This is a genomic window from Agrobacterium pusense (genome assembly GCF_013285525.1).
GTDB classification, from domain to species: domain Bacteria; phylum Pseudomonadota; class Alphaproteobacteria; order Rhizobiales; family Rhizobiaceae; genus Agrobacterium; species Agrobacterium pusense.
The window spans coordinates 57,672-173,014 of the sequence record NZ_CP053858.1 but is presented as its reverse complement, the minus strand read 5'-3'; the positions used below and the strand labels follow the sequence as shown (position 1 = coordinate 173,014).

General features: G+C 56.3%; 104 protein-coding genes and 5 pseudogenes (2 of these 109 cut by a window edge). 54 read left to right on the top strand and 55 right to left on the bottom strand.

Features of this window, described 5'->3' with window-relative positions:
• The 7 genes and pseudogenes from HQN82_RS23910 to HQN82_RS23885 form a co-directional block, all read left to right on the top strand.
• Positions 1–754, top strand: the 3' portion of a protein-coding gene (locus HQN82_RS23910; RefSeq protein WP_173616142.1) for a thiolase family protein. Its footprint begins 425 nt before the window's first position; only the last 754 of its 1,179 coding nucleotides appear in the window; its start codon lies off the left edge, out of view; it ends in the stop codon at positions 752–754.
• Positions 754–1,062, top strand: a pseudogene (locus HQN82_RS25740) (Zn-ribbon domain-containing OB-fold protein); the annotation flags it as partial. The gene HQN82_RS23910 and the pseudogene HQN82_RS25740, both read left to right, overlap by 1 nt.
• A 63-nt stretch (positions 1,063–1,125) precedes the next feature.
• On the top strand, positions 1,126–2,004 hold the full coding sequence (locus HQN82_RS23905) for an SDR family NAD(P)-dependent oxidoreductase (protein ID WP_234904968.1): 879 nt from the start codon (positions 1,126–1,128) through the stop codon (positions 2,002–2,004).
• A gap of 1 nt (position 2,005) precedes the next feature.
• Positions 2,006–2,788 (top strand): cyclase family protein, encoded by a 783-nt coding sequence (locus tag HQN82_RS23900; RefSeq protein WP_173616140.1) that lies wholly within the window; start codon positions 2,006–2,008, stop codon positions 2,786–2,788.
• Positions 2,789–2,815: 27 nt separating this feature from the next.
• Positions 2,816–3,634: an aspartate/glutamate racemase family protein gene (locus HQN82_RS23895; protein ID WP_173616139.1), complete on the top strand. Its 819-nt coding sequence runs from the start codon at positions 2,816–2,818 to the stop codon at positions 3,632–3,634.
• Between the two features lie 252 nt (positions 3,635–3,886).
• Positions 3,887–4,989 (top strand): IS3 family transposase gene (locus tag HQN82_RS23890; protein WP_173616138.1). Its coding sequence is split into 2 segments (ribosomal slippage): positions 3,887–4,148 and positions 4,148–4,989, totalling 1,104 coding nucleotides; the frame shifts between segments, so codons are not numbered across the junction.
• 103 nt (positions 4,990–5,092) lie between these two features.
• Positions 5,093–5,251, top strand: a pseudogene (locus HQN82_RS23885) (IS3 family transposase); the annotation flags it as partial.
• A 182-nt stretch (positions 5,252–5,433) separates the two neighbouring features.
• Here the strand turns inward: HQN82_RS23885 and HQN82_RS23880 are convergent.
• The gene (locus tag HQN82_RS23880; RefSeq protein ID WP_173616137.1) at positions 5,434–6,168 is read right to left on the bottom strand and encodes a hypothetical protein; all 735 of its coding nucleotides are present in this window, start codon (positions 6,166–6,168) and stop codon (positions 5,434–5,436) included.
• Between the two features lie 194 nt (positions 6,169–6,362).
• Here HQN82_RS23880 and HQN82_RS23875 point away from each other — a divergent pair, with 194 nt between their 5' ends.
• Positions 6,363–7,274: a LysR family transcriptional regulator gene (locus tag HQN82_RS23875; RefSeq protein ID WP_173616136.1), complete on the top strand. Its 912-nt coding sequence runs from the start codon at positions 6,363–6,365 to the stop codon at positions 7,272–7,274.
• Between the two features lie 76 nt (positions 7,275–7,350).
• Here HQN82_RS23875 and HQN82_RS23870 read toward each other — a convergent pair whose 3' ends face one another.
• Positions 7,351–8,298 carry an ABC transporter substrate-binding protein gene (locus HQN82_RS23870; protein ID WP_173616135.1) on the bottom strand — a complete coding sequence of 316 codons (948 nt, stop codon included), beginning with the start codon at positions 8,296–8,298 and terminating at the stop codon, positions 7,351–7,353.
• Positions 8,299–8,843: 545 nt separating this feature from the next.
• Between HQN82_RS23870 and HQN82_RS23865 the strand changes: the two genes are divergently transcribed.
• The 3 genes from HQN82_RS23865 (at position 8,844) to trpC (ending at position 11,446) form a co-directional block, all read left to right on the top strand.
• Complete coding sequence (locus tag HQN82_RS23865) at positions 8,844–9,641, top strand: ABC transporter ATP-binding protein (protein ID WP_173616394.1); 798 nt, start codon at positions 8,844–8,846, stop codon at positions 9,639–9,641.
• Positions 9,642–9,718: 77 nt separating this feature from the next.
• On the top strand, positions 9,719–10,462 hold the full coding sequence (locus tag HQN82_RS23860) for an ABC transporter permease (protein ID WP_427832760.1): 744 nt from the start codon (positions 9,719–9,721) through the stop codon (positions 10,460–10,462).
• 192 nt (positions 10,463–10,654) lie between these two features.
• A complete protein-coding gene (trpC, locus tag HQN82_RS23855) occupies positions 10,655–11,446 on the top strand; it encodes an indole-3-glycerol phosphate synthase TrpC (protein WP_173616393.1) in 792 nt (263 codons plus the stop codon).
• Positions 11,447–11,559: 113 nt separating this feature from the next.
• Here the strand turns inward: trpC and HQN82_RS23850 are convergent, their stop codons facing one another.
• Positions 11,560–12,036 (bottom strand): MarR family winged helix-turn-helix transcriptional regulator, encoded by a 477-nt coding sequence (locus HQN82_RS23850; protein WP_173616133.1) that lies wholly within the window; start codon positions 12,034–12,036, stop codon positions 11,560–11,562.
• A 186-nt stretch (positions 12,037–12,222) separates the two neighbouring features.
• Here HQN82_RS23850 and HQN82_RS23845 point away from each other — a divergent pair, with 186 nt between their 5' ends.
• Both HQN82_RS23845 and HQN82_RS23840 read left to right on the top strand, forming a co-directional pair.
• Complete coding sequence (locus HQN82_RS23845; protein ID WP_173616132.1) at positions 12,223–13,830, top strand: ATP-dependent acyl-CoA ligase; 1,608 nt, start codon at positions 12,223–12,225, stop codon at positions 13,828–13,830.
• Between the two features lie 1,055 nt (positions 13,831–14,885).
• Complete coding sequence (locus HQN82_RS23840) at positions 14,886–15,023, top strand: hypothetical protein (protein WP_173616051.1); 138 nt, start codon at positions 14,886–14,888, stop codon at positions 15,021–15,023.
• A 31-nt stretch (positions 15,024–15,054) separates the two neighbouring features.
• On the opposite strand, the gene tnpC is transcribed toward HQN82_RS23840, so the two are convergent.
• The 15 genes from tnpC to HQN82_RS23765 form a co-directional block, all read right to left on the bottom strand.
• Entirely contained in the window at positions 15,055–16,692 is a 1,638-nt protein-coding gene (gene tnpC / locus HQN82_RS23835; RefSeq protein WP_173616131.1) for an IS66 family transposase, read from the bottom strand.
• A 59-nt stretch (positions 16,693–16,751) separates the two neighbouring features.
• Complete coding sequence (gene tnpB / locus HQN82_RS23830) at positions 16,752–17,102, bottom strand: IS66 family insertion sequence element accessory protein TnpB (RefSeq protein WP_010009780.1); 351 nt, start codon at positions 17,100–17,102, stop codon at positions 16,752–16,754.
• Complete coding sequence (gene tnpA, locus HQN82_RS25780; protein WP_173616130.1) at positions 17,099–17,503, bottom strand: IS66-like element accessory protein TnpA; 405 nt, start codon at positions 17,501–17,503, stop codon at positions 17,099–17,101. Before tnpA ends, tnpB begins: the two co-directional genes overlap by 4 nt.
• Before the next feature lie 192 nt (positions 17,504–17,695).
• Positions 17,696–18,640 (bottom strand): MBL fold metallo-hydrolase, encoded by a 945-nt coding sequence (locus HQN82_RS23820; protein WP_173616129.1) that lies wholly within the window; start codon positions 18,638–18,640, stop codon positions 17,696–17,698.
• Positions 18,637–19,833 carry an ABC transporter substrate-binding protein gene (locus HQN82_RS23815; RefSeq protein WP_173616128.1) on the bottom strand — a complete coding sequence of 399 codons (1,197 nt, stop codon included), beginning with the start codon at positions 19,831–19,833 and terminating at the stop codon, positions 18,637–18,639. Before HQN82_RS23815 ends, HQN82_RS23820 begins: the two co-directional genes overlap by 4 nt.
• Before the next feature lie 161 nt (positions 19,834–19,994).
• Positions 19,995–21,431, bottom strand: a complete 1,437-nt coding sequence (locus tag HQN82_RS23810; RefSeq protein WP_173616392.1) for an NAD-dependent succinate-semialdehyde dehydrogenase — start codon at positions 21,429–21,431, stop codon at positions 19,995–19,997.
• Positions 21,432–21,640: 209 nt separating this feature from the next.
• Positions 21,641–22,546: an alpha/beta hydrolase gene (locus HQN82_RS23805; protein WP_234904964.1), complete on the bottom strand. Its 906-nt coding sequence runs from the start codon at positions 22,544–22,546 to the stop codon at positions 21,641–21,643.
• Between the two features lie 40 nt (positions 22,547–22,586).
• Entirely contained in the window at positions 22,587–23,393 is an 807-nt protein-coding gene (locus HQN82_RS23800; protein WP_173616127.1) for an aspartate dehydrogenase, read from the bottom strand.
• Entirely contained in the window at positions 23,380–24,081 is a 702-nt protein-coding gene (locus tag HQN82_RS23795; protein WP_173616126.1) for an ABC transporter ATP-binding protein, read from the bottom strand. The genes HQN82_RS23800 and HQN82_RS23795 overlap by 14 nt, the downstream gene beginning before the upstream one ends.
• Entirely contained in the window at positions 24,075–24,830 is a 756-nt protein-coding gene (locus HQN82_RS23790) for an ABC transporter ATP-binding protein (protein ID WP_173616125.1), read from the bottom strand. Before HQN82_RS23790 ends, HQN82_RS23795 begins: the two co-directional genes overlap by 7 nt.
• Positions 24,827–25,828 (bottom strand): branched-chain amino acid ABC transporter permease, encoded by a 1,002-nt coding sequence (locus HQN82_RS23785; RefSeq protein ID WP_173616124.1) that lies wholly within the window; start codon positions 25,826–25,828, stop codon positions 24,827–24,829. The genes HQN82_RS23790 and HQN82_RS23785 overlap by 4 nt, the downstream gene beginning before the upstream one ends.
• Before the next feature lie 3 nt (positions 25,829–25,831).
• On the bottom strand, positions 25,832–26,746 hold the full coding sequence (locus tag HQN82_RS23780; RefSeq protein WP_173616123.1) for a branched-chain amino acid ABC transporter permease: 915 nt from the start codon (positions 26,744–26,746) through the stop codon (positions 25,832–25,834).
• Positions 26,747–26,814: 68 nt separating this feature from the next.
• A complete protein-coding gene (locus HQN82_RS23775) occupies positions 26,815–27,978 on the bottom strand; it encodes an ABC transporter substrate-binding protein (protein WP_234904963.1) in 1,164 nt (387 codons plus the stop codon).
• Positions 27,979–28,046: 68 nt separating this feature from the next.
• Positions 28,047–28,595: a 3-hydroxyanthranilate 3,4-dioxygenase gene (locus HQN82_RS23770; protein WP_173616122.1), complete on the bottom strand. Its 549-nt coding sequence runs from the start codon at positions 28,593–28,595 to the stop codon at positions 28,047–28,049.
• 23 nt (positions 28,596–28,618) lie between these two features.
• On the bottom strand, positions 28,619–29,575 hold the full coding sequence (locus HQN82_RS23765) for a dihydrodipicolinate synthase family protein (protein WP_173616389.1): 957 nt from the start codon (positions 29,573–29,575) through the stop codon (positions 28,619–28,621).
• 126 nt (positions 29,576–29,701) lie between these two features.
• On the opposite strand from HQN82_RS23765, the gene HQN82_RS23760 reads away from it, so the two are divergent.
• The 3 genes from HQN82_RS23760 (at position 29,702) to istB (ending at position 33,479) form a co-directional block, all read left to right on the top strand.
• Entirely contained in the window at positions 29,702–30,637 is a 936-nt protein-coding gene (locus HQN82_RS23760) for a LysR family transcriptional regulator (RefSeq protein ID WP_173616121.1), read from the top strand.
• Between the two features lie 513 nt (positions 30,638–31,150).
• The gene (istA, locus tag HQN82_RS23755) at positions 31,151–32,677 is read left to right on the top strand and encodes an IS21 family transposase (protein WP_173616388.1); all 1,527 of its coding nucleotides are present in this window, start codon (positions 31,151–31,153) and stop codon (positions 32,675–32,677) included.
• Positions 32,667–33,479, top strand: coding sequence for an IS21-like element helper ATPase IstB (gene istB, locus HQN82_RS23750; RefSeq protein WP_173616120.1), 813 nt, complete (start codon positions 32,667–32,669; stop codon positions 33,477–33,479). The genes istA and istB overlap by 11 nt, the downstream gene beginning before the upstream one ends.
• Before the next feature lie 302 nt (positions 33,480–33,781).
• On the opposite strand, the pseudogene HQN82_RS25580 reads toward istB, so the two are convergent.
• The 7 genes and pseudogenes from HQN82_RS25580 to HQN82_RS23720 all read right to left on the bottom strand — a co-directional run.
• Positions 33,782–33,892 (bottom strand): annotated as a pseudogene (locus tag HQN82_RS25580) (NAD(P)H:quinone oxidoreductase); the annotation flags it as partial.
• Positions 33,893–34,061: 169 nt separating this feature from the next.
• Positions 34,062–35,045, bottom strand: coding sequence for an acetamidase/formamidase family protein (locus HQN82_RS23745; protein WP_427832756.1), 984 nt, complete (start codon positions 35,043–35,045; stop codon positions 34,062–34,064).
• A gap of 15 nt (positions 35,046–35,060) precedes the next feature.
• Positions 35,061–35,762, bottom strand: coding sequence for an urea ABC transporter ATP-binding subunit UrtE (gene urtE, locus HQN82_RS23740; RefSeq protein WP_345791270.1), 702 nt, complete (start codon positions 35,760–35,762; stop codon positions 35,061–35,063).
• Positions 35,759–36,502: an urea ABC transporter ATP-binding protein UrtD gene (urtD, locus tag HQN82_RS23735; protein WP_173616119.1), complete on the bottom strand. Its 744-nt coding sequence runs from the start codon at positions 36,500–36,502 to the stop codon at positions 35,759–35,761. The genes urtE and urtD overlap by 4 nt, the downstream gene beginning before the upstream one ends.
• On the bottom strand, positions 36,499–37,593 hold the full coding sequence (gene urtC, locus HQN82_RS23730; protein WP_234904962.1) for an urea ABC transporter permease subunit UrtC: 1,095 nt from the start codon (positions 37,591–37,593) through the stop codon (positions 36,499–36,501). The genes urtD and urtC overlap by 4 nt, the downstream gene beginning before the upstream one ends.
• A gap of 1 nt (position 37,594) precedes the next feature.
• Entirely contained in the window at positions 37,595–39,244 is a 1,650-nt protein-coding gene (gene urtB, locus HQN82_RS23725) for an urea ABC transporter permease subunit UrtB (protein ID WP_234904961.1), read from the bottom strand.
• A 7-nt stretch (positions 39,245–39,251) separates the two neighbouring features.
• A complete protein-coding gene (locus HQN82_RS23720; protein ID WP_427832755.1) occupies positions 39,252–40,484 on the bottom strand; it encodes an urea ABC transporter substrate-binding protein in 1,233 nt (410 codons plus the stop codon).
• Positions 40,485–40,830: 346 nt separating this feature from the next.
• Here HQN82_RS23720 and HQN82_RS23715 point away from each other — a divergent pair, with 346 nt between their 5' ends.
• Complete coding sequence (locus HQN82_RS23715; RefSeq protein WP_173616117.1) at positions 40,831–41,922, top strand: ROK family transcriptional regulator; 1,092 nt, start codon at positions 40,831–40,833, stop codon at positions 41,920–41,922.
• A gap of 114 nt (positions 41,923–42,036) precedes the next feature.
• Here HQN82_RS23715 and HQN82_RS23710 read toward each other — a convergent pair whose 3' ends face one another.
• Positions 42,037–42,963, bottom strand: coding sequence for a lipid A biosynthesis lauroyl acyltransferase (locus HQN82_RS23710; protein WP_173616116.1), 927 nt, complete (start codon positions 42,961–42,963; stop codon positions 42,037–42,039).
• 252 nt (positions 42,964–43,215) lie between these two features.
• Here HQN82_RS23710 and HQN82_RS23705 point away from each other — a divergent pair, with 252 nt between their 5' ends.
• On the top strand, positions 43,216–43,641 hold the full coding sequence (locus tag HQN82_RS23705; RefSeq protein WP_173616115.1) for a winged helix-turn-helix transcriptional regulator: 426 nt from the start codon (positions 43,216–43,218) through the stop codon (positions 43,639–43,641).
• 245 nt (positions 43,642–43,886) lie between these two features.
• On the opposite strand, the gene HQN82_RS23700 is transcribed toward HQN82_RS23705, so the two are convergent.
• The 3 genes from HQN82_RS23700 to HQN82_RS23690 form a co-directional block, all read right to left on the bottom strand.
• Positions 43,887–44,858: a glutathione S-transferase family protein gene (locus HQN82_RS23700; RefSeq protein ID WP_173616114.1), complete on the bottom strand. Its 972-nt coding sequence runs from the start codon at positions 44,856–44,858 to the stop codon at positions 43,887–43,889.
• Between the two features lie 12 nt (positions 44,859–44,870).
• A complete protein-coding gene (gene ygiD / locus HQN82_RS23695) occupies positions 44,871–45,695 on the bottom strand; it encodes a 4,5-DOPA-extradiol-dioxygenase (RefSeq protein WP_173616113.1) in 825 nt (274 codons plus the stop codon).
• Positions 45,696–45,829: 134 nt separating this feature from the next.
• The gene (locus HQN82_RS23690) at positions 45,830–46,252 is read right to left on the bottom strand and encodes a DoxX family protein (protein WP_173616112.1); all 423 of its coding nucleotides are present in this window, start codon (positions 46,250–46,252) and stop codon (positions 45,830–45,832) included.
• 144 nt (positions 46,253–46,396) lie between these two features.
• On the opposite strand from HQN82_RS23690, the gene HQN82_RS23685 reads away from it, so the two are divergent.
• Positions 46,397–47,293, top strand: a complete 897-nt coding sequence (locus tag HQN82_RS23685; protein WP_173616111.1) for a LysR family transcriptional regulator — start codon at positions 46,397–46,399, stop codon at positions 47,291–47,293.
• Between the two features lie 245 nt (positions 47,294–47,538).
• Here the strand turns inward: HQN82_RS23685 and HQN82_RS23680 are convergent, their stop codons facing one another.
• The 5 genes and pseudogenes from HQN82_RS23680 to HQN82_RS23660 all read right to left on the bottom strand — a co-directional run.
• On the bottom strand, positions 47,539–48,096 hold the full coding sequence (locus HQN82_RS23680) for an NADPH-dependent FMN reductase (RefSeq protein WP_173616110.1): 558 nt from the start codon (positions 48,094–48,096) through the stop codon (positions 47,539–47,541).
• A 25-nt stretch (positions 48,097–48,121) separates the two neighbouring features.
• Positions 48,122–48,970, bottom strand: coding sequence for an aldo/keto reductase (locus HQN82_RS23675; RefSeq protein ID WP_173616109.1), 849 nt, complete (start codon positions 48,968–48,970; stop codon positions 48,122–48,124).
• A gap of 127 nt (positions 48,971–49,097) precedes the next feature.
• A complete protein-coding gene (locus tag HQN82_RS23670; RefSeq protein ID WP_173616108.1) occupies positions 49,098–50,042 on the bottom strand; it encodes an aromatic alcohol reductase in 945 nt (314 codons plus the stop codon).
• Positions 50,043–50,557: 515 nt separating this feature from the next.
• Complete coding sequence (locus HQN82_RS23665; protein WP_173616107.1) at positions 50,558–51,496, bottom strand: ABC transporter substrate-binding protein; 939 nt, start codon at positions 51,494–51,496, stop codon at positions 50,558–50,560.
• Positions 51,497–51,570: 74 nt separating this feature from the next.
• A pseudogene (locus HQN82_RS23660) lies at positions 51,571–52,128 on the bottom strand (ABC transporter permease subunit); the annotation flags it as partial.
• 99 nt (positions 52,129–52,227) lie between these two features.
• On the opposite strand from HQN82_RS23660, the gene HQN82_RS23655 reads away from it, so the two are divergent.
• The 8 genes from HQN82_RS23655 to HQN82_RS23620 all read left to right on the top strand — a co-directional run bounded on the left by HQN82_RS23655 (position 52,228) and on the right by HQN82_RS23620 (position 58,815).
• Positions 52,228–55,203, top strand: coding sequence for a Tn3 family transposase (locus tag HQN82_RS23655; protein WP_173616106.1), 2,976 nt, complete (start codon positions 52,228–52,230; stop codon positions 55,201–55,203).
• Between the two features lie 218 nt (positions 55,204–55,421).
• On the top strand, positions 55,422–55,754 hold the full coding sequence (locus HQN82_RS23650) for an SH3-like domain-containing protein (protein ID WP_045534782.1): 333 nt from the start codon (positions 55,422–55,424) through the stop codon (positions 55,752–55,754).
• Positions 55,751–56,425, top strand: coding sequence for a nitrile hydratase subunit alpha (locus tag HQN82_RS23645; protein ID WP_111791604.1), 675 nt, complete (start codon positions 55,751–55,753; stop codon positions 56,423–56,425). The genes HQN82_RS23650 and HQN82_RS23645 overlap by 4 nt, the downstream gene beginning before the upstream one ends.
• Entirely contained in the window at positions 56,422–56,766 is a 345-nt protein-coding gene (locus HQN82_RS23640) for an SH3-like domain-containing protein (protein ID WP_045534778.1), read from the top strand. The genes HQN82_RS23645 and HQN82_RS23640 overlap by 4 nt, the downstream gene beginning before the upstream one ends.
• Positions 56,759–57,517, top strand: a complete 759-nt coding sequence (locus HQN82_RS23635; RefSeq protein WP_045534776.1) for an aquaporin — start codon at positions 56,759–56,761, stop codon at positions 57,515–57,517. The genes HQN82_RS23640 and HQN82_RS23635 overlap by 8 nt, the downstream gene beginning before the upstream one ends.
• Entirely contained in the window at positions 57,514–57,918 is a 405-nt protein-coding gene (locus tag HQN82_RS23630) for a DUF302 domain-containing protein (RefSeq protein WP_045534774.1), read from the top strand. The genes HQN82_RS23635 and HQN82_RS23630 overlap by 4 nt, the downstream gene beginning before the upstream one ends.
• 17 nt (positions 57,919–57,935) lie before the next feature.
• A complete protein-coding gene (locus tag HQN82_RS23625; protein ID WP_020808383.1) occupies positions 57,936–58,115 on the top strand; it encodes a CbtB domain-containing protein in 180 nt (59 codons plus the stop codon).
• A 10-nt stretch (positions 58,116–58,125) separates the two neighbouring features.
• Positions 58,126–58,815, top strand: a complete 690-nt coding sequence (locus HQN82_RS23620; RefSeq protein WP_045534773.1) for a CbtA family protein — start codon at positions 58,126–58,128, stop codon at positions 58,813–58,815.
• 295 nt (positions 58,816–59,110) lie between these two features.
• Here the strand turns inward: HQN82_RS23620 and HQN82_RS23615 are convergent, their stop codons facing one another.
• Together HQN82_RS23615 and HQN82_RS23610 are read right to left on the bottom strand one after the other, a co-directional pair.
• Complete coding sequence (locus HQN82_RS23615) at positions 59,111–59,836, bottom strand: cysteine hydrolase family protein (RefSeq protein ID WP_045534772.1); 726 nt, start codon at positions 59,834–59,836, stop codon at positions 59,111–59,113.
• 146 nt (positions 59,837–59,982) lie between these two features.
• Positions 59,983–60,501, bottom strand: a complete 519-nt coding sequence (locus tag HQN82_RS23610) for a Dps family protein (protein WP_111791601.1) — start codon at positions 60,499–60,501, stop codon at positions 59,983–59,985.
• 249 nt (positions 60,502–60,750) lie between these two features.
• On the opposite strand from HQN82_RS23610, the gene HQN82_RS23605 reads away from it, so the two are divergent.
• Together HQN82_RS23605 and HQN82_RS23600 are read left to right on the top strand one after the other, a co-directional pair.
• Positions 60,751–62,280, top strand: a complete 1,530-nt coding sequence (locus tag HQN82_RS23605) for an aldehyde dehydrogenase (NADP(+)) (protein WP_064263922.1) — start codon at positions 60,751–60,753, stop codon at positions 62,278–62,280.
• Between the two features lie 408 nt (positions 62,281–62,688).
• Entirely contained in the window at positions 62,689–63,312 is a 624-nt protein-coding gene (locus HQN82_RS23600; protein WP_064263923.1) for a nucleotidyltransferase family protein, read from the top strand.
• A 333-nt stretch (positions 63,313–63,645) separates the two neighbouring features.
• On the opposite strand, the gene HQN82_RS23595 is transcribed toward HQN82_RS23600, so the two are convergent.
• Positions 63,646–64,722, bottom strand: a complete 1,077-nt coding sequence (locus HQN82_RS23595) for a sensor histidine kinase (protein WP_160297381.1) — start codon at positions 64,720–64,722, stop codon at positions 63,646–63,648.
• Between the two features lie 524 nt (positions 64,723–65,246).
• Here HQN82_RS23595 and HQN82_RS23590 point away from each other — a divergent pair.
• Positions 65,247–67,979, top strand: coding sequence for an ATP-binding protein (locus tag HQN82_RS23590; protein WP_173616105.1), 2,733 nt, complete (start codon positions 65,247–65,249; stop codon positions 67,977–67,979).
• Positions 67,980–68,003: 24 nt separating this feature from the next.
• On the opposite strand, the gene HQN82_RS23585 is transcribed toward HQN82_RS23590, so the two are convergent.
• A complete protein-coding gene (locus tag HQN82_RS23585) occupies positions 68,004–68,921 on the bottom strand; it encodes an MBL fold metallo-hydrolase (RefSeq protein ID WP_052686829.1) in 918 nt (305 codons plus the stop codon).
• A 263-nt stretch (positions 68,922–69,184) separates the two neighbouring features.
• Between HQN82_RS23585 and HQN82_RS23580 the strand changes: the two genes are divergently transcribed.
• The 6 genes from HQN82_RS23580 (at position 69,185) to HQN82_RS23555 (ending at position 75,301) form a co-directional block, all read left to right on the top strand.
• Positions 69,185–69,847, top strand: coding sequence for a TetR/AcrR family transcriptional regulator (locus HQN82_RS23580; protein ID WP_234904960.1), 663 nt, complete (start codon positions 69,185–69,187; stop codon positions 69,845–69,847).
• Between the two features lie 323 nt (positions 69,848–70,170).
• Positions 70,171–71,013, top strand: a complete 843-nt coding sequence (locus HQN82_RS23575; protein ID WP_020808370.1) for an alpha/beta fold hydrolase — start codon at positions 70,171–70,173, stop codon at positions 71,011–71,013.
• Positions 71,014–71,166: 153 nt separating this feature from the next.
• A complete protein-coding gene (locus tag HQN82_RS23570) occupies positions 71,167–71,349 on the top strand; it encodes a hypothetical protein (RefSeq protein WP_111791598.1) in 183 nt (60 codons plus the stop codon).
• A 231-nt stretch (positions 71,350–71,580) separates the two neighbouring features.
• Positions 71,581–72,441 (top strand): aldo/keto reductase, encoded by an 861-nt coding sequence (locus tag HQN82_RS23565; protein ID WP_045534800.1) that lies wholly within the window; start codon positions 71,581–71,583, stop codon positions 72,439–72,441.
• Positions 72,442–72,602: 161 nt separating this feature from the next.
• The gene (locus HQN82_RS23560; RefSeq protein ID WP_064263925.1) at positions 72,603–73,715 is read left to right on the top strand and encodes an HlyD family secretion protein; all 1,113 of its coding nucleotides are present in this window, start codon (positions 72,603–72,605) and stop codon (positions 73,713–73,715) included.
• Positions 73,716–73,732: 17 nt separating this feature from the next.
• The gene (locus tag HQN82_RS23555; protein ID WP_173616104.1) at positions 73,733–75,301 is read left to right on the top strand and encodes an MFS transporter; all 1,569 of its coding nucleotides are present in this window, start codon (positions 73,733–73,735) and stop codon (positions 75,299–75,301) included.
• Positions 75,302–75,728: 427 nt separating this feature from the next.
• Here the strand turns inward: HQN82_RS23555 and HQN82_RS23550 are convergent, their stop codons facing one another.
• Genes HQN82_RS23550 through HQN82_RS23540 form a run of 3 tightly spaced genes read right to left on the bottom strand, consistent with a single transcriptional unit; the run spans position 75,729 to position 79,536 of the window.
• Entirely contained in the window at positions 75,729–77,006 is a 1,278-nt protein-coding gene (locus HQN82_RS23550; RefSeq protein WP_045534760.1) for a c-type cytochrome, read from the bottom strand.
• Positions 77,003–78,919, bottom strand: coding sequence for a cation:proton antiporter domain-containing protein (locus tag HQN82_RS23545; RefSeq protein ID WP_173616103.1), 1,917 nt, complete (start codon positions 78,917–78,919; stop codon positions 77,003–77,005). Before HQN82_RS23545 ends, HQN82_RS23550 begins: the two co-directional genes overlap by 4 nt.
• Complete coding sequence (locus HQN82_RS23540) at positions 78,919–79,536, bottom strand: NAD(P)H-dependent oxidoreductase (protein ID WP_173616102.1); 618 nt, start codon at positions 79,534–79,536, stop codon at positions 78,919–78,921. Before HQN82_RS23540 ends, HQN82_RS23545 begins: the two co-directional genes overlap by 1 nt.
• A 263-nt stretch (positions 79,537–79,799) precedes the next feature.
• On the opposite strand from HQN82_RS23540, the pseudogene HQN82_RS23535 reads away from it, so the two are divergent.
• A pseudogene (locus HQN82_RS23535) lies at positions 79,800–80,192 on the top strand (DUF983 domain-containing protein).
• A 71-nt stretch (positions 80,193–80,263) separates the two neighbouring features.
• Positions 80,264–82,987, top strand: coding sequence for an ATP-binding protein (locus tag HQN82_RS23530; RefSeq protein ID WP_173616101.1), 2,724 nt, complete (start codon positions 80,264–80,266; stop codon positions 82,985–82,987).
• A 294-nt stretch (positions 82,988–83,281) separates the two neighbouring features.
• Here HQN82_RS23530 and HQN82_RS23525 read toward each other — a convergent pair whose 3' ends face one another.
• From HQN82_RS23525 to HQN82_RS23515, 3 genes are all read right to left on the bottom strand, one after another.
• Positions 83,282–84,166: an MBL fold metallo-hydrolase gene (locus HQN82_RS23525; protein ID WP_345791269.1), complete on the bottom strand. Its 885-nt coding sequence runs from the start codon at positions 84,164–84,166 to the stop codon at positions 83,282–83,284.
• A 128-nt stretch (positions 84,167–84,294) separates the two neighbouring features.
• Positions 84,295–84,993, bottom strand: coding sequence for an alpha/beta fold hydrolase (locus HQN82_RS23520; protein WP_234904958.1), 699 nt, complete (start codon positions 84,991–84,993; stop codon positions 84,295–84,297).
• A gap of 194 nt (positions 84,994–85,187) precedes the next feature.
• Positions 85,188–86,579: a dihydrolipoyl dehydrogenase family protein gene (locus tag HQN82_RS23515; protein WP_045534749.1), complete on the bottom strand. Its 1,392-nt coding sequence runs from the start codon at positions 86,577–86,579 to the stop codon at positions 85,188–85,190.
• 178 nt (positions 86,580–86,757) lie between these two features.
• Here HQN82_RS23515 and HQN82_RS23510 point away from each other — a divergent pair, with 178 nt between their 5' ends.
• Positions 86,758–87,594, top strand: coding sequence for an alpha/beta fold hydrolase (locus HQN82_RS23510; RefSeq protein WP_173616098.1), 837 nt, complete (start codon positions 86,758–86,760; stop codon positions 87,592–87,594).
• A 55-nt stretch (positions 87,595–87,649) separates the two neighbouring features.
• Here the strand turns inward: HQN82_RS23510 and HQN82_RS23505 are convergent, their stop codons facing one another.
• From HQN82_RS23505 to HQN82_RS23480, 6 genes are all read right to left on the bottom strand, one after another.
• Positions 87,650–88,711, bottom strand: a complete 1,062-nt coding sequence (locus tag HQN82_RS23505; protein WP_045534747.1) for a molybdopterin-binding protein — start codon at positions 88,709–88,711, stop codon at positions 87,650–87,652.
• The gene (locus HQN82_RS23500) at positions 88,684–89,406 is read right to left on the bottom strand and encodes an XdhC family protein (RefSeq protein WP_045534795.1); all 723 of its coding nucleotides are present in this window, start codon (positions 89,404–89,406) and stop codon (positions 88,684–88,686) included. The genes HQN82_RS23505 and HQN82_RS23500 overlap by 28 nt, the downstream gene beginning before the upstream one ends.
• The gene (locus HQN82_RS23495) at positions 89,406–89,714 is read right to left on the bottom strand and encodes an XdhC family protein (protein WP_111791593.1); all 309 of its coding nucleotides are present in this window, start codon (positions 89,712–89,714) and stop codon (positions 89,406–89,408) included. Before HQN82_RS23495 ends, HQN82_RS23500 begins: the two co-directional genes overlap by 1 nt.
• A gap of 41 nt (positions 89,715–89,755) precedes the next feature.
• The gene (locus tag HQN82_RS23490) at positions 89,756–90,205 is read right to left on the bottom strand and encodes a (2Fe-2S)-binding protein (protein WP_045534743.1); all 450 of its coding nucleotides are present in this window, start codon (positions 90,203–90,205) and stop codon (positions 89,756–89,758) included.
• A 23-nt stretch (positions 90,206–90,228) separates the two neighbouring features.
• Positions 90,229–90,606: a c-type cytochrome gene (locus tag HQN82_RS23485; RefSeq protein ID WP_045534741.1), complete on the bottom strand. Its 378-nt coding sequence runs from the start codon at positions 90,604–90,606 to the stop codon at positions 90,229–90,231.
• A 207-nt stretch (positions 90,607–90,813) separates the two neighbouring features.
• On the bottom strand, positions 90,814–91,368 hold the full coding sequence (locus HQN82_RS23480) for a helix-turn-helix domain-containing protein (protein WP_234904957.1): 555 nt from the start codon (positions 91,366–91,368) through the stop codon (positions 90,814–90,816).
• 210 nt (positions 91,369–91,578) lie between these two features.
• Here HQN82_RS23480 and HQN82_RS23475 point away from each other — a divergent pair, with 210 nt between their 5' ends.
• From HQN82_RS23475 to HQN82_RS23450, 6 genes are all read left to right on the top strand, one after another.
• The gene (locus HQN82_RS23475; RefSeq protein WP_234904956.1) at positions 91,579–92,355 is read left to right on the top strand and encodes an SDR family NAD(P)-dependent oxidoreductase; all 777 of its coding nucleotides are present in this window, start codon (positions 91,579–91,581) and stop codon (positions 92,353–92,355) included.
• Between the two features lie 236 nt (positions 92,356–92,591).
• Positions 92,592–95,372, top strand: coding sequence for an ATP-binding protein (locus tag HQN82_RS23470; RefSeq protein WP_173616097.1), 2,781 nt, complete (start codon positions 92,592–92,594; stop codon positions 95,370–95,372).
• 128 nt (positions 95,373–95,500) lie between these two features.
• Positions 95,501–96,331, top strand: coding sequence for an alpha/beta fold hydrolase (locus tag HQN82_RS23465; RefSeq protein ID WP_111791590.1), 831 nt, complete (start codon positions 95,501–95,503; stop codon positions 96,329–96,331).
• 23 nt (positions 96,332–96,354) lie between these two features.
• Positions 96,355–97,074 carry a hypothetical protein gene (locus tag HQN82_RS23460; protein WP_045534734.1) on the top strand — a complete coding sequence of 240 codons (720 nt, stop codon included), beginning with the start codon at positions 96,355–96,357 and terminating at the stop codon, positions 97,072–97,074.
• Between the two features lie 124 nt (positions 97,075–97,198).
• The gene (locus HQN82_RS23455; protein WP_045534731.1) at positions 97,199–97,675 is read left to right on the top strand and encodes a hypothetical protein; all 477 of its coding nucleotides are present in this window, start codon (positions 97,199–97,201) and stop codon (positions 97,673–97,675) included.
• 1 nt (position 97,676) lies between these two features.
• On the top strand, positions 97,677–98,024 hold the full coding sequence (locus tag HQN82_RS23450) for an anti-sigma factor family protein (RefSeq protein WP_045534729.1): 348 nt from the start codon (positions 97,677–97,679) through the stop codon (positions 98,022–98,024).
• Positions 98,025–98,155: 131 nt separating this feature from the next.
• On the opposite strand, the gene HQN82_RS23445 is transcribed toward HQN82_RS23450, so the two are convergent.
• Together HQN82_RS23445 and HQN82_RS23440 are read right to left on the bottom strand one after the other, a co-directional pair.
• Positions 98,156–99,841 (bottom strand): FAD-dependent oxidoreductase, encoded by a 1,686-nt coding sequence (locus tag HQN82_RS23445; RefSeq protein WP_045534727.1) that lies wholly within the window; start codon positions 99,839–99,841, stop codon positions 98,156–98,158.
• Positions 99,842–99,945: 104 nt separating this feature from the next.
• Complete coding sequence (locus HQN82_RS23440) at positions 99,946–100,131, bottom strand: hypothetical protein (RefSeq protein ID WP_111791589.1); 186 nt, start codon at positions 100,129–100,131, stop codon at positions 99,946–99,948.
• A 188-nt stretch (positions 100,132–100,319) separates the two neighbouring features.
• Between HQN82_RS23440 and HQN82_RS23435 the strand changes: the two genes are divergently transcribed.
• From HQN82_RS23435 to HQN82_RS23415, 5 genes are all read left to right on the top strand, one after another.
• Complete coding sequence (locus HQN82_RS23435) at positions 100,320–101,510, top strand: efflux RND transporter periplasmic adaptor subunit (protein WP_234904955.1); 1,191 nt, start codon at positions 100,320–100,322, stop codon at positions 101,508–101,510.
• Positions 101,507–104,692 (top strand): efflux RND transporter permease subunit, encoded by a 3,186-nt coding sequence (locus tag HQN82_RS23430; RefSeq protein WP_173616096.1) that lies wholly within the window; start codon positions 101,507–101,509, stop codon positions 104,690–104,692. Before HQN82_RS23435 ends, HQN82_RS23430 begins: the two co-directional genes overlap by 4 nt.
• A 144-nt stretch (positions 104,693–104,836) precedes the next feature.
• Positions 104,837–105,799, top strand: a complete 963-nt coding sequence (locus HQN82_RS23425) for a GlxA family transcriptional regulator (protein WP_045534719.1) — start codon at positions 104,837–104,839, stop codon at positions 105,797–105,799.
• A gap of 195 nt (positions 105,800–105,994) precedes the next feature.
• Entirely contained in the window at positions 105,995–106,753 is a 759-nt protein-coding gene (locus HQN82_RS23420) for an SDR family oxidoreductase (RefSeq protein ID WP_045534717.1), read from the top strand.
• 99 nt (positions 106,754–106,852) lie between these two features.
• Positions 106,853–108,061, top strand: coding sequence for an MFS transporter (locus HQN82_RS23415; RefSeq protein ID WP_045534715.1), 1,209 nt, complete (start codon positions 106,853–106,855; stop codon positions 108,059–108,061).
• A 67-nt stretch (positions 108,062–108,128) separates the two neighbouring features.
• Here the strand turns inward: HQN82_RS23415 and HQN82_RS23410 are convergent, their stop codons facing one another.
• From HQN82_RS23410 to HQN82_RS23400, 3 genes are all read right to left on the bottom strand, one after another.
• Positions 108,129–108,761 carry a glutathione S-transferase N-terminal domain-containing protein gene (locus HQN82_RS23410; protein ID WP_173616095.1) on the bottom strand — a complete coding sequence of 211 codons (633 nt, stop codon included), beginning with the start codon at positions 108,759–108,761 and terminating at the stop codon, positions 108,129–108,131.
• Positions 108,762–109,084: 323 nt separating this feature from the next.
• A complete protein-coding gene (locus HQN82_RS23405) occupies positions 109,085–111,235 on the bottom strand; it encodes a xanthine dehydrogenase family protein molybdopterin-binding subunit (protein WP_045534711.1) in 2,151 nt (716 codons plus the stop codon).
• A 330-nt stretch (positions 111,236–111,565) separates the two neighbouring features.
• A complete protein-coding gene (locus tag HQN82_RS23400) occupies positions 111,566–112,207 on the bottom strand; it encodes an MBL fold metallo-hydrolase (protein ID WP_234904954.1) in 642 nt (213 codons plus the stop codon).
• A 345-nt stretch (positions 112,208–112,552) separates the two neighbouring features.
• On the opposite strand from HQN82_RS23400, the gene HQN82_RS23395 reads away from it, so the two are divergent.
• The 4 genes from HQN82_RS23395 to HQN82_RS23380 all read left to right on the top strand — a co-directional run.
• On the top strand, positions 112,553–112,966 hold the full coding sequence (locus tag HQN82_RS23395; protein ID WP_173616094.1) for a nuclear transport factor 2 family protein: 414 nt from the start codon (positions 112,553–112,555) through the stop codon (positions 112,964–112,966).
• A 100-nt stretch (positions 112,967–113,066) separates the two neighbouring features.
• Positions 113,067–114,128 carry an aldo/keto reductase gene (locus tag HQN82_RS23390; protein ID WP_173616093.1) on the top strand — a complete coding sequence of 354 codons (1,062 nt, stop codon included), beginning with the start codon at positions 113,067–113,069 and terminating at the stop codon, positions 114,126–114,128.
• A gap of 53 nt (positions 114,129–114,181) precedes the next feature.
• On the top strand, positions 114,182–114,931 hold the full coding sequence (locus tag HQN82_RS23385; RefSeq protein ID WP_173616092.1) for an SDR family NAD(P)-dependent oxidoreductase: 750 nt from the start codon (positions 114,182–114,184) through the stop codon (positions 114,929–114,931).
• A gap of 43 nt (positions 114,932–114,974) precedes the next feature.
• Positions 114,975–115,343, top strand: partial view of a nuclear transport factor 2 family protein gene (locus HQN82_RS23380; protein ID WP_173616091.1) — the 5' portion only. The gene runs 45 nt beyond the window's last position; the window shows 369 of its 414 coding nt (coding positions 1–369); its start codon is at positions 114,975–114,977; the stop codon falls past the right edge of the window.

The window sequence follows — 115,343 nt, the reverse complement described above, 5'->3', positions numbered from 1 at the left end:
AACGGCCGGCCCCAATGCGAGCTTTGCACTGATCGCTAGCAACTATATGCGCAAGTACGGCGCTAAGCGTGAAGATTTTGGCAAGCTCGCGGTGTCCCAACGTGACAACGCGCTCAAGAATCCAAACGCCCTGATGAAGAAGCCGCTGACACTTGAAGCGTATTTGACCGCACGGCCGATTGCTCCTCCAATCCATCTGTTCGACTGTGTGATGCCATGTGCCGGGGCCGACGCATTCCTGGTTATGCGCGAACAAGATGCGCGTGCACATGGATTGCCTTTTGCCAGACTTTTGTCCTCGATCGAGCGGCACAACGCCTCGACCCTCGACGCTGTGCAGGAGAGAGGCGGATGGGTTGTGGATATCGAAGAGTTGTATTCGACCGCCGGCGTCAGACCCTCAGACATCGACGTCGTGCAGACCTATGACGACTATCCGGTCATATCAATGATGCAGTTTGAGGATCTCGGTTTCTGCTCCAAGGGAGAAGGACCAGATTTCGTGCGTCACCACGATTTCACGATTGGTGGAACCTTTCCGCATAATACCTCTGGGGGTCAACTCTCGGCAGGCCAAGCTGGCGCAGCAGGAGGACATCTCGGGATTGTGGAGGCCATGCGTCAGGTGATGCATATAGCGTCTTCCCGGCAGGTTCCTGATGCACGGCTGGCTCTAGCTGCCGGCTTTGGTATGATCAATTTCGACCGCGGCCTTTCATCGGGAGCGGTGATAATTTCAGGGCAGAATTACTGATGGCTCCGGTTGCTAAACTTAAGCGAAAAAACCCGCTTGCACGGACCCCTGTTCCGCTTCTTCCTCCTGGAGCGCGAAGTCGCAAAGCGCACGACTTAACACGAGCTGCGGCTAACGGACGTTTTGCCCTGCATCGTTGCAGGAACTGCGGGTTGTTTTGCTATCCTGCGCCCGAAGCGTGCCCGGCCTGCCTGAGCGATGATCTAGCTATAACTGATGCTCCCGCGACAGCAACGGTTCTTTCGGCGACTAATGTCGAAATACCGGCTAGCAATTATTTCAGGGAACGGGCTCCATGGCTTGTTGGCCTGGTGAAGATGGATTGCGGTCCAACGGCACTTTGTCACCTTCATCCTGAGAGCCGGGAGACTATGCCGGTTTACCTTCACCTTAAGCTCGACGAAGCGGGACAAGCTGCTCTCTACGGCGCACCGAAAGGTGCCGATCTGACACAAGACAGGAAATGGCGCGAAATGACCGCACATCCAAAAAACCGTCGCGTCCTGATCACCGACGGCCGCCACCCGATCACTCTGCCTCTTGTCGACGGCCTCATCGAAGCCGGCGCAGAAGAAATTTATGTCGGAGTTCCCGACGCATGGGTTCCGCATCCCCATCTCAACCCGCTCAAAAAGCTAGAAGACGTTTTCCTGGTACCGCTCGATCTTTCGGATGAGAAATCCGTCGAAGACCTGGCGCGCGACTATGGCGCCAAGATCGAGATCCTTATCAACACGGCCGATTACCTCCGGCCCGGAGGCATCCTAGCGGCAAATCAGGTTAACGTGATCAAAGAGGCAATGGAAAGAGTTGTGTTCGGCACGTTGCGGCTGGCGCAAGCAATTGCCCCTGTGATGCGCTCTCGCGGAAGCGATGGTGCACGGGACGCGGTTGCGTGGGTGAACCTGCTTTCTGTGTTTGGTCAAGCGCAGGTACCCGATCTAGCGGCATATTCAGTTTCTCAAGCCGCGGCTCAAGCCCTGTCGCTTCACATCCGGGCCGAGCTAGCCCAGGGCGGAGTCCGTTTGCTGAACGTTACAAGCGGCCCTACCGAAAGCGAGTGGTATCAGCACTTTCCCCAACCCAAAATCGGCCACAAGGCGCTGGTCGATGCTGTCATGGCCGGACTTATCCAAGGGCTCGAAGACATCGTTGTAGGCGACTTCGCAAAGGACATTGTCCAAAGATTGGAATCGAACCCGAAAGCCCTTGAGCGCGAGCTCCTATTCAGAAGAAACCAAGGAGTATAAAATGCCGAACTCTGTCCTCTCGCTTCTTGGCGAGGAGTTGTCCTCGGGCAAAATTCAGGTCGTGGATTTGACCCAGACTCTTGCTCCTGATTTCCCGACAATCTTGATGCCTCCGGAGTTGGGTCAATCCTCCCCTGTACGTATTGAATGCATCTCACGCTACGACGAGGCTGGCCCGGGTTGGTACTGGAACAATGTCACTTTTGGCGAGCATACTGGAACTCATTTCGACGCTCCTGTCCATTGGTATACAGGTCGCCACCTTCCGCTGAATTCGGTGGACACATTGCCGGTTGAACATATGATAGCTCCGGTTTGCGTCATAGACTGCTCAAACGAAGTCGCCAAAGATTCCGACTTTTTGCTGAGCGTTCCGGTCGTTCTCGAATGGGAAAGTTTATACGGAGAAATACCGTCTGGGCACTGGGTATTCATGCGGTCGGACTGGTCCAAGAAGTCCGGCGCTCAATACGCTAATCTTCATGATGATGGAGCTCATACGCCGGGACCGGATTCCGACGTCATCCAATGGCTGATAAATGAGAGAGGCATAATCGGTTTCGGAACTGAAACAATCGGAACTGACGCCGGCCAAGCAGGCCATTTTCATCCGCCTTATCCAGCTCACCACTTTCTCCACGGTGCCGGTAAATACGGCTTGCAGTGCCTGTGCAATTTAGACCTGCTTCCTCCGACCGGGGCGACGATCCTGTCAGCACCGCTGAAGATATTGAACGGGTCCGGCAGCCCGTTGAGGGTCCTCGCTCTCAAACCGGCCAACTGATCTGTCGTCTTGAAGGGGAAAGTGGTAATGCGAATTTTTTGGCAAAGTTTTATAGACGAGACATCCAGCAAAGAATATCTCGAAAGGCTCTCAAGCTACCTAAATGAGATAGCAGACCCGGGAACAAAGGTCGATGTATTCGGAATGAGCCCACCGGACCGAGCGTTCGGGCGGCTGTCCGAGTTTCGCTGTGCCGCAGTTGCGATTGACAACGGAATCGCGGCCGAAGAAGCCGGCTATGACGCCATCGTTATGGGACACTTTCAAGATCCTGGCCTTTACGAACTTCGATCCGCCGTTTCTATCCCTGTCGTGGGAACCGGTGAAGTGACGCTGCACTACGCTGCCCAGATGGGGCGAAACATTGCTCTCATCTCCATCGACGAGATCTACCGCGTCTGGTTCCTGGAGCAGAGCGATCGATACGGCTTGCGTGACCGTATCAGTCATATCGGCGGCTTGAACGTTATTCCCTCTGATTTCTCAGCAGCCTTCGCTGGCGACGAGGAAGCGAAAGTGAGACTGGTCGAGGCGTTTTGTGAGATTGCGGAGCCTATGGTGAGGTCCGGCGCTGACGTGATCGTGCCGGCGGGAGTACTACCTGGTCTCTTGCTCGGCCGTGAACGTGGTCTGCGTGTCGGACATGCTCCCATAATTAGCTGCGCAGCTGTCGCCATGAAAAGCATCGAGATGCAGGTCAAGCTTCGCGCCTTAAATGGTATCGAACCAAGCAGGGGGCCGTCTTTTGCGAAGGCGAACAGACAAGCGATCGAAGATTTCCAGACCACGATGCTAAATGGAAGGGGTAGTCGTCCCAACATGTTGCAGTCGAACATCCGCGCGTAAACCGGCAGTCACAAGTTGGAAGATTATCCATTTAGTCGCATCGCGGTCGGGTGACTGTCAGTACCCGATTGCAACCGGACGACACTCACGAGCGCCGAATATGACGATCCTAGCCAATTTTAGATCTTGAGCTCAACGTGTGCTGAGGCTTGGTAGCGGCTGGTGATCGAGTGATCTGAACCCTTCAAACTGGACCGTTTTTGGTTAGAGTTTTCCGGTGCATTTTCCTGGCTGGGAAAGGAACGGAAGACGATGAAAGCATCGCAGTTTTCGGACGCTCAGAAGGCGTTCATTCTGAAGCAGGGTGATGAAGGAGTGTCGGTGGCGGAGATTTGCCGCAAGGCGGGAATTAGCCAGGCGTCCTATTTCAACTGGAAGAAAAAATACGCTGGCATGCTGCCGCCGGAGATGAAGAAGCTGAAGCAGCTCGAGGACGAGAATGCGCGGTTGAAGAAGATCGTCGCGGACCTGACGCTGGACCGTGAGATGTTGCAGGATGTCATTCGGCGAAAGCTCTAAGGCCTGCTCGGAAACGCGAGATGGTGAAAGGTATGTGCCGGGATTGGATGATCTCGATCCGGCGTGCCTGTGGGGCACTGAACTTCGATCGGTCGACCTACCATTACACCTCTCGCCGTGCCGATCAGGCCGGTCTGGAACGTTGTATTCGTGAGATCTGCGAGATACGTGTTCGCTACGGCTATCGTCGCGTGCATGTATTGTTGGAGCGCGAGGGTTGGGGGACCAACATCAAGCGAACCTATCGCATTTACAGAGACTTGGGCCTGCAACTGCGTAACAAGACGCCGAAGCGACGGGTCAAAGCCAAGCTGCGGGAAGATCGGCAAATGGCCGTTGGACCGAACGATGTCTGGGCGATGGACTTCGTTCACGACCAACTCGCGACCGGCAAGAAACTGCGGGTGCTCACGGTGGTCGACACCTTCTCGCGCTATGTGCCGGTGCTTGATCCACGTCACAGCTATCGAGGTGAAGATGTCGTGCAAACCTTGGAACGGGTATGCCGGAAAGTTGGCTACCCGAAAACGATCCGTGTCGATCAGGGGACTGAGTTCGTGTCTCGCGATCTTGACCTTTGGGCCTACGCCAAAGGCGTCACCTTGGACTTCTCACGCCCGGGCAAGCCGACCGACAATGCGTTCATTGAAGCGTTCAATGGCCGCTTCCGCGCCGAATGTCTGAATCAGCACTGGTTCCTGACCCTTGCGGATGCCCGCGAAAAGATGGAGGATTGGCGTATAGACTATAATGAGTTTCGGCCGCATGGTGCGATCGGCAATAAGGTACCGATCTCGCTGATGAAATCAGGAGGCTCAACCAGCCCGCCTCCCTGAATGAAGCCGGAAAACTCTAGCCTCAGATGGTCCAGAAACCTGGGGCGGTTCACAATAGGCCGGACTCTAATCCATTCTGGAGGAAATTCTCAGTGGCAGGTCATCTGGCCTCGGCTGGCTGACACCCGCCGAGTTCGCTCAGACAATCAGCCCGCGACGTGATGCGGTGCTGCGCAGCGGAAATGGCTCCGCACCACACCCCGCCGCCACCGCCCCGACTACAGCAACCCAAAACCCCTGGAGCGAACTCAAAACTGAATAAAACTTGGGGGCAAGGTCACAATCCCACAGACAGACAAGCAGATTTACCGAAGCGCTTGAACTAGCATCGAGTGTCGAACGACTCTGCCATAGCCAGGCGGGTGTGATGACGGCGAACCTCAGAGTATCACTAAAGGCAGCCCCGACGATTTGGCCAATCCTGCAAATTGTTGGGGCACGACTTCATTTGACAAGGCTGTCTATAGACGCGCTGTTCGGCCGAATAATCAATGTTTCCATAGGGTAATGATAATTACCGCCTTCATAGGCCGGAAATTTTTCGAAGTCTTCTCGCATCGCATTTCGCGCCGGCGAATGAAGAGCCTTGGTCAGAGCCGCTTGGCTGTCGAACATAACACGATTGCGTTGCATGTGGTTCGCTCGTGCCCAGGGAATAAACCCGACCCAGTCCACTCGCGTGAGTACTTCTATGCTTCTGATACCGGGAAATGTCCTCATGATTTGGGGGTGATGTTTGATATAATGCCCCAGCCAGGAATTTTGATTATGGGCTGGTCCGGGGTAATGTACGAGATACGAACAGGGCTTCTCGCGATCGCTGGCGACACTCTCAGGGTGATCGACTGGAAAATGTCGGACGTACATCGCCTGCTGCGTAACGACGTTTCCTTTAGCGGTCGAAAAGACTTCCATCTCTACTAGTTGCCATAGGTTGCCCTCTCGACAAACGGCCTCTTCAAGGTCTTCCAGGGAATTGAAGTATATCTGCATTCCGAGCAACGGCGATTTCTCTGGCGCTCGAAACTGATCTTGGGCGCGGCCCGGCGTGTAAAGGTGCGCGCACGTCATCTTTGGCGTTGTTCGGAGCACATCCGAAATGTCTGCCAATACTTTTTCGGACAAAGCTTGATGCGATGCGTCTCCTGCATCGACAAGAACAATATATGCAAATTTCACTTATTGAGCCTTCTATTGACCAATGAAACCTGTTGGAGGGCACTTCACAACAGATTGGGACACCGCGCCCATGCAAGTCGATGCAAGTTTGAGATTAAGAACGGAACGCCGGCGACCTATCCGACCGGAAATTTGGGATTTACATGATATTTCATATTATGCATAAATTTTGGAACTCCATGAGGTGTCGGAAAATGAATGTTACGTTTCGTCAGGTGGAAGTTTTTCTTGCTGTTGCCGAACTCGGAAGTTTCACGAAGGCGGCCGAGCGACTGAAGTTAGCGCAGCCCGCACTCTCGCAGAACGTCAGGGATCTTGAGACAGAACTAGGCCTTCGCCTCTTCGACCGAACGACGCGCAAGGTGGAGCTCACTTCAGGTGGCCGTGAATTCCAAGGCGCCGCTCTCCAAGTTGTTAGGGACTTGAAGCACGCCGTCCGCAATGCGCATGCCACCTCCAAACGGCAGCGGGGGCGTCTACTCATCGCGACGCCTCCACTACTGGCATCGGCAATCTTACCGCAAGCAATTGTCGAGTTTCGCGCGATGTTCCCGAACATAACCGTGGAGATCGTGGACGTCCCAACGCATGAAATCGTTGAACAAGTCCGAGCTGGCCAAGCAGATTGCGGCCTCGGTACCTTCATGCCTAACGAAGTTGGAATTGAGCGAATGACGCTGGCCAAAGATAATCTGATGGTGTTTTGCGCGTGCGACAGTGAGTGCGCGAGCATGCCCAGGTTTTCATGGAACGATTTGAGCGGTCGCCCTCTCATCGCGCTCACGCGCGAAAGCGGTATTCGCAGGTTAGTCGAGATGGGATATGACGAAGCTGACATCTTGATGGATCCGGCATTCGAAGTTTCGCAAATTGCGACGGCCTTGGCTTTTGTGGAGGCTGATCTGGGCTTCTCGGTTTTACCTGCCTATGCCATCTCTCAAATTCGCGATCGAAAGATTGTTGTTAAAGCTTTGGAGAATCCAATCCTTGGAAGAGACATCTCCATCATACACGCCACTGGACGGTCGGCCTCACCCTCGGTGGTGGCGTTTCAGCCCGTAATCAGAAAGGTCGCGCGCGAGATGGCCGCGACCCTTGCTCCTTAAAGAATACGCTCCTCTGGCAGGCCTGATGGAGGGGCAGGTATGTCGCCTCGTGGTCGACACTACCCGCACGCCGGCATCACGGCTTGTAAAAGCCGCTCACGATCTTTTTGCGATAATCGACGCGCGCGGGCGTGATTTTAGATTTGACGAGAAAGTCAGCCACTGAGTCGTAGCTCTCGTAATCCTTGTCTGTGAAGTCGCGCATCGTGCAGTCAATTTGCTTGAGAAACTCCAGCGTTTGTTCAAGCGGAATTTTCGCTTGTATGCGTACCGCTTCTGCGGCGCGTTGCGGATCGCGTTTCGTCAAGACGCACGCGTCTGCAAGGGCGGCATTGATCGCCTCTAGCTTCGATTTGTTGGACTCCAGCCAGGCTCCGTTTGCCGTGACCCAGAAATTATAGATATAGCCCACGTCTCCACTGGCAGCCAGGATCTTGCCGCCCTGCCTAACAGCGACAGAAGGGAATGGTTCAAAGAGCCAAAACGCATCGATGTCTCCGCGCACCAAGAGTGCAGCCATCTCGGGAGGCCCTGCCTTCACAATCTTCAACCGATTCAGGTCAAGGCCATATTTATTTATAGTTAGATTAGCGAGGTACTCCATCGCACCGCCTGGCACGACACCGAGCGACTTGATTGCGCCTGGATCCACGATGTCAGTTTTGCCTGCCATCTTCAGGAACTTGCCCGATTGCGTAACGACAGCCACAGCTTTCACATCGCCGCGGCCCATTCTAATAATCGTGCTTACCTCAGCGGCGGCGGCGACATTCACGGTGCCCGCGATGATCGCGTCCAAAGCTTCGGGGCCTGCAGCGAAGTTGGTGAAACGCACATCAACGTTGTGTTTGGCGAACAGCCCTTCCTGCTTGGCAACAAAAAAGGCGACATATCCGGGATCGATCCCGACGCCAACTTCAACTGGTTCGGCACGAACCTCATGAGCCCCGATGGATAGAAGCGCTAAGAGACAGCCGGCAAGGGTGCGGCATTTTTTCATTCGATTTACAGAGTTGACTGACATTACGATCCCCTTGTTGTTTTGCTGCGTTCCGATATAGGTAAAGCCACAGTCGGGCTGCTCTTCCTGATAATATATTTGGCTTTAATTCCAATTCGGCGATGTATTAGCGCATGCGTGTTTTGACCTGACAATCGCCCCGGTCTTATAAGTCAATAAGAATACGATATAGATTTGCGTGACGGCCAGTATCGTAAGGGTAATGTGGGCCAGCGACTTGGACGCGCTGTCACGTCACAAACATTCAACCCGATGCCACCTATTTACTCCTAGTCTCACGACCGGCCACACCACTTTACCTAAATTCATGAAGTCCGCGTTGCGTAGTGAATTGATAATAGGCTGGATCTCTTACCCGATTTGTAGAGCCGTCTGACAAGCCGCATAATATATATATACGGGCTATAGATTTATATCTGCCTGGAGGTTGTGCCCAGATTTTAAACTTGCTCTTCTGGCCTAGGATCAGCCATCGCACTATCGGCTTTTTCGCGACGACGGACGGCCTGAAGGCGCCTGGACTGATAATCATAAAAAAGGGGATCAGAATGCAGTGTGGAGTACCTGTTTCACTAACGAACGTGTCGATACAAATTGGTGACTTTGAGATTGCTCATGACATTAACCTGTCGGTCGCGGCAGGAGAGTTCATATGTCTGCTGGGGCCGTCTGGATGCGGAAAATCGACACTGCTCAACGCTATTGCGGGGTTCGCATCGGTTGCTGGAGACGTATTGGTTGGGGAGCGAAGCGTCAAAGGCCCAGGAATTGACAGAGGAGTGGTATTCCAGAGTTCAGAGGCTTTATTCCCTTGGCTGACGGTCCGCGAGAATATTGAGTATGGAGCTCGCATACGCGGCGTTCCAAAGGAGCAGCGAAGCCAGGCGGCTGATAGATACATCAAAATGGTCGGCCTTACTCACGCGTCGCACAAATATCCCGGCGAGTTGTCTGGTGGAATGAGACAACGCACGCAGATCGCACGTGTCCTTGCAAATGAGCCTTCCGTAATTTTGATGGACGAACCCTTCGGTGCACTCGATGCACAGACGCGAGAGGTCCTGCAGGTGGAACTCGCGAAAATTTCTCGCACCACTGGTTCGACGATCGTCTTCGTCACGCATGACATCAGTGAGGCTGTGCTACTTGCGGACAGGATCGTTACGATGACCGCTGGTCCCAGGGCAAGAATCAAGACAGTCACCGAGGTAGATCTACCAAGTCCGAGGGATCTCGATGATCCGCGAGCCGTGGAGCTGATGCGAATGCTACGCGACGACATAGCAGTTGAAGTCAACCGCACCCTCATTGAGCAGGGCCTGGCCACTGAGGGAGCAGTTATATGACTGTGAGAAATTTAACATCAAAGCGCGCGCAGAAGGGTCTTGGGCAGAAAAACTGGGAGTACGTGAAGACACAGACCATGAATGCGGCTATCACTGCCTGCTCAATACTCGGTGGACTATTGCTTTGGCAAATCGCAAGCTCTCAGATCTCCCCACTTTTTCTACCTTCCCCCATAATGACACTTGAAGGGCTCTACGAGCTGGCCGAGGACGGTACTCTTGCCACTTCAATTCTGGCATCAAGCCAAAGAATTCTCACCGGTTGGTTTGCAGGGGTGGTAGTTGGGATTCCTTTGGGCATGACCATGGGCTATTTTCCAGTTATTCGGCGGCTTTTTGATCCATATATCGAGTTTTTTCGTTTCGTACCCCCGATCGCGTTCGTTACTCTAGCTGTCATCTGGCTCGGACCTGGCGAATCCTCGAAGGTCGCGCTGATTTTCTACACGACTGTTTTCATTGTGACATTGAATTCCTTGGCTGGCACGCTTGCAGTGTCGGAACTCCGGATCAAGGCATCTCAGGCCTTAGGCGCGAGCTCGATGCAGTCTCTCCTCACGGTGATAGTACCTTCAACCATTCCTTATATGATAACGGGCGCGAGAATTGCGATGGGCAACTCGTTCCTAACTATTGTTTCCGCAGAGATCGTGGCTGCTCAGGAGGGGCTTGGCGCGCTCATATGGAATGCGCGGAACTTTGGCCGGACAGAATGGGTTTTTGCCGGTATTATCACGCTTGGACTTCTAGGCTATGTGTTTGATCGCGTGCTGAGGTTTATTGCCGTAAGGGCATTGAAACGATACAGCATTACAATGTGATAAATACAATACCGTGAATGGCACAGTCATTTCGTCGCTACAGGCGATCGACTTCTGACGGGACTTGCACGATCGCGGCCATTGCCAACACTCCCGTACATTCAGGTCGGTCAGTGCACCCTCTGGAATGCGTTGATGGCTATGACTCAGAAAAGCGCTAGCCGATTAAACAAGGATTTTTGGGAATTAGAAATGAACAACCTATTGGAGCGTATAAAGGCGTATAAAATACAGGAAATTGCTGTCGCCAAAGCAGCCGTGCCTATATCTGAGTTAAAGGCATGTTGCCTTGATCGGCCGCAGGTCCGCGGCTTTTACCGTGCGCTTAAAACGCACCACGATGCGGGATCGATTGGTCTGATCGCCGAAATAAAAAAAGCGAGCCCGTCGAAGGGGACAGTCCGTCAGGATTTTGACCCGGCTGCCTTGGCCGCTGAATACGAGTTGGGCGGAGCAGCATGTCTCTCCGTTCTGACCGACGAGCCAAGTTTCAGGGGGTCACTGAAGTACCTTGAGTCAGCTCAGAATTCGTCCTCTTTGCCACTCCTCAGGAAGGACTTTATTCTTGATCCATATCAAGTATATGAGGCTCGCCTGTGGGGAGCGGACTGTATACTGCTCATTATGAGGATGTTAAACGACGAACAGGCGGCTGTATTGTTCCAGACGGCCACAGATCTTGGGATGGATGCACTGGTTGAGGTTCATGACGAAAAGGAGATTGAAAGGGCATTGAAGCTGCCTGCGCTCCTCATAGGGATCAATAATCGAGATCTTGGCAGTTTCGGACTTTCGCTTGAAACGAGCGAAAAACTCGCTCCCTACGTGCCCGATGACCGCCTCATCGTCAGTGAAAGCGGTATTTTCAATGTAAGTGATTGCCAACGGCTGCGGAAGATTGGCATTAACTTGTTCCTCGTCGGCGAGAGTTTATTGAGAGAGAAGAACGTGGCGGAAGCAACAAGACGGCTACTCCAGTCTTGAATGCCGGCGCCGAATTGCAAGCAGACTGTAATAGTCGCAGACTCAGTTCAAGAAAGGAGCCGCTGGCAGTTATGCAGATTATAAAGTCTTCCAGAAACCGACTGATCGCGCTTTCAGTCGAAGACAGGGTTCACCTCAAGGTTCTCTAAGATTCTCTGAAGCTTGTTGAAAAGGTCCTCCACCTCATCATCTCGGAAGCCGGAGATCATGCTTTGAGCATGCTTGGTGGCGGCCGGAGCCAGTTGACGATAAATTTCTCGGCCATGGTCAGTCAGCCTTACTTCCACCACCCGGGTGTCGCTCGGCAGGGTGTGCCGCTTTACCAAACCGTCGCGCTCCATCTGATCGATCAGCCGGCTTAAAGCGGATTGAGGTATCAATGTGAGTTTAACCAGTTCTCCGATATTGCGCGGTCCCTTGGTCATTATCACCATCAGTACCCGCCAACGTTGAACGGTCACTCCATACGGTCGTAATCGCTCGAGGAAGCGACTGCTGAGACCTGCGGTCACTAAATGAAAATGATATGGCAGATAGCGCTCCAGATCGGAAACATCAGCGCCGTTAGTTTTTCTTCCAGTATCGGTCATCACAATTTCCATAACGTTGTATTCGTCGATAGCATGTCAACGGCCATTTTTCATCCTCGTTTCGATCGCTGAAGCTCACCCAGTTTCCATTTTTCACTCGACAGAGAAATATGATTTATCATATAACTCTGTTGAACCCAACTATGGTTTTTTTAACTCTACAATTGAAATGGATAAGGAATAAGCATGACGAGCGCGTTCGATCCGATAATCGAGTTTTCACCTTCCCTAAGGACCGTTCCAGCTCTTCTGGAGCGGCAGGTCATACGGCACCCAGACTGCACGCTCTTCTCATGCCAAGGAACGAACTGGACTTTCCGTGAAGCCTTGGAACAAGCCACTTGTTATGCCAGTACCTTTATTTCAGCTGGGGTAAAGAAGGGCGATCGAGTTGCGGTTATTTGCTCTAACCGTCCGGAGTTCATGTCGGTGTTTCTCGGATGTGCCTGGATGGGTGCTGTCTCGGTTCCAATAAATACAGCCTCCCGCGGTTTTCAGTTGCAGCATATCCTATCCAACTCGAAGTCGGAACTTCTGGTCATTGAAGAACAGTTCCTAACAGCGCTTGACGGCATTGATTTCAGCAAACTCGACGTGAAACTTATTTGGGTTGTTGGCAAGACGGATGAACAAAGTTGGCCAGCAATTCCGATTCAAATAACGGATTTTCCAAAGGCAGGAGAAGCTGCTGCGCCCGCCTCAATCGGACCCGGTGATCCGCTTACGATCCTTTACACCTCCGGGACGACGGGTCTCTCCAAAGGCGTGATTTGTCCTCACGGACAATTCTTCTGGTGGGGTGTTTATACTGGCCGACAACTAGGCGTGAAAGAAGGGGATATTCTGCATACCCCTCTACCGCTGTTTCACACAAATGCGTTGAATTCTTTCTTTCAAGCGTTGATCCACGGCTCTACACAAGTGGTCGAAGCGAAGTTTTCCGTGTCGCAGTTTTGGCCCGTTATGGCCGCTTCGGGTGCGACAGTAACCTATCTGTTAGGCGCAATGGTCCCGATGCTGCTGTCGAAGCCTGCGACCGACACGGAACGAAATCACTCGATCAGGGTCGCTCTGGCGCCCGGTGTACCGCAGCATGCGAGTGAGGAGTTTCATCGGCGAACGGGCATCATCCTTCTCGAAGGATACGGTACTACCGAGAGCAACGCAGTCATCGGCTCGACGACGGAAAACAGGAAAGCCGGATGGGTTGGTTGTTTGGTCGACGGCTTTGAAGCAATGATCGTGGACGATGAGGACAATCCTCTACCAGACGGTCACGCGGGCGAACTCTTGCTGCGGGCTCGCGAGCCTCATTCGATGTCTCAAGGCTATTATGGAATGCCGGAAAAGACCGTCGAGGTTTGGCGCAACCTTTGGCTTCATACAGGCGACCGCATGGTTCGAGACACGGATGGCTTCTATCGTTTCGTTGACCGCATGAAAGATGCCATACGGCGGCGCGGCGAGAACATTTCTTCATATGAGGTCGAACAGGTCCTGATCGCACATCCAGCCGTTGCGATCGCCGCGGTTTTTCCGGTTGCTTCCGAACTCGCAGAGGATGAAGTCATGGCCGCTATCGTATTGCGTGAAGGCCACATGCCGAGCCAAGAGGAAATCGTACGCTTCTGCGAGGGAAAGATGTCTTACTTTGCGATACCGCGGTTCATAGATTTTCTTGACGATATGCCAAGGACCGAAAACGGGAAGGTGCAAAAATTCAGGCTTCGTGAACGCGGCCGAAGTGAAAATACATGGGATAGAGAAGCAGCTGGCATGATTTTGCGCCGTTAGAGCGGTTACCAAGCGCGATCCGACGAGGTTACTCGATGAATTCCGGTGTCAGGGCACGACCACCCTACGTTATTTCGACACTGCTAGCATCCCCATTGATAGCTTCATGGTCGATCGTCCGGCGTCATTTCGATAGCCGCACGCACCAACCATGACAACCGCTTGGTAGCGCCACTCGCACCTTTGGTGCCGGAACGATCAACTCGGAGGAGGATAGCATCTTTTTCAAGTTCTTAGCCGCGGCGGGCATTGTTCTGGTTTCCAGAACTGCTTTGGATTAGCAGCGGTCAGAACTCATTGTGCACTCCTAGCAGGTCATGAAAGGTCCACGGCTTACACTTCAGGGACCTCAACGGGACTGGACAGCTCGATGTCTACGACGATTGGCGCAATTCCCTGACAGCCGCGCTGCCGATCTTTGACCCAGATGACGCTGAAAGAGAAATGGCCGGCTCGATGGTGCAGGGCACGGCGCCCTCACTCGGAGAGGGCGCAAATCTCGATAGATGCAGCGGATACGACCTGGATGGTGTATGGTCGCTGATCGATAGGCCGAAGTCACGGCATTTATCACCACAATGTCCGGATCACCGGATCAGTTCGCCGAATAAAACAACCGCATGCAGGCGTTGCCGGGGGGTCACGCCCTTCATCTGTGCAGCGATCGGCACACACCCGCGTAAGTCGTTCCAATAACGCCGCTCTCATGAAAGAATTCACCGATCGCATTCATCAGGGATATCTCGCGGTAGGCATCTGACAGGCTCTCTCACCGCAGATCGACTTGGCAAGCGAGCCCCAGTGGCCGCGTCACGGGCACGTCCGGCGAAAACCTTGGACTCAGCGTGGTTACGGCCGAGGCCTATGTCGACAACGTTCAGCATGGCGAGAACGGACTATGGTAGCAAAGCGTCACCTCCGTTGCCAGACATTGGGGAGGTGATAGCGCAGCCAGCAAAAGCCGGCTTCGACGGCCATAGTTCGTATCTATCCGGCGTAGGCCGCACCGCTTATGATTTTGGCTGGTCTGCCATGATGCGTTCGATCCTTTCCGGATGGCATTGCTCGTCTATGAGGAACTGCCGGACACCGCCCTCCCATGTGCGGATGTCGGCGAGGAATTCCTTCAGGCTCTCGACGCCCCGGTCGGTGAATGTGGTGATGCCCTCTTCGCTGCCGTCACAGCGACGTAGCCGATCGTGTAGACGTGCGTCGGGCGGCCCATCAGGCGGCCATCTGTCGGCCGCTACCAGCGGCGGACCAGTTCCAAGGCAGCAGTTCCGGCAGTCGTGATACGGGAATGTTGGGCATGCGGGCGAGGATGTCCGCCAACCAGGCTTGCGGATCGATATCGTTCATCTTAGCCGTGACGATCAGGGAATACATGAACGCAGCACGCTCGCCGCCGCGCTGGGAGCCAGCGAATAGCCATGCTTTTCTTCCCAGAGCGATCCCGCGCAGGGCTCGCTCTGCCGCATTGTTCGACATGCAGAGGCTGCCATCGTTGAGGAACCGGGTGAAGGCTTCCCAGCGCCCGTCCTTCTCGAACATGTAGTTGATCGCCTTGGCGACGGGATTGTGCTTCGACATCGGGGAGCGCTGGGCCATGAGCCAGTCGTGCAGGTCCTCGACAAGCGGACGAGTGTGCTGTTGTCGGGCAGCTAATCGTTCCTCTGCGGATTTACCGTTTATGTTACGCTCGATCTCGAAGAACGCGTCGATGCGGGCCACTGCTTCAAGCGCGACAGGCGATATCTCATGGGCAGGTTTGCCTTTGCGCACGTTTCCGGCGATGTCAGCCAGCTCGAAGAACTTCCGTCGCGCGTGGCTCCAGCAGAGCGCGCTGATCACCGCCGCGGGGCGGCGGTCCGCGCGATAAAGATCGTTGTAGCCGCCATAGGCATCCGCCTGCAGTATGCCGTGCCATCCGGCAAGATGCGTGTTGGGATGGGTCTTTTCCCGATCCGGCGAGAAGTAGAAGAGTGCCGCAGGAGGCGCATCACCCGCGAAGGGACGATCATCGCGAACGTAGGTCCATAACCTTGCCTGCTTCGTTGCGCCCTTGGCCAGCAGCGGCACGGTAGTGTCGTCGCCATGAAGCCGCCCGGCAGCCAGCACATGGGCGCGGATCAGATCATGAATGGGCTGCAGCGCCGTTGCGCAGGCTCCAACCTGGTCGGCCAGTGTAGAGAGGCTGAGATCGACGCCCTCTCTGGCGTAGCGCTCAGCTTGGCGGTTCAATGGTTGATGCTGGCCGAACTTCTCGAACAGGATAGTCGCGAGCAAGTTCGGTCCCGCCCATCCGCGTGGCGTCGCATGGAAAGGTGCCGGTGGCTGGCTGATCTTCTCGCAGTCCCGGCAGGTGAACTTCTCGCGCACCGTCTGGATCACCTTCCACTGGCGCGGGATCACCTCCAGCGTCTCGGTGATATCCTCGCCCATCTTAACGATCCGGGCCGAGCCGCAGCAGTTGCAGGTCAAGGGTGCCTTGATGATCAGCCGTTCGCGCGGCAGGTGCTCGGGAAACGGCTTGCGGACCGGGCGGCGGCGTTCAAAGGCTGGAACTTGCACAACCTCAGCCGCCACGCGTTCCGCGGCGATCTCGTCCTCGGTGGTGTCGGCCTCAAGTTCTTCGAGCTGCAATTCCATCTGGTCGATCAGCCGGGCGCGTCGTTCCGAACTCTGACCATATTGCTCGCGACGTAACTTGGCGATCTCGAGCTTGAGGTGCCGGATCATTGCCTCGGACGTCGTCACGATGGCTCGCACCTGAGCGAGATCAGCCTCGGCGGATGCGGCACGCGCCTCCGATGCCGCAAGCGCGGCCCGTAACCTGGCTATCTCCGAAGCAGCGTCGTCCATGGCCGAAAGTTACCATGCCGCTTGTCAAAAGCCCAACAAAAACAGAGGAATGTTCGCGATCAGCCTGCCGTTGCAGGTCGCTGCGTCCAGCGTGGATTACGCCAGTCGATCCCTTCCAGAAGATAGCCGAGTTGAGCCGCCGACACCGGCACGGCGGAGCCATTCTGGCTAACCGGCCAGATGAACTTGCCTGCCTCCAGGCGCTTCAGGTAGAGCGACATGCCGACGCCGTCATGCCACAGAACCTTGATCAGGTCACCTTTGCGACCTCGAAAGCAGAAGACCTCGCCGCCATGGGGATCGCGGCCAAGCCCCTGTTGCACCTTCAACGCCAGGCTGTTCATGCCACAACGCATGTCCGTCACACCGCCCGCAATCCACACCTTCACCCCGGGCGGAAAGGCGATCATGACGCGTCCAGAACCGGCAACAGCCGAGCAAGGATAGTTGGATCAAGCGAAGCCCGGATCGTCAGGCGACGACCGTTCGGCAAGCCGATCTCGATCATACTGTCGTCTTCAGGCCGCCGCGGGCCCATCTCGAAAGATGCCGCCGGCGGTGGCGAAATCGAAAGCGGCACGAAGCCCGTTGACGCGGAAACGTGCAGAAGTCCGCTTCGGTATTCCCGACGCCAACGGGTCAACAGTGACCGCGACAATCCATAACGCCGCGCCGTTACCGAACCCTGCCGAAAGCCTTGCAGGCTTTCCTCGACGATCCGAACCTTCTCTTCGTCCGACCAATCCCGCCGGCGACCAACATCGTCGACAGACAAAAGCTCAATGGGGGAAATCACTGTAGTGCATGACATAAGCCATGGACTTAGAGCTAATCACCAAGTCAAGACAGACGGCCTTCGCCGCAGGCATACCATAGTTCTTACGGCAAGCATACCTCTTCTTCAGCTGTGATTTAGATCATCATCTTGTTCCGTTCGAGGGTGCATTAGACGCCAATGTCGCCGGTGCCACATATTCGATCCAGAGGATCCATGCGGAGGTCCTCATGCCTCTTGCACGCCGAGAGGCTCTATTTCGTAGCCCGTTGCTTCATTTCGCTTGATTCGACTGAAGGCGGGGGTTGGAAAGTGGTATGGTGCGATGACCCAATCATTGCGCGCACAGGTCTCAAGTAGTTCGATGCGTGTCTGGACCGATTCCTCTGGATTTATGCAAAAGTTCGATGCTGGTACATTGTTGGATAACTGGACAGGATGATGGATCGCGTCCGCTGTGAAGACGATTGTTTGATTTCCGCTGCTCAAGATCAGACCGATCATTCCGGGAGTGTGCCCAGGCAACGCGATCGTTTGAAGCCCGGCGAACATCTCACCTGGTTGCACCGTCAAATATCCGGGACCGTCGATGATCGGCATGACGCTGTCTTCCCAGGCGCCGTGGAGCAGATCCGACGAACTGGAAGCCGCCCGAGCTTTGACCAGCATTGCCTCAAGTTCTAGTGCCGGCGTAACATAAACCGCCGCAGGAAACGTCGGCCGCCACACCCCGCTAGCATCAATAATTGTGTTCCAGCCGACATGGTCGGCATGTAAATGGGTGTTGACCACGAAGTTAATGTCGATCGTACTTAACCCAAGACCTTCCAGAATGGCGAGAAGAGGACCTCTTAGCCTATCCCATGCAGGCCGGTCAGCACGGTGCTTACCACTTCCGATCCCTGTATCTATCAAAATATTTCCAGCACGGGATTGGACAAGATAGATATTGAAGCTTAGCGATAGTGTATCGGCAGATCCGCTTTCTGTGATGTTCATCGAAGAGGCGGGATTCGGCCCTTTCGCCGAGAGTTGCATTTCACCTATGAGCTGATCGCGCCTCCATTGGACAGGACCGAGATCCGGAATGCATGTTACAAGCGTCTCGTCTTCAAGTACGAGTTGTTCGAGGCTGAGATCTGAACCCTTAATTCGAATTTGGTTATGCCTCATAATGCGGGCTCGAGCTTACATTTATCAGCAAACACATCCCCATACATCTCGGCAATCTTCTCTTTCGTCACCAAGCGATAGCCGCCCTTTCCATCACTCTCGACGCGCATAGCGTACCAGTCTTGAATCGGATGCTGATTCTTGCCAAAGGCAAACTTGCCTCGAACGGAGGGGAAATCGGCCTGCAACATCGCGGAGCGAAACTTTCGGATGTCTTTAAAATCAACGCCGGCATGGGACAGCGCCGCGCCAATCGCCTGCGCCGTATCATAGCCCTGCGCTGCATACATGGTTGGCGTCCGACCGTACTCGCCCTCAAAGGCGGCAGCAAATTGCCTGTTGGCTTCGTTATCCAGATCGACGTTCCACGAACCGGAGACATTGAGGCCTTCTGCAACTCCGCCAAGAGAACGCAGGATGGCATGATCCATGGATGGTTCAGCTACCACCATTGGTATTTCATTCAAAAGCCCCGATTGCTGGTATTGACGAAGAAATGCAATTCCCAATGCGCCGGGATGGAACTGGAACACCACATCCGGTTTGACCGACCTTATTCGCGCCATTTCTGCCGCGAAATCGATCTGGTCCAAGCTTGTATAGACCTCGTCCACTATCTGCCCACCGAAAGTGCGCCGAAAGCCCTCGACGGCGTCCTTTCCCGCCTGGAAATTCGGGGCGAGCACCATGGCTCGCTTAAAGCCAAGAGCCCGTGCATTGCTTCCAGCGCTGCCCTGCATGCTGTCAGTCAACCAAGACATAACGAAATAGTTCGCATTGCAGTGAGCGCCGGCAAATTCGGTGGGCCCCGCGTTAGGGCTAATGACAATCTTGCCAGCGTCGATAACTTCAGGGATGATAGCCGAAGCTACGTTCGAGAAAATCATGCCCGTTATGATATCGACCTGCTCATCATACAGGAACCGGTCCGCCAACTGGCGTCCTGTTGATGGTTTCAGTCCGTCGTCGGCAATAACCATATCGACTTTTTTGCCACCGAGCAGACCATTACCCTGTTTAACGGCGAGATCGAACCCATCGCGCACGTCTTGACCGAGATATCCCGCGGCGCCGGTCAAGGTCGTAATAAATCCGATTTTAACCGTGTCGGCGGCATGAGCCTGATTCGCGCCGCCGAGAGCAGACGACACCACAATAGCTGCTGCGACACGTTTCAATTTAGAAAGCTGCATCCGTTTTAGTTCCCCATACGACCATCATGGTGAAAAAACCAAGTAAATTAAACACCCACAGGCCGCGACGCATAACGTGCCGATCCATTACCCGTGGGCGGAACGCAGGACTGACAGTCCCGCTCGCGGCATCTCGGGTATCAAATAGCAACGGGATTACTCTAGAGGCTAATCGCCAAGCGATGCGAGACGTTCTTGACAACTGTATAGTGGTGCAAGCCCTCGGCTCCGCCCTCGCGGCCCAACCCACTGTCCTTAATCCCACCAAATGGTGTTTCGGCGACCGATGCTTCGAGCGTATTGATCGAGACGTTTCCAGCCTCCAGGCCCGACATCAGACGATCCACATTTTTCGCGGAGTTCGCGAAGCCATATGCGGCAAGGCCAAAAGGAAGTGAGTTCGCTTTTTCGATGGCCGCGTCGATGGACGGCACGGGATTGATCAAGGCGAGTGGGCCAAAAGGTTCTTCCGACATCGCACGGGCATCGTCAGGCAATTCCGCCAGGGCCGTCGGTGGGAAGAAATAACCGTTGTTCTTTAGACGGTGGCCACCGAAAAGCAACTTAGCGCCCTTGCCTTCCGCATCGCTTACCAACTCTTCCAGCGCCGCAATGCGACGATCATTGGCAACAGGACCCATTTGCACTCCTTCATCCAGACCATTACCGACACGGATTGACTGTGCCGTTTCGATGAATGCCGCCGTGAAACGCGCATAATGAGCTTCATGAACAAAGAAACGCGTCGGCGAGGTGCATACCTGGCCCGAGTTGCGGTACTTCCTGCGTGCCGATGCGATGCCCGCCGCGACCGGATCAGCGTCCTCGCAAACAATGACTGGAGCGTGACCACCCAGCTCCATGAGAGCGGGCTTCATGTGACGCGCGGCGATCTCGGTCAAGTGCTTGCCGACAACTGTTGACCCCGTGAACGCGATAGCCCGGATTTCAGTGCTTGGGATGAGGAACTGCGAAATGTCTGCCGGAACCCCGAAAACCAGGTTCAGCACACCGGGTGGCAGACCCACATCCTCAAATGCGCGCGCAATATGCGTAACTGCAGTGGGTGTTTCTTCAGACGCCTTAAGAATAATGGAGCAACCGGCGGCGAGAGCGCCAGCGATCTTGCGCGCGGGTTGGCTCATTGGAAAATTCCATGGTGCGAAAGCCGCGACGGGGCCTATAGGCTCATGCACAACAATGTAGCGAAGGCCGGGAGCGCTCGGAATGACCCGGCCATAGAAGCGTGTGCACTCCCCCGCGTCCCATTCGAAGAATTCGCATCCTCGAATGACTTCCAGCCGCGCCTCGGATATCGGTTTCCCGTTTTCGAGCGTAATCGCGCGTGCGATCTCTTCCTGCCGCTCGCGCATAAGCGCCGCCGCTTTCATGATGATATCGGCACGTGCCGCGGGCGCAGTATTGCGCCATACCTGATACCCGCTCCAGGCAGCCTGTAATGCAGCCTCAAGATCCCCGCGTCCCGCTACTGAGACCCGCCCAATCTCGGTTTCATCCGCGGGATTGATGATTGGAAGGGTGTCGACGGTCTTGCGCCATTCACCGCCTATGAAAAGCTGCACGTTGGATTTCTTCATCACGATGCCTTGCCTCTGTAATCTATGAACCTGGACGAGCCCAGATTGTCGCCAAGCACACATGTAACGTTTCAACTCATGTGGCAATTCATACTTTAACTATAAATCTATGTGCTTTAGCGCATGAATTGCCTGGTGCACTCGCATTTCCGCGACCGAAACTGTCAGCCTAACCGAGGGCGCGACCGCCTAGTTCTCTTTGAAAACTGTCAACCGACGGAGAGAATGCCAGTAAGCAAAGCTTGCGACATTTCGGTTTTCGACGAGCACCAGTCCATCAGGATGTTGTAGTGGTTCCGGTCCGCGACCTCGAGTTCCGTCACCCTTCCACCAGCAGCAATCCAGCAGTCGGCAAAAGCGCGCGACTGGCGCTTGAAGCCGTCCGCTTCCTGATCTGACCATGCCACGGTTATCGGACAGCCAAGTGCTGGAATGTGGCGTATTGGACTAAGTTGATCGACCTCGGCAGGACTAAGATTGAGCCACTCCTGCGGGAACGTTGCAGCCACGGGGCCGAGTTCAAAAAGCCCACTAACGAGCATGGCGAACTTTACCACATCCTTTGGCAAACCCAACTCGCCCTGCCACCTCTCGGAGAGAAGCGTAGCCGCAAGGTGACCTCCAGCGGAGCTTCCTCCGACCGTAATCCGGTCGGGATCAAGACCATACTTCGACCCGTGAAGCCAAACGAAGGCTAGAGCGGCGCGCACCTCCCGTGCGATTTCGGCGAGTGAAACATCAGGTGCCAGCCGATAATCAACGACGACTGTGGCAATGCCTTCGCGCGCAAGCATTCCTGCCATCATGGCGGAATCCTCCTTGGATAGAGCCCGCCAGTACCCACCGTGGATGAATATGAAAACCGGATTTAGCCCACCGCCTGACGAGGGGCCGAAGATATCGATCCTTTGACCGCTTTCTTCGTCATAGACCAAGTCAAAATGCCGCCCCCAATGAGCCCGAGGTTCGACACTGGCTTGGCGGTAGCGTTGCATTTCGGCGGCAAAGGCTTTTGTCGAAACGGTAGCCTTGGCATTGTAATCACGATAGAGATCAGCGGATGCGAAATCTGCTTGTTCAGCCAGATGCCGGATGTGGTGTTCGTTGTTGCGCATGTCTTGAATCCCAGGCGATCCCCGCAACGGGGAGGTTGTCCTAAACTGCGGTAGTGGCGATCCGGTTTTCTATCAGGCGGACAAGATTAAGCGCCGTCATTTCCGATGATTTGGGATTGGTGGCGAGTGGTCCATTCTCGAAACGAAGGTGCATTCTGCCGAAATCGCCTTCTGCTATGATCTCATGCGTATTCAAACGCGCTTTTGGATCTGCGACCAATGAAACAATTGTGTGATCGAGCCCTATCCCAGCAAGCGAGGTAATCACAGCGACATTGGCATTTTGCGGGAAGGTGTCCGCGGCCTCACGGGCGGTATCCGTGAAGAAGGTGGTAGCGTCCGTGATTTCATCGAGTTGTATTAGCTGGGCGGCTTGCGTACCTGCCCATGCCTTCGGAGGTTTGATAATGCGGTGTTCGACGCGTGCAATCGGGAGACGGCTAGCCGCCGACAGCGCGTCTATCCCGCCAAGCGCGCCGGGCGGGATAATCAGTTTCGCGCCGCTGATCGCCGCGATGTCTTTCAGCCTTGTAAAGATCGCATCATCGACGAAAGCTGATGTTGATGAAACGGCGAAATCCATTCCTGCGCGAAGCGCTGCTTCGCCCCATGCCAGGACACTTGGGCGACCCGCCGCTTCCACCACGAGCCCTGCACCAGTTGCCGCGAGTTCCGCGGGATCTTCTATCAGTGCGGCACCGGGAGGCAATCCATCCCGCGAGGCCGACCGGTCGCGCACCGCCACGGCAACTATCTTCACGGCCCCCTTCCGCTCAGTGAGAAGCTCTGCGACCCGCTTGCCGATAGCGCCCCATCCAACGAGAACAATTGTCTCAGATCCCGACATAGGCGTGCACCTTCTCGCGATCGTTTTCGAGATCGGCGCTCGTGCCGCGCCAAACCGTTCGGCCCTTCTCGACGATATAATGACGATCCGCCAGCTTCTTTAAAACGGCGATATTCTTGTCAATCAGAAGGATCGACTGGCCCATTTCGCGCAATTCCGTGATGCAGCGCCAAATTTCGGCACGGATGACGGGCGCAAGCCCTTCCGTCGCCTCATCAAGGATCAAAAGGTGCGGATTAGTCATCAATGCGCGCCCAATGGCCAGCATTTGCTGTTCGCCACCTGAAAGCGTGCCCGCCGTCTGGTTCGCGCGCTCCTGCATGCGCGGAAAGAGCGCATATATCTTGCCGAGATCCCACGGCGACTGCCGCCTACAGCGGTTCGAAGCAGTTGCGACCAGATTTTCCCGCACGGTCAAAGTCGGGAAAATCTGCCGTCCTTCCGGCACAAGGCCGACACCAAGACGTGCGACATTTTCAGGGCTGTAGCTGGTCGTGTCACGGCCCGCTATCTGGACGCGCCCTCCTTCGGGGGCGATTAGACCCATTAATGTGCGAATAGTGGTGGTCTTGCCCATGCCGTTGCGGCCCATGAGAGTGACAAGTTCGCCCTGATTTACTTCAAGCGAAATGTCGAACAATACCTGTGAATGACCGTAAGCGGCCTGCAGTCCTTCGATCTTTAGCACAGCTCCTCCTCTCCACCGAGATAAGCTTCCCGTACAGTTTCGCTCGCCCGTATGTCTTCGACCGTGCCCGTTAGGATGACGCGGCCATAAACCAGGACTGATATGCGGTCGGCCAGCGCGAACACTGCCTCCATGTCATGCTCGACAAGCAGCATCGAAACCTTGCCGCGCAAGCCCTGAAGAAGCTCGATCATATCCTGACTTTCGGCAGGGCCCAGGCCGGCCATCGGCTCGTCGAGGAGTAGAAGCTTCGGCTTTCCGGCAAGCGCCATCAGCAACTCCAACTGCTTGCGCCCACCACTCGACAGATCGCCTGCGAGTTGTTCCGGGTGACGTGCCAGCCGGCTTCCCGCAAGGATTTCGTCGGCCTCTCGCCAGAGAGCCGTACGGCCTCTCAGACTGTCGAGGACCCGGAAATTGTGTCCATCCCGCGCCTGCACCGCCATTGCGATATTCTGGCGCACAGTCATATCATTCAGGAGCGTCGATATCTGGAACGTGCGTCCCAAGCCGCGCCCGACTCGTATCGCGGGGGGCATGTTGGTCACATCCTCTCCCATCAGGCTGATCGTCCCAGAGGTAGATGTTAGCTCACCGCACAGCTGGTTGATAAGTGTAGACTTTCCGGCCCCATTGGGTCCGATTAGGGCATGGATGTGTCCTTCCGTTACGTCGAGCGTCACTTGATCCGTAGCAATTAGCCCGGCGAAGCGCTTCACCAGATCGCGAACCTGCAAGATCGCCGTCATGCGGTCACCTCCACCTTGCCGTCTTTATGCAACTGACGCCAAAGCGCTCGCCAACCGCCAACAATTCCGCCTTTGGTCCCCAAAACAAGAACAAGCAGAATGAACCCCATGGCGAGTTGCCAATGCTCCGTCCAGGAGGAGAGATAATTCTGCAGGATCAGGAATGCCGCCGCCCCCCAGATAGGGCCGAAGAAAGTGCCGACCCCTCCCAGAATGACCATCACCATCAATTCACCCGATTTTGTCCAGTGCAGCGTATCAGGGCTCGCGAACCGCATGAAAATGGTTAGGAGCGCTCCTGCGAGGCCCGCGCCCATCCCTGAAAGCACAAAGCCGTAAAGCTTGTAGCGATAAGTTGCGATTCCCATCGCTGTCATGCGTCGCTCGCTCTGGCGAATACCTGACAGCACTGCGCCATAGGACGAATGTACAACCCGCCACAAGAAGCTGAAATACAGGATCATCGAGACGAGGATGACATAATACATCGTCGTCTTGTCCCGCAGGCTGAGGCCGAGAAGATCATTAGCCTGGCGGACAATAATCCCGTCTTCGCCGCCGTAGGTCTTCAGTGAAACGAAAAGGAAAAAGAGCATCTGCGCAAAAGCGAGTGTAATCATGATGAACGACACATCCGACGTGCGCAGCGCCAGTGCTCCAATCACCAATGCCACAAGGCCGGCTACCAGAATTGCAGCCGGGACAGTGATCAGGAATTGATCGGAGCCCGGAATCAAACCGAATACCAGCGAACCTTCTGCATGGTGAAAATAGAGAATGCCCACGACGTATGAGCCGATCCCAAAGAACGCAGCATGACCAAACGATACCATCCCGCCGTAGCCGAGGATGAGATTGAGGCTGGCTGCTGCGATTGCATAGATCATGATCCTGGCGACTAGACTTGACGCCGCTGTCTGCCCTATCGCTTCGGCGCCGAATGGAAATAGCGCAAGCGTCACGCAGCAGAGAAGTACCAATAAAAAGCGATAAGGCATGTGTCAGGCTCCCACCGGAAAGAGGCCTCTCGGGCGGAACAGAAGAACGATTGCCATCAGCAGATAGATTCCCATGGATGCGATACCCACGCCCAGGGCGTCTGCTTCGGCCCCGGCCAGGAAGTGGCGCAGGATGGAAGGAAGAAAGGCGCGCAGGCAGGTATCGATGATGCCGAGCGAGATACTCGCAATGAAGGCTCCCTTGATAGAGCCAACGCCGCCGATAACGACGACTACGAAAGTGGCAAGCAGGATTTGCTCGCCCATTCCAACCTGAACGGCAAGAATCGGCCCGGTCATGAAGCCGGCGAGCCCCGCAAAGGCAGCCCCGAGTGCGAATACCAGTGTGTAGAGGAGGCGGATATCGACACCGAGCGCACGAACCATATCTCGATTGGTCGATCCTGCTCGAACCAGCATGCCGATCCGTGTGCGGTTGATGAGCAGGTAAAGCCCTCCCGCCACCATCAGGCCAGCCACAATGATCAGCAGCCGGAATGGCGGATAGCTCAGGCCCGGAAACAGCTCGATCGGGTGCGAGAGCGAGGCGGGTAGCTGCGTGAAAATCGGCTGCCGCCCAAAGATCATTACGGTCAATTCGTTGAAAATCAGAATGAGCGAGAAGGTTGCCAGCACTTGGTCGAGATGGTCACGCTGATAAAGCTTTCGCATGATGCCAAGCTCGATCACGATCCCGGCGATTGTTGCTGCCACGACTGCTGATGGAAGACCCAGCCAGAAATTTCCTGTCTGCACGGCCGCGGAGGTGCCGATGAAAGCACCAATCATATAGAGCGAGCCGTGAGCGAGGTTGATGACGCCCATGATCCCGAAGATCAGCGTCAACCCTGCTGCCAGAAGGAACAACATGACGCCATAGAGAAGTCCATTCAAAAGTTGCTCGAAGATTAGTGTCATTGGAGGAAACGACCTTCAAGAGAAATGAAAATGCATGGCGCGAGCTTACTCGCGCAAAACGGCGACTGTCAGAGCTTGCATTCGGCAGCGTACGAATCACCGTAATTTTCGATCAGTTTCTTCTTAATCCTGGTGGTCGGATTGCCGTCTTCGTCCTTGACGACATCAAGGAGATACCAGTCCTGCAACGGATGCTGGTTCGACCCGAAGGCAAAATTACCGCGCACGGACTTGAAGTCAGCCTTACGCAACGCTTGCCGCGCGGCACCCACATCGTCAACACCACCGGTCATTTTCAATGCAGAAGCAATAAGGCGAGCCACATCGTATCCTTGAGTCCCATAATAGGTTAGAGGCCGGTCAGGATAGGCGGCTTTCCACTTTGCCACGAGTTCCTTGCTCGCGGCATTATACATATCGGGGCTCCAATGGCTGGTGGCGAGAATTCCAATTGATGCGTCACCTAGCGATTTGAGGATCACGGCATCGCTGGATGGTTCGGAAAGCACCATCGGAATCTTGCCGAGAAGACCTGCCTGCTGATACTGGCGCATGAACGCAATACCCATGCCACCGGGATGAAACTGAAAGACCACATCGGGGTTTGCGGCGCGAATTTGCGCCATCTCTGCTGAATAATCAGTCTGATCCAGTTGGGTGTAGATCTCACCGACAACATCGCCCTTGAACCTGCGCTTGAAGCCCGCCAGCGCGTCTTTTCCTGCCTGATAGTTCGGTGCAAGTATGAATGCGCGTTTGAAACCCTCCTGCTCCGCAGCAATGCCAGATGCCTCGTGGAGCGAGTCATTTTGCCAGGAAACCACGAAATAATTCGCATCGCAGCCCTTGCCCGCCATGTTCGATGGCGCTGCGTTGGCGCTAATATAAATCCTGTCATTATCGATTATATCCGGCACGGTGGCACCGGCTACATTCGAGAAGATGATGCCGGTAAACAGTTTGACGCCATCTTCCGACATGAATCGTTCGGCGATCTGACGCCCGTTCCCAGGCTTAGCAGCATCATCTTCGACCTTGAGTTCAACCGGTACGCCACCGAGTTTGCCACCTTCAGCATCGATGGCAAGCTTCATGCCATCGCGCACATCCTGGCCGAGATAGCCGCCGGGCCCGGACAAAGTCGTTATCACACCAATCTTTACCGGTTCGGCGGCGCTCGCGCCAGAAGCCAGCGCCGCCAGCGCGCCGATCATCAAGAGTTTGCTTTTCACTTTAATTCCCCTTATGTTTTTATGCTCGTGCCTCGGCGCCCGGCAAATTTGCCGGGCGTAAGCCAATATTAGAGCGCAACCCAACCTTCAGGCGGGTTTTTACCGGGGTGAACGGTATTGCAATGCGGGCAGGTACGCAGTTTCTCATCGTTGTAGAAGGCGGCGTAAAGTGGCGGTAGATCGTCGACGATCGATTCCAGATCAACTTCGGCGCGATGAACGAGGCCGTTGCATTCAAAACAATACCACTCGACGGCGTCGAGAACGCCCTCGGGACGAGCCGGTTCGATTACCAGGCCGATGGAACCTTCCTGCGGACGCTGCGGCGAATGACGGATATGCGCTGGCAGAAGGAAGATATCCCCCTCGCGGATCGGTACGTCGTAGAAATCGCCAGTCGATGTATCGTGCAGCTTGAGCAGCATGTCGCCCTTAAGCTGATAGAAAAACTCTTCGACCGGATCGTCGTGGTAATCGGTGCGCTTGTTCGGACCACCGACTACCGTGACCATGAGGTCTGCATCCTTGAACACCAGCTGATTGCCGACAGGAGGCTTTAGCAGATGCTTGTGTTCATCTATCCAGTTATGAAAATTGAACGCACTTAGTTTAGTCATTCTCGTTCCCCTTTTTGATTCGCTTAGGAAAGTTTTAGACCGCAGCCATCAAATGCCTGCCGGATGGCCCGTTTCTCGGGATCGGTCAGCTCAAGCATTGGCGCGCGAACGGGCCCACCGACTTGACCGAGCAGCTCTTGCCAATATTTTTGGTGTGAGGTGGGCTTTTCAGCCGGTCGTGTTGACTTGAACGCATGACGGACGGGCTCCAGAGTTTGCCAGACAGCGCGTGCCTCAATATCCTTGCCGGCAAATGCCAGATCGGTATAGTCGCGCATCCGGCGATCAACCTTGGTTTGCAGAGTGTAGGGCGGCGAAGAGCAGAGATATAGCTGCCAGCCCAACTCGAGAATGTTGTCCAGCCACTCGTTTTCCGATGCAGTTGAAACCAGGATGCGGTCGCCCGCCAGTTCGGTGAGCTTGCGGTACAGGTCGCGCGGTACCGAATATTTGATCGCGACGACTGTTTCGATATCGGCGAGACGATTGCAGAGTTCGGGGCTCATCAAATAGCCGCTATCGGGATGGGACCACAGTGCCAGTCCGATATCCACCTTTGAAGCTATCGTTTCATAATAGCGAATCAGTGTTTCGTCCTGTGCTCGCAGAAAATGGAGAACCGGCGCATGGACGACGATATAGTCGGCGCCGCAGGCCTGCGCGTGCTTGGCCAAATCGATCACCACATCCAGGTTCTGATCCGAGCAGGACATGATTGTCTGGGCCTTGTCACCGACTGCTGAGACAGCCATGTCGAACATGCGCTTTCGTTCATCAACCGACATCGCGAAGAACTCGGCCTGCTTTCCCGCAACGAAAAGTCCCTCTATGCCGAGATCGTTAATCCAGTGGTCGACATTTTTGCGAAAGCCGCCTTCGTCGATCGATCCATCTTTGTTGAAAGGCGTGTTTGCCGCGGCCCAGATACCACGCATCGTAGCGCGAGAGTAGGCTTTAGCGTTCTGCCGGTCATATTTCATCGGAAACCTCGCTTCGGGGTCGGGCAAATCAAAACCCGTGTCGTCCTCATCGAGCACCACTTTCTTTTATTCGAGAAGTAATCTAAGCAGAATATATTTATAATGAAAAACTCATAAGTGAAGCCAATGCGCCCGACTCTCCGGCAGATCGAATGCTTCCAGGCCGTTGTCGAACTGGGGAATTTTTCCCGCGCGGCTGAACGTGTCAGGACGACCCAAGCTAACCTCTCACATACAATCCGTGATCTGGAAACAGTGCTGGAGGCGCGGCTTTTCGACAGGACGACACGGCGCGTCAGCTTGACAGATGCCGGCCGCGCCTTCGCCGAAGGAGCACTCGCCGGCTTGGCCGAAATCGACCGCGCTGCCGAAATTGTGCGTGATCTGGGGAAATTGCGGCGCGGTCAAGTCAGTATCGCAGCCCCGCCCTTGCTGTGCACGACAGTGCTTCCGCATCTCGTCCGCCGCGTGGCCGATGAACACCCCAACCTCATTATCAAGATCGTGGATGTGGGGCCTGAAGTCGTCATAGAACAGGTCCGGAACGGACGTTGCGATCTTGGCGTTGGCACTTTTTCCGGTGAAGATCCCGACGTCGAAAGTCAGACTGCGTTGCGCGATCAACTCATGATTTTCGTGTCACCCCATCACGATTTCGCCGCACACGAGCAGGTCGGCTGGTCAGAACTGGACAATCAACCAATCATCACGCTGACTCAGAAAAGCAATATTCGGCTTCTGACCGAAATCGGTTTCGAACACGCGAACTTGACACTTCGACCCCATTTGGAGGTCAATCAGATTCATACGGTCTTATCGCTGGTCGAGGTCAATGCCGGTATCGCTGTCTTGCCTGCGTACGCTTTTACTGCATTGCGCGGTCGTGGCATCGTCGCCCGCCCTCTGACAAATCCGGCGGTTATACGTGAAGTTCGCCTCATCGCTCCCCGTGATCGAGAACAATCTGCTGCTACTATCGAGGTGCGTTCAATTCTACGGAACCTGCTTCGTCAGATGATTCCCGAGCTCCCCGGCTCTGGTCACAAGAGACAAGATGTTTGACGGAGCGATCTCTCCGTCCTCACACCAGCCGTCCTGGATAATCTGTCGCAGCGCCCCGAGGATCAACATGTAGTTCGGCGGCCATTGATGCCATGCTCACGACGACTAAAAGATTTTAGGGATTCCTTGGGAGACAGGAGCTAACCAACTCCAGACGCTGACACACCCGCTTGCCGGACCGTTCCCCGATCGCGCAGGCTACAGCGCGGGGGTCTGCCGGCAGGGCCAGTTGTCGGCAGACCCCCGCGCTGCTGCGGCTTGTTCCTTCGAGGTCTTGCAGGAGCGACAGGACAATTCCGACGTTTACGACTCGACTGACGGATTGGCGAGCAAGCGAAGCACGCGCAATAGCTGCATTCGGTCGCAACGGAGGAATTGCTGCCATGTGCAATCTTTATTGCTGTTGATTGCCACTGAGAACTGACCCGGCGTGGCCTGATATTTCCATTGAGAATTGACCCATGTTCCAACCTTCCCTCGCGTGTTTTCAGCGGGGGCTATGGAGTGATCGACATGGCGTTATTGAGCGTGATCCGACGCTGGCATTATCGAGACCATTTATCGATACGGGAGATTTGCCGCAGGACCGGCCTGTCCCGCAATACCATCCGCAAATACCTGCGCCTGAACGGCGTGGAGCCGAAGTTCAAGGTCCCGGAGCGGCCGAGCAAGCTCGATCCGTTTGCAGATCGGTTATCGGCTTGGCTGAAGACTGAATCCAAGAAGAACCGTAAACAGAAGCGGACGATGAAGCAGTTGCATGCCGATCTGATGAGCCTTGGTTACGAGGGCTCCTACAATCGGGTGGCGGCCTTCGCGCGGGAATGGCGTGATGATCGACAGAGGGAATTGCAGACGACGGGTCGCGGGACATATGTGCCCCTGGCGTTTGACCCCGGCGAAGCCTTCCAGTTCGACTGGTCGGAAGATTGGGCGATCATCGGCAATGAGCGCACCAAGCTGCAGGTGGCGCACACGAAGCTGAGTTACAGCCGCGCCTTCATCGTGCGGGCCTATCTTCTGCAGACGCACGAGATGCTGTTCGATGCCCATAACCATGCATTCCGCGTGTTTGGAGGTATCCCCGGCCGTGGCATCTACGACAACATGCGAACTGCGATCGACAAGGTCGGCCGCGGGAAAGAGCGTGATGTCAATGTCCGCTTCCAGGCGATGGCCAGCCACTACCTGTTCGAACCCGAGTTCTGCAATCCGGCTTCCGGCTGGGAGAAGGGACAGGTCGAGAAGAACGTTCAGGACGCGCGTCATCGTCTGTGGCAGCCAACGCCGCGCTTTCCATCGCTAGATGCCCTGAACGACTGGCTCGAGCAACGCTGCAAGGAGTTCTGGGCACAGACCCCGCACGGTCAGATGCGTGGCACCATTGCCGACATCTGGGCGGAGGAAGCACCCGCGCTTATGCCTGTTTCCAGACCTTTCGATGGGTTTGTCGAATACACCAAGCGTGTTTCTCCGACCTGCCTCGTGCATCTGGAGCGTAATCGCTACAGCGTCCCGGCATCCTTCGCCAATCGGCCGGTGAGCCTACGGGTTTACCCGGACCGTATTGTGGTCGCCGCAGAAGGACAAATCGTTTGCGAGCATCGTCGCGTCATTGACCGCTCCCACGACAGGCCAGGGCAGACGATCTACGACTGGCGGCACTATCTGGCGGTGGTGCAGCGAAAGCCGGGTGCGCTTCGCAATGGCGCACCGTTCGCCGAGCGCCCCGATGCATTCCGGAACTTGCAACAATATCTGCTCAAGAAGCCAGGCGGAGACCGGGAGATGGTCGATATCCTGGCGCTGGTCCTTCAGCACGATGAACAGGCCGTCCTGTCGGCAGTCGACATGGCGCTGAAGTCCGGCGTTCCGACCAAGACGCATGTGCTGAACCTGCTGCATCGACTTGTCGACGGCAAATCCTTCACGCCGCCGACCATCGATGCGCCGCAAGCCCTGACCCTCATCAACGAGCCTCAGGCCAATGTCGAACGATACGATGCCCTGAGAAAGACGGAGGCTCGCCATGCGTCATAATCCAGCAAGCGGCGCGATCGTCATCATGCTGCGGCAACTGAAGATGCACGGAATGGCACAAGCTGTCGGTGAGCTGACTGAGCAAGGATCGCCTGCGTTCGAGGGAGCCATTCCGATCCTGTCGCAGCTCTTGAAAGCGGAAACAGCCGAACGGGAGGTGCGATCGACTGCATACCAGCTCAAGACCGCCCGCTTTCCTGCCTACCGTGATCTGAATGGCTTCGATTTTACCAGCAGCGAGATCAACGAGGCGCTCGTGCAGCAGCTTCATCGCTGCGACTTCCTGGACGACGCAAACAACATTGTTCTGGTAGGTGGCCCCGGCACGGGCAAGACACACATTGCCACCGCGATCGGTGTCCAGGCCATCGAGCATCACCACAAACGGGTCCGGTTCTTCTCAACAGTCGAGCTGGTCAACGCGCTGGAACAGGAGAAGGCGCAAGGACGGTCCGGCCAGATCGCCAATCGGCTCGTCCACTCCGATCTCGTCATCCTCGATGAGCTCGGTTACTTGCCGTTCAGTGCATCAGGCGGTGCGATGCTCTTCCATCTGCTGAGCAAACTCTACGAGCGAACCAGCGTCATCATCACCACGAACCTCAGCTTCAGTGAATGGGCCAGCGTCTTCGGTGATGCCAAGATGACCACGGCATTGCTCGATCGGCTTACCCATCATTGCCACATCCTTGAGACCGGAAACGACAGCTTCCGCTTCAAGAACAGCTCCGCGCACGACACCAAAACGACAAAGGAGAAAACGAGGAACTTGACCACGACCGCAGACCCGAAACATACCTAACAGGCGGGTCAATTCTCGGTGGAAACGCTGGGTCAGTTCTCAGTGGCAATCAACAACGGATGGTCAGTCGAAACAGGTGGGGGGTCAAAATTGGCCGCCGGTCACCCCGCCAGAGCGGTCAATATTCCACGCCGAAACACATTCTTGGCCAGCTTCTTGGCGATACCCGCCCCAATGCCCTTTGACGCACCCGTAAAGATTGCGACCTTGTTAGTTAACTTCGATACTTCATTAATACCTACAACACAGAGAAGATGGTAAGGTTTATAGCAGCTGCAGCTTCGGAAATCAGGTGTCGACCACCCGAACAGCTTGGCGGTGACTTCGGCTACGTGGCGCCCTTGAAAGCTCGCCCCGGTGAGCTTGTTGTCGCTCGGCTGGCGCGACCCATCTCCACCGGAGATGTTCGCCGCAGCAGTCGTCAATCAGAAGTGATTGTCATCTCCAATAAGCTGCAAATGCAGCTTGAAAGATAGGAGACATTGGTGTCCACCTGTTTTGGTGGGCACCTTGTTAAACTCACAAAATTTCAGCGTGTGCGCAAATTTCTTGCGTAAGTCACACGAGATCAGAATTCAAATCTCAGCGACTGGCCGATGCGTTTACGAGGTGTTTTTTTTCGAGGATTGCATGCACGCCTTTGTTGATGTCAACAAGCTGAGTAACATGCAGGTCGGCGACCAGCGAGCATAACATGTATGCTTGGTTCCTATCCAAATTGGTCCGCTCGCATATAAGCCTTATCATCTCACGCACCGACTGCCGGGCTGCTTCATCAAGGTCGCTGTTAAAGCCCATCGAGATGAGTTTGTCTGGGGTCTCGGCAAAAGGCTGGGTGAGTTTCATGTCCTTGCGCACGGTCAGGCGAAAGACGCCGTTGAGTGCTGTCTCCAGCGCTGTAATGCAGACCTCACCATGTCCCTGGCATCCATGTCCATCGCCGGCGCTGAAAAGCGCTCCCTCGTTGAAGACGGGAAAGTAAACCGTACTGCCAGGCCGGAGGTCCTTGTTGTCCATGTTGCCGCCAAATGCCCGTGGTTCCGGGGTGCCAATTCGTCCCCATTCCTTTGGTGGCGCAACTCCCATAATTCCGAAAAACGGATCTAGGTCAATTTCCAGGCCCCACGGCAATTGCGCCGTCTTCCGGGCGCGATCGATAGAAATGTGTAGCCGCTCATAATTCGTGAATTCCTCCGGCAGGGTTCCCAGAAGCGGCAAGATTGCGCAAAAACCCCAGTCTTGCCGTGGAGTGGCTTCCAGAATATCGACCTGAAGAACGTCTCCCGGCATCGCACCTTCCACGAAGATCGGACCAGTCAACACATGGGGACCAACTGGACCTGCCACGACCTTACCGTCACCGCCCCCCGGCACAAGATTGTCCAGCGCTAGCCGGTGATCCGGCGTGACCAACGCGGAATTCGGGGGAACGTCTTCTTCAAAGCAGGCCGGTAGCGTATGCAGCATCACTTCCGATCCGGAGGGAACGGTCAAAACTGGCTTGGTCTCTGCATCAAAATAGCCCCAATAAAGATTCTCAGGGGAGGCCTTCACTTCAAACATCATATATCACTTTCTATCTTAGACTGAGAGATGTCGTTTCACGGCTTCATCGTTTATGTCCGATGCGGCGCCATGCAGGACGACTTCGCCACGGGAGAGGACCACGTAATGGTCCGAAATCGAGCGCGCGAAGTCGAAATATTGTTCGACGAGCAGGATGGAGAGGCGACCACGCAACTGCGCGATGACGTCTTCAATTCGACTAACGATTGAAGGCTGGACGCCTTCGGTCGGCTCATCAAGGATTAGTAGATCCGGCCGCGTTACGAGCGCCCGGGCTATGCTTAACTGCTGTTGTTGACCGCCGGAGAGGTCACCGCCTCTGCGTTTCCACATCTCCCCAATGACGGGGAAGAGCGCGACGGCCTCGGCAATGACCTCGTCCGGGTCTTCGACCTTGGCCGCCGCGGCAGCAATTTCGAGATTTTGCCCGACGGTGAGGTTCGCGAAAATTTCCCGCCCCTGGGGGACGTATCCGAAACCTTCTCTTACGCGACGGAATGGCTGCAAGCTGGTAACGTCCGTGCCGTTCCAGGCGATACGGCCCGAGGTTGACGGCAGCACGCCCATAAGACAACGCAAAAGCGTCGTTTTACCGGCGCCATTGCGTCCCATGACGGCGGTGCATCCCTTTGGCGCTGTTTCAAATGAAATATTCTTCAGCGCGTGGCTACTGCCATAATGCAGATTTAGTTTTTCTACGGTAAGTCCCATGATCATCGCCCCAGATAGACTTCGACGACACGTGGATCCGATTTAACGGCCTCCATACGCCCTTCGACCAGAAGCTGACCTCCATCCAAGACGATCACCCGGTCAGCAACTTTCTCGACGAACTCCATATCGTGCTCGATGACGACGATGGCGCGATCGGGGCTTTTCAGCTTTTCGATCAAGTGCGCCGTTCTTTCAGTTTCACTGTCGCTCATTCCGGCCACGGGTTCGTCAAGCAGAAGAACTCGCGGCTGCTGCATCAACAGCATGCCAATTTCCAGCCACTGTTTCTGGCCGTGGCTCAGAGTGCCGGCAATCTGGTCATGCTGATCAGACATACCGATCGTTTCGAACGTCTGTTCCATCAGCTGCACCTGCTGGGCCGTTGGTAGAGAAAACAGCTCAATGAGCGATCTGCGCATAGCGACGTTCAACGCAAGCATGAGATTCTGCATCAGGGTCAGTGCTTCGAAAATGCTTGGCTTCTGGAACTTCCGACCAACGCCGGCGAGAACGATCTCCGGCTCCTGAAGTTTTGTCAGCTCAATCCGCCGATCCAGTGTTATGGAGCCGTTAGAAACAGGACTTTTCCCCGTTATGGCGTCGAGTAGGGTCGTTTTCCCTGCACCGTTTGGGCCAATGATCGCGCAAACGGTCCCGTAATCGACATGAAATGTTAGATTGTTGATGGCCCGAAATGTCCCGAACGTGACGGTAACGCCATCAACCTGAAGTGCCTCGGTCATCGCGCGATCTTTCTTACTCTCGTTGCAAGCATCCCCGGCAGGTCGCTCAGGCCATTCGAAAGCATCACGACGACAAAAAGTACGAGTGCGGAGAGAATGAATGGCCAGAGATCTGGTGCAACAGCCGTCAGAATGAATTTCAGAGTGCTGATGACGATCGCTCCCAGCAGCGCGCCTGACAGCGAACCACGCCCGCCAATCGCCACCCACACCGCGATCTCCAGAGAGAGATCGGGCGCCAGAACCCTCGGATTGATAATACCGACCTGAGGCACATAAAGAATTCCGGCAAGCGTTGCTATTGTTGCAGATAGCGTCCAGATTCCGAGTTTGATCCAAAGGGTTTCACGGCCGAGAAATCGCAGTCGAGCCTCATCATCCCGGATGGCGATAAGCATTTGACCGAAACGAGACGTCACCAACCTAGCCGTTGCGAAAAGCAAGAGGGCAGTGCAGAGCACGGATATCCCGGCGAGAAATGCGACGGTCCGGCGTTCAGCAAGGGGCCAGGAAAACAGCATGCTAAACCCGGTCATGCCGTTGTTTCCACCGAAACCGGTATCGTTGCGAAACATCAGTAGCATGGCGACATAAACGAAGGCTTGGGTGATGATGGAGAAATAGACCCCGACCACCCGCGACCGAAAGGCGCTGTAACCAATTACGAAGGCGATGAGCGCACTAACACAAACAGCGACAAGCAGCGCATACGGCGCATATTCCAAGCCTGCATAATAAAATGGAAGATCATTCCATCCCATAAACACCATGAAGTCCGGCGGCGCACCCGTTGAGAGGTAACCGACTTTCACCATGTGCATCGCGATCACATAGCCGCCGATCGCAAAGAACAATCCATGACCAAGGCTGAGAATTCCCGCGTAGCCCCAGATAAGATCGAGCGATATGGCAAGCATGCCAAACGTCGCTATCTGACCGACGAGATTGAGAAAGTAGCTTGATGGCCCGGCGCCAGTGACGCCAAACGCCAGTATGGTCAGGCCGAGACAAACCAGAAGCATAGCGATGACATGATTTGTTCGGCGTTCGGCTACAATTTTCTGGCGGTAGGAGAACAGGATGTCTCGCATGTTAACGTCTCCCCTTCTGGGCAATCATGCCTTCTGGACGAAACTGAATGAAAAGAATGATGATCAAAAGTGCGATGACCTTCGCTGCCACCGCTCCATAAGCCGGTTCTATGAGTACGTTGATCATGCCTATGCTCAGGGCAGCAACGGCTGTGCCGACGAGACTGCCGACGCCGCCAAGGACGACGATCATGAAGGCATCCACGATGAAGCCTGTACCCATGCCGGGATTGACGGTGTAGATAGGAGAAAGAGCGAGACCCGCAAGCCCGGCCAGTCCGGCGCCCAGGCCAAAGGCGACCATATCCACGAACCTCACCGAAACGCCAATACAATTTGCCATGGTGCGGTTTTCTGTAACCGCACGAATAAACAGACCGAGCCGGGTAAAACGCAGGACGAAAAGCGCGGCGCATAATACGATGCACGCAAATGCGATCGCGAAAAGGCGGTTCCAGGTCACGAAAAAGTCAGCGAATATATGAGCGCCACCGCTCAAAAAGACAGGGGTGACAAATTCCAGGTTCTGCGTGCCAAACAGTACCCGCACGAGGTTGATCAGCAGCAGACTTATGGCCCAGGAGCCCAGCAACGTCGTCAGCGGACGCTTATACAAATGACGGATAACGGTGACTTCCATCGCGACGCCGACGCCGCCGGTAACCAAGAAAGCAAAAGGTATTGCTATCAGCAGATAGTAGCCGACTAATCCTGGAGCCAGCAGTTTCAAAGCCTCCTGCACCAGAAACGTGACGTAGGCTCCAATCATGATCAGTTCGCCCTGGGCGAGATTGATGACCCCCATCAACCCGAAGATGACGGCAAGTCCCATGGCAGCCATGAAAAGAATGCTGGCATAACTCAATCCGCTGAAAGCCAACTGAGATATCTGGCCAATCTCAAGCCACAACCGCGTCTTTGAGATGCCTGAGGAAAGGGCTTTTTGAATTTCGGTGTCTTCAGGCTTCAGATTTTTCTGCGCATCTAAAAGCAAGCTGAGATTGTGGCTCGACGGTGAAGCCGCCAACGTCGCGATCGCGGCCAGTTTTTTTGCGGGATCGTCGTCGTGAAGAGCTCCCGAAGCGACGAGATCTCTCAGCTTTTCCGCCAGCGCGCTACTGGTCGCAAGATTCGCAGCGCGTTCAATGAGAGCGATTGGTACCATCTGGACCCGCTTGCCCAGTTCTTCGGCATCTCTCATTGCGCCAGGGCCGCTGTTATCGACAAGCAGACGAAGCAGGGCCAGACTTGCGTCCACTGTCCCCCGCATTCTAAGGTTGACCAGCGCGCCCGTTTTACTGTGTGGCGCGTGGGATAATGGCGCCAATGAAATGGCCGAAATCACCCCAGTCGATGTAGTCACCACCGCTTCCGGCTCTTCACAAATCAAAGCTCTCCGGCTGATTGCGTCCAGAATTGCCAATCCCCAAACAGGTTCGGCTTTGTCCGTTTCAATCGCAGCAAGCAGTTCGGAAACGCCATTTAACTGCTCTGCTGCCGCTGACGAGCATAGGCGTGCGACAATATTCTGTTTCGTCGCGTCTTCGGCTTTAGCCGCCCCCAAGGCAGCGACCAGTAATAGCATCGAGAACAAGCCCCGCCACAAAATGGCGGGACCGATCGTCCGAACTAACATCTTAAGATTTCCCATGACGAGATCACATGTATGGACTGAACGGAACCGGCTTCGGCGTGTCTTTTGATTGCCAAAGGATATCAAACCCTTGGGCTTCATTGACCGAACCGATAAATACCCCCCGCGAAACGTAGTTGTTTTCGGCTGTCATCTTGATGTCGTAACCCGAGGGGCAATTGAAGCTCAGCCCATCGAAGGCGGCACGAACGGCATCAGGATCGGCCTGACCAGCCTTCTCAACGGCTTTTGCCCACAGGTGGACACCGTCATAGGCTGAGACCATCGGATCGATAACCGTCGTAGGGGAATATGGAAGACCTCCAGCCTTCACGAAATTACTCCAATTCGTCTTGAACGCGGTGTTCGCAGGCGCGTCGGCATTTTGCAGGTAGGCCCAGCAGTTGAGGTGACCGACAAGTGTCGTGGTATCAAGCCCCTCAAGATCCGCCTCAAGCATATCCAGTCCGAGAACTGGAATGTCCGTCGCCTTGATACCCTGATTGATAATTTCCTTTAAAAAGTCAGGGATAGAAGAGCCGACCACCGTAAGGATGATGATGGGCTGGCCACCCGGCTGGTTGATGAATTGGCGGATATCGTTGACGATCGTCTGGAAGTTAGAGAATCCCACAGGAACATAGGTTTCTTTCCACGAGCTTTCGTCGAAACCCTTCGACGCCCAATAGCCCTTGCAAATCTTGTTGATTGTGCGTGGCCACACATAGTCTGAACCAAGCATGAAGAAACGCTTTGCCTCGCCGCCATCAGGGCCCATGAGATATTCAAGTGCTGGCAACACCGAGCTCGCCGGAGGTGAGTTCAGGTAAACGACGTTCTTGGAATTTTCTTCACCTTCGAAGTGCAAAGGATAGAACAGAAGACCGTTGTTCTGCTCCACGACGGGGAGCACCGATTTTCGGGAGACAGACGTCCAGCAGCCGAACAGCGCGGAGCACTGATCCTGCAGCAACAATTGGCGCCCTAACTGAGCATAAAGCGGCCAGTCGGATGCAGGATCGGTCGCCAGTACCTGTACCTGCTTTCCAAGAACCCCACCTTTTGCGTTCAGCTCATCGGCCGCCATTTTTACGACGGCACTCAAACGCCCTTCGATGTTTGCCATTGTTCCTGACGAGGAGAATAGGCATCCGAGCTTTAGCATTTCGGCAGCTTGAACGCGGTTGGCTATCAGGGCGGGCGTGGCAAGGGCGACGCCTGCAGCAGCAGTATTTATAAGGAAACTTCGACGATCCATCATATTGCTCCGATTTAACGGCGACCCACTCGCCCGACACTGCCATCGTTGCAAAGGCCGTGCCAATTTATTTGCGACCCGCAAATAAATGCTAATAGTCTGATTTAGTTCATAATTTTAACGACCTGATGATTTGGAAAAAACCGAGATGTGAAAGAAAACGGGCCAACGCACATAAAGTGTGCATTGCATGCACACATATAGGGCAGATGTAGACCTTGCTTATTCGCTAGCCAGTATTGAATTTCCAGTCTGGATGACGCAAACGTAGCCGGAATGTACTCTCAAAAGTCGCAACATGCTTGTTCCCGCCTCTCGCCTTAAACTGCTAAAGAAGGCTGCTGTCTTGGCAGCAATTCGTCACACGCCAGGGGTGTCCCGGCGAGAACTTGCACGCCAGCTTGAAAGCACCGATTCCAATCTTTCGCGCATTACCCGTGAGTTGATCGCCGACGGCTTTCTTGTCGAAAGCGCGACTGCGCCGAAGGCAGCCCGCGGCCGCCCTAATGTCGGACTCTTTTTGAACGACACAACTATTTTTCTGCTGTGCATCGTGCTTTCAAAATACGAACAAAAAATCTCGATCATTAATCTTCTCGGTCAGCGTATCGCGGAGGACGTCATCTCTGCCCAATTCGATAACCTTTCCGTCGATCTCCTCAACCAGTGCGCATTGATGAGAGATCGCGTAGCAAGCCAACCCAATCTTGGTTATCGAAAACTGTGCGGAATTGAGCTCGTTTCATCCCCTGACCTGCACATCCCGGAAGAACCTGACACTGACGAATGGCTCAGTGCACTGGCGAGCGAGATTGAAACTCGTTTTTCCGCTCCTGTAAGTAGGACTGCCATCGCCGACGCGCTGCATATTGCAGAAACCCGTCAAGAGGCTATCATTCCGAGATCACCGAGCATCATGGTCCATGCTGGGTTTTCGATAGATGTCAGCCTGATTGTCGTCGCCGAAAATTCATCACGAACCATGTTCGAAGGAAGGCTCGACACAGTGAGAACCTTCTATGATTCTATGAGTGGCACCTGGCAGCCATTAGATTGCATCTCTTCCGCCGGGGCTATCCTGAAGCGGCTCGGGCATCTGGATCAAATAAACGCCAGTGGACAAGACGGTTTACGCCTTGGGGTGCCCCATGCGATCAGGCAGGCAAATGCCCGCGATCGTCGGGCAACTCTCATCTTCCGGGAAGCAGGAGAAGCTGTCGGCGCTGCGATTGCAAGCCTACTGGCTATCCTTTCACCGGCGCATGTCATTTTAGCAGGCCCACTCGCCGCTGCAAAGCCATTCGTAGAGGGGATTATTGCCATCCTCTCCAAAAATGAGCCAAGAGGTGATGGGTCAGTCGCTGTAGACGTATCCAAGCTTAGCGATCTGAGAGCAGCAGAACTGGCAGGCCTCGAAGCACTGGTGTTTTCTTCGTAAGATTTGGGTAGAAATTCACGGTCCGCCACTAGATTTGAGGCGACAAGTCAGCCGTCACAAGCCAACTTGCTACTAGGCATCTTCACCAAGGGGTCATAGCGAAGAGCAGTCGCGTCAACGACTTCTGCGATTCCAGCGATCATGGTACCAAAGCCACTGGCTTGGATATTCACGTACCCAACTTTCAACTTTTTCATTCAGAAGCTGGGCCGTCCTTTGAACATCTACGATTCCTCCGTCGTTGCGGGGTATCGACATCTTAGATTCAAGGTGAAGTCTAAATCGATTGTCAGCCAAACGAACACAACGGGCGGGATAAACGTCACAGTTGAATTGCCGCACTAGTTTTGCAAGTAAAGGGTTTGTTAGCACGTCCTGCCCGAAGAACCTGGTCGGGAGGCCCTTCCGGAACTTCTGATCAACCAACACCCCTACACCCCCACCGCGTTCCAATTGACGTGCAAGGGCGAACGATGATCCCGCGTGTGACGGAACAAGGTTTCCCATACGCTCCTTTCGAAAGCTGTGGATTTTTTCCGCGACGTACGGATTATTTGGGGGGCGAAAAAGTGATGTGACGTTCAGGCCAAAAGCAGCTCCAACGACGGCCAGCAACTCGAAATTGCCAGTATGAGCGGTAAAAACGATAAATGGGCGTTTATTGTCGCGAAGCTCTTGAAACTCTTCCATGCCTACGACTTCAATCCTACCGGCTTCAGAGCTTTCGGGATTAAAATCAAATAGCTGGTCCAAGAAAACATACTCGGCGGCAAGCCTACCCATGTGTCCCCAACTCTCCAGCGCGATTTTCTGTCGTTCCTCTTCTGACTTTTCTGGATAGGCCAGCTCCAGATTACGAACAACAAGCTGATGACGCGGCGTCAGGGGTCCGATCTTGCGTGCGACACCGTCTGCAAACCTGATTGCTGGATCGACAGGAAAGCGTTTCAGCACACTCAGAAAAGTGAAAGCTGTCGTAGCGTTTAGCCACTGGCGGGACTTTTCGACGCGAAATGCCAGCTGCCTAAGATATTTTCTCATTCTACTCTTCATATTTAACGGTCAAGCAATGCAGCCGTATCGGGTCTTGAGACCGGATTTTTTGATGATTACTCCAAAAGACCAATTGCTTAATCCTAACGCATTTACATATGACAAAGTCGTAATAGACGTTTTTCTTCTCGCAGCAATCGCGGATTTCCCCTAAAATGTCGTCATTATTACGCAGTTGGTTCTGGCATATTTTTGAAGGGCTCGTAAGAAGGCACACATTTGATACCAAGGTACGGGAAGATGACGAGAGACGAAATTCTAAGCTATTCTCAAGCGGTGTGCGATGGTCTCAGAGAAGATGAAGACGGTGTGAGACGCGAGGTTTTGACCCACGCAGGAAACCGCTGGTCGCTAGGCGTCATCCATACACTGGGTGTATATGGCAGACTACGTCACGCTGATATCGGGCGAAGGATGCATGGTGTCACCCAAAGAATGCTGACACGTACCCTACGACAACTGGAAAGAGACGGTCTCGTCACACGCTATGATTTGGTGGAGATGCCACCCCGCGTTGAATATGAGCTCACGGAGCTGGGAATGGGGCTACTGATCCGTATGATCCCGCTTTGGACATGGGTGGTGGAAAATTCAGATGAGTTTCGAAAATCTCGCGACGAATACGACTCCCAGCCGCCTGAAAAACCGTCCTGGCAGCGATTCTAGCGGCACAGAGGCATACGGAGACGAGAGCCGGTTTCGCCGCTTTGGCATAAAGACGACGATTCCTCCACGCTCTGCGCCTGTGACTGCCCCCGAACGGTAGTACTCATTGGCAGTGCCTTGACCTCCACCAGAGGGTGAACGCTCTGAAACTTCGCAGAAAAGACGCAACCTGCGCGACGTAGAAGTATCAATTAGAACTGTCGAACATCAGGCAGAATATTTTCGATCCTGCGAAAAAAGGTCAGTTACCTCCCGTCGACTGACGCAAGCAATCGCCGGACGTGATCCGGTCCCACCGGGCGGATACCTCTCGGATTGAGAGCTTTAATGGAGTAGTAACCGCGGATGATATGATCCAGATTGACGGTTTCGGAAACACCTGGAAGCTTCAATATCCGTTCCATGTAAGCGGACAGTCGCGGATAGTCAGCGATCTGTCTGCGATTAACTTTGAACAGGCCGTGATAAGCCGCATCGAAGCGGATAAGCGTGACAAACACGCGGATGTCTGTTTCCGTCAACGCGTCGCCGAACAGATAACTTCCCTCGAGACGTCCTTCCAGCATGTCTAGGACCTCGAACACGCCTCCCACGGCTTCATCATAGGCATCCTGCGATGTTGCAAAGCCTGCCCTGTAGACGCCGTTGTTCAATTTCTCGTAGATCGGCGCATTAAGGTTGTCGAGCTGATCCGTAAGGTCGGCGGGGTAAAGCCGCAGCGTTGACGGTACAATAGTCTCAAAAGCAGTGTCCAGCATACGGAGGATATCGCTGCTTTCGTTGTTCACCATAACGTTTCGCTTCGTGTCCCAGAGGACTGGAACGGTCGCCCGGCCGGTATAGGTCGGGTTCGCCCGAGTATAGATCTGATGAAGATAATGCGACCCGAAAACGGGGTCCTCATCAGTGTCTGTGTAGCCGCCGAACGCCCATCCCTGTGTCGTCAGTTCAGGATTGAGGACGGTCACGTCAATGACATTCTCAAGCCCCTTAAGCTTGCGGGCCATCAACGTTCGCGAGGCCCACGGGCAAATAAGCGCGACATAAAGGCGGTAGCGTCCTGCCTCCGCCTCAAACCCTCCGCCGCCGGTTGGACCCGGTAATCCATCCGCCGTAATCCAGTTCCGAAAGTCCGAGACCTGACGGATGAAGCGCCCCTGTTCATCCTTGTGTTGGACGGGCTGCCAGTCCTCCGTCCAGGTACCGTTCACCAGCATGCTCGTCTACCTTTATCTTGTGTGGAATATGAATGACCGCATCGAAACGGCACCCATATCGATGCTCTCAGTCATGAACGTGAGCGCGTCGCGCGGATCAGACGCACCGGCGACCGTCAACGAAGGGATGTAATGCTCAGACGTCGGATGTGCGACTCCGAAAAGAGCGCCAAACCGCTTGCGATCTGCAAGAGCCGAAAAGTCTCGATTTTCGAGCGCGTTTGCAAACACGGCGTCGAATTCGAGTGCCCAGTCATGCGGTTTTCCACCCATACGCAGGGCGCGCAGATTGTGAACCACGTTTCCGGATCCGAGTATCAGCACACCCCTATCGCGCAAGGCGGAAAGCGCGTTGCCGATTGCAAGATGTTCTCCAAAATCGCTCATCACGTCGATGGAGAGCTGAAACACCGGCACGTCAGCTTCCGGATACAGAAATTTCAGGACCATCCAGGCACCATGGTCAAGGCCCCATCTGTCGTCTTCCTGCGAATGGTGGCTCGCGAGAATACTAGCCACTTCGCGCGCCAGACCAGGATCGCCGTGGACGGGGTAATTCTGCTCGAACAAGGCCTGCGGGAAGCCATGGAAGTCGTGAATTGTGCGCGGCATGGCCGAGACATCGACAAGTGTCGTGCCGCGCGTCATCCAGTGCGCGGACACGACGAGGATCGCTTGCGGTCGCGGCAACGCCCGGCCGAGTTCCGCCCAACTTCTGCTGTAACCGGTATCCTCGATCACGTTCATCGGATTGCCGTGACCCAGAAAGACCAGCGGCATGCGGTCGGAAGCCTTCAGCCTATCCTTTAGGCCTTCCAGTTTTTGTCCAACACTCATCTTCGTCCTCACATCCTACAATGCCAGCTTCCGCTTGCACGCACGATATCGTTGCACCGGATCCTCGAGACATTTGAGCGATCCCGATTTTCAGCTCATTGCCGTCGGGGAAAAGCGCGGCTTTCGCCGCGCCGTCAGGCAAATCTCCCGAGCAACCGTTCCACGACCGGAACTTTCAGCCGCAAGGCACCACCACCCAAGAGAATAAGCGCGACCTGCAGCACGGACCACAAGGCCGGATATTCCCAACCTCCGCCCGGATTGTTAAACGCCCAACCGTTGCCAGCATGAACCGGAATTGCGCCCAGAAGAACAGGTAGCGTCGCGAGCGCCGCTGCTCTCGTTCCAACGCCAAGGACAAGCGCGATCCCGCCAGCCAATTCCGCAAACATCGCGAGATAGGCGAAGAAGCCGGGAAAACCCACGCTCTCGAAAAAGGCCACTGTCCCCGGAACGGTGAAGACAAAAACCTTAATCAGGAAATGGCCTATCAGATAGGCGCCGGAAAAAATCCGTAGCAGGAGCGCTGCATAGGATGCACCTGTGTTTTCAATCATTTTTTCTCTCTATTTTAGCTGCATTCGGTAGGATTGTTGCGCTAACCCAAACCTGATGACCGAACTTAGCCCTTGCGGGCCTCCAACGATATGGCGATTATATGGAATTACTTTCTCCATTTTGTTCCGAATAGGGGTAATTGCGTGGATATCATTGATGGACTTCGAGCCTTCGTGGCTACCGCACAGACCGGTTCTTTCACCGAGGCCGCGAACCGGATGGGGATATCGAACCGGTTGACTTCAAAATACGTCGCGGAACTGGAAGCGCATCTTGGCGTGCGTCTTCTGCAACGCACGACTCGCCGGGTGGGCTTAAGTCCGGCCGGCGAAAATCTGCTGGCGCGCGCGCCAGCCCTACTGGGCGAACTCGATGACGTGCTGGCGGATGTATCAGAAGATTCGCGTGGACATTCCGGGGTAATCCGGATCTCAGCGCCGATCACGTTCGGGGAGAAATATGTCACGGAGATGCTCGGCCGCTTCGTGGCGAAACATCCTGCCTTGACTCTGGATATACGGTTGAGTGACACCTACACCGACCTTGCCAAGGACGGAATTGACGTTGCATTCCGCATCGGCGCGACCCAGTCGTTGTCTATCAAAACGCTCAAGCTCGGCAATATCCGGGTGATGGCCGCCGCTTCGCCGGCGTATGTCGCCCGCAACGGGGAACCCCAATCCCCAGGCGATATCGCCAATCACGCTTGTATCGTCGACACAAACCGAAGAAGCCCGTATTTATGGGGTTATTCGCGGAATAACCAGGATTACAGCGTTAGCGTCAAAGGCCGATTTCTGGTCAATTCGGCATCTGCCGCTTGCTCACTGGCGGCAGCAGGACATGGCATTACCTACAGCCCGAGATTTGCACTCGCAGAAGGTTTGGCAAACGGACGACTCGTACAGTTGATCCCTGATTACAACGGTGAGATTATTCCCGTCAGTGCGGTGTACCTCGAGGGAAGGGCGCTGCCTCGAAAAGTACGTGCGCTCATTGATTTCGCGAAAAATGACATGCAGCGGTATGAAGTGCTGTAAAACCGCGAGTTGATCGCGGGCTCATTACCCTCTACAGACCGTTCAACACTCGTTGAGAACGGAACGCGCAGATTGTGCCAATCTCCACGACACTCTGCATAAAGCCAAACCAATATTCTGCTCTAATGCCGGAAGACGTCACGCTCACTGCGACGTCACAAAATGGCGTGCAGTTTTCACAGCATGTAGCGCGCCAGCCTGACGATGATGGAGGGGGAATCACAAGTCCCCCCGCTCCAGTGTGCTCAATATTGGTTAGCTACGTTCTTTCTTACGAAGGCGGCAAATCCGTCCATCCAGCCTTGAAAGAAGCCACGGCTTTCGACCTTGAAGTTTCCATCCGCGTCCAGCAGATCGTCCGTCCATTGAATATATGCTTCGGGCTGGCCGAACGTCGGCATGTTCAGGAAAGCGAGGATATTGCGCAGGTGTTGCTGCGCATTCGAAGTTCCGATGGCACCCGGTGAGACACCGACAATACCGGCCGGACGGCCCGACCAGGACGTGCCGCCATAAGGGCGGGAACCATGATCCAGAGCGTTCTTCAGCACGCCTGGTATCGAGCGGTTATATTCCGGCGTGACGAAGAGGACTGCGTCAGCAGCCTCAACCGACGATTTCATCTGCCGGACTTCTTCTGCCTGATTGCTATCGTGATCCTGATTATAGAGCGGCAGCTTTCCGATTGGCACCTCGAAAAACTCAAGATCTTCTGGAGCAAGGCGGATAAGTGCCTCAGCAACACGGCGATTGGTTGAATCTTGGCGTAGGCTGCCAATGATCGTTGCGATACGATAGGTCATGTTTAATCCTTAAGGTTATGAGCGGTCAGGACTCAATACGTCCGCGCTCGCTTTCGTAGGTCATCGGATCAAGGCCGAACGAACTTTGGTTTTGATCCAGTGAGGAGATGCGGGTCATATCTGCGTGTGACAGCTCGAAATCCCAGGCTGCAAAGTTGTCTGCCAGGTGCCTGGTGTTTGCAGCCTTGGGGATCACAACCAAGCCGCTTTGCAGATGCCAGCGCAGCACGACTTGAGCCGGCGAACGCTTCACACTTTTTGCAATGTCGATAATTTCTTCATTTGTCAGCACGAGACCGTGTTCTAACGGGCTCCAAGCTTGTGTTAGAATACCCTTGGTCCCGTTGTATTCTCGTACGTTGCGTTGTTGGAAGCGCGGGTGCAACTCTACCTGGTTTATGACCGGGTAAACGCCGGTTTCGCCCGCAATCCTCTCAATCAGGTCTGGCGTGAAATTTGCCACGCCGATTGATCGAACCCGACCCTCTTCTTGCAATCGCACGAGGGCTCGCCAGCTATCACCATACAATTCCTTGGCGGGTTGCGGCCAATGGATGAGGTAGAGATCGATTTTTCCAATTGCCCGCGCACTGGCGTCGAAGGCCCTGAGTGCCTGGTCGTAGCCGTGCATACCGTCCGGCAATTTTGTTGTCACGAAGACATCGTTTCTGTCGATGTCGAGGGACCGCAGGCCTTCACCGACCTCCGCCTCGTTGCCGTAGACTGTCGCCGTGTCGAAGTGCCGATATCCTACATTGACCGCCTCGCGCATCAACTCGGGCAACGTCCCTTCGGGTACGTACATCACACCCAACCCCATCTGAGGGATGGATGCGCCATCGCGCATCAGCACCGTTCGTGCAATGTTGTTCATCGTTTGCTCCTCATATTTTGTCGGAGAAAGGCTTTAGCTGGTAGCGCCCTTCAGCAAGGTGGCAGCCGAAGCGTCTTGGAAAGACCTCTACGGACTGCTCGGCTGCCACCAATGCATCTGATCCGCGTTACTTGCTGGCTAAATTGGCGTCAATCCAATCGGACACATCCGTGACCTTGATGCCTTCGCGTACATTGAAAGTGCCGGATTTGTCCCATGCCATGCCGCGCCCAATGCCAAACGCTGCGCGGTACTTGCGCATCATGTTCTGAGGGTCCTTTGCCAACTCTTCCATCAAGACTGGCACGGTCCACTCGGATCGGCTGAAGGACCGGTTCAAACCCGCTTCCAGCTTGTCGGCAAGCTCGCCATAGGTGACGGTATCGCCTGCTAGGAAAACGATCTCGTTGCTAATGGTCGGCTCGTAGAAGACAATTTCAGCAGTGAGCACACCGATGTCCTCAGGCGTTGTCACCGTAACAGCCGTATCGAAACTGCCAAGGGCTCTGACCGCGCTCTTTTCCAGATCAACGACGCCAAACTCCGGCTCGAACAGATAGCTCATGAACATGCCGGTGGAGATGATAACCCATTCGGTCTTGTCCTGAGATCGCAGAAGTTCACGAACGTCGAGTTGCGCATCGAAGATATCCTGCGGGCCGCCTCGACCGATCGCTTCGAAATCGACACCGAACTGCCATGGGAAATAGCGCGGAATCCCTGACTGCAACGCCGCCTTTGCTAACTTCATCGGCGTGTTGATCCCTGCCGCATAGCCCGTGCAGCCGATTACTGTGTCATATTGCGAAAACAGGGATGCCAACTCGTCTATTGAGCTCTTCACCAGATCGCCCACGACGATCTCAATCCCCAAGTCGCGAATTTCGGTGACGTCACGCTGCTTGGCTGGCGAGTCAGACTCTACAGCGCTAGCGCGCAGCAGCACGCTTATCTTCGTTGCGTCGATGTCCTTGGCGCGATGCGCCAAGTTCCGCAAGACTGGCATGCCGAGTTCCCCGGCTCCCAGCACGAGAATGTTCCGTGACTTCACAGTGGAAACTGTTTTATTCATCTTTATAATCCTTCGAAAAATCTGATGCCGCCACTAATTGGCAATATGAACGCATCAAGAAAAGAAGGTACATGCATGATACTGCCATGAAATTGCCGGTCAGTACTGCTTCCTCATTGTTTCCCCACACTCCGCCACAAGCTCACGAATGATGATGGTGCGCAACGTCCAATGGCGTTAATTGATTTGGCAATCGACCGGGATTTCAACTGGCGTTGCCCCCTGATTTGTCCGCACCCACGTACGCGGAGGACACCCAGGAGCGTCCTATTGCAAACCCATTTTTGGGAGAGTTAAGTAGCCGAACGGGCTAAAACCTGACAGACAATCTCTGAATCGATGCGCTCGTGAAAAAGCTGCGCTAGAATTATTTTTTGCAGAGTGTCGGCTTTGGCTATGGCCAAAGCCGACGGCATGGAAGTGGTTCTTCAAGCAAACCCGGAAGGCTTTAAAACCGAAGCAGGGCGGTGAATTAGCGGTGGGTCCGCAGATCCCTCAATGTTCGCAGAAGTTGGCTAATTGCGCTTGGCCTCCCAACCTCTGTATTGGGCGACATTGTCTCGCGTGACGAGCTTGGGTTCAAGCAGCACGATCGGCTTTTCCGGCTGTTCGCCATTCAGCACCTTGTAACCGAGTTCAACGGCCGTGCTCGCCATGATGTAAGGGTCCTGACTTGCCGTTGCTTGGATCGCAGGGTTAGAAGGATCTTTGAGTTCCGCTTCCAGATCGGGGGCGCCATCGACAGATGCGATTATGATACCCTGACGATTGAGCTGTTTCATTGCCAGGGCACTACCGATCGATTGAGGATCGGCAACCGCGAAGACGGCATCGATCTTCGGGAAGCGCGTAAGCTGGGACTGCATCACCGACAAGCCACCATCGCGCGAACTCTTTCCGTCCTGATCGTCGGACAAAACCTTGATGCCCGGATTGGCGGAAAATACCTCTTTGCACCCCTTAACCCGATCGATAATCGCCGAATTCTGCGGCCCGTTTTGAATAATCACATCACCCTTGCCTTTAAGCTTCTCGACGATAAATTTACAGGCAACCTCCCCAGCCTTGACGTTGTCAGTCGTTACGGTCAGGTCCGCGCCTTTTGCGGCGGTGTCGACTGATACGACCACGATACCGGCGTTCTTGGCCTTCTTGATCGAAGGCGCAAGTGCATTTGGGTCGCCCGGATTGAGCAAGATCATTTGAACCCCGGCTGCGATGAAGCTTTCTATCTGGTCGACTTGTTTGTTCAGGTCCTGCTCGAAGCCGACGGTGGTGACTTTAACATTAGGATTGATTTTCTTCGCTTCCGCTTCAGCGCCATTTGCCAAAGCGACAAAAAATGGATTCCCCAGAGATGCCAGCGAAATCCCGATTGACTTTAATTCGCTAGCAGAGGCGATTGAGCTGCCGATTGTTAGAACTGATACTGCGGTAAGAAGAAGGCGTTTCATGTTATGTTCCCTTTTTTTGTCGGCTTTTGAAAGTCCAGGAAACGGCCGAAGCGTTTTACTGGCACCGACCTGAATCAAGTCCGAGCGGAACCTTTCAGGCGATAGCGATCGAGGGCAACAGCCCCGATAATGACGAAACCCTTGATGATAAACTGCCAGACGTCAGACACACCGGTCAGTATGAGTCCGTTTGAGAGTACGGCGATGATGAGTGCGCCAATCAGTGTTCCCCAGATCGTGCCGACCCCTCCAACGAAACTTGTTCCGCCAAGGATCACCGCTGCAATGGCGTCAAGTTCGTAGCCTTGGCCAAGTTGTAAGCCATTGGCCGCCAGCAATCTTGTGGAAGACATAACGCCGCCCAATCCCGCGAGCAGCCCCGATGCGATATATGCGAAAAGAAGGATAACCCAGACCTTGATGCCCGACAGACGCGCGGCGACCTCATTGCCGCCAACTGCGTAGATCCGGACGCCAAGAGCCGTGAAACGCAGGATGAACCATGACACCAGAATGACCGCGACGGCTATGACGGTGAGCCAAGAGAGGGGTCGGAACAAGAGCAGTCCGAAATCGTACGCTAAGGTCGAACGAAACCGGAACGATACCGTAGATCGGATGTGCAACATCCGATCTCTGTGGATTGCCATCGACATGCGCCAATTTTGATTTCTCTGTCCGGCCCGACTCGACAACGCTTCGAGCAGATTGCTCATCAATGGAGTCGGGCGATGGCAAAGCGCAAGCTTCTTAAAGATCAAGATCGACGGAAGCTTGTCGACATACCAGTCGACGAGGATAACCTAATCCGACACTATTCGTTGTCATTGGCGGATCGCCTGGAGATTGAACTGCGGAGACGTAATCACAATCGGCTTGGCTTTGCCATTCAGCTATGTCTGATGCGATACCCGGGTCGAGTGCTGGGGGCAGAAGAAACTCCGCCTCGCGCCATGCTGAAGTATGTTGCTGATCAGATCGGCGCCGCTCCAGACGAATTTGCCCTCTATGCACGCCGCGAAGAAACCCGTCGGGATCATATGGCGCGGCTAATGGTGTATCTGGATACGAGAAGCGCGACGCTGCAAGATCGCCGCGCCGCGCTATTGGCGGCAATTCAAGCGGCGACCATGTCCGACGACGGTGCTGCGATAGTTAGTTCGACTGTCGCCGCGTTTCGCGAACGCGGCGCTCTTCTGCCGGCGATCGACACGATCGAACGCATCGGCCTTGCCGGCCGTGCCATAGCCCGGCGGCGAGCAGAAAGAACCCTGATTGAAGACATCCCACTCGATAGGCTTCAATCACTGGATAGGCTGTTAGAGGTTGACCCGTCGATCGGCCAGACCCGCTTTCATTGGCTGCGTTCGGCACCAGAAGCGCCGGCCGCGTCGAACCTCGTCGGGCTGACCGAGCGGATAGCCTTTCTGCGGCGGCTGGAGATCGATCCGGAACTGCAGGCGCGCGTGTCATCCGGACGGTGGGACCAGATGATCCGGGAGGGCAACGCAACGCCGGCCTGGCTTGCCAACGACTTCAACGCCAGCCGTCGCCACGCTCTGATCGTGGCCCAAGTCATCAAGCTTTGCCAGAAGCTCACGGACGATGCGGTGACGATGTTCATCAAGCTGATGGGTAAATTGTTCTCGCAAGCCAACAATCGAAAGAAGCAGCGACAGATGGACTGCAGAGCGAATACCGCCAAAGCGCTGCGCATGTTTCTAGATACGATCACCGCACTGCAGTCCGCCAACGACTATGGTCGGAACGCATTGGATGTTCTCGACCAGAAAGTCGGTTGGGACCGGCTGCTTCGGATGAAGCCTGAGCTTGAGTCGATGGTCGACGACAACGAGGCACCGCCGTTGACCGTGGCAGCCGAACAATACGCGACCGTCCACAAATACATTGGTGCATTTCTTCAGGCCTTCACGTTTCGCTCGGCGTATCGCCACGACCCGCTTCTGGCGGCAATTGCGCTGCTGAAACGGCTTTATGCCGAGAAGCGGCGGACACTCCCTGATCGCGTGCCGCTCACCCATCTCAGCCAAACTGATCGACGGCTTATCTTCGAACAAGGGAAACCTGATCGCCGTCTCTACGAGATCGCCACGCTAGCGGCTTTGCGAGACCGGCTTAGATCTGCGGACATTTGGGTCGACGGCAGCCGATCTTTCCGGCCGATTGACGAGCATCTGATGCCGCGGTCGACATTCATCACGATGAAGGAAGAAGATCGTCTCGGTTTGGGGGTCCAAGGCGACGGCGCGCAGTGGCTTGCTGAAGCGTGCCAGATGCTCGAGTTCAACCTGCAGCGTCTTGCGCACAGCGCACGATCCGGAAAGCTCGAAGGAGTTCGTCTTGAGGCCGGAACGTTGATCGTCACACCAACTGCCAGCGAAGTCCCCGTGGCAGCAGAGGAACTGAATGCCGAGATCAGCGATATGTATCCGCTGGTCGAGGTTCCCGACTTGTTAAGGGAAGTGCATGAATGGACCGGCTTTGCGGATCACTTCACGCATGTTCGCACCGGCGACATCCCGAAAAATGTCTCTGCCATGCTCGCTGGTGTACTGGCCGATGCGACGAACCTCGGCCCAAAGCGAATGGCGGGCGCATCCAAGGGGATCAGCGCTCACCAGATTGGGTGGATGCGCACATTCCATGCCCGATCGGAGACCTACCGCGCGGCGCAAGCGTGCATCACCGATGCCCACACCCAGCATCCGCATTCGCGCCTTTGGGGCAATGGCACAGCGTCGTCGTCCGATGGCCAATTCTTCCGTACGAGCGACCGGGCTGCAAAGCGCGGCGACATCAATTTGCATTACGGTAGCGAGCCCGGATCGAAATTCTATAGCCATCTGTCAGATCAATACGGCTACTTCAGCATTTTGCCCATCAGTCCGACCGAGAGCGAGGCGGCCTATGTGCTCGATGGGCTCTTCGATCAGGACACGGTCCTCGACATTCAGGAACACTTTACCGACACGGGCGGTGCCAGTGATCATGTCTTCGGGCTGTTTGCCTTGATCGGAAAGCGGTTCTCACCGCGACTGCGCAATCTCAAAGACCGGAAGTTCCACACGTTTGAGAAGGGCGATGCATATCCAACCCTGTCGAACCATATCGGGGCGCCGATCAACACCGCCCTGATTCTCGACCATTGGGACGATCTGCTCCATCTCGCGGCGTCGATCACGACGCGGTCCGTGGTACCGTCTACGATCCTCAAGAAACTGTCCGCATCTCCGAAGCAAAGCCATCTCGCGAGGGCGCTCCGCGAACTAGGCCGTATCGAAAGGTCGCTCTTCATGATCGAATGGTACTCAAGTCCGGCATTGCGGCGACGCTGTCAGGCCGGCCTCAACAAGGGTGAGGCTGCCCATAAGCTGAAACGCGCTGTCTTCTTCCACGAGCGAGGCGAGATCCGCGACCGGTCGTTCGAAAGCCAGGCGTTCCGCGCCTCTGGTCTCAACCTCGTCGTCAGCGCGATCGTCCACTGGAATACAGTCTATCTTGACCGTGCAATCACACAGCTGAAGCGAGCGGGTCGAGATATTCCTGATACTCTGTTGAAACACATCTCGCCGCTCAGTTGGGAGCATATCAATCTTACCGGCATCTACACCTGGGATGCCGAACATCAGATGCCGAACGGATTTCGATTGCTCCGTCTGCCAGCTAGGCTGCAGCGGGTCGCATAAGTTCTCATTCCGTTCGTCCTTAGCGTACGATTCCGGACTGCTCTTGTTCTGACCCCGTAAAACAGGAACAGCAGGAATAATCTTGTACGATGTAGCTGCGACATCGGGGCGCGAGATGTCGTCCACTTGCGTTACCGCCGGAACCGCGACTGCTGAATTTTACAATATCATTCAGAGCGACGACTTCAGTTTGGGGCTCCAAATGAAGGAGCGTTGAAATGACTGCACAGTCGATAGCGCAAACTGTCACGCCCGCCCTTGGAGAAGTTCCTGACTTCCAAGTTGGCGAACGTGTGAAAACGGCAGTGCGCTTTCCAGTCGGCCACTACCGACTTCCCACTTACCTCCGCGGCAAGGCCGGTATCGTTGAACGAGTCATCCCGACGATGGGTGTCGACAACGAGGAGGAAGGCTATGGCCGGAATGCCGGGTCGAAAGGTCATTACTACCGTATTGCGATCCCGATGACCGAAATCTGGGCTGAGTACAAGGGCCAAGCAACAGACGGCCTGAGGATCGAAGTCTTTGAAACCTGGCTCGAAAGGATTTGACCTTGCACGACGACAATCACGATCACGATGAGCACGATCATCATCACGACCACGCGCATCCGCATGAAGACATCTCCGTCACGGAGCCTCCCAGTTATTACGACATGATGGAAACAGCGGTTCGCGAGCTTCTCGTCGAACGCAAATTGTTCGGCGCAGACGAAATCCGGCGACAGATCGAAGTCTTGGATTCCCGCACGCCGGCACTCGGTGCGAAGGTCGTTGCGCGAGCCTGGGTCGACGACGAATTCCGCAAACGTCTACTCGATGACGGGCGAAAGGGTTGCGAGGAACTGGGCATCACGTTCTACGACGACACGCAGTTGATCGTTCTGGAAAACACGCCTGAAGTCCACAACCTCATCGTCTGCACGCTGTGCTCGTGCTACCCGCGACCCGTACTGGGCTTGCCGCCGGACTGGTACAAGCTCAAGCCGTATCGGGCCCGAGCCGTTTACGAACCTCGTGCTGTTCTCGAGGAGTTCGGGACGCACATTCCCGATGATGTCGAGATCGTCGTCAGCGATTCCACGGCCATGGTTCGTTACCTCGTGCTGCCGATGCGGCCGGCGGGTACTGAAGGACTATCTGAAGAGGAACTTGCTGCACTGGTGACGCGCGACGCGATGATCGGCGTCATCCCTGTCGAATATCAAAAGAGGGTTGCATGATGTCCAGCGAAGGCCTCGTAAAGAAACTCCCCAATGATATCGGCGGGGAAATTGGCGGAAAAATTGAACGTGTCGAACACGAACTTCTGCCGTGGGAAAAGCGCTGCCACGCACTCGCGGACGTCCTTGATTTTCACAAGATCATCAATACCGAGGAGAAGCGCCGCGGCGTCGAAGCGCTCGGCTCGGAGATGATCGGGAAGCTCTCCTATTATGAGCGCTGGATCATCGCCTTCGCGAACATCCTGTTCCAGAAAGGTATTCTGACCCCGAGTGATATCGCCACCAAAATGGCTGAAGTCGAGGCGCGCTCGAAGTCACAAGGCCAAGCTAATGGCTGACCTCACAGTGACGCGCGAAGCGGCTTGCTTCTTCGAGGCAGATGGGACGATACCGGTACTCAGGCGTTCGTTTGTCGAGGCAGTCGGGACTTGCTTGCTGGCGGTTGCGATGGTGGGCTCCGGCCTCACCGTCGAGCACAAGCTCGCGGGGGAACCGATCGCCACATCGCTCGTTATCGCGATCTCGATCGCCGGTTCGCTAGTGGGATTGATCATCGCTCTCGGAAAAGTTTCCGGGGGCCACTACAACCCCTTGATCACTGTCGGGCAGTGGCTCCGAGGTGAACGTCCGACTACATGCACGATCGCGTATGTAATCGCCCAGATGTTGGGCGGGGCCCTTGGCGCGATCATTGCCACAACGATGTTCGGAGCATCCTCCAGTCCGATCATGGGCCACACGCCCTCACTTGGCCTAGTCATTAGCGAGATTGTAGCTTCAACGGGCCTGCTTACGATCGTCATCGGTTGCGGACGCAGTGGCAAGCCAGATACGGGTCCGTTCGCCGTTGGTGCCTGGCTTGTTGCAGCCATTTTAGCCACGCCTTCAACGTCTTTTGCCAATCCCGCGGTCACTCTTGCCGCAGCGTTCGCCGCTGGCCCGGTCGCGTTGAGCGTGGCGTCCGCGGCTACGTTTGCCGTGGCTCAGGTTGTCGGTTTGCTTGTGGCGCTTGGTATCACCAAAGTCGCGTTCGAGAATACGCGGGACATACCTCGCCAACGTCGTCCAATTTCGAGGTCAGCCCAATGATCAGACCTGAGGGTATGACGGCCCTGGAGACCCGGCTACCGCCGAGCATTGTGATCGAGCGGTTTCGTTCCGCGGTGGAAAGGGCCGGAATGAAAGTATTTGCTCTCATCGACTTCGCAGCGGACGCAAGGGATGCCGGGTTGGTTATGGAGGACGCAGTGCTACTCATCTTCGGCAATCCGAAAGTCGGCACTCTTCTGCTCATCGACGCGCCGCATTCAGGTATCGATCTGCCGCTCAAGGCACTTGCGTGGACCCATCAAGGTAAACAGTGGCTGTCGTACAACGAGCCTGCCTATATCGCGCGACGACATGGCCTCTCGATCGACGGGCCAATTCAGAAGATGTCCGAGGCACTCAAATCCGCTGCAATTGCGGCCACCAGCAACGAAGTATCCTAAGAGACAGAGGAACCGTTATGACGACAATTACTGAACAAAAAATCGCCCACGTACGAGCGCCAGCAAAAGCGCTCGCACTACTCATGCTCGGCTTTCTGGGCGTACTGCTAGTTGGCGGTGTGGGCTTCGCCGGAATCCCAGCAGTCCACAATGCCGCCCATGATGTCCGTCACACCCTAAGTTTTCCGTGCCATTGAGGTTGATGCAATGGCCTATCTTCAAAAGCTCTTCTTCGCGGCGATAATCGCGGGATCCATCGGCGGCATTTTCGCCTCGGCGCTCAATATCTCGATTACTGTGCCGATGATCCTCCAAGCAGAGATATCCGAGCATGCGGCTGAACACGCCCATGCTGGCGAACAGGGGGGGCACGAGCACCCTGAGATGTCCGTATTCGCGAGAAACACGTTGACCGTCGTCGGCATGATGCTGGCGCATGTCGGCTTCGCGCTTATGATGACTGTGCTCGCCGAACTAAAAGGGAGCTTGGCCTCTTGGAAATCCGGTCTTGCCTGGGGCGCTGCCGGGTACCTTATCTTCAGCCTCGTTCCCGCACTTGGCCTTCCGCCGGAGCTTCCCGGGATGCCCGCCCCGGACCTCCTTCAACGTCAGGTTTGGTGGATTACTTGCACGGCCTGCACTGCCGGCGCGATCGTGTCCGCCGTCAACTATCGTAGTCCTCTGGCCCTCATTGCTGCGGCGGTTCTTGTGGCAATGCCATTCCTAATTGGCGCTCCAGCTGCCCCAGAAATGGAGACATTGGTGCCCGCAACTCTGCACCATGAGTTCGTGATCGGGACCCTTGCGGCAAACCTCGTGACTTGGCTCGTAATGGGGCTGTCCCTCGGGATGATAAGGTCTCCTGCACGTCCGCGGTTGGCGACGCTCAGCAGCTAGCCAATCTTTACAGGTGACAAAGCCCCTCGCGTATATACCGAGGGGCTTTCCGTGATCCGCCGCCTTGTTGAACCCGACATACGGCGATGACCTTGGCGATCGCTGCCAAGCAATGGCTCAGCGACGATCCCGCGGCGAGCCCATACTCCCGCCACCACCGGTATTCTCCGGACCCGAACGGCCCGCTCCGGGCAGGCCGCCGGTGCTGCGCTCGCAGCGCAATCTCGTCTAGAAGCGTTCGCCCTCGCTGCCTGATGTCAGACAGGCAATCCCGCCCCGAAGGGCGGGGAAGCCCTTAAGCTTTGCGTGCAGCTAATTCAAGGTGATTTGAAGCCTCGTCGGTCGTCCATAGCGCGTTCGCGAACCACCGGAAGTTTACGAGGGCCGCCATGTAGGCGTCTCCCTCGGGTAGTTTGCTGCCCGCAGTGGCATCGCGTACCACGGCAACTTCGAACCCGTGTTCCACGAAGTCGCGAAGGTGTGACTCGACGCAGAAATTGGCTGCCATACCCGCAAGGATAACCTTGTCGATGCGCTTCTTTCGCAGTTGGAAGATCACGTCATTCGTTTGTGGCCCGGCAATCTTGTGGGGCGAGCAGACGATGGTCTTTCCGTCCTCGATGTATTGCTTATATTCAGGCATCCAATCAGCGCCTGATCCGTCGAAACCTTCAAGTGAGAGCGGATCACGACGGTCGAACATACGCAGTTTGTGCATGAGGGTCTCACCTGTCGCGGCGAAGTCCCAGCGATGATCGACCGGGTAGTAATAATGCGGTGAGATGACGACACTGATGCCGGCTCGCTTCGAGTTTTCGAAGAGGCGGCCGATATTCTCCACGGTATTGTGCTCGGTGATGCTCTCACCAAATGCACCCCAAGCTGCCCCCTTGGGGCTGAGAAAGTCGATCTGAGGATCAGTGATCACAAGAGCCGTGGTCGACAGATCGATATCGAACTCTACCTTGGGAAGCGCAGGGTTTTCCGGATCCTTATACGCGGTTGGAATTACGCTGGTCATTGGAATCTCCTAAGGTTGCCACCGAGACTCGGCCCGCTGGCGTTTTGATGTGCATTAGTGGTACAGCCGGCTTGAAAGCCCAAACCCGCGCCAACCGGGCTTGCGATGTTGGCAAGGTTGTAGCCGTACGGAAAGTTGGCGTTCACTCAGCGGTTGGTGTCACGCAGGATCTCAAAGAGAAACCAGACTCGTTGCTCGCCTTCATCAATCCAGTTCTCCAGAAGGCTTGCCGTTGCTATGTCAGCGTGCTCATCGCAGACGCCATGGAGGTTGCGCAAGCTTGCAACAAGGCCGGCATTGTCTTCACGGAGTTCGGCCAGCATTTCATGAGGATGAACAAAATCGGCGTTGTTGTCGGCAATACGCTGGCGCGTTGCGATATCACCGATAGACCTGAGGGTGGGTCCACCGAGCTTGCGAACCCTTTCTGCAAGCGGGTCAGTCATCGCCAGCAACTGCTCGCCGTGCTCGTCAAGCATGAGATGGTGGTCGCGGAAACTCGCGCCGCTCATATGCCAGTGAAAGTTTTTGGTCTTGAGATAGAGCGCAAACACATCGGCGAGCAGCGTCGTAGCAGCGGCAGAGATGTCCTTAACGGCATCCTCGGACAAGCCTGTCGGCGTCCTGAGGCTTGCCATACGGCGTAAGTGTAGCTGTTGGTCCATGTGAGGTTCCTTGCGTTTGCCGCGGTCCCGAACCACAATATGCGTTCCGTCGGGCCGATCTGAGTACGCACGGACTATGCGAGCGTTGAGCGCGGAGATCTTGCAAATATCGTCTCCAAAAACCGATCGTCTTGCGTACGAGCGGAGCGGATCCGCCAATCACGTTCACATCAACGCTGATAGTAGACAATTAACTGAAGCGACGGTCGCGCAGACGATGTCGGCATAATCGAAATCGGAGAATGACAAATGGCTATCAAGGGCGAACTTCTAATCGGCGGCGAGAGCTTCTCGGGCAAAGGAACGGCGTTCTTTGCCATCGAGCAGACGATTGGCAACCGGCTGGGCCGGGCCTTTCATGGAGCGACACCAGATCAGGTAGAGAAGGCGTTGGCGTTATCTTGGGAAGCATTTGGGACCTATCGCGAAACAACGCTGGAGGAACGCGCTCTATTTCTTGAACGCATCGCCGAGAACATCCTCGATCTCGGAGACGAACTGGTGGAAAGGGCTAGCGCGGAGACGGGGCTTCCTAAAGGCCGGATTGAAGGCGAACGTGCGCGCACCGTCGGGCAATTGAAGCTTTTTGCAAAGGAGGTGCGGGACGGTCGTTTTCAGGAACTTCGGGTCGATCCTGCTGACCCCGAGCGGAAGCCCAACGCGAAGCCTGATCTCAAGCTTCGCAACATCCCGTTGGGTCCTGTAGCCGTGTTTGGGTCCTCGAATTTCCCGCTGGCTTTTTCCGTCGCAGGTGGTGACACGGCTTCTGCCCTTGCTGCGGGATGCCCGGTAATCGTCAAGGCTCATTCGGCCCACCCGGGCACTTCCGAGCTGGTCGGAAGGGCCGTTCAGAAAGCCGTCGCCGATTCCATGCTAGCCCCGGGCGTATTCAGCTTGCTGTTCGACGCCGGGTTCGAGGTAGGCCAGGCGTTGGTCGCAGACAGTCGCGTCCGTGCGGTCGGATTTACGGGTTCCCGCCGCGGAGGTCTGGCTTTGCTCGATATTGCATCGCGCCGAAAGCAGCCGATCCCTGTTTACGCGGAGATGAGCAGCATAAACCCGGTGATTATTTTCCCGGCTGCTCTTGCGAACCGAGGAAATGAGATTGCGAAGGGGTTCATCAGCTCACTAACGCTTGGCGCTGGCCAATTCTGCACAAATCCAGGCCTAGTTCTTCTAGTCGAGGGAATGGGTCTCGATGAGTTTCTGAGCAAGGCAGCGACCCACATCGCGGAAGCGGCAGCCCAAACGATGCTGACCGCCGGGATCTGTGATGCTTTCCGACGTGGAACTGCAACGCTGGAGTCCAAGTCGAGCGTTCAGGTAGTAGGTCGAGGAAAACCTGGAACCATGATCGAGGGCCAAGCGGTGCTTTTCGCGACCACAGGATCGGCATTGATTGAAGATGCCCAGCTTCAGGAGGAAATCTTCGGTGCGGCTAGCCTTGTGGTCCGTTGCGCGAATCATGACGAACTTCAGCGCGTTCTCACCGCGCTGGAAGGTCAATTGACGGTTGCCCTTCACATTGACCAAGATGACTTTGAGATCGCAAAACCGCTCATTCCGGCCCTTGAACTGCTAGCGGGACGCCTGCTAGTGAACGGTTTCGCAACGGGTGTGGAGGTGTCGCCGGCCATGGTCCACGGGGGCCCTTATCCGGCGACGTCCGACGGTAGGTCCACCTCGGTCGGCACGATGGCGATCTATCGGTTCCTGCGGCCCGTTTCCTACCAGGATTTCCCTGCGTCGTTGACGCCCTCCGCGTTCAACAAACGATAAAGACACCAACAACGGCAAAAACTTGTGCGCAAGGCCCTTTTGCCCGAAAAGGAATGACCTCGCCTTGTCGCCGATGGCCGACCGAGGCGGCCCATGTGCCGCGGCGCTGAAGTCCATTCACGCTGATCGAGGCACATATTGTAGGCGCTGAGCGGCTGCCCGGTGGTGACGCCAAAGGCAGGTCCCGGCGAGGGAAAAGACCGATACGGGACACGATTCGACCTCTGGCTACCCACCCCGCAGTCAATCGTGGATATGGTACTTCGGGAACTTCAGCTACGTTAGAACTCTCCTTCTGCAGAAATATGTACTGTTGATCACCATCTTTAGTCGACACGCGACTGGAACGTTCAATCAAGTCGCCAGCCTCGGCGTTATGCGCGGACGAAAATCCTCGCTTAGAAGGAGTTGACGGACATTCTCGAGCAGCACCCAAAAGTCACTATCATCTTGCTGGCAGCAGGAAAGGCCAGTCGCTATGGAAGCGACGAGGACAATAAACTCCTCGCAGAGTTCGAGGGCGTTCCACTCGTGAGACGGACTGCCTTGCGCGCAAGCAAAAGCAATGCCAATTCCGTTGTCGTAGTCGTTGGCTTTCAGGCCGCAGACATCATTTCGGTTCTTGCCGGCCTTCCAATCAACATAGCCACTAACCGCGATTTCCCACTTGGGATTTCCAGTTCGTTGATGGCTGGATTGACGATGCCGGAAGCTCGCTCCGCGGATGGCGTGTTGGTCATGCTGGCCGACATGCCTACGATTTCAACAGTGAATCTGAATTCGGTTATTGACGCATTTGCCGCTGACGACGGACGATCGATTGTCGTCGCGGCACACGGAGGCGTTCGCGGGAACCCGGTGATCATTCCAAAGTCGTTGTTTGGCGACCTGATGTCCCTCGAGGGCGACGTGGGGGCGCGAAATATCATTCGACATTCAGGCATTCCGATTGTCGAAGTTGAAATCGGAGCGGCCGCCCTGCACGATGTTGACACGACTGAGGCGGTCATCGCGGCAGGCGGGACCGTCTAACCGTTTCAATCAAGACCGAATATGCCCTTGTTCTCCGGGACCTTCAGACTTTAGAGGAACGCGGCCCGCTCACCTCGTTGAACCAGAACAACGAATAAAGCGCTTCAGGAATTCGTAAAGAATCTCTGGAAACTGATGTGATATAACGTTGAGGGTGACAGAGCGCTCCAAGGTGTTCTCCTTCGCGATCTGACCACTCGGGATATACCCGGATTTTCGACCCTCGTGGGTTGGAGTGTTGATCAAGTTCAGAGGCAAGCACCGGAACCAGCGGTTTTTCAGAGCGCCTCGGCACTGTGAAGCCAATAACGGCGAAGGTGGGCCTTCTCGGCCCTACCCTATCACTGGGAATTCAACCCGGATCGCAATGCCATTGTCATTGAACTCCCGTTCGATGCGCCCGCCGAGTCGATCCTCAATCAAGCGACGAAGGAGGACAGATCCGTCACCCGCGACTGGCGAGCTCGAACAAGACGTCCCGTACTCGCGCCAACGGACAGACAACCAATTGTCCGTTTTCAGCCAACCCACCTGGACATGACCCGTTCGAATCGACAGCGCTCCGTGCTTGAGCGCGTTTGTGGCCAGCTCGTTCATCACAATCCCGAGCACCGTTGCATCAGAGCTGCAAAGTAAGACCTGCTCGCCCTCCAGAGCAATCGGATCCCCTTGCGAGCGCTGGTACGGAGACAGCACCCGGGTTAGAAGACCAACGAGATCCGGGGGGTGCCCGGTTTCCCGATCGAGAAGGTCATGTACCGCAGATAGTGCTTTCAGGCGCGCTCCCAGATCATCAGCGGCGTCGGCATCCAATGTCAGCCTAGCAACTCCGATCACGCTGGCGTATGCATTCTTGAGTCGGTGCGCGAGCTCTCGATGCGACAACCTGATGGATTCAATAAGTTCTTTAAGCTCGGTAATTTCTGCTCCTGATTTCAGCCGCCGGAGAGCTGCGCGCCCAGCCATATCGAGGGCAGATGCAACCTTCAACTCGAACTCGGTCGGCGTGCGACGCGGATGCCAATATGCCGCTATTGCGAAACCCGTTTCCGATGGAGCCAGACGCATTGTCAGCTTGTAACGCATTTCTGTACCCGATATTCGGAGCGCCTCCCCCGAAATCGACTTTCCTCTTATGCCCCCGTGCAGGGTCACGTATCCGTGTTCAGAGATATCGATTTTATTGCCGACCCAATGCGGTACAGATGCGTCTTCCGCAACGCAATGATAGTCATCTCCGCTTCTTCGTATTATGACGATACCCTCCGCAGACATCAATTTATTTGCCGCGGAGCGCATCTTGGTCAAAACCTCTTCCGGCGTCGTGGCTGTCGACAGATAGCCGATAGCCTCAATGAGACTATAAACCTGTTGCTGGACCGGCGTGCCGAGTTCACGTGGGGCAGTCATCTCGACCTCCATTATCGAATGTCAGACAATTAACTGGCTCGAGCGTTTGAAAATTGGATGATTGGGCCTCCGCAAAATCACGACATATGGTCACCGCCGGTTGTGGCTATGTCCGTAGCGTCCCAAGCCAAGTGTGGATTGGAGTGGAAATCAGGTTTGCGAAATTGAGGGATCTCAATTTACGTCATATGGGATAAGCAACAGCCGGGAGGTGAAGTGCGCAGCCCGGACCAGATTCAGTTGCTCAACACATGTGGCCAAGAATTTGCCTTGCACCTCAAAACCTGAACAGTCATATTTGAAACCTTCGACAAAGCCGACGCATGGTCCGACGCCCAAGGTGGTGAAACCACAAGTCAAAATGCGTTGAACCATACACATGGATAGTTGCGTAGACGAATGATGCAGCCTTATTTTGGGTGCCGTCGGAACTGGTTCCACTCCAGTCGTCTTGCTGAAGTATTTTACTAATTAATATCTTGCGAACGTTGGTACCTGCCCTGACGTTCCATCCCGAGGTGAATGTGACTATCTATCGGTTTGGCGAATTCGAACTGGATCCAGGCCAGCGCCGGTTGAGCAAGGGCGAGGCAGCCATACGCATCGGCGCGAGAGCTTTCGATGTACTGACGTGCCTGCTCGAGAAGGCCGGAACAGTCGTCACGAAAGAAGAGATCATCAGGACCGTATGGCCGAGCACGTATGTCGACGAGGCTTCGTTGCGCGTCCATATGGTGGCACTTCGCAAGGCCATCTACGATGGTGAGCAAACGCTTTGTATCGAAAGCATACCGGGACTTGGATACAAGTTTGCCAAGCCAGTTTCCACGATCACCGATGATTCCTCTGCCAGCACAGCGCCTACGACACGCTACGGCCTGCCGGCAACGGTCGTGCGTTTGATCGGACGGGATGAGTTCCTCGCACACAGTGTGGAATTGATGCGCTCGATGCGGCTGATGACGATCACGGGGCCGGGAGGCATCGGAAAGACTTCGGCAGCAATCGAAATTGCCCGCTCCCTCGCCACTGAGAACAACAGTGTCGTCTTTCTCGACCTCGCAGCCCTCTCCAACGGGGAATTGATAGTCTCGCACCTGGCGTCGTCGCTTGGCCTAAGCGTCTTTTCGTCGGACCCCATGCCTGGCATCGTTCAAGCGTTGGGGAATTCGCGTACCGTCCTGGTGTTTGACAATTGCGAACACCTGATCGACAGCTGCGCCGGCGTCATCGACAGGCTTCTTCAACTAACACCCTCCACCTCTGTAATCGCTACAAGCCGCGAACCCTTGAGGATCGCTTCGGAGAAGGTCCGGCTCCTGCCTAGCCTGGAGGTTCCGAAGAAAGACGATCTGCCCTCCGCCTGTCACGACTTTTCCGCACTGGAACTCTTCAACGAACGTTTGATTTTCGCCACGGGCCAGAATGGGCTTACCGAAATGAAAGACATTTCGATTGCCGCCGATATTGTCCGCAGACTAGACGGAATCCCGCTGGCGATTGAACTAGCGGCATCACGTGTGGCAGGGCTTGGCCTTCAAAACACAGCCTCTTCCCTCAGTGATCCGATCAACACCCTCTGGCGCGGTCGCAGGACGGCCCCTCCCCGACAGCAGACTCTGAGGGCGACAATCGAGTGGAGCTACAACCTACTCACAACTGAGGAGCGACTTCTACTCAACTGCCTTTCGGTGTTCGCAGGACCGTTTACAGGCGATGCGGCTTGGTCGATAGCCAGGGATTTTCTCGATAGAGAAACGTTCTCGGACGCGCTTTCCGCCCTGCGGTCGAAGTCGCTGGTATCGACATCCCGCGGCGACGGGCGCCTTCGTCTATTGGAAATGACCCGTGCCTTCGCTCGTAGGCAGCTTAACGCCGGCGAATTCGCGGAAGCGTGCGGCCTGTCACATGCTCGTTGGGTCGGCGCGGAACTGGAACACGCGAAAGCTGGGTGGCGAAATCTCGATAAGTTCGAGTGGCTTCAAGCGCACGGCGACCTCATCAACGATATCCGCGCCGCGCTTGACTGGTGTTTCGACACAGGTCAGCGGAAATTGTGCTTCGAGATCACGGCCGCATCTCATATCCTCTGGACACAACTGGGCTTGATGAACGAGCAACTGAAGGTCGTCGAGCGGGCTATGGCACTGATGGAAACGACCGCCAACGTTGACCCTCTGATCGAGACTCAGCTTCGTTCGACGCTGGGCCTCGTGCTCTTCCATGTGAGAGGGTTGCGTGCGGACCAACAAGCGCTGCGAGAATTCGAAAAGGCGGCTGAGATCGCGGAGACGATCGGCGACCACGTCGAGATCGTCAGGGCTCACAGTGGGAGATGCGCAATCATAACAACCCAGGGAAGATATGCGGAGGCTGCTGAGATCGCGCTTCAGCTGGAGTCCAAGTTCGGCAAGCTTGCGCATGGCGCCAGCAGCAGAATTCTTGCCATGAACACCCACTTCCTCGGGCAGCATGAGAAGACCCACCAGCTTTGCACTCTGGCCGTCGAAGCCACCCGCGGGCCGATCGGCCGCACGCTAACGAGCGGTGCCGGATTCGATCAAAAAACGGTCGCACTGATGTTGATGGCCAAAACTTCCTGGATCCAGGGATTCTCGCAGCGCGCGATTTCTCTCGCGGACGAAGCCATCGCCGAGGCTCTGAACCTGGACGATGCGATATCAATATGCCTTGCGATATATGTTTCTGCGTTTCCTGTGTATTTCGGTCTGGGTGAATTTCAGGTTGCGCGACACCATCTCGCACTTCTTCGAGAACTGTCGACGAAACACTCGATGTTCAGGTCGCAGCTTTGGGCAGATGCCTTCGAGCTGCTGTTCCCGGAATCAAACGCCACGACAAGGCAGTTCGAAACCGCATTCGTTGGAGACACCAACGGGTCCCGGCTCGAGACGGTGATAACGCTTGCAGGAGAGCGCTGCGGAGCGGATCTGGTGGATTGGGCGCTCGCCGGGAATGCGGGCTGGTGCCGTCCGGAACTCCTCAGGATAAAGGGCGATATCGTTCGTCACAGCGATCCCGCAATGGCACGCGACCTATATTCCCAAGCGATCGCTGGCGCGATCACTCAGAAGTCACCGCTCTGGCAACTGAGAGCCGCCAATAGCAACGCTGAATGGTTGCAGGATGACGAACGGTCGACTTCGAAGCGGATGATAGAGGCAGCGCTGAAAGCGTTCCCGGAAGCACCGCCCAGAATAGAGCTTCAAACCGCAGAGCGCTTGCTCGCCTTATAACAGCTGGCATTTCCGAGTGAGGATCTAAGCGAGCGAGTTATGCATGGGTTCGGTAATCGTTGACGAACCCTCGTCAAGACCGATGCATGCAAAACCCTTAGCGCTGTGGGAAACGCAACACGCGCCGCGTCCTGCAAAGTGCGCGGGCAACAAAACACTCCCCCTGTCAGAGGCACGCTCAAGGACACGTTTACGTGTTTTCGTGGCCTGGTCGGCATCAAAGCAGAACGCGCTGCTCCATTCAGGGTAATAGACCTGAATCGGATGATGAATAATGTCACCGCTGAACAGCCCTTCCTGATCATCGTCGCGGAGGGCGAAAAGAAGATGGCCAGGGGAATGACCGGGCGAATCTTCGGCAAAGAGGTTGTCCCCGATCTGAAAACCGCCGTCGACAAGCAGTTCCTGGCGACTTTCGACGATCGGAAGGATGCTGTCTTTATACAGTAGAGAGCCCCAGGCTGCGAACGAACCGCCGCCCTCCACCAAGAGGGCATCGTAGTCGGTCTTCGACATCACGTATTTTGCGTTCGGGAACGTCGGGACCCAACGCCCGCTTGAAAGGCGGGTGTTCCATCCGACGTGGTCGGCATGTAGGTGAGTACAGAGGACGTAGTCGATTTCTTCCGGGCGGACCCCGGTCGACGCAAACCGGTCCATGTAAGGGGTGTCCAGCATGTCGAACAAGGGAGCTCCGCCTGGCCGCTGCTTATGGTTGCCCGTGCAGGTGTCGATGAGAATTTTGTGATGCTCCGTCTCTACGAGCCAGCTGTGGCACGACATCACCAACCTTCCGGTTCCCCGGTCAAGATAACGCGGCTCGAGCCAATTGAGATGCGGAGCCACCGCTTCTGCCGACCAATCCGGAAGCAAGTCCCGCGGCATGAAAGCCGGCCCGCGATATTCCTCCACCCGTGTGATTTTAACAGAACCAATTTTCATTTCGAGGCCTCGCCGTGAACCAGACATCAAGCGAACAGGCCACCGCCAAGTGATATTGTACAATCGAGCACTTTTAAACGATCAGCGCGTATTTTCTGTGTTTGCGTATCCGATGCCGCCTGTGTAGCGTCTGGTCCTGCTGGCGCGAGGGCTTCGTCAAATTGGCAGGCGACCGCCAATGTGCTGGCGACTTTGACGAGAGGCCGGCAGCTTGAATGCAGTCATTGAGGTCGTAAGATTTGTGAATCTTAAGAAGGCCGCGGATGCGTACCAGCCATCAGCGCCGACATTTCACCCCCCAAACGCTGCAGTTTATGCCAATGATCCCTATTGATCAGGGAAAGGAGACACAAATGCGTCCAACGACGAAGGAGAGGCTCGTCAACGCTGGGGCAGATCGTTTCCGTGAACTGGGCTACTCAGCTTGCAGCGTACAGGAAATCGTTGATCAGGCGGGCGTCCCCAAAGGCAGTTTCTACAATCACTTTAAGACAAAGGAAGCTTTTGCAGTCGAGGTTGTCGCGAACTACGTCGCCTCGACACGACGTGACATTCTGAAGGATTCTGGCACCACTCCCTTGAACCGGATCGCGCACCACTTCCGTCACCTGTTGGAAAGCCACGAAAAAGCACCGTACAATCGGGGTTGCCTGATCGTCAATCTTACCGCGGAAACGTCCGATAGCATTCCATTGCTTCGCGAAACCCTGAACGCATCGCTGACGGACTGGATTGATTTGCTCTCCGAAACCATTCGGGAAGGCCAAGCCGGCGGAGAAATCAAGAGCGACCTTGAACCGGCTAAATTCGCCCGCTTCTTGATAGATGCCTACGAGGGAGCGGTATTGAGGATGAAGGTTAGCAACGCCAATAACGCGCTTGAAAACTTTTACTCGATTGCGATGTCGTTGCTGGCGGCGAGCTAAGGGGGCGTAGCGTTCGCGTTGCTCTTTAGAAATCGTTTCTTCGTTGCGAGTTCGAACTTCTCGCTCGCAACGGTTTCTCTGAAATCAGCCATGCGCAATGAAAGCGCTATGCGGCGGGATGTGACAATATCGCCGCGTCCGGTGCCCCTATTTTCACTCCATCAACTCTGACCGAGATGGAGTCTCCGGTGACAAACGATTTTAACCTGGCCCTTTCCCGTAGACAGACCCTCATGGCGGGCGTGGCCGCGTCGCTTGTGATGGCGGCACCCGGCCTTGCAGCACAGAAGCAATCCCAAACCACCCACAACGGAGAAGTTTCGATGACCGATGGTTTCGTAAAAACCAAAGACGGCGTGAATATCTACTATAAGGACTGGGGTCCGAAGGACGCCCAACCGATCGCGTTCCACCACGGCTGGCCGCTCTCGTCCGACGACTGGGATGCCCAGATGCTGTTCTTCCTGGCGCATGGCTATCGTGTGATTGCCCACGACCGTCGTGGTCACGGTCGCTCGAGCCAGGTCGCCGATGGTCATGACATCGACCACTACGCAGCTGACGCCGACGCGGTGTACCAGCACCTCGATCTCAAGAACGCCGTCCATATCGGTCACTCGACGGGCGGTGGCGAGGTGGCACGATATGTCGCGAAATACGGCGAGCCTCAGGGCCGTGTCGCCAAAGCCGTTCTGGTGAGCGCCATCCCGCCATTGATGCTCAAGACCGCTTCTAATCCCGGTGGTCTGCCGATCGAAGTCTTCGATGGATTGCGCAACGCGCTGGCAGCAAACCGCGCCCAGTTCTTCCTCGATCTGCCGACCGGCCCGTTCTACGGCTTCAACCGCGACGGCGCGACCGTATTGCAGGGAGCGATCCAGAACTGGTGGCGTCAGGGAATGATGGGCGGAGCAAAGGCTCACTATGACGGCATCAAGGCCTTCTCCGAGACGGATCAGACCGAGGACCTGAAAAAGATCACCGTGCCGACGCTTGTCATGCATGGCGACGACGACCAGATCGTTCCGATCGACGACTCGGCCAAGCTCTCGGTCAAGCTCCTCAAGAATGGCACCCTCAAGGTCTACCCCGGTTATCCGCACGGAATGCTGACGACGCATGCCAACGTTATCAACCCCGACCTCTTGGCCTTCATCAAGGGTTGATGTTTCAGCCTTCTGTCAATCCGCGGCGGACGAGATCCGTCCGCCGCCCAAACACGGAAATCGAGCGCAAAGTGTGCCCATGTATGGGCGTTGTCACTTGACCGCTCCCGTGCCCGGCGTCTCGCATCGCGCCCAGTCGCCCGAAGGTGCTCCATGCGATTTCAAAAATCCCGAGAGAACTTCGAATTCTTTATCGTCGCCGGTCTGTACGGCTTGAGCATCGTGTCGGTCGTCACGTACGCCGCCATCGATATCGCTGGCCATCAGGTTAAGGCGGACACATATGCCGCTCGCGCAGCAACACCCAGCGATGCCCTGATCGGCCACCGCCACTAGGGCCATTTGCTCGAGAGTGAATTAGAAACGCCTCTGCCCCGTTGAGGCAATCTCGGGCAGGGGCATTTCCACAGCAGACAGGATGCGGCCTTAAAAACGCGTCCACCGCCGCCAGTCACGAGTGAGCGCGATCGTACAATTCACAAGTCTGCACGCGCAATAATCTGATCATAAAGTTCGTTGTCGCCGTGTCATGGCGGCCACAGATTGCCGAACATCAAGGAGGCCAGCATGTCCACGACTCCAACTGCCGATCACGGGAAATTTAAGATCGGGAACTACGAAATTAACCGGCTCGGCTACGGTGCTATGCGGATCACAGGCTCAGGCGTGTGGGGACCTCCCACTGATCGCGTCGGCGTCCTGGGCACGCTGCGGCGGCTTCCGGAGCTCGGTGTCAATTTCGTGGATACGGCCGACTCCTACGGTCCCAACGTTTCCGAAGAACTTGTGAGGGAAGCATTGCATCCGTATCCAGGAATGTTGATCGCCACGAAGGCGGGCCTTACTCGCAGCGGCCCCGGCCAGTGGGGTCAAAACGGACGCCCGGAGTATCTGGTAGCGCAAGCGCACGGAAGCTTGAAGAGGCTCGGAGTGGAGCGCATCGGTCTCTGGCAATTACATCGCATCGATGCGCGCGTTCCCGCGTCGGAACAGTTCGATACGATCAAAAAGCTGATTGACGCCGGCACCATCGAGAACGCGGGCCTGAGCGAAGTCTCGGTTGATCAGATCAAGCAAGCTTCGAAGTATTTCAAGGTTGCGACGGTGCAGAACCGCTACAACCTTATCGATCGCGAAAGCGAGGATGTGCTCGAATACTGCGAGCAGAATGGCATCGGCTTCATCCCTTGGTATCCGCTCGGATCGGGTGAGTTGACGCGCAGGGGTTCCGTCCTGGATGAAATCGCGCATGCGTATAAGGCGTCTCCCACGCAAATTGCGCTTGCCTGGATGCTCAGGCGGAGTCCTGTCATTCTTCCCATCCCCGGAACATCCAACGTGCATCACCTTGAGGAAAACGTCGCCTCGCGTGACATCACGCTCTCGGATCCGGACTACGAAACGCTGAACGGCATCGCTGCTGCGTAAAATATGGGACTGTCGCGCGCGGCCCGGGCGCGCGTAGTCCCAGCAGAGCGTTTCACGAAGTGCAGCAAGCCGTCCAGCGATGGCTGTAATTGCCATCAATGCGGCGGGTAGGTTGCCGTCAATAAAACGAAGCTCCGATCACTCCGATGAACGCAACCTCCATGACCGATCAAATCGCAACGATAACGTCTGATGTTCGCAGCGCATCGCCCGTCGAAAGCGGAAGGCCAGAATGGCCGAGCGTGATAGGGAGAATGCTGCTGCCCGTCATCGCTGTCGGGATTGCATTGGCCGGAGTGTTTTACGCTGGCGGAAGTTGGAACGAGTGGACTTCCAGCGCCGCATACCAGACCACGAACGACGCCGCGATCGGTGCAGACGTCAGTTTTCTCAGTGCGAGGGTATCCGGCAACCTCGTATCGGCTCATGTAGCCGACTATCAGCACGTCCGAAAAGGCGATCTCATCGCCGAGATCGATCCAAGGGAGTATGACGCGACTGCTTCGCTCGCCTCGGCGAATGTTTCCGCCGCCAAATCATCGCGCGCGAACCTCACGAACCAGGAGGCGTTGCAGCGAGCGGCAATCGTCGCTGCAACGGCCCAACATGATTCCGCACTTGCGTCCCTCGAACAGACGAGGCTCGAATACGAGCGGCAACAGGACCTTGGTCAGGCGAGTACGGAACAACGGCTTCAACAGTCCCACGCAGCCTACCTTCAGGCACATGCATCCGCGGAGTCGACGACTGCTGCTATCGAGCAGCAGAGAGCTCAGCTGGAAGTTCTGCGGGGTCAGGAAAGCCTTCTGGACGCACAGATCGCAGCACAATCGGCATCCCTTGCGACGGCCGAGCTTCATCGCGAATTCACGCGCATCTATGCACCCTTTGACGGAACCGTAGGCAAGAAGTCCGCGCATGTCGGCGACTATTTGAGCATTGGCGGCAACGTCGTCCCGATCATTCCGAACGAAGTGTACGTAACCGCAAACTTCAAGGAAACACAGCTGGCGAATATGCGCATCGGCCAGGCTGCCGAGGTGAAACTCGACACATATCCAGGCACTGTCTTGCAGGGCAGGGTCGAGAGAATGTCACCGGCCAGCGGATCGACCTTTGCATTGCTCCCGCCGGACAACGCGACCGGAAACTACACCAAGGTGGTGCAGCGTATCCCGGTCAGGATCGCGATCGACGACGGGCAGCCCTTACGCGACAGACTGAGCCCAGGCCTGTCGGCGACTGTGACCGTCGACACGCGGGGACAACACTAGTGACGGAGTTCGCGGACATGTCCGTCCCGCAGCCGGCCGCGACGAAACGTCCTGTCTTCATAGTCGCTGCCCTACTACTCGCTTCTTTCGTTGTGGGTTTTGATACCCGCGTTTTTACGGTGGGGCTTCCCGACCTACGCGGAGCCTTCGGCATGGGCTTCGATGAAGGCTCGTGGTTTTACACGGCGGCAAACGCACCCCAGATATTGATCGCGCCAGCTGTGGCCTGGCTGATCACGGTATACGGCGTGCGCAGGATCATGGTCCCGTCCAGCGTCGTGTATTCCCTTCTTTCGTTGGGCATTCCTGCGATTCACGATCATACGCTGCTCATAATCGCGCACATAGTGAGGGCGCTTCTTCTCGGTGTTTTTATTCCGGCGACACTGATGATCGTCTTTCGAAACCTGCAACCCAAGCATTGGCTGATCGGCCTCGCGATCTATACCCTGCGAATTCCGCTCTCTCAGGGCCTCGGATTCGTTCTCGTCGGTTACTACGGCGAGGATTTCGGATGGCAGTGGCTCTACTGGCAAGATGTCCTGCTCGCGCCGCTTATCGGCGTTTTCCTTGTATTGGGCGCGCCGAAGGAACCAATCGATCGGAAACAACTCGGGAAAGCCGATTGGGGTGGAATGCTCTTGCTTGGTGCTTCCATGGCGTTTCTCTACGTCGGGCTGGACCAGGGAAACAGGCTGGACTGGCTGGAATCCGGAACAATTTCCAGCGCTCTGATCGCAGGTGGTTTTCTGTTCTTCGTCTTCCTGGTCAACGAGGCTGTTGTCGCCCAACCTTGGGCTCACGTCAGCGTCCTGCGCATACGTAACGTGTCACTGGGGCTTGCCGCGGTCACCATTTTTACATTTGCAAGCGCTATGGGCAGCAGTCTGATCCCTGGCATGATGCAGACAGTCACTGCCCTCCGACCATACCAGATCGGAGATCTGTTCATCTGGTACGCTGTGATCCCGTCGTTTTTCCTTGTTGCAATCGCTGGAGTTGCTCTCTACTTCATTGATGCTCGCATCGTACTCATCATCGGCATGTCCGTCACGGGAGTCGCTGCAATGATGGGCACGGAGGTAACGTCGCAATGGTTTCCGGAGAGCTTTAGACCGATCTTGTTGCTCAGCACGGCAGGACAGGCGATGACGTATTTTGCCTCATTTGTCTTCCTCGTCGGCAACTCGGACCCGAAGACTTCAACGGCTACGTCCGCGTACATTCAGGTCTGCCGATTGGGTAGCGCGGAACTCGCCTCGAGCTTCATCGCTACACTTCTGCGATTCCGAGAGCAATTTCATTCCAACGCCCTCGGAATACACCTGACAAATGACTCTCCTCTTCTGCGCTACCAGTTGTCGGGATTGAGCCATCTGCTCGATCGCACGGGCAACGGAACCGCCAAAGCGCTTGCCACGGTTTCGGCTTCGGCTCGAACTCAAGCCACCGTCCTTGCGTATAGCGACAGCTTCTTCGCAGCATTCTGGTTTGCAGTCGCCGGATTGGTCGTGGTCGCCCTGATGACGGCTGCACCGAAAAGCCCCTTGAGTCCAAGACTCTTCCGGACAATGCCTACCAACTGAATTCCGCCAAACGAGCTCAGGCGGTGGGCTGTCCTTGATTGTCAGATTTAGCAACTGAGTTGCTGTCGCCTATCGAACAACGGCTCTATTGAACCGCGATCTTTTGCTACCCGAGTTCAAGCCGCCACGGAAAGATGCGGAAAAAGCTCCCTTCCGCAAATGCAGCCGCTACGCTACCAAAGCGTAAGGATTGGCTGATGCAGGAAAACTGCTCTGTACTGTGGCACCAAGGGCAAGCCGGTGGGTGGGGTTTTCCCAACTTACAATAATATTGTAAAAGGCACGGCCTGATCGCGTGCAAGCCGTCTTCGATAAACGAGACCGTCACCTGCCGACTGTACGGCCGCTCTTGCTCCCGGTTTTGAGCGTCCGAACCCCGGGCGTAACATTACGCGCGATGTCGCCGGGACTGGCGTGGCGAAAGGTTTCACTCCCTCGCCGCTGCCACATCCTTCGCCGTTACCTTGCCGCTCTTTCCGCTTAACCGCTCGATCACGTAGTTGGCGAGCGCAGCAACTTCTTCGTCGGAATAGATCGCGTGGAAGGCAGGCATCATCTGGCCTGGTAGACGTGCCTCATTCGAAGAGCCCTTAAGGATCACTCTCACCAGATTGCTGCCTTCGGGATCGTTCACAGCGTGCGAACCCTGAATTGATGCCCGGTCGTTCGCAAGCCCACCGCCGTCCTTTCCGTGGCAGCTGGCGCAGGCGCCTGCGAAGATGCGAGCGCCGAGTTCCCCGGACGGCACTGCAGACGCATCCGGCCCAGATGGAACCACCTTCGTTTCGAGACCGGTTTTCACGGCCGGAACCGTTCGCAGATAGGAGACAATAGCTTCGATGTCGGAAGACGGGAGTTTGCTGAATGAAAGGTCTACCGCCTCCCGCATCGCGCCGCCGGCAGGGCCGTGGCCTTTCGCATGCCCAGTTGCGAGGAACGCCTTCAGATCTTCATCGCTCCAGTTACCGACCCCAGTCTCGGGATCGCTTGTAATGTTCCAGGCCTTCCATCCGTCTACCTCGCCACCCGACAAGGCTTGCCCTTGCTTTCTCTGGAACATGAGACCTCGAGGAGTATGACACTCGCCGCAGTGCGCTAGGCCCTCGACAAGGTAGGCACCGCGGTTCCACCGTTCATCCTTCGAAGGATTGTTTTCGAAGGGATGCGAGGGCAGGAACAGGAGGTTCCAACCGCGCATCAGCCAGCGCTGGTTGAACGGAAATTCGAGCGTGTTCTCAGGCGCAGAGTCCGAGACCGCCGTGACAGTGTTTAGATAGGCACGAATGGCGAGGATATCGTCGGTCGAAAGCAAGGCGTAGGATGCATAGGGAAACGCGGGATATAGGTTCTCGCCATGCTTATCGACACCCGATCTCACCGCGCGGACGAATTCCGCATCGTTCCAAGCGCCGATACCGTGTTCCTTGTCCGGAGTGATATTGGACGAATAGATAGTTCCGAATGGAAGTTTGAACGGCAGCCCTCCAGCGAATGGCTTGCCACCTTTCGTGCTGTGACAGGCGGCACAGTCGCCAGCGATCGTCAGATATTCGCCGCGTGCGATAAGTTCTTGCCCAGATGGCTGTTTTGCGCTCGCAGCCACCTCGGGAAGCGAATGGGGATAGAAAAAGAACAGTCCGGCTCCAACTGCACCCACCACAGCCAGGGAGACCAGACCCAACAGAATTTTCATGGAATATTTCATTGTCCGGCTCCTAAGGCTCGTTCGTCTATTTCAGTCTCTTGCGCGGCGAAGCTGCTTTCCAATTCCGGAGGGCTCCAACCACGCTGGACCAGTTCATCGTATTTTTCGCGCCGTCCGAGCATCGCCTCCTGGATGACGCGCCCGATATCATTGAAGCCCGCGACAAAGAGCTCGTTGTCGGACACGCGCGTCGTTTCGTCGAGCAGCGTCCCCATTCGGGCGAGGCCCGCGAGATCCTGATGGACGAACACGCTCTTTCGCTTCTCAACCTCGTAGGGATGCATGCCCATTGTCCTGAGCGCGAGGCCCCCTGCCTCCACCGAGCTTCCGAAAAGCTCGCGAACAATGTGATCCGCGCCCGCGTCAACAAGCTGGTAATGATGCAACCGATCATAAGCGCGAGCGATAATTGTGATCCCAGGGTTCGCTCGGCGAGCCGCCTCGATGATCTGTATCGTGCGGTCTGGGTCGTCGATCGCGACCACAAGCAGGTCCGCCTTGGCGACGCCAGCCGAATGAAGCAGATCAGGACGCCCCGCATCGCCGAAATATGATTTCACTCCGAATTTACGAAGGTCATCGACCACGTCCGCACGGTAATCCAGGACAACGGGCACGAAACCGTTGGCCAGCAACATGCGATTCACGATCTGGCCAAAACGGCCAAGGCCCGCGACGATGACCTTTCCGCTGCCTGGCCTCTCGGGCTCTGTTGACGGTGTTTTTCGTCTCTCAATCCTTTCGGCCATATGGTCGAAGAGCATGAAAAGCCCAGGCGTGATTATCATTCCCAAGGCTATGACGAGCACCCCGATGGATGCAGAGGTTCCGGTTATCAGCCCCATGCTTTGACCGAGCGAGAGCAGGACAAATCCGAATTCGCTCGCCTGTGCCAACCCCAGTGCGAAGAGCCATCCGGCAGCATCCCGCAATCTGAAGAGACGACCGAGCGGAAAAAGGACCGCGAATTTAATGATTACGAGCACCGCAGTTGCGCCAAGCACGACATCCCAGTTGGCCACCATTACGGAAGGGTCGATCTTCGCGCCTATCGTCATAAAAAACAGGCCGAGAAGCAGACCTTTGAAAGGCTCGATATCGTTTTGAAGTTCGTGCTTGAATTCGCCATTCGCAAGAACGAGCCCGCCGAGAAAAGCGCCAAGCGCCGGAGACAATCCAACCAATGACATCAGCAGGGCAATCGCCACGACCACCAAAAGCGCAAACGCCGTGAAGATATCGCGAAGTCGGTCTCTAGCGATCGCGCGCATGATTGGACGTGAGAGATAGTGACCGCCGACAACAACCGCCGCCACTGCACCCAGCGTAAGAAGTGCGGCCGCCCAGCCTGGAAGAGTGGAGAGCCAGCCAGCCCCGCGGTCGGCTCCAGGCGTCTGGCCGCCGGGTGCCATCAGCGGAAGGCACGCGAGCATCGGAATGACGGCCAGGTCCTGGAACAGGAGAACCGCGAAACTCGCCTGGCCACCGTCCGAGTCCAGCATCCCTCTCTCCTCAAGGGTCTGCAATACGATCGCCGTCGATGAAAGGGCCGCTACAAAGCCAAACAGAACCGCCTGCTGCCATTCGATATGAAGGAAGACGCTGAGGACGGTGACCACCGCAACCGTCAAGACGACCTGCAAACCACCCAACCCAACGAGCTTTGCACGCAAGCGCCAGACCATCTTGGGATCGATTTCGAGGCCAATCAAGAAGAGCATCATCACGATGCCCAATTCCGAGATCTCTTCAAGATAGCCGGCGTTGGCTTCCGAAAGCTGCAAAACCGGGCTCATCAAAGCGCCGGCAACAATGTATCCGACAACGGAACCGAGACCGAGCCTACGGGAGACGATGACGGCGAGGACCGAGGAGGCCAGATAGGCAAAAGCAGGCAACAGCAAGCCGGACATCAGCTTATCTCCCGACGGCCAACGAACTCCGCAAGATCGCCGGCCGTAACCTCGTCCCGTCGCCCAAGCGCGCCGATGTCCAACGACGAGTCACGCAGGCCCTCCAGGAGCATTGGATAGGACTCGACATGAATTTTCGCGGAGGGGGAATCGACATGGTTGGCCGCATGCAGCACGAATGGCGGAAGAAAGGTCATTCCGCACAGTTCAATCGTCTGTCGTAGCGGCAGGATAAACATGGAAAACGGATGCTTGTTTCCGCCCTCATACGAATAGTCTCGAACACTGCCTCCCGTGGTTATGCAAGCGATCGCCAGCTTTCCGGCAAGTTTTTTCCCCTGTGGCCCGTGAGCAAAGCCGTACTCGAGAACCAGATCCTGCCATTGCTTCAGAAGAGCGGGCGTCGAGTACCAAAAGAGCGGGAACTGGAACACGATCACGTCGTGATCGATTAACCGCTTCTGCTCACGTTCGACGTCTATGTCGAACCGAGGGTATTCGGCGTAGATATCGACAAAGGTAACCCCCGCGACCTGCTGGGCGCGCCTCGCCATAGATAGATTGATACCGGTCGACCGTTGCGCCGGATGCGCAAACAGGACGAGAACTCGCGCCAAAGGTTTTTCCTCTTTTTTCGAAGCTGCTCGCGCGCGGTTCACGATCTGGAGGCGCGAATTATCCGGGCACAAGGATAGTGGCTCGCAACATCAAATATTGGATGATCCGGTTTCGATAAGCCGAGTGGTGTGATCGGAGGATCGATTTTGACAATCTTCGCGGAGATGTGCGTGCTACGCGGGGACGCAGCGAAGGAGTGAAGACTGTCTCTTAGACTCTGGCAACCTTGACCTTAAGTGACATCTTGCGACGGGAAATCGTGATGACGAACGAATATCCACCTTTGCCGCCATTGAGCACGGGTCTACGCCAACGGTGCCCGCGATGTGGGCAAGGCGCCACCTCTTCAATGCTTCCTGACGGGGGATTCGTACGAAGTGTGTGACCTTGATTACTCGTTTGCAGAGCCGGCGGGCGGCCCGGCCTTCTTTGTCATTTGCCTTGCGTGTGTCCCAAGTCCACTTCTCGCGGTGTGGCCTCTGGTTTCGTGCGAAGTTTCGGTGTGGACCAAGTGTCTATTACGGGGCCATTCATGCTATTGATATGCATGCCGCCATTGAGGCCGTTGAAGAGATGGCTGATCTGCAGCCCCTATTTCTATAAGGCTCAAGAAGGAAAGCTTGCCGGGCTCGATGAGCTGGAGGCGTGGGACTAATCCAAGTCTCGGTGTCTTTAAGATAAGACTGCATCGGAATTCTGGAAGGGCACTTAACAATTGGGGATCCCATGACCGTTCTGCACTTCGAAGGTTTCGAACTGGACGTTCAAAATCGTAAGCTGACGGCGGGCGGCCAACCACTTAGACTTGGTGGCCGAGCATTCGATCTTCTTGCCGTGCTCGCTCAACGTGCGGGTCAGGTGGTCAGCAAGGATGAGCTCCTGAGTGCGGTTTGGCCGACCACCGGGGTCGAAGAAGGTACGCTACGTGTTTCGCTGGTTTCGCTCCGCAAATCTTTGGGAGAGCGCGCTCGTGGCTTCATAGATAACGTGCCCGGCAAGGGGTACGTTTTCGTGCCACCGGTTCGGATCGACGGCGCTGCGTCCGTCACGACGAAGTCCAGCATGTCCTCAGCAGACCTTCCGCGCCTCGCGAACAAGGTCATCGGCCGTGATGAGTTCATCGAAACAACAACTGACCTTTTACAGCAGTCGCGCATCATTACCATCACGGGCACGGGAGGCATCGGAAAGACGTCCGCTGCCATCGCCATCGCAGAACGCTTCTTGGGCCGAAGAAGAGTGTTGTTCATCGATCTCGCCTCCTTGTCCGAAAACGCCAGCCTGATGCCGTCGCTCGCCAGTCAGCTCGGCCTGAGCGTCTACGGTTCGGAATTGCTCCAGGCTGTGGCGACAGAACTGCGAAAAACTCCGACACTTCTTGTTTTCGATAACTGTGAGCACGTCATCGATGCTGCAGCGGAAGCAGCAGAATCGATCCTTCTCGAAGTTCCGACGTCCTCGATTCTCGCGACAAGCAGAGAGCCACTCAGGATACAGCTCGAGCGCATCCGTCGCTTGCCGCCCCTCGCCGTCCCGCCAGAGGGCACAATCGCGGAGGACGCGCTAGGCTATGCGGCTTTGGACTTGTTTTACAGAATGGCTGGTCTCTTCAAAGACGAGCAGGACCTGAGACAACCCGAGATAATCGAATTGTCTGCCGACATTGTGCGAAAATTGGAGGGTATCCCGCTTGCCATTGAACTTGCGGCTTCGAGAACCCTCGACCTAGACATCAGGGAGCTGCATCGCTCCGTGGCAAGACCGCTTGCAGTTCTTCGTCGCGGAAGGCGAAATGCCCCCGCAAGACAACAAACCTTGCAGTCGGCGCTCGACTGGAGCTTCCAAACGTTATCTCCAGTTGAAAAGGAACTCCTGCTCCGGTTATCAACCTTTGCCGGACTTTTCAGCGCCGAGGACGCCCGCGCTGTCGCGGGCGACCATCTTTCCGATGACGAATTCTACGAAGCATTCGACGACCTCTTTCTCAAATCCCTCCTAAACGTCACTTCTGAGGGCGGAAGCTACAGGCTTCTCGTAACAACACGCCACTACGCCTCCGCGAAACTCGCATCATCGCCCCTCAAACGGGAGGCCCAACATGCACATGCCCGCCATTGCTCCGCGAGATTGAAAAAGTCAGAGGCGGATTGGACTAAACTTGAAACGGACGAGTGGCTGCGGCTGCATGGTGCCCTCATCCACGATTTGCGCATCGCCCTCGCCTGGGCATTTTCCGCCGATGGCGACGATGCCCTCGGAATTGAACTCACCGCCACCTCGAACATTATCTGGACGCAACTGGGATTTATGATCGAACAGCTGGTCGTGATCGAGACTGCGCTTGCCCGAGCGTCTGCCACGGAGGTACTTGATCCACGTCACGAGATGTACCTGCGGCTATCGCACGCAGGCACCATCTATCACATCAAAAGCTCCGAGCGAGATCCGCAAGCCCTTGCGGAATACCACAGAGCAATCCAGATCGCTAAAGACCTCGACGATCATATGGGCATACTTCGCGCGAGCGGCGGCATAACCGCGATCCACACAATGAATGGGGACTACATTGATGCGATCAACGTTGCGCGAAAGTTCGATGACCTTTGCGGTGAAAAACTGCCGAACGCCGTTAGTCGCATGCTCGCTCACAACCTTCATTACATAGGTGATTTCGAAGGTGCTATGCGACATGCCAACATAGCCCTCGAAATGGCGAAAGTCGGCGTTCGGGGAACAATGAATAATGGAGCAAGTTACGACCAAAGGCTCAGCGCTCTTTCAACTGTAGTCAAGACCTTATGGGTCCAGGGTGAACTAAGAGCGGCGATGCGGCAACTCGACACCGTCTTGGCCGAAGCAATTAACCTTGACCACGCGATCTCGACCTGCCTCTATCTTGCGGTCTCGGCCTGCCCCACCGCTTTTGGCATGAGGGAGGTCGGACCTGGTCGGAGCCTGCTCGGCCTCCTCATTGAAAAATCCGGCGATAATTCCCTGCTCCGTTGGCAGGAATGGGCTTTCACGTTCGAGCAGGTTTCCATGGCCCTCGCATCGGATGACAAGGAGCGCTTCAACAAGGCGCTAGCAAACGCCGGCGGTGCGAGGTTTGAGAACTGCCTGATCGTAGGCGGCCACCTCGCAGACCGTACGGCCATAGACCGGGCCCTATCGAAAAATGCCGGATGGTGTCGAGCAGAACTCTACCGCCTCAAGGGCCTGCTGCTCCTCGACGAAGACGTCGATGCCGCCCGGAAGCTTCTCATGGAAGGATATCTGATTTCCTCTCAGCAAGGCGCAAGGTTCTGGGAGCTTCGCTGCGCAGCCAGTATAGTGAAGTGTACCCCAATGGAGGGTCTCGGCGCTGCAAAAAGCCGCCTTGATCGAACGCTGGCAGGATTCGATGGAGAGCTTGCCACTGTGGACGTAGTGGAGGCAAGAGCGCTCCTCTAAGCTTCGCCACCCGAACCTGCCATATTTCTGCAGGGTACCTTTATCATGGAAAACAGCCGTCGACGCGCGTCGCGCCTGGTTGACCATCATGGAACAAATGCGGAAATCAGCTCGCCGATCGGCCGCAAAGTCCCGTCGAGGCGAACTACGGAACGCCGCTTCCCATTGTGCTCGGTCACGCGGTTGCGGGCATCGTTCGCGAAGTCAGGTCAAGTGCGACTGATATCAACAGAAAGACTTGGCCCGTGTTCGAACCGAAGCTCTGCATGACAGCCCCGATCAGTTTAGCCGCAATTACAAGCTTTCGTAGACAAGTTTCGTGAAAAAGTCCGGCGTGATCACGAACTGGCCCCACACGGCGTCAAACGCCGAGGTCGGCCGTTGAGCCTGCACCTCACCCAAACTCATGCCCTTGCTTTTACTCGCCGAGATCGACGCCCTGATGGCAACGAGCATTTCCAGGTAAACCTTTAGTTCATCGCGGTTGCCGACGGGCTTGGCATGTCCCGATACGACGAGCGTGTCAGCATCGCAGATATCGACGTTCCACCGTGCAGCCTCGATCATGCCGTCAATGCTACCTCCGGTAGACCTGTCGATGAACGGATAGATCCCGTTCCAGAAAGTGTCGCCCGTGTGAAGCACATTCGAATTCTGGAAAAATACCGAGAGATCACCATCCGTGTGCGCATTTCCGTAAAACCTCAGACTTACCCGATCTCCGTTGATATCCAACTCATGTGTGTCTGCCACGACGACCGAAGGCAGAGCCGGGATCGAGGAAGGGGAAAAGTCGAAATTCCAGTCCTCGACACGCTGTGCCGTACTCAAATGCTTGAGCGTCATTTCGTGCGCGATGATCTTCGCACCCTCCCGGCCTAGCCAATCGTTGCCGTCAGCGTGGTCGAAGTGCCAATGTGTATTTACCACGGCAGCAACCTCGGGGCTTCCCAAGGTAGTCAAGCTTTCCCTGATCTTGGCTTCCGATACGGCGATGCCCGCATCAACGAGGAACATTCCGTCGTCGCCGAAGCTGGCAAGCATATTGCCGCCTGAGCCCTCCAGAACCGTAAGCCTGCCGCGGACGGTGTGAAGCGAAACAGGAGACGAGGCCGCATAATCCCTCATTGCATTCACAATCCCGCGCGCTTTCGCGTAGGCCTGTGCGGGTGTCAGCATCGGACCGCCGCCGGCGCCGGAAGTCTCGGGGGCCACGCAGCAAAAGCAGAAGCCGCGATGGGAAAAGCGAGAAGCGTGCATTATTCCTGGTCCTCAAAAGTCTGGAAATCGAGTGCGTGAGGTGTTGACTACGGATGTTCGCCAGACCGATGGTTCCGGACAAACGACGCAATCACGTCGGCGCAGAAGTGCGGTTCCTGGTGGTGCGGTCCGTGCCCGGCCTGCGGCAGCGTCACCAGGTGAAGCGACTTCCAGTCGTGCACCAGTTCCAACCAGTTTTCGACCGGGCAAGCGATGTCGTGGTCTCCGGAAATCACCAATAGCGGCACCACGCCGGCCGCCAGCTTTCTCATGTGAGAGCCTTCGGGATCCGGGTAGATGGTCGACCTGTCCTTCGCCTCGCTGAGAAGTTTCATGAAGGTCGCCTCCGGGATCGCAGGAGAGCGGCCTGCCTTGCGTTCGGCGATGCGATCATGAGAACGCTTTGCGGCCGCCTTGCTGCTTTCGGATGCTGGTTCGAAAAACAGGATAAACTCGTCATCCAGGGTATTCACCGGATTCATGGCGGTCTTGATGAAAAGCGGCTCGCCGCTGACTTTCGGATGTCCCGGAGGAGCCGTTCCGATTAGGACCGCCTGCGAAACCTTGTCCGGATAGGTTGTCGCGAAAACCTGTGCAACAACCCCACCCAACGACCATCCCCCCATGACAACTTTGTCAAAGCCGAGGAAATCGATCAGGTCCCTTGCGTCCTTCGCAAGCGACGCGCGATCGTATGTCGGTGTCCCGGTCGATCCACCGAGTCCGGTATAATCGAAAATCACCACCGTGAAATTCTTCGTAAGCTCGTCAAGGAAGAGCGGATCCCAGGAGTCCATCGTTCCCCTGAACCGGACGGCGAGGACGATCGGCGGCCCCTCTCCGAATTGCCGATAGGCAAGCGTGCGACCTTCAAGGTTTGCGTATCTGGTTTCGACTGTCGAAGCATTGGCTGGGGTCATTATTAATCTCCGAATTATTTCTAGTTGCGCTTGGTCGGAGCGCCGACATTTGCAAAGAGCATGTTGAGACCTTCGGTAATCGTAGGATGGGCGAAAATCCCATCGCGCAATGCGGTGAAAGGCAATCCGCCTTGCATGGCCACCTGGACGACGCTCATCACGTCACCTGCGTTCACACCGAGCATGCTGAAACCAAGGATGATGTCGCTGTCGCGGGCGACGATGGCCTTCATGAATCCTTTGCGCAGCGACAGGGTTCTCGCACGCGGAATGACATCCATGGGGAGCTTGGCAACGCGGTAATCAACACCGTCCTTCGCCATATCGGTTTCGTTCTTGCCGATCCTTGCGAACTCGGGATCGATGAACACGCAGTATGGGATAGTACGATCTTTGGTGGTACGGTTTCCGCCGCTCATCGCGCTTTTGACGATCCGGTAGTCATCGAGCGAGGCATGGGTAAACATCGGCGTGCCGGCGACTTCGCCCATCGCCCAGACATCGGGAGCACTCGTGCGTAGTCGATCGTCGACCTTGACGAAACCGCGCTCGTCGACCTCAACCCCGGCAAGCTCCAACCCAATGTTGGCCGTGCTTGGCTTTCGACCCGACGCAACCAGGATATGCGAACCTTCGAACGATCGGCCATCGGCGCAATGCACCGTGACGCGATCGCCGGAGCGGCCCGAAACGGTCAGGTCGTAAGCGCTGAGAGCCACTTCCACGCCTTCCGAATCGAGGATTTTCAAGATTGCTTCGCTGACGTCGACATCTTCGCGCGGAGCAAGCCGCGGCCCGCGTTCAACGATAGTAACCTCGGCGCCGAGACGCCGAAATGCCTGCCCCAATTCCATTCCGATATAGCCACCGCCAATCACGATGAGGCGCGTGGGTAACTCTCCCAGTTTCAAAGCATCCACGTGCGTAATCGGGTCCGCGTCGGCAAGCCCTGGGACATCCGGAATGTCTGCAACGGTTCCGAGATTGATGAACACCTGATCGCCTGTTAGCGTCCGCACGCCGTTCTCGGTTTCAACCTGGATGGTCTTGGGCGCGACAAAGCGACCCCAGCCCAGAATCAGATTGAATCCGCTTGCATTGAAGCCCGCCTTGTTCGTCGCGACCATCTCCGCGACCACCCTCGCCGTGCGATCTCTCACCAAATCGATGCTGTGGCGAACGCTGTCGACAGTAATTCCGAACTCGGCCGTATTCTTGATCGTGTGTGCGACCTCGGCGCTGCGAATGAGGGTCTTGCTGGGGATGCAAGCGACGTTGATGCAAGAGCCGCCGATCATGCCAGCTTCTACAACCGCAACTTTCTTCCCTGCCTTGGCCTGCTCCATCGCCAGCGTCTTGCCCGCCTTACCGCCACCAAAGATAAGGAAGTCGAATTTTTCAATATCGTTCATTGCTGCCTCGCGGTTTCGATTTCGCAGCATGGAACCACGCCTGGGCATCCCGATATTGTAAGATGCGGCCGCTCGAAAACCTGCGGGGGAGCCGGATTGTCAAAGATCTGTGGGCTCTTCCAAGCCTACCCTGACTATAGATTTTGCCGAGGCGGCAACCGAACAGGAGGCTATTTCGATGACCAACGGCTTAAACATGCCTGAGACAACCGGATTCATATCTATCGACGGCATCAAGGTGCGAACTGTGAGCACTAAAGACGCTCAAGGCATTCCCGTATTGCTTACGGCCCCTTGGCCCGAAAGCATCTTCGCATTCAATCTCGTGTGGCCGCGTATCAGCGAGCTCGGACCATTGACTGCAGTTGATCTCCTGGGCTTTGGCATGTCTGAGGGCCGGTCGGACCTGATGTCGCCCCACGCCATGGGGGATTTCCTCATCCGCATCATGGACGCCCTCGATATCGAACGGGCGCACGTGGTGGCGCCTGACGTCGGCACGCTCGCCGTGCTTTACGCCGCCAGTCGCCATGTGGAGCGCTTCGAGAGCATTGTGGGCGGTAGCGGTGGAACAAGCGAACAGCTTTTTGGAGAGTCCCTGCGTCAGATCATGACGTCGTCAAAGAGTGACTTCGCTGATTTCGATGGTGGTAAACGTGTCTATGAGTTGGTGAAGAGCACCGCGCGCGTTTCAATTCCAGAAACCATCCTGGAGGACTACAGGAACTCTTCCGACGGCCAACGGTGGAACGAAGCGGCCGACTTCGTCCGAGCCTATAAGCAAGACCTTCCGATCCTCGCCGGCCTGCTGCCGTCGCTCCAAACACCGACGCTCGTCATCTCAGGCAAAGATGACCCCATCGTCCCGCCCGCCAACGGGCAGTTTCTTGCAGACCGACTTCCACACTGCCGCGCCGAAGTCATCGACGCCGGCCACTTCGTCTGGGAAGACGCAGCAGAGACATACGCCGAGTTGATTTCAGAGTGGATTTCCGGCGGCTACAAAAGAGTTTGATGCTGTTATGCGAACATGCGCAGGCCTTCGCGAACGTGTACTCGCCGGCCTGCGCTCATAGCCCCGATAATGCGGTGTCACGGAGCTGCGGGACAGCTTCGTGACTGACGGAGGCTTCCCTTAACTGCGGCCTCGACGAAATCTCCTTGAGCAGCCCCCCGACCCCCATCCTGGCAATCGTCCCGCTGTCAATGCGGTCGCCCGCAAGCGTCCTGTCCAGCACCCAATCAAGACCGTTCAAGGACGGACTGCGTGCGCAGCCCGGTGCTCCGATCACGGGAATATCCGCAATCGCACCGATGACTATCAGGTTACCCGGATCTACAGGCATCCCCACTCGCTCCACCTTTCCACCTGCTTCACGGATAGCAGCAGGAATGACATCGTTTGCGTCTGCAACGGCCGACGCCCCGAAAACGATGACCAGATGATTGGATCCCGCCCTTCGATCGGCTTCTTCCCTCAGGACGTCGGCCAGTGCGTTTATATCGTGTTCCGAATATAGCTCCGACACGAGCGTCGAGCCTCGCTCCATCAGCCTGGCTGCGGTTATTCGCGCGGTCTTCTCGACTGTCTTCGCGCCAAGTGACGGTAGAGTGGTTGAGATGAGCGTAACGGCTCGGGATTCAAACGGCCATACGGATATTGGTGGCCGCGTGGAAGCCACCAACCTCGCTGTCTCGACCGTCCGATATCCGACTGCAAGCGGAATGATCTTCAGGGTGCCGACGAGCTCTCCCTCGACTACCCGGCTGCGGTCAGCCAGACAGGCAAACGTGACCGCTTGATTGATGCTATTGAACGAATTGATCAAGTCTCGCTCGGCGATAAACAGGCCATCGGCTTTGGCGTAGAAATTTACCCTTCCACCCACGGCTGACTTCGAAAAAACTCCCTCTTTGGCAAAAGGAGCGCCGAGGATATCGGCGGCTGTGACCTCGTCGATCTCGTGTTCTTCGAACCGATGGGCAAGTACGCTGGAAATTCCGTGCGAAAGGAAGAATGCCACATCTTCGAGGGACAAGGTGTGCCCTTTGGAGAAGGTCCTGCCTCCGACCGCAAGACGGTGTCCGAGCATCATCCCGGTAGCTATTTCTGTCTCAAACTTGCCGAACATATCGTCTTTCCCGCCTCATACCTGGACCGTCGATGGGCGATAATCTCAGCCAGGATGGCGACGGCGATTTCACCCGGCTCCCTTGCGCCGATATCAAGACCGATCGGGCCCCGAATGCGCTCCAGGACAGACTGTTCGAAACCAGCCGCTCGCAGGCGCTCCAACCTTGCAAGATGAGTTCTCGAGCTACCGAGAGCCCCGATATAGAAGGTTCCGGCCCTTAGAGCTTGCTTGACCGCTGGATCGTCGATTTTCGGGTCGTGGGTAAGAGCGACCATCGCGGTGTTCGCGTCGACAGATATCTCCTCGAAAGCCTCATCGGGCCACACCGGAAGCAAGATGATGCCGGGAAAGCGATCTTCGGTTGCGAAAGCTTCTCTCGGATCGACAACGATGGTCTCCATCCCGGCCTGGCTGGCCATAGGGGCCAGCGCCTGCGCGATATGGACTGCACCGATGATCATGAGCCGGATCGCGGGAAGATGCACATTCAGGAAATATGGAATACCGTCAATCTCCGTACGATAGGAAAGACCGCCAGCCAGGGCTTGGCGTGCTGCATCGGCGACCGCGCTGTCGATGCCATCGATAGCCGTTAAGAGTTCCTGGCTTCCAGTGGCGAGATTGATGATCTCGACCACCGGGATTCGACGGGCTTTCGCCGAGTTGAGGGCGGTAACGAGACTGAGGTCCATTAGCTCAGCCTCGATACAAAGACGGAGATGATGCCGCCGCACGAGAGGCCAACACGCCAAGCTGTTTCGTTCGCAACGCCGAATTCGATGAGCCTGGCTTCGCCGCTGCTGATCACGTCCAGTGCTTCAGTGACGACAGCGCCCTCGACGCACCCGCCTGAAACCGATCCTTCGAAGTTACCCTGGTCATCGACGACTAATCTGCTGCCGACCGGTCGGGGTGATGAGCCCCATGTGCTTACGACGGTTGCAATAGCCACTTCTTTCCCGGAACGGTGCCATATTTCGGCGGTTTCCAATGGATCCAATTGCCTGTTCCTTATTCAAGAATTTTGACCATGGAACACCCTCAGGCCGACGCTGAGTGGATTGCTTCGCGGATCCGGACGTATGTGGCGCATCTGCAGATGTTGCCTGCCATGGCCTCATCTATCTCAGCGTCGGTCGGCTTCGGATTGACAGTGAGCAGGGACGTCGCCGACATTATCTGTCCAGACTGACAGTAGCCGCACTGAACGACTTCCTTGTCGAGCCAGGCGGCCTGGACTTTCGCCCCGATTTCCGTTTCGCCGACGCCTTCGATCGTTGTGATTTTCTGGCCGTCAATCATGTCCATCGTCGTCTGACACGCTCGGACAGCCATACCGTCAACGTGGACAGTACAGGCGCCGCACTGGGCAATGCCGCATCCGTATTTGGTGCCTGTCATTCCGAGGATGTCACGAAGCACCCAAAGAAGTGGCATGTCGTCCGGGGCATCGACCTGGTGGGTTACGCCATTGATAACGAGGCTTTTCATGTTTCTGCTCCTCTAGTGCCGGATTATTGGACAGTGAGTGTTTTCAGGTAGGCGATAACATCGGCGCGATCCTGGTCCTTGGGGATCGAGATGGTCATTCGGGTGCCCTTAACGACGCCCGAAGGCGACTTGAGGAATGCGTCCAGCGCTCGCTCGTCCCATGTCACGCCCGAAGACTTCATTGCGGCCGAATAGCTATAACCTTCAGCTGTTCCGGCGGTCCGCCCAACCACACCAAGGAGCCCCGGCCCCACCCTGTTCTGTTCGCTCGCGGTGTGGCAGGCACTGCAACGTGCGAAAAGTTTCAGGCCCTTTTCCGGGTCGCCATCGGCCCGAGCAGTCGAATCCGGGAGCGCGATCGCTACCCAGCCGAGGGTCAAAAGACAGAGATATTTCCTCACAGTATCCTCCGTTGAAAATGCAGTGACCCGGCGAAGCTGGATTGCTCCACCGGGCGTTTACGAACACGCGCCATCATGCTGCATGCATGAACCTGGAGATCTGATGCTGCGTGAGATCGCACCGATGAACGCCACCTCTTCCCGATCAACCTCGTCACCGCGAGGAAAAGGCCGCCCGAAATCATGTTTCGACCAGGTGCCATGGCCTTACATCGCCATCACGCGTTCAGACGACTGTGCGAGCCTTGACCATGGCTGCGACGCAACCGGGACAGCCGATCCACTGGCATGGCGTCGCCGCCAATTGAGGGGGGTCACCCCGACCAGTCGTTTGAATACCTTCGAAAGATGAGCCTGGTCGCTAAGCCCGCAGGCCTGCGCAATCTGACTGAGCGGCTCGTCGGTAGAGGTGATAAGGTATTTGGCCGCTTCGATCCGCCGCGCGAGGACGTAGTCGTAGGGCGACTTGCCGAACGAAACTTTGAAGCCCTTGGAAAAACGGCTCGCGCTAAGCCGAACCTGAGCCCCGAGCTCCTGCACCCTTATGCAGCTTTCGACATTGTCGTCGATGTAGCGCATAATCTTGTTTTTCTGCCATTCGGCCAGACCTGCAACCGTCCTGCCGCGAGGAAACGTTGGCGTCCTCGTCGGAGCTAGTGCTGGTGTCGGGAAATGCGCCGTAAGGCCATGCGGGTTCAAACTCCACACCACGACCTGATTATTTGCGGGACGCAGTTGAGCGGATGAAACTTGGTTTGGCATTGGCGTAACTCGTTGCTTCGGATGCCCTTGAACCTAGTCTGGGCATTCGGCGCTAAGCGAGTTAAGCGATGTTAAGTCTGATTAGCAGTGTTACGGATTGTGTGTTTGTGGGGTGCTGCCCAATCTTACAATACGGGTATTGGCTCTTCGCGTATCCGGGCTCGATGGGCGAAGTTCGCAGTACGCTTCGTTGCCGTTGTTCTGAAGGAAATGTCAGTGCCAGAATTGCCCGACGACATCCTACGTCCGCTCGCAGGCCGAGTGGCGCTGCTAACAAACGCCGATAAGGGCGTAGGACGGGCTACGGCGAGGCTGCTCGCTATAGCCGGAGCCGACTTGGCCCTAACGGTCGATGCTAGCGAATTCTCCTCGGATTTCATCACCGAACTTCAGCGGTTCGGCAACCGCGTCATCACCTTCGATTGGCCCAACGATGGATCGGGAGTCGAGTGCGCGCGACTCGCGCGGGGTGTGATCTCTGCGATGGGTCGGATAGACGTCCTGATTGCTAACGCACATCATCGCGCCCACTGGCAGATCGATGACGTGGACATGGATGAGGACGCGCTTGAAGCACAGTATTCGGGAACCGTGATGGCTATCGCAGCTCTGGTTCGGGCCTCCGTCCGGTTTATGGGAAACGGGGGACGAATAATCGCACTCAGTGCCAGCCTCGCGGACAGGGTAGGCGCTCCCGGTTTGGCAGACTACGCGGCAACCCGAGCAGCCATCACGGCTTTCTGTCGCGGCGCGGCCCACGACCTTGGGCCGCGGGGGATCAATGTCAACGTGGTCCAGATCGGGTCGATCCAGACCGAGCTCTCCGAGGCATCGAGCGAAATGCTCGAGGCGGAGAAACAGTCTAACGTCCTCAAGCGCCTGGGAAAGCCTGAAGAGGTCGCCCAAGCAATCCTTTTCCTCGCCGGTCCAAATTCCTCTTTCATCACCGGAAGCGTTCTGAACGTTGATGGTGGATACAACGCATAAAGAGAATCCGACAGTTCATTCGCTCAATGGTTCGTTGCATAAACTGACCGGTTGGTCTATCTCCGCAATAAGACCAAAGGCGAGCCTGACGTGGGACAAGACCGCTTACAAATTTTTCCTCTCGGAGCTTTGTGCGCCGTGCCTACACAGGCGACTGTGCCCCTGTTCGGCTGTCCTGGCAATCGAGCCTCATCATCTGCGCGTCAGCCCAGCTCTAACCCGGCCGGATATCGTCAATGACCGTACTGAGGTTTGGACGATTTGAGTTGGATACCGCCCAGCGGAAGCTGACCGAATCCGGCAACGTGCTTCAGCTTGGCGGTAAGGCATTCGACATATTAGCCGTACTTGCAACATCGGCGGGGGAAGTGGTCAGCAAGGAAACCTTGCTCGCAGCGGTATGGCCGGATACGACCGTAGAAGAGGGCGCGCTGCGCGTGCACCTGGTCACACTTCGAAAGCTTCTGGGTGATCGGACTAGCGGAAGATACATCGAGAACGTACCGGGTAGAGGTTACGTTTTCGTCATGCCCGTGGAGGGTTCCGGGGTCGGGTCCGTCAATCAGGCTCCTGCCAAACCGCAGGTTCTGCAGCAGAGCTTTCCGCGACTGACCGAACGCCTCATTGGTCGAGACGACTTCGTGGCAGAGACCGCGCAAATGCTCTCGACCAATCGTCTGGTAACGATTTCGGGCGCAGGCGGTGTTGGCAAGACGTCCGTCGCGCTGGCCGCTGCCGAAATCATAAGTGCTGCTCGCGAGGTCTTGTTTGTCGATCTCGCCTCGTTAAGTGACGAAAAGCAGATCGCTCCGACTGTGGCGAGCCTGCTCGGACTAAGTGTTGTCATCGACAACGCGGAGCATGCCGTCCTTGAAGCATTGGCCGAACGAAACCTCCTTCTTTTGCTCGACAATTGCGAGCACGTCATTTCCAAAGCGGCTTTCATCGTCGAGGACATTTTGGCGGCCGCGAAGCAGGTGACCGTGCTTGCCACAAGCCGCGAGCCCTTGCGCATTGCCGGGGAAAGGATACGACAGCTACCTTCCCTTCCTGTACCCCCGGAAGACAGCCCCCAATCCTCGCTACTGAAATATCCTGCGGTCGAGCTTTTCGTTGACCGGGTTATGTTGTCGTCCGAACTGGAGGACTTCAACAATCCCGAAACGCTTGCAGCGGCTGCATCTATCGTCCGGCGTCTCGACGGCATCCCTCTGGCTATCGAACTTGCCGCGTCCGGCGTCGCCAACCTCGGACTTGCCCATCTCGTCAGCTCGTTGAGCGACCCGCTCGCGGTTCTGCGACGGGGACGGCGAACAGCGCCTCCAAGGCAGCAAACGCTGAGAGCGACGCTCGATTGGAGCTTTGATGGCCTGACGGACAAGGAACGCCTTCTGTTCGAATATTGCGCGATGTTCGCCAGCGCTTTTTCGACCGAAGCCGCCCAGACGCTCTGTGCGGGCGTAATGCCGGAGGAGGATTTCTACGAGGCTTTTGATGGCCTGTTCCTGAAGTCGCTGTTTTCGGTGAGCGGTGGCGACGGGAAATATCGACTTCTCCAAACAACAAGAAGCTACGCTCTGGACAAGGTCAGGAGAGGAGATCAAGCAAGGCTGCTTCATGCGGCCCACGCGGACTATTGCGAAAAGGCGCTTGCTAACGCCGCTCGTGACTGGCCGACGCTGGCGACCGCTGACTGGATGCGGCTGTATTCAGATCTGATCCACGATATCCGAAGTGCGATCCATTGGTCATTCGAGTCAATTGAAACGGCCGAGTCGGGAATGCGCCTTGCTGCCAATTCCAAGATTCTCTGGGTTCAACTTGGATTGATGAACGAGCAGATACAGGTCCTCGACGAAGCCTTGAAACGCGTCCCCGGATCTGCGCACGAGGGAACGGAAACGGAGCTCGACCTCCGGATTTCCAAAGGAAGCGCGCTGTACCACGTTCAGGGATACTCGAAAGACGGCGATGCCCTATACGAAATTGACCGCGGAATCGAAATAGCGGAAGCAGTCGGCAATCTAGGCAAGTGTATCCAGGCAAATGCGGCAAGAACGGCCATCCTGTGCTCGCATGGCAGATACCAGGACGCAATCGATGCCGCGCTTGCGCTACGGGACAAGAACCCACAGGTGTCATCGCATGTGTTTAGCGCGATGCTTGGGCACAATTACTTCTTCAACGGGGAGCTCTCTCGCGCGCGCAAGGAAATCGAGGGTTCGCTAGACGATGGCAGCGGGTCGATCAGGAGGACCTCGAATGCCGGACTTGGTTTCGACCAGCGAATCTCGGGCCTGGCGGTCCTGGTGTTCGTAGAATTCCTCGAAGGCAACATGGTCACCGCCATGGATCTCCTCAAGGAGTCGGTACGGGAAGCGGAGGATCTGGGTTACTCGATCGCTTCGTGCCTTCTTCTGATGCTGAGCGCGTTTCCGATGGCTTCGCTTGTGGGACGACATAGCGAGGCAAGTGAATACCTCGACAAAGCAGAAGGCCTGGCGAAACAACAACGACTGATCCGTTGGCAACAGTGGATTTCGTCCTATCGGAATGGGCTGTTTGGCGATGACAATCACGGCGGCCTCGAAAAGGAGCTCTCAGGCGCGGCGGCACTGAGGCTGGAATACTTCGTGGTCATTGCCGGCGAGCGCGCTCGTAAAACCCACATCGAGCGCGCCCTCCAGGGTGATGCGGGTTGGTGCCGTCCGGAGTTGCTTCGCTTGTTGGCAATCGCGGAGTTTCCGACAAATCCAGAGCTCGCGAGGAAGATTGCCGCGGACGCGGTAGCGCTCTCGCGCAAGATGGTGGCGACGTTCTGGGAATTACGTTGTCTGATGGCCGCGTACGAGCTCTCGTCGCGCTCCGATCAACCCGGTATCATCGATGACATCGAGGCGGTAATCGGCAAATTCGAACCAGGAAGCAAGACTATCGATCTCGAAGCGGCGACGGACCTGATACGTTTGGCTCCTTGCCGCAATGGTCTGACGTTGGAGAGCGATTCCGCCTCCTAGTTCGATCCCGACTGCGACCGGGGCGCTATCCATAACCCAACTTAACACTGATTAACTCGCGTAACGGGACATTAATCGGCACTTTCCTCCACACCAACATGGTCGTGATGACAAGGAAAGGATGCCTGATGTCCGTCAAACTCGAGGAAGCCGAAACAAGATATGTCGAGGCCCACGGAGTTCGCTATGCGTACCGTCGGCTAGGCCGTGAGACTGGAACCCCGCTGGTTCTCTTGCAGCATTTCACCGGAACGATGGACTCATGGGATCCGGCTGTAGTGAACGCTCTTGCGGTGGATCGACCCGTAATTGTTTTCAACAACGCAGGGGTCGGAACATCCGGGGGCAAAACGCCCGATACCGTTGACCAGATGACGACGGATGCTGAGAGCTTCATAGCCGCCCTCGGTTATGACAAGGTTGATCTTCTCGGCTTCTCCCTCGGTGGGTTCATCGCACAGCTTATGGCTGCTCGCCCAGCCGTCAAGGTCCGCAAGATCGTACTCGCGGGCACCGCGCCCAAGGGTGGCGAAGAGCACCTGATGCAGGTCGTCGAGGAGGCATTCGCGCGAAATGCCGAGGACGTCCGCCTTCCCCTCTTCTTCACTCCATCGGAACCAAGCCAGGCTGCTGGACAGGCATTCGTCAATCGCGCCGCTGTTCGCACACATCAGCGCGATCCGGAGAGCCCGGATTCCGTCAGCAATCCGCAGGCAGCCTCCATCATCGGATGGTGCGCGGACAAAGACCCTGCCCATAAGTCGTTGAAGGCGATCACACAGCCGACGCTCATCGTACACGGCAGCGACGACACGATGTTCCCCTCCATCAACGCGTACGAGATGTTCAAGAACATGCCGAACGCCACACTCGTTTTATATCCGGACTCTGGTCACGGCGCGCTTTTCCAATATCCCGATACGTTCGTCGCCCACGTCCAGCACTTCCTGAACAGCTAAACAACGCAACCACGGAGACGAAAATGCCTTCCCTCGTCGAGAAAATCATTGCCGCCCATGGCGGCCTGGAAAACTGGAAAAAATACACACGCCTCACGGCGCACCTCAAACAAGGCGGCGTCTTGTGGCCGCTGAAGGGGCATTCCGGCCAGCTTGACGTAACCAACGTCTCGGTCGGCCTCGGCGAGGAGTGGGCTTCCCATGACCCCTTCAGCGCCGAAGGAAAAGTGACGCGGTTTGAGCCGGGTCTGGTCCAGATCAAGGATGCACATGGTAAGGTCCTCGAAGAGCTCAAGGATCCTCGCTCGTCGTTCGCCGGCCACACGCTGGAAACTCCCTGGTCCGACCCGCAGCTCGCCTATTTCGCGGGCATCGCCATGTGGACGTACCTTAACATGCCCTTCCTTCTAACCGCGCCGGGCGTTCAAGCGGAGGAGATCGGCGAGTGGACTGAAAATGGGGAGACTTGGCAGCGTTTGAAGGTCACTTTCCCCGCCAACATTGCTACACACAGCACCGTTCAGACCCTCTACGTCGACGACGCCGGCCTCCTCAAGCGGCATGACTACGACGTCGAGATTGCCGGAAACACGCCTGGTGCTCACTACATCGGCGGCTACAAGGAAGTTCAGGGACTGATGTTCCCGACCGAACGACGCATTTTCCCCAGACAGCCGGACGGCAATTCAATGCCGGAACCGCTCGTCGTATCGATCGATCTTTCGGACATCCATCTTTCGTGAGGTAGCGGGCGCGCGGGCAACCACCCGCGCGCTATGCCGCTTGCAGGGCTCGTTGCCCCGCTTTCCAGGCCAAAATTGCCTGGAATCCTACCGAATAGACCCGAAATGTTGACTGGTTGCGCTCATGAAAGAGTTTACAAAAAACGTGTTGCCGCACGTTCCGGCCTTTCGAAGGTTCGCAAGAGGGCACGCAGCAGACATTGGGTCGGCCGATGCACTTGTGATGATCGCATTGAAAACGCTGAAAGCACGTTGGATGTTCCTCGGTTTCGGTGGCCTCAAGATCGAAGGCTACGGCCTGATCCATAGTCTAGCAGACGACAATGCCGCGATCTCCGACGACGCTGACAGCGAACCGATCCCGGAGAATGACACCGGGATCGCGTGCGCCCTGAGAAGATTGACGACACTCGACCGGAGCATGATCCTGCTCACGTCAGTCGAACAGCTGACTTTCCAGGAAGTCGGGAGCGCCTTGGGCATACCTGACAGCTTCGTAATCAACGAACTCCCTCTCGCGAGAGAGCGATTGAGGGAGTTCGTCGAGATTCCGCTGCGGGCGAGCGCGCGCAGAGGCGCGCATCTCAGGAGCATCAAATAATATGCCGGCCATCACCGAAATCGAGATCCAGCTCTACATCGACCACTGCCTTCCCGAGGAGCGCAAGCACGCCGTCAAAGAATACCTGTATGATGACCTGACGGCCGCACAACGGGTCGGGGCATACGAGCGCCACGCCGATGCGCTCAGGAGAGCACTCTTTCCTGTCGCCGAAATGCCACTTCCTTCGATCTTCGAGCCAGGCGCGCTCGAGACGGAATTGTCGCTGTCGCCTTTGAGGCATCTCAACTCGATCGCCGGCGCAATCCTCGCCGCCCTCATCGCCTACGTTGAATGGGGATGGTGGCGAGTGCTCGAAGAGCAGATAGCCCATTTTCTGATACGCTAGCACAGGGAGTGTACGAAGTCCGTTTCGCGTGCTCCATCGGGCTCGGATTTCGTTTCTCAACAAGAGACGCCTGCTGTCGAGGATAAATGCGTTTCCGCTGGTGGCCTTTACTGTGCCTGCGCTTGCTTCCGTCAAACCGTGACGTCGAGAAACTTCAGCGCCTGATGTATTTGGCTGACGACCGCGGCACCCTCGCCCACTGCTGCCGCTACTCTTTTGGTCGAGCCGGCGCGCACATCTCCGATTGCGAAGATGTTGGGTATGCTCGTCTCCAGAGCGAACGATTGCCGCCCGAGGAAAGACGAGACGTCTTCATCAAACCCTCTGCCTGTAAGCACAAAGCCGTTGTTGTCCGTGTCTATTTTCCCGCCGGTCCAACTCGTATTCGGATCGGCTCCGGCGAACAGGAAGAGGTGGCCGAAATCACAGGCTCTCGTCTGCATCGATTTCTTATGCTGCAGGATGCCTGAGACATTTGGTCCATCGTCCCCGCTGACCGAGACCAGTTCGCAACCCAGATGTATTTCGACGTTGGGCAACGCCGCAATCCGTTCGATGAGATATGATGACATCGTCTCGGAGAGGTCGCGGCGAACGATCATGTGCAGCCGCTTGACGCGTGGGGCGAGGAAAACTACGGCCTGGCCCGCTGAATTTCCGCCCCCGATAAGGGCAACGTCCGAGTTCTCGCAAAGCTTGGCCTCAAGCGCGGAGGCCCAGTACGAAACAGCGGTGTCCTGTATCCTTTGCAAACCACCGATCTCGGGCGTGCGATACCGCGCACCGGAGGCAATCACGAGCGACTTCGCACGAATTGACTGCCCGTCCTCGAGTTTCAAGGATATGGGTGCCGACCGTGCACGAGATATTTCCGGGGCCGTCAGTTCCCTGACCTTTAGCGGCAACGCAACCTCTACCCCGAATTTGAGCGCCTGACTGAAGGCCCGCCCCGCAAGTGCTGCTCCAGAAATTCCGGTCGGGAAACCGAGATAGTTCTCGATACGGGATGAACTGCCCGCCTGCCCGCCGATCGCGCGCTGGTCGATAACAATCGACCGCAGACCTTCGGAGGCCGCATAGACCGAGGTGGCCAGACCTGCAGGCCCCGCTCCCACGATCGCAACGTCGTAAAGGATCTCCGGATCGAGTTCAGGCGTGATACCGAGACATGTCGCTGCCTCTCCCACGGTCGGGTTTCTGAGCACCGTGCCGCTTGGGCAGATCATCAATGGCAGTTCAACCGCCGTTATTCCGAGTCGCTCAACGAGAACGAGCCCATCCTCATCCGACCCGGCATCGAGCACCGTGTGGGGATATCCGTTGCTGGTGAGAAAGCCCTGAAGGCGCATAAGCGAAGGATCAGCTGACGTCCCGACCAGGATCGAGCCGCCTACGCCGGCATCAAGGTAGGCGACGCGCCTTAGGATGTAAGCGCGCATGACAGTCTCGCCGACTTCCGCGGACCCGATGATGAGTGCGCGAAGGTGCGGCGCATCGAAAGCGATAGCCACGCATCCGTCAGGTCCACCCTTAAGTCCTGATAGTGACGGGCGGCCGGATAGCTGGTTTATCTCGCCTGAGATCTGACCTGTCTTGTGTGCGGCGACATCCTGATCGCCGCGAAAACTGTCATGCCGAAACGCATCGATCTGCCCCTCGAGAACCAGAAAGGCTGGCGCGTTCCGCTCGCCGACAGGAAATATCTCCTGGCCGGGCTCGAATGAAAGCGGCCCAGCGCTGGCGAATCTGCGGGCCGTCTCGACCTGCAAAGGCGTCAGTGTTGGAAATCTCTGATAGTCGCGGGAACCGCTATCCATGGTCCGTTCCTTTTGTCTGCACGCAGTGAGGCCGCGCACGAGGTACCAGGCCCTTGAAAGCGCTCGACCAACATTTCAAGCCCGGGACGCGCCCAGGCTTTTCTTCACTCCATCTTGCCGGACGCCGGAGGATCGCTCGCCGGGAAGCTTTCCTGGAGTGCTTCATCGAGAAGCACATCTGCAGGGGATGCAGGCGCGTGTCCCACTACGAGGGTGATATCCGATAACTCCGGCAGAGTTTCGATACCGTCCCGAACAGGCTCTTCGCTGATCTCAAACTTCATGTTCATCGTTTCCGAGCTCCTTTGACCTCAGACGTTTTCTAACAATCACCCGAGAATCGATATTGGACGATCGGGTTCCGCTGGGGAGGACCGATCTTACAATCGTTTCTTGCTCGCCTCCGGCAGTCTTTTCGAGTGTGCCGCACCGACGTTGACCTGCGATGCGCATTTCCGCAACACCACAGGGGGCTTTGATGAAGTACCGCTCGATTCCATTTTCACTTTGGCTCCTCGCTTGCAGCGTCGCTTTGACCTCGGTCGGAGTTGCACAGGAAACAAGTCCCGCGCCCCAGGTCGTCGTGGCCAAGCCAGTGCTGCGCGATGTCGTAGACCGCGATGAATTCATCGGCCGCTTCCAGGCTGCTGAGGAAGTTCAAATCCGGGCGCGCGTTGGCGGCTACTTGCAGGCGATCAACTTCAGGGATGGTCAGCTCGTCAAGGAGGGTGATCAGCTCTTCGAGATAGACCAGCGCCCATTCTTGACGGCACTGAACCAGGCGCGAGCCAACCTCGCTGTTGCCACTGCAGGCCTCACTTATGCGCAGGCGCAATTCGATCGCGTCAATTCTCTGGTGAAATCCGGAAGCCAGACGATATCTACCCTCGACGACCGTCGCCGTGAACTGGATTCAGCACAAGCGAATGTCCAGGGCGCACAGGCGACACTCGATCGTGCGAACCTCGACCTCACATATAGCCGGATCACCGCACCGCTCGATGGCCGTATCGACCGTCATCAGATTTCGGTGGGCAATCTCGTCCAGGCCGACCAGACGGTACTGACCTCGATCGTCATGTTGGATCCGATCGATTTCTATTTCGACATCGACGAGCGCAGGCTCCTGAGCTATGCCGAGACGGCCCGCAAGAACGGTGAAGTCCTGCAGAGTGGCGGCGGCGGATTGAAAGTCTCCGTCACCCTTGGCGACCGGGCCCGCACCAAATTCGAAGGGACCCTGGACTTCGCCGAAAACCGGGTCGATCCCCAGACAGGCACTCTTCGCGCCCGCGCCCGGTTCGCAAATCCGGACTTCGCGTTGCAGCCAGGGCTATTCGGCCGCGTCGAGCTCGAGGGGTCGAACTCCTATCAGGCAGTCCTTATCCCGGACGAGGCTATCAGCTCGGACCAGGACGAGCGCGTCGTCTTCGTTGTCGGGAAGGACAATACGGTCAGCACGAAGGCCATCCGGCCCGGCCCGCGGATATTCGGGTACCGGGTCGTTCGTAGCGGCCTTGACGGAAGCGAATCCATTATCGTGAGAGGCGTCGTGCGTGTGCGCCCCGGCATGAAGGTCGATCCCAAGGAAACAACGCTGCCTTCGGAAAACAAGGACCCCGTTGCCTCTGCACCGGAAAACGCATCTGCATCGGAGGCTGGCCAATGAGGTTCGCCCACTTCTTCATTTCCCGTCCGATCTTCGCTTGCGTCATCTCGCTTGTTCTGATGATTGTCGGAACGATCGCCTATTTCGAGCTTCCGGTCTCACAATATCCCGAGATCGCGCCTCCGACGATCGTCGTAAGGACCTCGTATCCTGGAGCCGACTCTCAGACGATTGCTGACACCGTATCGACGCCGATCGAGCAAGAGGTGAATGGCGTCGAGGGCATGCTTTATATGTCTTCCTATTCGAGCGCAGACGGTGCAATGACGCTTACGATCACGTTCGCCCTGGGAACCGACCTCGATAAAGCTCAGGTTCTCGTGCAGAACCGTGTGGCAGTCGCTCTTCCCCGATTGCCCCAGGAAGTGCAGCGCCTCGGAGTCACCACGACCAAAAGCTCGCCCGACCTCCTCATGGTCGTGCATCTGCTCTCGCCGAATGGCCGATACGACCAGCTATATACGTCCAACTACGCGCGAAACCGCGTCAGGGATGTGCTCGTCCGCCTGCAGGGCGTTGGCGACATCCAGATTTTTGGGGAGCGGCAATATTCCATGCGCATCTGGCTCGATCCGGAGAAGCTGTCTTCATATGGAATGACCGCAACCGACGTCGTGAACGCTCTGCGCGATCAGAACGTCCAGGTTTCCGGCGGCTCGATCGGGGCGCCGCCCACAGCAAGGGAGAACCCGTTCCAATACACCGTGCGCACAGACGGTCGCTTCCAGGATGCCCGACAGTTCCGCTACGTCATCGTGAAGTCAACGCCTGACGGCAGACTCGTAAAACTTGAAGACGTCGCCAGGATCGAGCTCGGTGCGCGTGACTACGTGACGAACTCCTATGTCAACAATCAACCGGCGGTCGGGATGGGTATTTTCGCGCGACCTGGTACGAACGCGCTGCAGACCGCTGCGCAGATCAAATCGATCATGAAAGATCTCTCTGGCCAGTTTCCGCCCGGTCTGGAGTATCGGATCATCTACGACACCACGGCTTTCGTGTCGGATTCGATCAACGAGGTCTATAGGACGATCGGCGAAGCGATCGTGCTTGTCGCCATCGTCGTTCTCATATTCCTGCAGTCCTGGAGAACGGCGATCGTCCCAATCGTCGCGATCCCGGTTTCACTTGTCGGTACTTTCGCCTTCCTGGCGGCATTCGGCATGTCCCTGAACATGCTCACTCTCTTCGGTCTCGTGCTTGCAATCGGTATCGTGGTGGACGACGCGATCGTCGTGGTAGAGAACGTAGAGCGCAATCTCGCGAACGGTATGTCGCCTCGTCGGGCAGCGCACGTTACGATGGATGAAGTGGGTACGGCGGTCATCGCCATATCGCTCGTTCTTATCGCCGTGTTTGTGCCGACGGCCTTCATTCTGGGAATTTCGGGCCAGTTCTACAGGCAATTCGCCGTGACTATCTCGATCGCGACAGCAATTTCTGCACTCAACTCGCTGACCTTGTCTCCGGCCGTTGCAGCGATCGTCCTGCGCCCTCACGATCACTCGGAGACGAAGACGAACCCCGTGACGAAGCTCACGAAATGGTGTGCCGATATCTTCAACCATTGTTTCGACAAACTCAGCTCCGGCTACTCCGCAATCGTCCGGAGTATCGTCAGCTCGAAAACCGGTCTAAGCTGTGCAGTTGTCGTTTTCGTCGCTCTCCTCGGAGCAACCTGGTTCCTCAACACCAAGGTGCCGAGCGGCTTTATTCCGATCATGGACCAGGGTTATGCGATCGTGGTCGTCCAGCTTCCGGAAGGCGCATCCCTCGACCGCACCGATGCGGTGATCAAGAAGGCCGGAAATATCGCCAAGGACACACCTGGTGTCGCCAATGCGGTGCAATTTGCAGGTTTCAGCGGCGCAACCTTCACTAACGCTTCGAACGCTGGCGTGATTTTCACACCATTCAAGCCGTTCGAGGAACGGCTGGCGACCGGGGACACGTCCGAAAAGATCATCCGGGCGCTCTATAAGAACCTGCAGAGCGTCGATGAGGCCTTCATCATTGCCATCCCCCCTCCACCGGTTCAGGGCATCGGCAATTCGGGCGGCTTCAAGATGCAAATTATGGATCAGGACAACTCGAACATGACCCGCATCCTCGGCCTGGCTCAGCAGATGATGGTCGAAGCGAACCGGACGCCAGGTCTCACCGGGGTCTTCACCACCTTCTCGGAATCTAGCCCGGAGTATTTCCTGGATATCGACAGAGACAAGGCGCAGTATCTGAACGTTCCGATCCCCAATATCTTCGACACTCTATCCAGCAATCTGGGCGTCGCCTACGTCAACGACTTCAACGCGTTCGGAAGAGTCTATCAGGTCCGTGCCCAGGCGGACAAACAGTTCCGCCTTGAGCGCGACGATATGCTCGATCTCAAGGTCAAATCCGCAACTGGAGCCCTTGTTCCGTTAGGAACGCTTGCGAACATCAGGGAGACAAGCGGCCCGACGCTTGTCCAGCGCTATAACATGTATGTCTCTGTCCCTCTCCAGGGCAACGCCGCTCCTGGCGTTTCTACGGGCGAGGCGATCGCAAAAATGCAGCAGCTTGCCGCAAAGACGCTACCATCAGGTACGACATACGAGTGGACCGAACTGTCCTATCAGGAAACCCACGCTGGAGGCAGCGCTGTCTACATCTTCGCGCTGTCGGTAGTCTTCGTATTTCTCGCACTGTCCGCACAATATGAGAGCTGGATCCTGCCGGCGGCAATCATCCTCATCGTTCCGCTGGCGGTGCTGGGTGCACTTTTCGGGGTCTATTTGAGGGGAATGGACAACAACATTCTCACGCAGATCGGCTTCGTGGTTCTGATCGGCCTGGCGGCGAAGAACGCCATCCTGATCGTGGAATTCGCGCGCCAGGCGCAAGACGCGGGAAAGACCGCGGTGGAAGCAGCTATCGAAGCCTGCCATCTGCGTCTGCGCCCGATCCTCATGACGGCACTCGCATTTATCTTCGGCGTCTTGCCACTCGCGATCGCCGAGGGTCCAGGAGCCGAGATGCGGCGGTCACTCGGTACCGCCGTGTTCAGCGGCATGATCGGCGTCACGCTATTCGGCCTGTTCCTGACCCCGGTGTTTTACGTGCTGCTACGGTCGCGATATGTGCCGAGGAAGCTCGGCGAGGACGAGTGTGTGCCGGAGACGAGACAGGCGGCTGAGTAACCTTCTCCGATCGAAGCCATCGCGAGCCGAAAGCCGCGGTGGCAATCGCAATATCGCCAATCCATATAGACAAGGTCTGCCGGCGTCACCGATAGGAAGTAACGTCGGCAGTATCGCATTGAAAGCAGCAGGAGTAATCAGGCTATGCGCAGCGTGGGTTTCATTCTCGAGGATGGTTTCCAGGTCATGGGACTGGCGGCGCTCTCCGCGTTCGAATTCGCAAACCAGGAGCTGGGCGAAGAGGCCTATCGGCTGACCGTGATGTCTGAAAAAGGAGGGACGGTCAGATCTTCGCTGAACATCGGCATCCAGACCAGGAAGCTCGAAGAGTATCCCGATACACTAATGGTCGTCGGCGAACTGGTTCCGCGTGCGTCCTCACCGGTACTGCGTCAATACATCGTCAATGCAGCCACGGAATGCAGGCGTATTGCGGGTGTCTGCACAGGAGCCTTCCTCTTGGCAGAGGCGGGCCTGCTGGATGGTCGGCTCGCCACAACCCATTGGGCGCACGCACGCGATCTACAGCGGAAGTTCCCGCAAGTCCATGTCGACGAAGACCGCATCTTCGTTCACGACGAGAATATCTGGACATCAGCCGGAATGAGTGCCGCTATCGACCTGACCTTGGCGCTCATCGAGGATGACTACGGGGCGGCGCTTTCGAAGACGATCGCTCGCAAGCTTGTCGTCTATCACAGGAGGCCCGGCGGGCAGTCCCAGTTCTCCGCTCTTCTCGAGCTGGAACCGCGCTCCGACCGTATCCGAAAAGCACTTGTCTACGCAAAGGAACATCTTCGAAATCCTTTGAGCGTCGAAGAACTCGCGGATACCGCGAATCTGAGCCCTCGTCAGTTCAGCAGGCTGTTCCGTGAAGAAACTGGGCATTCACCAGCAAAAGCCGTCGAGCGACTCCGACTCGAGGCAGCAAAAGCCATGCTCGAAGACGGAACCCATCCCGTCGAAATCGTGGCACGCGACACGGGTTTCGCTGACCGGGACCGCATGCGCCGCGCATTTCTTCGCTCATTCGGACAGCCGCCTCAGGCCGTTCGTCGTACGCTTAAAATGATCGAAGGCGCTGGACTGGAGAAAGTGGAGAGCTGACGTCCTCAGACATGCAGCGCCCCTAAGAGCCTCTTAACGAATGAATGAAGCCATCGCCAATTTCACGATCGACCAATGTCCTAAAATGCTGCTTCCTTGACATTTGAGACGATCGCATTTTGGGACATGATCCTCCAATCGAAACCGAGCCGATACGCCTAGAAATACGCGCGTCTCAACGAACAGGAGCGATCCATGAAAACGACAGGTAACACCATCTTCATTACGGGCGGGACTTCCGGTATCGGCCGCGGGCTGGCGGAAGCCTTCCACAAACTCGGAAACAAGGTCATCGTCGCAGGCCGCCGCAAGGCGTTGCTCGACGAAGTCTCCGCGGCAAATCCGGGAATCGATGGCGTTGAGCTCGACATCAACGACATTGACGACATCCATCGCGTCGCCAGGAAGCTGATCGCCGAGTATCCCAAGCTGAACGTCCTGGTCAATAACGCGGGCATCATGCCGTTCGACGACGCTTCCGGCCTGGTTGACGACGAAGTATCGCGTCGCATTATCGACACGAACCTGCTTGGCCCGATCCGCATGACCTCCGCGCTCGTTGAACACCTGAAGGCGCAGCCCGAAGCGACGATTATCAATAATACGTCGGTACTCGCCTTCGTGCCGCTCGCTTCGAATGCGGTCTATTCAGCGACAAAGGCAGCCCTTCACTCATACTCGCTTTCGCAACGGTTCATGCTTCGCGACACCAATGTGAAGGTCCAGGAAATCGCTCCGCCATGGGTCGATACGGATCTCGTCAAAAAGAGCGGTGATCCGCGCGCGATGCCGCTGGATACTTTCATCGAAAAGACGATGAAGGGTCTCGAGACAGACGCCCCGGAAGTTTACGTCGAGGAAATTGCGGCCCTTCGCGATAACCCGGGGAACAATGAGCACGCCTTCGTCCACGGATTCAATGAATCCTTGGCGGCAAACCCGATCCCAGTCTAAGCCCTCAAAATCGCGGCATTGCTTCCCGGTCAATGGCCGGGAAGCAAATTCCGCGGGGAATCCGTCATGTCAAATCGACTGAAAATCACAGACAACAGGATGTCGGGTGACGGCGTTGTGCAGAATACAGAAACGTCGGCACCGTCCCTGGTCCCAGCCTATTTCCTCGCCCTCGGTACCTTTGCCATCGGCACCGAAGGCTTCATGATCGCGCCTCTCCTACCAACCATCGCCGACGATCTGGGCATGAGTATTTCGACGGCCGCCATTTTGGTCGTTGTATTCACGCTCGTCCTGGCCATCAGCTCGCCGATCACGACCGTCGCGACCGGACGCATGAATCGCCGGGACACGCTGATCGTGGCAATGACGTTGTTCACTGTTGGTAACCTTGCCGCCGCTTTCTCTTCCACCTTCGCCACCCTGCTCGTAGCGCGCGTCCTGATGGCGGTCGCATCGGGTCTTTACGTCCCGAGTGCCAATGCGCTGGCGGGTGCCATAGCCGGTCCGCATAGACGTGGTCGCGCCCTTGCGATTGTCAGCGGCGGGATGACCATCGCGATTGCACTTGGCCTGCCCCTCGGCGCATTGGTCGGCCATGCGTTTGGTTGGCGTGCCACGTTTCTGGCTGTCGCGGTTATGGGCCTCATCGCGATTATCGGCATCTTGACGGGCATACGGCGTCAGGTGGGAGACGGTATGACCGTCGCTAGCCTGTCCGAAAGGGTCAGTGTGATTCGCCAGAAGGCGATCCTGGAGCTACTCGCCGTGACCCTGTTCTGGTCCCTGGGTGCCTATACTGCCTACCCTTACATTGCGCCCTACCTGAAATCCGAACTAGACTTCGGAGTGACCGGCATCGCTGCAACCGTTTCAATGTGGGGTATCGCCGCCGCCATCGGAGTAACCACTGGCGGAGCGCTCAACGACAGGTTCGGCTCACGCAAGGTAGCTACGACTTCGCTGGTCCTTTTGGCACTGTCTTTCCTTGCTCTTGCCGCAGTGACGGGCCTGACGCCATCAACTGCACTGGTTCCGACCCTTGTTGCGATCGCCGTATGGGGTTTCAGTGTCTGGTCCTTTTTCCCGGCACAAATGGCGCGCCTCATCCAGGCCTCGTCGCCGTCCCAGGCGTCGGTATCTCTTTCGTTGAATACGTCAACGATGTATCTCGGCTTCTCAATCGGAAGCGCTATCGGAGCGGCCATCGTTGGTGCCGGCGACATCTGGCTCATCGGAGTGGCAGCAGGTGCGGCTGAAATTGTCGCCCTACTCCTTGACCAGCGCTTCAAGCGCCAAGGGGTTTGAGCACGAACGCCTCTTGAACGCTCGGCGGCGATGTCCGACATCGCCGCCGAATTTCTTCATTTGCGCGTCACGGCATCGGATCAGGATCGTCGATAACAACGAGCCCGCGCCCCTCCGCATTCAGAGCATCCCGTACCGACTGCCGCTCAGATACAAGCTTGAGCAAATTCCTCACGCGAGGAAACTCATCGGTCGGGATCCCGAAATGCCTCGCCCAGCTCCCGATCACGAAAAGATAGGCATCGGCGGCCGTGAAGGTTTCCCCGGTCAGGAACGGTCCTTTGAGGCTCTCGTCGAGGAATACGAGGCGGCTACGGATACGTTGTAAGACGAGCGTCCGCATTTCCTCGTCGATTGGCCAAAACATCGGTACGAAACTCTTGTGCAGTTCCGCAGCGACGTAGCTCTGCCACTCCATGACGCGGTAGCGCTGCATGGTCCCCGGTTCCGGCATCAGGTCACGACGTCCCGCGAGATCACAGAGGTATTGGGCGATCACGAGGTTCTCGGTCAGCGTCTCGCCGTTGTCCAGTTCCAGTAGTGGTACCATTCCCCGCTGGGCGACCTTCCAGTAGTCGGAGCCATCCGCGCGAACTTTGGCAGTGACATTGATCACCTCCAGGTCGAAAGGTAGACGCGTCTCGCGCAAAAGGATGTGGACGGAGAGCGAGCTTGCTCCAGGATGCGTGTAAAGTTTCATTGGATGATCTCGATTGAGTGGGAGATTAGACAACGGTATAGGGCGTGGAATCTACGCCGCATGATCTTGCCGATGGAATCACGCGGCTTCCGCAGTGGTCCTCGACGAATTCCAGCCGAACTTCGGGCCAGAAAGCGACTGCACTTTGCGACCCGCCAACGACGCGCGGCATCGACCATGTAGTCTCGTGCTGAAGACGGCACCGCCCGCTTTTAGGCAGCTGTAGGTGCCAATTCGCGTGACACATTGCGGTCGGTTTTCGTTTGAGCCAAGAGACGGCGCGCGATCACAGTTGAGCCAACGCCGTCTCTCAGCTCCTGTTGCTAGCTCAGAGCTGCCTCCGCGAGTGGCAATGAACGGATGCGTTTTCCGGATGCCGCAAAGATCGCGTTCGCGAGCGCACCTGCGGCAGCAGCCGTTGCTGCCTCGCCCACGCCGCCCGGGTTCTCCTGGCTCTTGATGTGATAGATTTCGATCTTGGGGATCTCGTTGATCCGGAGCGCTCGGTACATATCGAAATTGGTCTGGTCGACTGCTCCGTCGGTGAAGGTGACCTGATTGTACATGGCGCTGCTCAGCCCGAAAATCACACCTCCCTGCATCTGGGCTTCCACGGTATCGGGGTTGATCGTGATACCACAATCGACCGCGATGACCGATCGAAGAAGCTTCACTTCCTCTTTTGTAATCTCGATATCGAGGACATGTGCGAGATAGCTTCCGAACGCCACCTGAAGTGAGACCCCCCGGCCTCTTCCGGCTGGAAGCTTTTCGCCCCAGCCCGCCTTCTCCGCCGCCTCGTTCAGGACCGCCAGCGCGCGTGGGTTTTTGGTCAGCATCCTGCGTCTGAACTCGACGGGATCCTGCTCGATCGCCGCAGCCATTTCATCCACGAAACTTTCAACTACGAAGAGATTGTGCGACGGACCAACTCCACGCCACCAGCTCGTATTGACGCCGTCGGGCTCGTTGCGGACATAATCCACGAAAACCGCGTCCTCGTCGTAGGGCGTCTCCGAGGCGCACTCGATCGCATCAGGATCGACACCCTTGATGAAGGCCGCGGGCGCGTAGCGTGCAAAGATCGAGGATCCCGTCACACGGTGCGTTCGCCCAATGAGCCGACCATCCTTGTCCAACCCCGCCGCGACCCTGTCGTAATAGTAGGGACGGTAGTAATCGTGCGTCATGTCCTGTTCTCGGGTCCAGACGAGCTTTACCGGATACCGGATATCCTTGAGGAGCCGGGCGGCGAGTTCGATCGAATCCACATCAAGGCGACGTCCGAACGCCCCGCCGATCAGTTGATTATTCACAACCACACTCTCCTGCGGCAGTCCGGTTGCTTCCGCGACGGCCTTTTGTGCCCGCACCGGAACTTGTGTTCCGACCCACATCTCTGCCTTGTTGTCCTGAATGTGAAGCGTGCAATTCAGCGGCTCCAGCGGCGAATGGGAGAGAAAGGGCGACTCATAGACAGCGGAGAGCTTCACCGCCGCATTCGAGATCACCGAGGCGGCATCCTTGTCGTTGCGGATGATCACACCCTGTTGCTGCGATGCCTGTTCCAGTTTCTTGATGATCGAATTGAGGTTCATCGATCCATTGGGTCCGGCCTCCCATTCGATCTCAAGCGCATCGACGCCTGCCTTAGCGGCCCACATATGATCGCCGATTACGGCCACGGCGTCGGGCAGCTTGACGATATCGTGAACGCCTTTGACCGCTCGCGCTGCATCTTCGTTCATCTTCGAGATCAGCCCCCCGACCACCGGGCTTATGGCCAGGGTCGCAAATTTCATGTTGGGAATGATGATGTCTATCCCGTAGATAGCGCTGCCGTTCACCTTATGCGGGGTATCGAGGCGCTTGGCGCGGGTGCCGATGACCCTAAATTCCGGAGGCTCCTTCAGCACAACGTTTTCAGGAACTGACAATAGCGCAGCTTTGGGCGCGACCTCGAGGTACGTCATAGATCGTCCGGTGGCATCGTGATGGACGACGCCTAGCTCGACACGGCACTCCAAGGCCGGCACCGACCATTCGGAAGCGGCGGCCTGAACCAGCATCATCCGCGCGGCCGCCCCAGCCTGCCTCAGGCGCATCCAGTCGGCCCTCGTCGACGTCGAACCACCTGTCGACTGGTCGAAGAGAAGCGGATCGAGATATTTCGAGAGGTCTGGAGGCGCGGGTTGGAGCTTGACCTGATCAAGTCCAACCACGAGTTCTTCGGCCATCAGCATGGCGCTGGACGTGAAGATGCCCTGGCCAACCTCGTGATGAGCCATGATCAGAGTGATGCCGTCGCTATCGATTTTGATGAATGCATTCGGGAAGAACGATTTCTGGTTCTCCTGACCGGCGGCGACTGCGGCTCTCCCGAGGCGCGGCAGCTGGACCGAAAGCACCAATCCTCCCGTCGCCAAAACCGTGCCCTTCAAGAAATTTCGTCGCGAGTGCAAGTTATTGATCATCGCTCTCTTCTCCGGTCCGGCACCATGGATCTGACAAGGAAGCCCACATTCCGGACAGATAACATCTGTGAACTTCGATCCGGGAACTTGCGTCGGTATCGAATGGGTTTCTTGAACGATCCGGCAGCAACAGCGAGAACTTTAAAAAAGACATTCTGATCGGATCCAGTCGCGACCGGCGCAGAGCAATACGCATAAACATCCCCGACACCGGCTCCCTCATGATGACGGAAAACCCTGTGCATTTTTGAAGGCCAGTTATCGCCTGCATTTCCTATGGCGAGATGAGTACGAAGGGTTATGCTCAGGCCTCATCATGAGGAATGCACCTCAATCAAGATAGGCCGGAGCAAGCCGGAACCGGGACCATTCGTTCGGATCATGGCCTGGGACCACCAGGGCACCGGTACGATCTGCCAATGCACGAAGCTTCCTTACAGAATGCGCGGTATCGACCGCCGACGACATCAGTGCGGGCAAAGCTCTCTCGTTCCAATGATCCAGTGTGTAAGCGGCATCGGCAGCAATCAGGATGGCCTTCTGATTGGGAAGTGTCACCAGGAATGACTGATGGCCGACGGAGTGCCCAGGAGTGAAGATCGCCTGCAGCACCCCATCACCGTAGACATCATAGAAATCTGTGCAGTCACCCTTCAGAAAATGCCAATTCAAGTGCGGCCGATCGAAGTCCTTGCGAACATAGGCTCCGGCGACAAACCAGTCGGGATTATTGGCGTAGCTGACACGACCATGGTGAGACAGGAGCGTATGACATGGGTTAGATCCAGCAAATGCGCCTGTGCCTCGATCGCCATTCAGAAGATCCTCGGCGTAGCAATAGATGCTCTGGTTGAAACCTCCAGAAGATCGCGCTGTCCGGGCAATAGAGATGCTCGCCGGCGCGTCGGGGCCGGGCAGTTCCTGTAATCGGTATGCGGCGTGACGACGACCTCGACCACGGCCTCGGAGCACCAGCTCTGCCGTTCCGTAATTTTTGACGCCCCGAGTAGCTCGATCTTGACCGTATGGCCGGATACCCGAGGCTCCTGCCGATAAGTAATTTGCACATGGGGTGAACTGGTGCTCCACGCAAAGAATGGTCTAGCTCCCAAACCTTGTGTTGCAAGTGTTCGAACCTACGCAGGTATTCGGTCGAGAGCCGACAAAGCCCAACGCACGGGCCGCCGCGCTGGGCACTTATGTACGTTTTCCAAAAATGGAAAACGGTTGAGCATTTTTTGCCGTTTTTTCCGCGAGGGGAGCGCCTAAGTCAGGTGGGTGTGAGGTCATGACCAATCGCTAGGAAGGAGATATGCCATGGATAGAAAGCAGCACGAGGACGTCGCCAAGGCCTTTCTGGATGCACTTGGACGGTGCGATACCGGCACGATGTCGAAGCTCAGCACCGAGGATATGACTTGGTGGATCATGCCAGGAAACAAGTTTTCCGGCCTGCACGCCAAGACATCCTATCTCGCAAACCTGCCCAAGCTTCTGGAGAACGCTGCTGGCCCGCTCATGATGGATTATCATGAAATCACCGGCGAGAGCGACCGTCTGGCGATCGTCGCCGAGGGCGATCTGCTGATGAAGGACGGTCGGCACTATCGGAATAATTATCACTTCCTTCTACGCTTCCGGAACGGAAAGATCGCAAGCGGCAAGGAATTTACGGACTCGCTACACATCAACGAGATCTTCGGCGCGCCCGAAACAAGCGACGCAGCCTAGTCGCGAGAGAGCGCTTAGCAGCTCTACACCCTCATCATTCACAACCGACGCGAACGGACCTTTCGGTCCGAATGGAACCGCGCGTCTCAAGGAGAGAAAAATGAAATACAAGCAACTGAGCAACACTGGTCTTCTGGTTTCGCAGCTTTGCCTGGGAACAATGACCTTTAGCGACGGCACCGGCATCTACGAGCATATCGGCGATGTCGGCCAGAGCGGCGCCGACGAGCTGGTCAAGGCCAGCATCGATGCCGGCATCAACTTCTTCGACACTGCCGATGTCTATTCAGCCGGCGCCAGCGAGCGCACACTCGGACAGTCCTTCAAGAATCTCGGCATCCCCAGAAACGAGATCGTGCTGGCCACCAAGGTCTATAGCCGCATGGGACCGGGCCGAAACGATGTCGGCGCCTCGCGCGGGCATATCATGGACGCCGTGGAAGCCAGCCTCAAACGGCTCCAGACCGATCACATTGATCTCTACCAGGTCCACGCCACCGATATCCTGACGCCAGTCGAGGAAACGCTGCGGGCGCTGGACGATCTGGTACGCCACGGCAAGGTCCGCTATCTCGGCGTCTCCAACTGGCAGGCTTGGCGGATCGCAACCGCGCTCGGCGTTTCGGCTCGTCTCAATCTCGAGCGGTTTGCGACGCTACAGGCCTATTATTCCGTCGCCGGACGTGATCTGGAGCGCGAATTGGGGCCGCTTCTCGAAGCCGAGAAGATGGGCCTCCTCGTTTGGAGCCCGCTTGCCGGCGGTCTTCTGTCCGGCAAATTCAGCCGGGAAAACCAGTCGCCCGAGGGTTCGCGCCGCTCTTCATTCGATTTCCCAATCGTCGACAAGGAGCGCGCCTGGAACGTGATCGACGTGCTGAAGCCGATTTCGGAAGCTCATGGCTGCACCCCGGCCCGCATTGCGCTCGCCTGGCTCCTATCCAGGCCTGTCGTGACCTCCATCATTGTCGGCGCGAAGCGGCTGAGCCAGCTCGAGGACAATATCGCCGCGGTGGACATCGAACTCACCGAGGACGAGATCGCCAAGCTGGACGCCGTCAGCGAGCTGCCGCCGGAATATCCGGGCTGGATGCTGGCAACGCAGGGTGCTGACCGGATGGGCGCTGTCGATCTTTGGGCTGGCAAAACGTCCCAGACTTCCTGATCGACAGGCGGGAGGGGCCCCACCGCCACAACCAAGCCAAGAGGATAGGGATTATGACAGATCGATTGAAAGGGAGGGTCGCCGTCGTTACCGGCGCCTCCAAGGGCCTCGGCGCAGCGATTGCGAGAGGCTTTGCCGCCGAGGGTGCCTCAGTGGTGGTCAATTATGCCGCGAGCAAGGATGCCGCCGACCATGTGGTGGCGGACATTAAGGCGAAAAGCCGCCAGGCTATTGCCGTCAAGGCAGACATGAGCGATCCGGCACAGGTGGAGGCGCTCTTTGCCGAAGCGAACCGAGCTTATGGCCGCGTCGACGTGCTCGTCAACAATGCCGGCGTCTACGATTTCCAGCCGCTCGAAAACCTCTCCATCGAGCTCTTCCGCCGGCATATGGAGCTGAACGTCTTCGGCTATCTGCTCGCCGTTAAGGAGGCCGTGAAATACATGCCGGAGGGCGGCAGCATCGTGAACATGTCCTCGACCGTTACGATCTTCGGCCCGGAAAACGCATCAGTCTATACCGCCAGCAAGGGCGCGATCGACGGACTGACGCGTGCACTTTCCAACGAGCTCGCGCCCCGCAAGATCCGCGTCAATGCGATCAAGCCCGGCGTGGTCGACACGGAGGGCGTCCAGGCCGGTGGCTTCCTCAAGACGGAGTTCGGCCCGGCGATCACCGCCCGGACACCGCTCAAGCGTCTGGGTACGGGAGACGACGTGACGCCGGCGGCGATTTTCCTTGCCTCCGACGAATCGAGCTGGACGACTGGCGAATTCTTCGTCTTTGCCGGCGGCCATCGCTGACTTCGAAACTTAAAATGCCGCCACGCGGCCCGGAGATTTCAAGATGACAAATGGAATGGAGAGGACGGCCGGACAGGTCGTCCAGCATTATCTCGATACGTTCTTCCGCAAAGATGTGGACAAGACGCTCGAGTGCCTGACCGACGACGTTGTTTGGAAGGTGCAGGGGGCGCCCGACGTTCCCACCATCGGCATCCGCCATGGGAAGGATGCAGTGCGCGCCTGGATGGCGCTCTTCCCCGATCATTTCGAGCCGCTCGATTTTCACGTGGAGCGAGTTTTTGAGAATGGCGATACGGCTGTCGTGACCGGTCATTTCAGGCATTGCATCCTCAGCACGGGCAAGACCTTCGCGAGCGACTTCGCGGCGATCTGCTCCGTGCGCGATGGGAAGGTCAGCGCCTATAACTTT

What these genes read in the sequence shown, in the direction of transcription:
- HQN82_RS23905 (WP_234904968.1), top strand. Translation starts at nt 1,126, where the DNA reads ATGCCGGTTTACCTTCACCTTAAGCTCGACGAAGCGGGACAAGCTGCT.
- HQN82_RS23900 (WP_173616140.1), top strand. Translation starts at nt 2,006, where the DNA reads ATGCCGAACTCTGTCCTCTCGCTTCTTGGCGAGGAGTTGTCCTCGGGC.
- HQN82_RS23895 (WP_173616139.1), top strand. Translation starts at nt 2,816, where the DNA reads ATGCGAATTTTTTGGCAAAGTTTTATAGACGAGACATCCAGCAAAGAA.
- HQN82_RS23875 (WP_173616136.1), top strand. Translation starts at nt 6,363, where the DNA reads ATGAATGTTACGTTTCGTCAGGTGGAAGTTTTTCTTGCTGTTGCCGAA.
- HQN82_RS23870 (WP_173616135.1), bottom strand. Translation starts at nt 8,298, where the DNA reads ATGTCAGTCAACTCTGTAAATCGAATGAAAAAATGCCGCACCCTTGCC.
- HQN82_RS23865 (WP_173616394.1), top strand. Translation starts at nt 8,844, where the DNA reads ATGCAGTGTGGAGTACCTGTTTCACTAACGAACGTGTCGATACAAATT.
- HQN82_RS23860 (WP_427832760.1), top strand. Translation starts at nt 9,719, where the DNA reads ATGAATGCGGCTATCACTGCCTGCTCAATACTCGGTGGACTATTGCTT.
- trpC (WP_173616393.1), top strand. Translation starts at nt 10,655, where the DNA reads ATGAACAACCTATTGGAGCGTATAAAGGCGTATAAAATACAGGAAATT.
- HQN82_RS23850 (WP_173616133.1), bottom strand. Translation starts at nt 12,036, where the DNA reads ATGACCGATACTGGAAGAAAAACTAACGGCGCTGATGTTTCCGATCTG.
- HQN82_RS23845 (WP_173616132.1), top strand. Translation starts at nt 12,223, where the DNA reads ATGACGAGCGCGTTCGATCCGATAATCGAGTTTTCACCTTCCCTAAGG.
- HQN82_RS23840 (WP_173616051.1), top strand. Translation starts at nt 14,886, where the DNA reads ATGGCATTGCTCGTCTATGAGGAACTGCCGGACACCGCCCTCCCATGT.
- tnpC (WP_173616131.1), bottom strand. Translation starts at nt 16,692, where the DNA reads ATGGACGACGCTGCTTCGGAGATAGCCAGGTTACGGGCCGCGCTTGCG.
- tnpB (WP_010009780.1), bottom strand. Translation starts at nt 17,102, where the DNA reads ATGATCGCCTTTCCGCCCGGGGTGAAGGTGTGGATTGCGGGCGGTGTG.
- tnpA (WP_173616130.1), bottom strand. Translation starts at nt 17,503, where the DNA reads ATGTCATGCACTACAGTGATTTCCCCCATTGAGCTTTTGTCTGTCGAC.
- HQN82_RS23820 (WP_173616129.1), bottom strand. Translation starts at nt 18,640, where the DNA reads ATGAGGCATAACCAAATTCGAATTAAGGGTTCAGATCTCAGCCTCGAA.
- HQN82_RS23815 (WP_173616128.1), bottom strand. Translation starts at nt 19,833, where the DNA reads ATGCAGCTTTCTAAATTGAAACGTGTCGCAGCAGCTATTGTGGTGTCG.
- HQN82_RS23810 (WP_173616392.1), bottom strand. Translation starts at nt 21,431, where the DNA reads ATGAAGAAATCCAACGTGCAGCTTTTCATAGGCGGTGAATGGCGCAAG.
- HQN82_RS23805 (WP_234904964.1), bottom strand. Translation starts at nt 22,546, where the DNA reads ATGCGCAACAACGAACACCACATCCGGCATCTGGCTGAACAAGCAGAT.
- HQN82_RS23800 (WP_173616127.1), bottom strand. Translation starts at nt 23,393, where the DNA reads ATGTCGGGATCTGAGACAATTGTTCTCGTTGGATGGGGCGCTATCGGC.
- HQN82_RS23790 (WP_173616125.1), bottom strand. Translation starts at nt 24,830, where the DNA reads ATGACGGCGATCTTGCAGGTTCGCGATCTGGTGAAGCGCTTCGCCGGG.
- HQN82_RS23785 (WP_173616124.1), bottom strand. Translation starts at nt 25,828, where the DNA reads ATGCCTTATCGCTTTTTATTGGTACTTCTCTGCTGCGTGACGCTTGCG.
- HQN82_RS23780 (WP_173616123.1), bottom strand. Translation starts at nt 26,746, where the DNA reads ATGACACTAATCTTCGAGCAACTTTTGAATGGACTTCTCTATGGCGTC.
- HQN82_RS23770 (WP_173616122.1), bottom strand. Translation starts at nt 28,595, where the DNA reads ATGACTAAACTAAGTGCGTTCAATTTTCATAACTGGATAGATGAACAC.
- HQN82_RS23765 (WP_173616389.1), bottom strand. Translation starts at nt 29,575, where the DNA reads ATGAAATATGACCGGCAGAACGCTAAAGCCTACTCTCGCGCTACGATG.
- HQN82_RS23760 (WP_173616121.1), top strand. Translation starts at nt 29,702, where the DNA reads ATGCGCCCGACTCTCCGGCAGATCGAATGCTTCCAGGCCGTTGTCGAA.
- istA (WP_173616388.1), top strand. Translation starts at nt 31,151, where the DNA reads ATGGCGTTATTGAGCGTGATCCGACGCTGGCATTATCGAGACCATTTA.
- istB (WP_173616120.1), top strand. Translation starts at nt 32,667, where the DNA reads ATGCGTCATAATCCAGCAAGCGGCGCGATCGTCATCATGCTGCGGCAA.
- HQN82_RS23745 (WP_427832756.1), bottom strand. Translation starts at nt 35,045, where the DNA reads ATGATGTTTGAAGTGAAGGCCTCCCCTGAGAATCTTTATTGGGGCTAT.
- urtE (WP_345791270.1), bottom strand. Translation starts at nt 35,762, where the DNA reads ATGATCATGGGACTTACCGTAGAAAAACTAAATCTGCATTATGGCAGT.
- urtD (WP_173616119.1), bottom strand. Translation starts at nt 36,502, where the DNA reads ATGACCGAGGCACTTCAGGTTGATGGCGTTACCGTCACGTTCGGGACA.
- urtC (WP_234904962.1), bottom strand. Translation starts at nt 37,593, where the DNA reads ATGCGAGACATCCTGTTCTCCTACCGCCAGAAAATTGTAGCCGAACGC.
- urtB (WP_234904961.1), bottom strand. Translation starts at nt 39,244, where the DNA reads ATGGGAAATCTTAAGATGTTAGTTCGGACGATCGGTCCCGCCATTTTG.
- HQN82_RS23720 (WP_427832755.1), bottom strand. Translation starts at nt 40,484, where the DNA reads ATGGATCGTCGAAGTTTCCTTATAAATACTGCTGCTGCAGGCGTCGCC.
- HQN82_RS23710 (WP_173616116.1), bottom strand. Translation starts at nt 42,963, where the DNA reads ATGAGAAAATATCTTAGGCAGCTGGCATTTCGCGTCGAAAAGTCCCGC.
- HQN82_RS23705 (WP_173616115.1), top strand. Translation starts at nt 43,216, where the DNA reads ATGACGAGAGACGAAATTCTAAGCTATTCTCAAGCGGTGTGCGATGGT.
- HQN82_RS23700 (WP_173616114.1), bottom strand. Translation starts at nt 44,858, where the DNA reads ATGCTGGTGAACGGTACCTGGACGGAGGACTGGCAGCCCGTCCAACAC.
- ygiD (WP_173616113.1), bottom strand. Translation starts at nt 45,695, where the DNA reads ATGAGTGTTGGACAAAAACTGGAAGGCCTAAAGGATAGGCTGAAGGCT.
- HQN82_RS23690 (WP_173616112.1), bottom strand. Translation starts at nt 46,252, where the DNA reads ATGATTGAAAACACAGGTGCATCCTATGCAGCGCTCCTGCTACGGATT.
- HQN82_RS23680 (WP_173616110.1), bottom strand. Translation starts at nt 48,096, where the DNA reads ATGACCTATCGTATCGCAACGATCATTGGCAGCCTACGCCAAGATTCA.
- HQN82_RS23675 (WP_173616109.1), bottom strand. Translation starts at nt 48,970, where the DNA reads ATGAACAACATTGCACGAACGGTGCTGATGCGCGATGGCGCATCCATC.
- HQN82_RS23670 (WP_173616108.1), bottom strand. Translation starts at nt 50,042, where the DNA reads ATGAATAAAACAGTTTCCACTGTGAAGTCACGGAACATTCTCGTGCTG.
- HQN82_RS23665 (WP_173616107.1), bottom strand. Translation starts at nt 51,496, where the DNA reads ATGAAACGCCTTCTTCTTACCGCAGTATCAGTTCTAACAATCGGCAGC.
- HQN82_RS23655 (WP_173616106.1), top strand. Translation starts at nt 52,228, where the DNA reads ATGGCAAAGCGCAAGCTTCTTAAAGATCAAGATCGACGGAAGCTTGTC.
- HQN82_RS23650 (WP_045534782.1), top strand. Translation starts at nt 55,422, where the DNA reads ATGACTGCACAGTCGATAGCGCAAACTGTCACGCCCGCCCTTGGAGAA.
- HQN82_RS23640 (WP_045534778.1), top strand. Translation starts at nt 56,422, where the DNA reads ATGATGTCCAGCGAAGGCCTCGTAAAGAAACTCCCCAATGATATCGGC.
- HQN82_RS23635 (WP_045534776.1), top strand. Translation starts at nt 56,759, where the DNA reads ATGGCTGACCTCACAGTGACGCGCGAAGCGGCTTGCTTCTTCGAGGCA.
- HQN82_RS23630 (WP_045534774.1), top strand. Translation starts at nt 57,514, where the DNA reads ATGATCAGACCTGAGGGTATGACGGCCCTGGAGACCCGGCTACCGCCG.
- HQN82_RS23625 (WP_020808383.1), top strand. Translation starts at nt 57,936, where the DNA reads ATGACGACAATTACTGAACAAAAAATCGCCCACGTACGAGCGCCAGCA.
- HQN82_RS23620 (WP_045534773.1), top strand. Translation starts at nt 58,126, where the DNA reads ATGGCCTATCTTCAAAAGCTCTTCTTCGCGGCGATAATCGCGGGATCC.
- HQN82_RS23615 (WP_045534772.1), bottom strand. Translation starts at nt 59,836, where the DNA reads ATGACCAGCGTAATTCCAACCGCGTATAAGGATCCGGAAAACCCTGCG.
- HQN82_RS23610 (WP_111791601.1), bottom strand. Translation starts at nt 60,501, where the DNA reads ATGGACCAACAGCTACACTTACGCCGTATGGCAAGCCTCAGGACGCCG.
- HQN82_RS23605 (WP_064263922.1), top strand. Translation starts at nt 60,751, where the DNA reads ATGGCTATCAAGGGCGAACTTCTAATCGGCGGCGAGAGCTTCTCGGGC.
- HQN82_RS23595 (WP_160297381.1), bottom strand. Translation starts at nt 64,722, where the DNA reads ATGACTGCCCCACGTGAACTCGGCACGCCGGTCCAGCAACAGGTTTAT.
- HQN82_RS23585 (WP_052686829.1), bottom strand. Translation starts at nt 68,921, where the DNA reads ATGAAAATTGGTTCTGTTAAAATCACACGGGTGGAGGAATATCGCGGG.
- HQN82_RS23580 (WP_234904960.1), top strand. Translation starts at nt 69,185, where the DNA reads ATGCGTACCAGCCATCAGCGCCGACATTTCACCCCCCAAACGCTGCAG.
- HQN82_RS23575 (WP_020808370.1), top strand. Translation starts at nt 70,171, where the DNA reads ATGACCGATGGTTTCGTAAAAACCAAAGACGGCGTGAATATCTACTAT.
- HQN82_RS23570 (WP_111791598.1), top strand. Translation starts at nt 71,167, where the DNA reads ATGCGATTTCAAAAATCCCGAGAGAACTTCGAATTCTTTATCGTCGCC.
- HQN82_RS23565 (WP_045534800.1), top strand. Translation starts at nt 71,581, where the DNA reads ATGTCCACGACTCCAACTGCCGATCACGGGAAATTTAAGATCGGGAAC.
- HQN82_RS23560 (WP_064263925.1), top strand. Translation starts at nt 72,603, where the DNA reads ATGACCGATCAAATCGCAACGATAACGTCTGATGTTCGCAGCGCATCG.
- HQN82_RS23555 (WP_173616104.1), top strand. Translation starts at nt 73,733, where the DNA reads ATGTCCGTCCCGCAGCCGGCCGCGACGAAACGTCCTGTCTTCATAGTC.
- HQN82_RS23550 (WP_045534760.1), bottom strand. Translation starts at nt 77,006, where the DNA reads ATGAAATATTCCATGAAAATTCTGTTGGGTCTGGTCTCCCTGGCTGTG.
- HQN82_RS23545 (WP_173616103.1), bottom strand. Translation starts at nt 78,919, where the DNA reads ATGTCCGGCTTGCTGTTGCCTGCTTTTGCCTATCTGGCCTCCTCGGTC.
- HQN82_RS23530 (WP_173616101.1), top strand. Translation starts at nt 80,264, where the DNA reads ATGACCGTTCTGCACTTCGAAGGTTTCGAACTGGACGTTCAAAATCGT.
- HQN82_RS23525 (WP_345791269.1), bottom strand. Translation starts at nt 84,166, where the DNA reads ATGCTGACACCCGCACAGGCCTACGCGAAAGCGCGCGGGATTGTGAAT.
- HQN82_RS23515 (WP_045534749.1), bottom strand. Translation starts at nt 86,579, where the DNA reads ATGAACGATATTGAAAAATTCGACTTCCTTATCTTTGGTGGCGGTAAG.
- HQN82_RS23510 (WP_173616098.1), top strand. Translation starts at nt 86,758, where the DNA reads ATGACCAACGGCTTAAACATGCCTGAGACAACCGGATTCATATCTATC.
- HQN82_RS23505 (WP_045534747.1), bottom strand. Translation starts at nt 88,711, where the DNA reads ATGTTCGGCAAGTTTGAGACAGAAATAGCTACCGGGATGATGCTCGGA.
- HQN82_RS23500 (WP_045534795.1), bottom strand. Translation starts at nt 89,406, where the DNA reads ATGGACCTCAGTCTCGTTACCGCCCTCAACTCGGCGAAAGCCCGTCGA.
- HQN82_RS23490 (WP_045534743.1), bottom strand. Translation starts at nt 90,205, where the DNA reads ATGAAAAGCCTCGTTATCAATGGCGTAACCCACCAGGTCGATGCCCCG.
- HQN82_RS23480 (WP_234904957.1), bottom strand. Translation starts at nt 91,368, where the DNA reads ATGCCAAACCAAGTTTCATCCGCTCAACTGCGTCCCGCAAATAATCAG.
- HQN82_RS23475 (WP_234904956.1), top strand. Translation starts at nt 91,579, where the DNA reads ATGTCAGTGCCAGAATTGCCCGACGACATCCTACGTCCGCTCGCAGGC.
- HQN82_RS23470 (WP_173616097.1), top strand. Translation starts at nt 92,592, where the DNA reads ATGACCGTACTGAGGTTTGGACGATTTGAGTTGGATACCGCCCAGCGG.
- HQN82_RS23465 (WP_111791590.1), top strand. Translation starts at nt 95,501, where the DNA reads ATGTCCGTCAAACTCGAGGAAGCCGAAACAAGATATGTCGAGGCCCAC.
- HQN82_RS23460 (WP_045534734.1), top strand. Translation starts at nt 96,355, where the DNA reads ATGCCTTCCCTCGTCGAGAAAATCATTGCCGCCCATGGCGGCCTGGAA.
- HQN82_RS23455 (WP_045534731.1), top strand. Translation starts at nt 97,199, where the DNA reads ATGAAAGAGTTTACAAAAAACGTGTTGCCGCACGTTCCGGCCTTTCGA.
- HQN82_RS23450 (WP_045534729.1), top strand. Translation starts at nt 97,677, where the DNA reads ATGCCGGCCATCACCGAAATCGAGATCCAGCTCTACATCGACCACTGC.
- HQN82_RS23445 (WP_045534727.1), bottom strand. Translation starts at nt 99,841, where the DNA reads ATGGATAGCGGTTCCCGCGACTATCAGAGATTTCCAACACTGACGCCT.
- HQN82_RS23440 (WP_111791589.1), bottom strand. Translation starts at nt 100,131, where the DNA reads ATGAACATGAAGTTTGAGATCAGCGAAGAGCCTGTTCGGGACGGTATC.
- HQN82_RS23435 (WP_234904955.1), top strand. Translation starts at nt 100,320, where the DNA reads ATGAAGTACCGCTCGATTCCATTTTCACTTTGGCTCCTCGCTTGCAGC.
- HQN82_RS23430 (WP_173616096.1), top strand. Translation starts at nt 101,507, where the DNA reads ATGAGGTTCGCCCACTTCTTCATTTCCCGTCCGATCTTCGCTTGCGTC.
- HQN82_RS23425 (WP_045534719.1), top strand. Translation starts at nt 104,837, where the DNA reads ATGCGCAGCGTGGGTTTCATTCTCGAGGATGGTTTCCAGGTCATGGGA.
- HQN82_RS23420 (WP_045534717.1), top strand. Translation starts at nt 105,995, where the DNA reads ATGAAAACGACAGGTAACACCATCTTCATTACGGGCGGGACTTCCGGT.
- HQN82_RS23415 (WP_045534715.1), top strand. Translation starts at nt 106,853, where the DNA reads ATGTCGGGTGACGGCGTTGTGCAGAATACAGAAACGTCGGCACCGTCC.
- HQN82_RS23410 (WP_173616095.1), bottom strand. Translation starts at nt 108,761, where the DNA reads ATGAAACTTTACACGCATCCTGGAGCAAGCTCGCTCTCCGTCCACATC.
- HQN82_RS23405 (WP_045534711.1), bottom strand. Translation starts at nt 111,235, where the DNA reads ATGATCAATAACTTGCACTCGCGACGAAATTTCTTGAAGGGCACGGTT.
- HQN82_RS23395 (WP_173616094.1), top strand. Translation starts at nt 112,553, where the DNA reads ATGGATAGAAAGCAGCACGAGGACGTCGCCAAGGCCTTTCTGGATGCA.
- HQN82_RS23390 (WP_173616093.1), top strand. Translation starts at nt 113,067, where the DNA reads ATGAAATACAAGCAACTGAGCAACACTGGTCTTCTGGTTTCGCAGCTT.
- HQN82_RS23385 (WP_173616092.1), top strand. Translation starts at nt 114,182, where the DNA reads ATGACAGATCGATTGAAAGGGAGGGTCGCCGTCGTTACCGGCGCCTCC.